111 protein-coding genes, 3 tRNA genes, 1 other RNA gene and 1 pseudogene (2 of these 116 running past the window's edge) are annotated in these 115,343 nt (G+C 40.4%); 66 read left to right on the top strand and 50 right to left on the bottom strand.

Annotated elements, in window-relative coordinates; genetic code table 11:
• A protein-coding gene (gene ppsA / locus ACE2AL_RS12145) for a phosphoenolpyruvate synthase (protein ID WP_206084031.1) crosses the window boundary here: on the top strand, nt 1-2,075 show its 3' portion. It extends 304 nt beyond the left edge of the window; only the last 2,075 of its 2,379 coding nucleotides appear in the window; the start codon falls outside the window, past its left edge; the stop codon is at nt 2,073-2,075.
• Between the two features lie 375 nt (nt 2,076-2,450).
• Here the strand turns inward: ppsA and rprA are convergent.
• Nucleotides 2,451-2,561, bottom strand: an RNA gene (gene rprA, locus ACE2AL_RS12140) — antisense sRNA RprA.
• 226 nt (nt 2,562-2,787) lie between these two features.
• Entirely contained in the window at nt 2,788-3,903 is a 1,116-nt protein-coding gene (ydiK, locus tag ACE2AL_RS12135) for an AI-2E family transporter YdiK (RefSeq protein ID WP_206084398.1), read from the bottom strand.
• Nucleotides 3,904-4,159: 256 nt separating this feature from the next.
• Between ydiK and ACE2AL_RS12130 the strand changes: the two genes are divergently transcribed.
• The 9 genes from ACE2AL_RS12130 (at nt 4,160) to ACE2AL_RS12090 (ending at nt 14,961) form a co-directional block, all read left to right on the top strand.
• Nucleotides 4,160-7,213 carry an FAD-binding and (Fe-S)-binding domain-containing protein gene (locus tag ACE2AL_RS12130; RefSeq protein WP_375083534.1) on the top strand — a complete coding sequence of 1,018 codons (3,054 nt, stop codon included), beginning with the start codon at nt 4,160-4,162 and terminating at the stop codon, nt 7,211-7,213.
• Entirely contained in the window at nt 7,213-7,629 is a 417-nt protein-coding gene (gene menI, locus ACE2AL_RS12125) for a 1,4-dihydroxy-2-naphthoyl-CoA hydrolase (protein WP_206084033.1), read from the top strand. Before ACE2AL_RS12130 ends, menI begins: the two co-directional genes overlap by 1 nt.
• Before the next feature lie 408 nt (nt 7,630-8,037).
• The gene (sufA, locus tag ACE2AL_RS12120; RefSeq protein ID WP_047757040.1) at nt 8,038-8,406 is read left to right on the top strand and encodes a Fe-S cluster assembly scaffold SufA; all 369 of its coding nucleotides are present in this window, start codon (nt 8,038-8,040) and stop codon (nt 8,404-8,406) included.
• A 16-nt stretch (nt 8,407-8,422) separates the two neighbouring features.
• Complete coding sequence (sufB, locus tag ACE2AL_RS12115; RefSeq protein ID WP_206084034.1) at nt 8,423-9,922, top strand: Fe-S cluster assembly protein SufB; 1,500 nt, start codon at nt 8,423-8,425, stop codon at nt 9,920-9,922.
• Nucleotides 9,923-9,967: 45 nt separating this feature from the next.
• On the top strand, nt 9,968-10,714 hold the full coding sequence (gene sufC, locus ACE2AL_RS12110) for a Fe-S cluster assembly ATPase SufC (protein ID WP_047757043.1): 747 nt from the start codon (nt 9,968-9,970) through the stop codon (nt 10,712-10,714).
• Nucleotides 10,689-11,996 carry a Fe-S cluster assembly protein SufD gene (sufD, locus tag ACE2AL_RS12105; RefSeq protein ID WP_272573289.1) on the top strand — a complete coding sequence of 436 codons (1,308 nt, stop codon included), beginning with the start codon at nt 10,689-10,691 and terminating at the stop codon, nt 11,994-11,996. The genes sufC and sufD overlap by 26 nt, the downstream gene beginning before the upstream one ends.
• Before the next feature lie 4 nt (nt 11,997-12,000).
• A complete protein-coding gene (sufS, locus tag ACE2AL_RS12100; RefSeq protein WP_206084036.1) occupies nt 12,001-13,239 on the top strand; it encodes a cysteine desulfurase SufS in 1,239 nt (412 codons plus the stop codon).
• A 36-nt stretch (nt 13,240-13,275) separates the two neighbouring features.
• Complete coding sequence (gene sufE / locus ACE2AL_RS12095; protein WP_375084309.1) at nt 13,276-13,692, top strand: cysteine desulfuration protein SufE; 417 nt, start codon at nt 13,276-13,278, stop codon at nt 13,690-13,692.
• Nucleotides 13,693-13,896: 204 nt separating this feature from the next.
• Nucleotides 13,897-14,961 (top strand): L,D-transpeptidase family protein, encoded by a 1,065-nt coding sequence (locus ACE2AL_RS12090; protein ID WP_206084037.1) that lies wholly within the window; start codon nt 13,897-13,899, stop codon nt 14,959-14,961.
• 96 nt (nt 14,962-15,057) lie between these two features.
• Here ACE2AL_RS12090 and ACE2AL_RS12085 read toward each other — a convergent pair whose 3' ends face one another.
• From ACE2AL_RS12085 to ACE2AL_RS12060, 6 genes are all read right to left on the bottom strand, one after another.
• On the bottom strand, nt 15,058-15,294 hold the full coding sequence (locus tag ACE2AL_RS12085; protein WP_047756290.1) for a major outer membrane lipoprotein: 237 nt from the start codon (nt 15,292-15,294) through the stop codon (nt 15,058-15,060).
• A gap of 415 nt (nt 15,295-15,709) precedes the next feature.
• Nucleotides 15,710-17,122, bottom strand: coding sequence for a pyruvate kinase PykF (pykF, locus tag ACE2AL_RS12080; RefSeq protein ID WP_206084038.1), 1,413 nt, complete (start codon nt 17,120-17,122; stop codon nt 15,710-15,712).
• 405 nt (nt 17,123-17,527) lie between these two features.
• Nucleotides 17,528-17,604: transfer RNA gene (locus ACE2AL_RS12075), tRNA-Val, on the bottom strand.
• A 33-nt stretch (nt 17,605-17,637) separates the two neighbouring features.
• Nucleotides 17,638-17,714, bottom strand: a tRNA-Val gene (locus ACE2AL_RS12070).
• 30 nt (nt 17,715-17,744) lie between these two features.
• A tRNA-Val gene (locus ACE2AL_RS12065) sits at nt 17,745-17,821 on the bottom strand.
• Between the two features lie 156 nt (nt 17,822-17,977).
• On the bottom strand, nt 17,978-19,351 hold the full coding sequence (locus tag ACE2AL_RS12060) for an MATE family efflux transporter (protein ID WP_206084039.1): 1,374 nt from the start codon (nt 19,349-19,351) through the stop codon (nt 17,978-17,980).
• A gap of 276 nt (nt 19,352-19,627) precedes the next feature.
• On the opposite strand from ACE2AL_RS12060, the gene ACE2AL_RS12055 reads away from it, so the two are divergent.
• The gene (locus tag ACE2AL_RS12055) at nt 19,628-20,293 is read left to right on the top strand and encodes a riboflavin synthase subunit alpha (protein WP_206084040.1); all 666 of its coding nucleotides are present in this window, start codon (nt 19,628-19,630) and stop codon (nt 20,291-20,293) included.
• Between the two features lie 188 nt (nt 20,294-20,481).
• Here ACE2AL_RS12055 and ACE2AL_RS12050 read toward each other — a convergent pair whose 3' ends face one another.
• The 3 genes from ACE2AL_RS12050 to punC all read right to left on the bottom strand — a co-directional run bounded on the left by ACE2AL_RS12050 (nt 20,482) and on the right by punC (nt 23,077).
• Nucleotides 20,482-20,754, bottom strand: coding sequence for a putative quinol monooxygenase (locus tag ACE2AL_RS12050; RefSeq protein WP_206084041.1), 273 nt, complete (start codon nt 20,752-20,754; stop codon nt 20,482-20,484).
• 24 nt (nt 20,755-20,778) lie between these two features.
• Complete coding sequence (locus ACE2AL_RS12045; RefSeq protein ID WP_241016832.1) at nt 20,779-21,537, bottom strand: helix-turn-helix transcriptional regulator; 759 nt, start codon at nt 21,535-21,537, stop codon at nt 20,779-20,781.
• A gap of 316 nt (nt 21,538-21,853) precedes the next feature.
• Nucleotides 21,854-23,077, bottom strand: coding sequence for a purine nucleoside transporter PunC (gene punC, locus ACE2AL_RS12040; protein WP_272538601.1), 1,224 nt, complete (start codon nt 23,075-23,077; stop codon nt 21,854-21,856).
• 123 nt (nt 23,078-23,200) lie between these two features.
• Between punC and punR the strand changes: the two genes are divergently transcribed.
• Nucleotides 23,201-24,112, top strand: a complete 912-nt coding sequence (gene punR / locus ACE2AL_RS12035; RefSeq protein WP_375083533.1) for a DNA-binding transcriptional activator PunR — start codon at nt 23,201-23,203, stop codon at nt 24,110-24,112.
• On the opposite strand, the gene purR is transcribed toward punR, so the two are convergent.
• Nucleotides 24,113-25,138: an HTH-type transcriptional repressor PurR gene (gene purR, locus ACE2AL_RS12030; protein WP_206084044.1), complete on the bottom strand. Its 1,026-nt coding sequence runs from the start codon at nt 25,136-25,138 to the stop codon at nt 24,113-24,115. It abuts the gene before it with no gap.
• A 433-nt stretch (nt 25,139-25,571) separates the two neighbouring features.
• Nucleotides 25,572-26,150: a superoxide dismutase [Fe] gene (sodB, locus tag ACE2AL_RS12025; protein WP_206084045.1), complete on the bottom strand. Its 579-nt coding sequence runs from the start codon at nt 26,148-26,150 to the stop codon at nt 25,572-25,574.
• Between the two features lie 1,057 nt (nt 26,151-27,207).
• On the opposite strand from sodB, the gene ACE2AL_RS12020 reads away from it, so the two are divergent.
• A complete protein-coding gene (locus tag ACE2AL_RS12020; protein WP_206084046.1) occupies nt 27,208-27,552 on the top strand; it encodes a Grx4 family monothiol glutaredoxin in 345 nt (114 codons plus the stop codon).
• A gap of 75 nt (nt 27,553-27,627) precedes the next feature.
• On the opposite strand, the gene rnt is transcribed toward ACE2AL_RS12020, so the two are convergent.
• Nucleotides 27,628-28,272 carry a ribonuclease T gene (rnt, locus tag ACE2AL_RS12015; protein ID WP_206084047.1) on the bottom strand — a complete coding sequence of 215 codons (645 nt, stop codon included), beginning with the start codon at nt 28,270-28,272 and terminating at the stop codon, nt 27,628-27,630.
• Between the two features lie 127 nt (nt 28,273-28,399).
• The gene (gene gloA, locus ACE2AL_RS12010; protein WP_206084048.1) at nt 28,400-28,807 is read right to left on the bottom strand and encodes a lactoylglutathione lyase; all 408 of its coding nucleotides are present in this window, start codon (nt 28,805-28,807) and stop codon (nt 28,400-28,402) included.
• A 181-nt stretch (nt 28,808-28,988) separates the two neighbouring features.
• Between gloA and ACE2AL_RS12005 the strand changes: the two genes are divergently transcribed.
• Together ACE2AL_RS12005 and slyA are read left to right on the top strand one after the other, a co-directional pair.
• The gene (locus tag ACE2AL_RS12005) at nt 28,989-29,234 is read left to right on the top strand and encodes a DUF1289 domain-containing protein (RefSeq protein ID WP_206084049.1); all 246 of its coding nucleotides are present in this window, start codon (nt 28,989-28,991) and stop codon (nt 29,232-29,234) included.
• A gap of 540 nt (nt 29,235-29,774) precedes the next feature.
• Nucleotides 29,775-30,209, top strand: a complete 435-nt coding sequence (gene slyA / locus ACE2AL_RS12000) for a transcriptional regulator SlyA (RefSeq protein WP_206084050.1) — start codon at nt 29,775-29,777, stop codon at nt 30,207-30,209.
• A 497-nt stretch (nt 30,210-30,706) separates the two neighbouring features.
• Here slyA and ACE2AL_RS11995 read toward each other — a convergent pair whose 3' ends face one another.
• On the bottom strand, nt 30,707-31,174 hold the full coding sequence (locus ACE2AL_RS11995) for a glycine zipper 2TM domain-containing protein (RefSeq protein ID WP_206084051.1): 468 nt from the start codon (nt 31,172-31,174) through the stop codon (nt 30,707-30,709).
• A 527-nt stretch (nt 31,175-31,701) separates the two neighbouring features.
• Here ACE2AL_RS11995 and anmK point away from each other — a divergent pair.
• The 4 genes from anmK to pdxY all read left to right on the top strand — a co-directional run bounded on the left by anmK (nt 31,702) and on the right by pdxY (nt 36,032).
• On the top strand, nt 31,702-32,817 hold the full coding sequence (gene anmK, locus ACE2AL_RS11990; RefSeq protein ID WP_206084404.1) for an anhydro-N-acetylmuramic acid kinase: 1,116 nt from the start codon (nt 31,702-31,704) through the stop codon (nt 32,815-32,817).
• A 25-nt stretch (nt 32,818-32,842) separates the two neighbouring features.
• A complete protein-coding gene (pdxH, locus tag ACE2AL_RS11985; protein ID WP_225818251.1) occupies nt 32,843-33,496 on the top strand; it encodes a pyridoxamine 5'-phosphate oxidase in 654 nt (217 codons plus the stop codon).
• 161 nt (nt 33,497-33,657) lie between these two features.
• The gene (gene tyrS / locus ACE2AL_RS11980) at nt 33,658-34,932 is read left to right on the top strand and encodes a tyrosine--tRNA ligase (protein WP_206084053.1); all 1,275 of its coding nucleotides are present in this window, start codon (nt 33,658-33,660) and stop codon (nt 34,930-34,932) included.
• Nucleotides 34,933-35,168: 236 nt separating this feature from the next.
• On the top strand, nt 35,169-36,032 hold the full coding sequence (pdxY, locus tag ACE2AL_RS11975) for a pyridoxal kinase PdxY (RefSeq protein ID WP_272538597.1): 864 nt from the start codon (nt 35,169-35,171) through the stop codon (nt 36,030-36,032).
• 62 nt (nt 36,033-36,094) lie between these two features.
• Here pdxY and gstA read toward each other — a convergent pair whose 3' ends face one another.
• Nucleotides 36,095-36,700 (bottom strand): glutathione transferase GstA, encoded by a 606-nt coding sequence (gene gstA, locus ACE2AL_RS11970; protein ID WP_206084055.1) that lies wholly within the window; start codon nt 36,698-36,700, stop codon nt 36,095-36,097.
• Nucleotides 36,701-37,006: 306 nt separating this feature from the next.
• On the opposite strand from gstA, the gene ACE2AL_RS11965 reads away from it, so the two are divergent.
• Entirely contained in the window at nt 37,007-37,873 is an 867-nt protein-coding gene (locus ACE2AL_RS11965; RefSeq protein ID WP_206084056.1) for a DUF817 domain-containing protein, read from the top strand.
• A gap of 471 nt (nt 37,874-38,344) precedes the next feature.
• Here ACE2AL_RS11965 and sapF read toward each other — a convergent pair whose 3' ends face one another.
• The 7 genes from sapF to pspF all read right to left on the bottom strand — a co-directional run bounded on the left by sapF (nt 38,345) and on the right by pspF (nt 46,152).
• On the bottom strand, nt 38,345-39,148 hold the full coding sequence (gene sapF, locus ACE2AL_RS11960) for a putrescine export ABC transporter ATP-binding protein SapF (protein ID WP_206084057.1): 804 nt from the start codon (nt 39,146-39,148) through the stop codon (nt 38,345-38,347).
• Nucleotides 39,148-40,143, bottom strand: coding sequence for a putrescine export ABC transporter ATP-binding protein SapD (gene sapD / locus ACE2AL_RS11955; RefSeq protein ID WP_206084058.1), 996 nt, complete (start codon nt 40,141-40,143; stop codon nt 39,148-39,150). The genes sapF and sapD overlap by 1 nt, the downstream gene beginning before the upstream one ends.
• A complete protein-coding gene (gene sapC, locus ACE2AL_RS11950; protein WP_206084059.1) occupies nt 40,143-41,033 on the bottom strand; it encodes a putrescine export ABC transporter permease SapC in 891 nt (296 codons plus the stop codon). The genes sapD and sapC overlap by 1 nt, the downstream gene beginning before the upstream one ends.
• Nucleotides 41,020-41,985: a putrescine export ABC transporter permease SapB gene (gene sapB, locus ACE2AL_RS11945; RefSeq protein ID WP_206084060.1), complete on the bottom strand. Its 966-nt coding sequence runs from the start codon at nt 41,983-41,985 to the stop codon at nt 41,020-41,022. The genes sapC and sapB overlap by 14 nt, the downstream gene beginning before the upstream one ends.
• Nucleotides 41,982-43,667, bottom strand: a complete 1,686-nt coding sequence (sapA, locus tag ACE2AL_RS11940; RefSeq protein WP_272538595.1) for an ABC transporter substrate-binding protein SapA — start codon at nt 43,665-43,667, stop codon at nt 41,982-41,984. The genes sapB and sapA overlap by 4 nt, the downstream gene beginning before the upstream one ends.
• A gap of 357 nt (nt 43,668-44,024) precedes the next feature.
• On the bottom strand, nt 44,025-44,645 hold the full coding sequence (locus ACE2AL_RS11935; protein ID WP_375083532.1) for a hypothetical protein: 621 nt from the start codon (nt 44,643-44,645) through the stop codon (nt 44,025-44,027).
• 499 nt (nt 44,646-45,144) lie between these two features.
• Nucleotides 45,145-46,152 carry a phage shock protein operon transcriptional activator gene (gene pspF / locus ACE2AL_RS11930; RefSeq protein WP_272538594.1) on the bottom strand — a complete coding sequence of 336 codons (1,008 nt, stop codon included), beginning with the start codon at nt 46,150-46,152 and terminating at the stop codon, nt 45,145-45,147.
• A gap of 286 nt (nt 46,153-46,438) precedes the next feature.
• On the opposite strand from pspF, the gene pspA reads away from it, so the two are divergent.
• The 9 genes from pspA (at nt 46,439) to ACE2AL_RS11885 (ending at nt 53,392) form a co-directional block, all read left to right on the top strand.
• A complete protein-coding gene (pspA, locus tag ACE2AL_RS11925; RefSeq protein WP_206084064.1) occupies nt 46,439-47,104 on the top strand; it encodes a phage shock protein PspA in 666 nt (221 codons plus the stop codon).
• Nucleotides 47,105-47,174: 70 nt separating this feature from the next.
• Nucleotides 47,175-47,405 (top strand): envelope stress response membrane protein PspB, encoded by a 231-nt coding sequence (gene pspB, locus ACE2AL_RS11920; protein ID WP_206084065.1) that lies wholly within the window; start codon nt 47,175-47,177, stop codon nt 47,403-47,405.
• Entirely contained in the window at nt 47,405-47,761 is a 357-nt protein-coding gene (gene pspC, locus ACE2AL_RS11915; protein WP_206084066.1) for an envelope stress response membrane protein PspC, read from the top strand. Before pspB ends, pspC begins: the two co-directional genes overlap by 1 nt.
• A gap of 83 nt (nt 47,762-47,844) precedes the next feature.
• Nucleotides 47,845-48,024, top strand: a complete 180-nt coding sequence (locus tag ACE2AL_RS11910; protein WP_272538593.1) for a hypothetical protein — start codon at nt 47,845-47,847, stop codon at nt 48,022-48,024.
• 83 nt (nt 48,025-48,107) lie between these two features.
• On the top strand, nt 48,108-49,505 hold the full coding sequence (locus ACE2AL_RS11905; RefSeq protein WP_206084068.1) for a YcjX family protein: 1,398 nt from the start codon (nt 48,108-48,110) through the stop codon (nt 49,503-49,505).
• Complete coding sequence (locus ACE2AL_RS11900; protein ID WP_375083531.1) at nt 49,502-50,557, top strand: YcjF family protein; 1,056 nt, start codon at nt 49,502-49,504, stop codon at nt 50,555-50,557. Before ACE2AL_RS11905 ends, ACE2AL_RS11900 begins: the two co-directional genes overlap by 4 nt.
• A 238-nt stretch (nt 50,558-50,795) precedes the next feature.
• Entirely contained in the window at nt 50,796-52,355 is a 1,560-nt protein-coding gene (tyrR, locus tag ACE2AL_RS11895) for a transcriptional regulator TyrR (protein ID WP_206084070.1), read from the top strand.
• Nucleotides 52,356-52,360: 5 nt separating this feature from the next.
• Nucleotides 52,361-52,792, top strand: a complete 432-nt coding sequence (locus ACE2AL_RS11890) for a hypothetical protein (protein ID WP_272538592.1) — start codon at nt 52,361-52,363, stop codon at nt 52,790-52,792.
• Between the two features lie 225 nt (nt 52,793-53,017).
• Complete coding sequence (locus tag ACE2AL_RS11885) at nt 53,018-53,392, top strand: ATP-binding protein (protein WP_206084072.1); 375 nt, start codon at nt 53,018-53,020, stop codon at nt 53,390-53,392.
• Between the two features lie 90 nt (nt 53,393-53,482).
• Here the strand turns inward: ACE2AL_RS11885 and tpx are convergent, their stop codons facing one another.
• Nucleotides 53,483-53,986, bottom strand: a complete 504-nt coding sequence (gene tpx, locus ACE2AL_RS11880; protein ID WP_375083530.1) for a thiol peroxidase — start codon at nt 53,984-53,986, stop codon at nt 53,483-53,485.
• Between the two features lie 649 nt (nt 53,987-54,635).
• Between tpx and ACE2AL_RS11875 the strand changes: the two genes are divergently transcribed.
• On the top strand, nt 54,636-56,258 hold the full coding sequence (locus ACE2AL_RS11875) for a peptide ABC transporter substrate-binding protein (protein WP_349421708.1): 1,623 nt from the start codon (nt 54,636-54,638) through the stop codon (nt 56,256-56,258).
• Between the two features lie 357 nt (nt 56,259-56,615).
• A complete protein-coding gene (gene zntB, locus ACE2AL_RS11870; RefSeq protein WP_206084075.1) occupies nt 56,616-57,599 on the top strand; it encodes a zinc transporter ZntB in 984 nt (327 codons plus the stop codon).
• Between the two features lie 261 nt (nt 57,600-57,860).
• Here the strand turns inward: zntB and ttcA are convergent, their stop codons facing one another.
• On the bottom strand, nt 57,861-58,775 hold the full coding sequence (gene ttcA / locus ACE2AL_RS11865) for a tRNA 2-thiocytidine(32) synthetase TtcA (RefSeq protein ID WP_206084076.1): 915 nt from the start codon (nt 58,773-58,775) through the stop codon (nt 57,861-57,863).
• Between the two features lie 274 nt (nt 58,776-59,049).
• Here ttcA and ACE2AL_RS11860 point away from each other — a divergent pair, with 274 nt between their 5' ends.
• The gene (locus ACE2AL_RS11860) at nt 59,050-59,196 is read left to right on the top strand and encodes a hypothetical protein (protein ID WP_206084077.1); all 147 of its coding nucleotides are present in this window, start codon (nt 59,050-59,052) and stop codon (nt 59,194-59,196) included.
• A 259-nt stretch (nt 59,197-59,455) separates the two neighbouring features.
• On the opposite strand, the gene catA is transcribed toward ACE2AL_RS11860, so the two are convergent.
• The 3 genes from catA to ACE2AL_RS11845 form a co-directional block, all read right to left on the bottom strand.
• Entirely contained in the window at nt 59,456-60,097 is a 642-nt protein-coding gene (gene catA, locus ACE2AL_RS11855) for a type A chloramphenicol O-acetyltransferase (protein WP_375083529.1), read from the bottom strand.
• A gap of 201 nt (nt 60,098-60,298) precedes the next feature.
• Nucleotides 60,299-60,541: a helix-turn-helix transcriptional regulator gene (locus ACE2AL_RS11850; RefSeq protein ID WP_206084079.1), complete on the bottom strand. Its 243-nt coding sequence runs from the start codon at nt 60,539-60,541 to the stop codon at nt 60,299-60,301.
• 315 nt (nt 60,542-60,856) lie between these two features.
• Nucleotides 60,857-61,552 (bottom strand): aspartate/glutamate racemase family protein, encoded by a 696-nt coding sequence (locus ACE2AL_RS11845; RefSeq protein WP_206084080.1) that lies wholly within the window; start codon nt 61,550-61,552, stop codon nt 60,857-60,859.
• 305 nt (nt 61,553-61,857) lie between these two features.
• Between ACE2AL_RS11845 and ACE2AL_RS11840 the strand changes: the two genes are divergently transcribed.
• The 8 genes from ACE2AL_RS11840 to ACE2AL_RS11805 all read left to right on the top strand — a co-directional run bounded on the left by ACE2AL_RS11840 (nt 61,858) and on the right by ACE2AL_RS11805 (nt 67,268).
• Nucleotides 61,858-62,298 carry a hypothetical protein gene (locus tag ACE2AL_RS11840; RefSeq protein WP_206084081.1) on the top strand — a complete coding sequence of 147 codons (441 nt, stop codon included), beginning with the start codon at nt 61,858-61,860 and terminating at the stop codon, nt 62,296-62,298.
• Between the two features lie 380 nt (nt 62,299-62,678).
• Entirely contained in the window at nt 62,679-62,867 is a 189-nt protein-coding gene (gene sra, locus ACE2AL_RS11835; RefSeq protein ID WP_206084082.1) for a stationary-phase-induced ribosome-associated protein, read from the top strand.
• Nucleotides 62,868-63,097: 230 nt separating this feature from the next.
• Nucleotides 63,098-63,877 (top strand): YaeF family permuted papain-like enzyme, encoded by a 780-nt coding sequence (locus tag ACE2AL_RS11830; RefSeq protein ID WP_206084083.1) that lies wholly within the window; start codon nt 63,098-63,100, stop codon nt 63,875-63,877.
• 330 nt (nt 63,878-64,207) lie between these two features.
• Nucleotides 64,208-65,131, top strand: a complete 924-nt coding sequence (locus ACE2AL_RS11825) for a Gfo/Idh/MocA family protein (protein WP_206084084.1) — start codon at nt 64,208-64,210, stop codon at nt 65,129-65,131.
• A gap of 85 nt (nt 65,132-65,216) precedes the next feature.
• Nucleotides 65,217-65,654, top strand: a complete 438-nt coding sequence (locus ACE2AL_RS11820; protein WP_206084085.1) for a VOC family protein — start codon at nt 65,217-65,219, stop codon at nt 65,652-65,654.
• Between the two features lie 114 nt (nt 65,655-65,768).
• On the top strand, nt 65,769-66,197 hold the full coding sequence (locus ACE2AL_RS11815; RefSeq protein ID WP_206084086.1) for a universal stress protein: 429 nt from the start codon (nt 65,769-65,771) through the stop codon (nt 66,195-66,197).
• Between the two features lie 128 nt (nt 66,198-66,325).
• Nucleotides 66,326-66,661 (top strand): hypothetical protein, encoded by a 336-nt coding sequence (locus ACE2AL_RS11810; protein WP_206084087.1) that lies wholly within the window; start codon nt 66,326-66,328, stop codon nt 66,659-66,661.
• Nucleotides 66,662-66,830: 169 nt separating this feature from the next.
• Nucleotides 66,831-67,268, top strand: coding sequence for a universal stress protein (locus ACE2AL_RS11805; RefSeq protein ID WP_206084088.1), 438 nt, complete (start codon nt 66,831-66,833; stop codon nt 67,266-67,268).
• A gap of 53 nt (nt 67,269-67,321) precedes the next feature.
• Here the strand turns inward: ACE2AL_RS11805 and ACE2AL_RS11800 are convergent, their stop codons facing one another.
• On the bottom strand, nt 67,322-67,615 hold the full coding sequence (locus ACE2AL_RS11800; RefSeq protein ID WP_225818277.1) for a DUF5339 family protein: 294 nt from the start codon (nt 67,613-67,615) through the stop codon (nt 67,322-67,324).
• Between the two features lie 239 nt (nt 67,616-67,854).
• Between ACE2AL_RS11800 and ACE2AL_RS11795 the strand changes: the two genes are divergently transcribed.
• The gene (locus ACE2AL_RS11795) at nt 67,855-68,256 is read left to right on the top strand and encodes a hypothetical protein (RefSeq protein WP_206084090.1); all 402 of its coding nucleotides are present in this window, start codon (nt 67,855-67,857) and stop codon (nt 68,254-68,256) included.
• Nucleotides 68,257-68,264: 8 nt separating this feature from the next.
• Here ACE2AL_RS11795 and ACE2AL_RS11790 read toward each other — a convergent pair whose 3' ends face one another.
• Nucleotides 68,265-68,894, bottom strand: coding sequence for a TetR/AcrR family transcriptional regulator (locus ACE2AL_RS11790; RefSeq protein ID WP_375083528.1), 630 nt, complete (start codon nt 68,892-68,894; stop codon nt 68,265-68,267).
• A 198-nt stretch (nt 68,895-69,092) separates the two neighbouring features.
• Between ACE2AL_RS11790 and ACE2AL_RS11785 the strand changes: the two genes are divergently transcribed.
• The 4 genes from ACE2AL_RS11785 to phoH all read left to right on the top strand — a co-directional run bounded on the left by ACE2AL_RS11785 (nt 69,093) and on the right by phoH (nt 72,892).
• Nucleotides 69,093-69,905: a threonine/serine exporter ThrE family protein gene (locus ACE2AL_RS11785; protein ID WP_375083527.1), complete on the top strand. Its 813-nt coding sequence runs from the start codon at nt 69,093-69,095 to the stop codon at nt 69,903-69,905.
• Complete coding sequence (locus ACE2AL_RS11780) at nt 69,896-70,366, top strand: threonine/serine exporter (RefSeq protein WP_206084092.1); 471 nt, start codon at nt 69,896-69,898, stop codon at nt 70,364-70,366. The genes ACE2AL_RS11785 and ACE2AL_RS11780 overlap by 10 nt, the downstream gene beginning before the upstream one ends.
• A 291-nt stretch (nt 70,367-70,657) precedes the next feature.
• Entirely contained in the window at nt 70,658-71,629 is a 972-nt protein-coding gene (locus ACE2AL_RS11775) for an endonuclease (RefSeq protein WP_375084308.1), read from the top strand.
• A gap of 477 nt (nt 71,630-72,106) precedes the next feature.
• Entirely contained in the window at nt 72,107-72,892 is a 786-nt protein-coding gene (gene phoH, locus ACE2AL_RS11770; protein WP_206084094.1) for a phosphate starvation-inducible protein PhoH, read from the top strand.
• 76 nt (nt 72,893-72,968) lie between these two features.
• Here the strand turns inward: phoH and zinT are convergent, their stop codons facing one another.
• The 5 genes from zinT to ACE2AL_RS11745 all read right to left on the bottom strand — a co-directional run bounded on the left by zinT (nt 72,969) and on the right by ACE2AL_RS11745 (nt 77,448).
• Nucleotides 72,969-73,628: a metal-binding protein ZinT gene (gene zinT / locus ACE2AL_RS11765; protein WP_206084095.1), complete on the bottom strand. Its 660-nt coding sequence runs from the start codon at nt 73,626-73,628 to the stop codon at nt 72,969-72,971.
• A 180-nt stretch (nt 73,629-73,808) separates the two neighbouring features.
• Nucleotides 73,809-74,654 (bottom strand): siderophore-interacting protein, encoded by an 846-nt coding sequence (locus ACE2AL_RS11760; protein ID WP_375083526.1) that lies wholly within the window; start codon nt 74,652-74,654, stop codon nt 73,809-73,811.
• A gap of 320 nt (nt 74,655-74,974) precedes the next feature.
• Complete coding sequence (locus tag ACE2AL_RS11755; protein ID WP_206084097.1) at nt 74,975-75,154, bottom strand: DUF2474 domain-containing protein; 180 nt, start codon at nt 75,152-75,154, stop codon at nt 74,975-74,977.
• Nucleotides 75,111-76,121, bottom strand: coding sequence for a cytochrome d ubiquinol oxidase subunit II (gene cydB, locus ACE2AL_RS11750; RefSeq protein WP_206084098.1), 1,011 nt, complete (start codon nt 76,119-76,121; stop codon nt 75,111-75,113). Before cydB ends, ACE2AL_RS11755 begins: the two co-directional genes overlap by 44 nt.
• A complete protein-coding gene (locus ACE2AL_RS11745) occupies nt 76,111-77,448 on the bottom strand; it encodes a cytochrome ubiquinol oxidase subunit I (protein WP_206084099.1) in 1,338 nt (445 codons plus the stop codon). Before ACE2AL_RS11745 ends, cydB begins: the two co-directional genes overlap by 11 nt.
• Before the next feature lie 244 nt (nt 77,449-77,692).
• Between ACE2AL_RS11745 and ACE2AL_RS11740 the strand changes: the two genes are divergently transcribed.
• A complete protein-coding gene (locus ACE2AL_RS11740) occupies nt 77,693-79,117 on the top strand; it encodes a PLP-dependent aminotransferase family protein (RefSeq protein WP_206084100.1) in 1,425 nt (474 codons plus the stop codon).
• 96 nt (nt 79,118-79,213) lie between these two features.
• On the top strand, nt 79,214-79,780 hold the full coding sequence (locus ACE2AL_RS11735) for a HutD family protein (protein ID WP_206084101.1): 567 nt from the start codon (nt 79,214-79,216) through the stop codon (nt 79,778-79,780).
• Here the strand turns inward: ACE2AL_RS11735 and ACE2AL_RS11730 are convergent.
• Entirely contained in the window at nt 79,777-80,388 is a 612-nt protein-coding gene (locus ACE2AL_RS11730) for a LysE family translocator (RefSeq protein ID WP_206084102.1), read from the bottom strand. The genes ACE2AL_RS11735 and ACE2AL_RS11730 overlap by 4 nt on opposite strands.
• A gap of 164 nt (nt 80,389-80,552) precedes the next feature.
• Here ACE2AL_RS11730 and ACE2AL_RS11725 point away from each other — a divergent pair, with 164 nt between their 5' ends.
• The gene (locus ACE2AL_RS11725) at nt 80,553-81,020 is read left to right on the top strand and encodes an Lrp/AsnC family transcriptional regulator (RefSeq protein ID WP_225818287.1); all 468 of its coding nucleotides are present in this window, start codon (nt 80,553-80,555) and stop codon (nt 81,018-81,020) included.
• Nucleotides 81,021-81,023: 3 nt separating this feature from the next.
• On the opposite strand, the gene ACE2AL_RS11720 is transcribed toward ACE2AL_RS11725, so the two are convergent.
• Nucleotides 81,024-81,566, bottom strand: coding sequence for an RNA 2'-phosphotransferase (locus tag ACE2AL_RS11720; protein WP_272538523.1), 543 nt, complete (start codon nt 81,564-81,566; stop codon nt 81,024-81,026).
• Nucleotides 81,567-82,313: 747 nt separating this feature from the next.
• On the opposite strand from ACE2AL_RS11720, the gene ACE2AL_RS11715 reads away from it, so the two are divergent.
• The 7 genes from ACE2AL_RS11715 to ACE2AL_RS11685 all read left to right on the top strand — a co-directional run bounded on the left by ACE2AL_RS11715 (nt 82,314) and on the right by ACE2AL_RS11685 (nt 92,028).
• The gene (locus ACE2AL_RS11715) at nt 82,314-83,678 is read left to right on the top strand and encodes a radical SAM protein (protein ID WP_375083525.1); all 1,365 of its coding nucleotides are present in this window, start codon (nt 82,314-82,316) and stop codon (nt 83,676-83,678) included.
• Nucleotides 83,668-84,351, top strand: coding sequence for a molecular chaperone (locus ACE2AL_RS11710; RefSeq protein WP_272538521.1), 684 nt, complete (start codon nt 83,668-83,670; stop codon nt 84,349-84,351). Before ACE2AL_RS11715 ends, ACE2AL_RS11710 begins: the two co-directional genes overlap by 11 nt.
• Nucleotides 84,352-84,380: 29 nt before the next feature.
• Nucleotides 84,381-86,963 carry a molybdopterin-dependent oxidoreductase gene (locus ACE2AL_RS11705; protein WP_206084106.1) on the top strand — a complete coding sequence of 861 codons (2,583 nt, stop codon included), beginning with the start codon at nt 84,381-84,383 and terminating at the stop codon, nt 86,961-86,963.
• Nucleotides 86,964-86,976: 13 nt separating this feature from the next.
• The gene (locus tag ACE2AL_RS11700; RefSeq protein WP_375083524.1) at nt 86,977-87,519 is read left to right on the top strand and encodes a DMSO/selenate family reductase complex B subunit; all 543 of its coding nucleotides are present in this window, start codon (nt 86,977-86,979) and stop codon (nt 87,517-87,519) included.
• A gap of 11 nt (nt 87,520-87,530) precedes the next feature.
• Nucleotides 87,531-88,376, top strand: a complete 846-nt coding sequence (locus tag ACE2AL_RS11695) for a DmsC/YnfH family molybdoenzyme membrane anchor subunit (protein WP_206084108.1) — start codon at nt 87,531-87,533, stop codon at nt 88,374-88,376.
• Nucleotides 88,377-88,746: 370 nt separating this feature from the next.
• On the top strand, nt 88,747-90,870 hold the full coding sequence (locus ACE2AL_RS11690) for a TonB-dependent siderophore receptor (protein ID WP_206084109.1): 2,124 nt from the start codon (nt 88,747-88,749) through the stop codon (nt 90,868-90,870).
• A gap of 18 nt (nt 90,871-90,888) precedes the next feature.
• Nucleotides 90,889-92,028, top strand: coding sequence for an ABC transporter substrate-binding protein (locus ACE2AL_RS11685; protein ID WP_375083523.1), 1,140 nt, complete (start codon nt 90,889-90,891; stop codon nt 92,026-92,028).
• 73 nt (nt 92,029-92,101) lie between these two features.
• Here the strand turns inward: ACE2AL_RS11685 and ACE2AL_RS11680 are convergent, their stop codons facing one another.
• The 5 genes from ACE2AL_RS11680 to ACE2AL_RS11660 all read right to left on the bottom strand — a co-directional run bounded on the left by ACE2AL_RS11680 (nt 92,102) and on the right by ACE2AL_RS11660 (nt 97,240).
• Entirely contained in the window at nt 92,102-93,922 is a 1,821-nt protein-coding gene (locus ACE2AL_RS11680) for a CocE/NonD family hydrolase (RefSeq protein ID WP_272573277.1), read from the bottom strand.
• 4 nt (nt 93,923-93,926) lie between these two features.
• Nucleotides 93,927-95,336, bottom strand: coding sequence for a YfcC family protein (locus ACE2AL_RS11675; protein WP_375083522.1), 1,410 nt, complete (start codon nt 95,334-95,336; stop codon nt 93,927-93,929).
• 21 nt (nt 95,337-95,357) lie between these two features.
• Complete coding sequence (locus tag ACE2AL_RS11670) at nt 95,358-96,086, bottom strand: IclR family transcriptional regulator (RefSeq protein ID WP_272573276.1); 729 nt, start codon at nt 96,084-96,086, stop codon at nt 95,358-95,360.
• A gap of 267 nt (nt 96,087-96,353) precedes the next feature.
• Entirely contained in the window at nt 96,354-96,782 is a 429-nt protein-coding gene (locus ACE2AL_RS11665) for a DMT family transporter (RefSeq protein ID WP_375083521.1), read from the bottom strand.
• A 5-nt stretch (nt 96,783-96,787) separates the two neighbouring features.
• On the bottom strand, nt 96,788-97,240 hold the full coding sequence (locus ACE2AL_RS11660) for a DMT family transporter (RefSeq protein WP_272573275.1): 453 nt from the start codon (nt 97,238-97,240) through the stop codon (nt 96,788-96,790).
• Nucleotides 97,241-97,356: 116 nt separating this feature from the next.
• Between ACE2AL_RS11660 and ACE2AL_RS11655 the strand changes: the two genes are divergently transcribed.
• Entirely contained in the window at nt 97,357-98,283 is a 927-nt protein-coding gene (locus tag ACE2AL_RS11655) for a LysR family transcriptional regulator (protein ID WP_375083520.1), read from the top strand.
• Between the two features lie 78 nt (nt 98,284-98,361).
• Nucleotides 98,362-99,339 carry a Gfo/Idh/MocA family oxidoreductase gene (locus ACE2AL_RS11650; RefSeq protein WP_349415198.1) on the top strand — a complete coding sequence of 326 codons (978 nt, stop codon included), beginning with the start codon at nt 98,362-98,364 and terminating at the stop codon, nt 99,337-99,339.
• A 59-nt stretch (nt 99,340-99,398) separates the two neighbouring features.
• Here ACE2AL_RS11650 and ACE2AL_RS11645 read toward each other — a convergent pair whose 3' ends face one another.
• Nucleotides 99,399-101,048: an alpha-keto acid decarboxylase family protein gene (locus tag ACE2AL_RS11645; protein WP_375083519.1), complete on the bottom strand. Its 1,650-nt coding sequence runs from the start codon at nt 101,046-101,048 to the stop codon at nt 99,399-99,401.
• Between the two features lie 124 nt (nt 101,049-101,172).
• Here ACE2AL_RS11645 and ACE2AL_RS11640 point away from each other — a divergent pair, with 124 nt between their 5' ends.
• The gene (locus ACE2AL_RS11640) at nt 101,173-102,066 is read left to right on the top strand and encodes a LysR family transcriptional regulator (protein ID WP_375083518.1); all 894 of its coding nucleotides are present in this window, start codon (nt 101,173-101,175) and stop codon (nt 102,064-102,066) included.
• Nucleotides 102,067-102,136: 70 nt separating this feature from the next.
• Here the strand turns inward: ACE2AL_RS11640 and ACE2AL_RS11635 are convergent, their stop codons facing one another.
• Nucleotides 102,137-103,300, bottom strand: coding sequence for a calcium:proton antiporter (locus tag ACE2AL_RS11635; RefSeq protein ID WP_375083517.1), 1,164 nt, complete (start codon nt 103,298-103,300; stop codon nt 102,137-102,139).
• A gap of 422 nt (nt 103,301-103,722) precedes the next feature.
• Here ACE2AL_RS11635 and ACE2AL_RS11630 point away from each other — a divergent pair, with 422 nt between their 5' ends.
• From ACE2AL_RS11630 to ACE2AL_RS11620, 3 genes and pseudogenes are all read left to right on the top strand, one after another.
• Nucleotides 103,723-105,330 (top strand): GMC family oxidoreductase, encoded by a 1,608-nt coding sequence (locus tag ACE2AL_RS11630; RefSeq protein ID WP_375083516.1) that lies wholly within the window; start codon nt 103,723-103,725, stop codon nt 105,328-105,330.
• Between the two features lie 67 nt (nt 105,331-105,397).
• Entirely contained in the window at nt 105,398-105,727 is a 330-nt protein-coding gene (locus ACE2AL_RS11625; protein ID WP_272538503.1) for a hypothetical protein, read from the top strand.
• Nucleotides 105,723-105,821 (top strand): annotated as a pseudogene (locus ACE2AL_RS11620) (PAAR domain-containing protein); the annotation flags it as partial. The gene ACE2AL_RS11625 and the pseudogene ACE2AL_RS11620, both read left to right, overlap by 5 nt.
• A 567-nt stretch (nt 105,822-106,388) precedes the next feature.
• On the opposite strand, the gene ychF reads toward ACE2AL_RS11620, so the two are convergent.
• Nucleotides 106,389-107,480 (bottom strand): redox-regulated ATPase YchF, encoded by a 1,092-nt coding sequence (gene ychF, locus ACE2AL_RS11615; RefSeq protein ID WP_206084121.1) that lies wholly within the window; start codon nt 107,478-107,480, stop codon nt 106,389-106,391.
• A 103-nt stretch (nt 107,481-107,583) separates the two neighbouring features.
• Entirely contained in the window at nt 107,584-108,174 is a 591-nt protein-coding gene (gene pth / locus ACE2AL_RS11610; RefSeq protein ID WP_206084122.1) for an aminoacyl-tRNA hydrolase, read from the bottom strand.
• 300 nt (nt 108,175-108,474) lie between these two features.
• Here pth and ychH point away from each other — a divergent pair, with 300 nt between their 5' ends.
• A complete protein-coding gene (gene ychH, locus ACE2AL_RS11605) occupies nt 108,475-108,741 on the top strand; it encodes a stress-induced protein YchH (protein ID WP_206084123.1) in 267 nt (88 codons plus the stop codon).
• A gap of 290 nt (nt 108,742-109,031) precedes the next feature.
• Here the strand turns inward: ychH and prs are convergent, their stop codons facing one another.
• The 3 genes from prs to lolB all read right to left on the bottom strand — a co-directional run bounded on the left by prs (nt 109,032) and on the right by lolB (nt 111,576).
• Nucleotides 109,032-109,979, bottom strand: coding sequence for a ribose-phosphate diphosphokinase (gene prs, locus ACE2AL_RS11600; protein ID WP_004910604.1), 948 nt, complete (start codon nt 109,977-109,979; stop codon nt 109,032-109,034).
• Between the two features lie 68 nt (nt 109,980-110,047).
• Nucleotides 110,048-110,923: a 4-(cytidine 5'-diphospho)-2-C-methyl-D-erythritol kinase gene (ispE, locus tag ACE2AL_RS11595; protein WP_371007125.1), complete on the bottom strand. Its 876-nt coding sequence runs from the start codon at nt 110,921-110,923 to the stop codon at nt 110,048-110,050.
• The gene (gene lolB, locus ACE2AL_RS11590) at nt 110,920-111,576 is read right to left on the bottom strand and encodes a lipoprotein insertase outer membrane protein LolB (protein ID WP_375083515.1); all 657 of its coding nucleotides are present in this window, start codon (nt 111,574-111,576) and stop codon (nt 110,920-110,922) included. The genes ispE and lolB overlap by 4 nt, the downstream gene beginning before the upstream one ends.
• A gap of 511 nt (nt 111,577-112,087) precedes the next feature.
• Here lolB and hemA point away from each other — a divergent pair.
• The 4 genes in view from hemA to sirB1 are tightly spaced (at most 31 nt apart) and all read left to right on the top strand, a layout consistent with a single transcriptional unit that may run on beyond the window.
• Nucleotides 112,088-113,350, top strand: coding sequence for a glutamyl-tRNA reductase (gene hemA, locus ACE2AL_RS11585; RefSeq protein WP_206084126.1), 1,263 nt, complete (start codon nt 112,088-112,090; stop codon nt 113,348-113,350).
• Nucleotides 113,351-113,381: 31 nt separating this feature from the next.
• Nucleotides 113,382-114,464, top strand: coding sequence for a peptide chain release factor 1 (gene prfA, locus ACE2AL_RS11580; protein WP_206084127.1), 1,083 nt, complete (start codon nt 113,382-113,384; stop codon nt 114,462-114,464).
• Nucleotides 114,464-115,297, top strand: a complete 834-nt coding sequence (gene prmC, locus ACE2AL_RS11575; protein WP_349421751.1) for a peptide chain release factor N(5)-glutamine methyltransferase — start codon at nt 114,464-114,466, stop codon at nt 115,295-115,297. Before prfA ends, prmC begins: the two co-directional genes overlap by 1 nt.
• A gap of 23 nt (nt 115,298-115,320) precedes the next feature.
• Nucleotides 115,321-115,343, top strand: the 5' end (the start) of a protein-coding gene (sirB1, locus tag ACE2AL_RS11570) for an invasion regulator SirB1 (RefSeq protein WP_206084129.1). Its footprint extends 787 nt past the window's final position; 23 of the gene's 810 nt are visible here — the first part of the coding sequence; its start codon is at nt 115,321-115,323; the stop codon falls past the right edge of the window.

Genomic DNA, 115,343 nt, shown 5'->3' with positions numbered 1-115,343 from the left:
CGAAGGAGTTGGAACAAGATATTCGTGATGCATTTGCTCAGCTTTCTGAAGGTGAAGCTGAAGCTTCATTTGCTGTGCGTTCGTCTGCTACTGCAGAAGATATGCCAGATGCTTCGTTTGCAGGGCAACAAGAAACATTCTTGAACGTTCAAGGTATTGATGCTGTTTTAGTTGCGATTAAACACGTATTTGCATCTTTGTTTAATGACCGTGCAATCTCTTATCGTGTACACCAAGGTTATGACCACCGTGGTGTGGCATTATCTGCAGGTGTGCAAAGAATGGTTCGTTCTGACTTAGCGTCATCGGGTGTTATGTTCACCATTGATACTGAATCGGGCTTTGATCAGGTTGTTTTCATCACCTCAGCTTATGGTTTAGGTGAGATGGTGGTACAAGGTGCTGTGAACCCTGATGAGTTCTATGTACACAAGCCAACCCTGAAAAATAACCGTCCTGCAATTGTGCGCCGTACCCTTGGCTCTAAAAAATTACAAATGGTGTATGCCAACAGTAAAGAGCACGGTAAACAAGTGCAAATTGAAGATGTGCCAGAAGGGTTACGCAATCGTTTCTCTTTGACTGATCTTGAGGTTGAAGAGCTGGCTCGCCAAGCACTACAGATTGAAAAACACTATGGTCGTCCAATGGATATAGAATGGGCAAAAGATGGCCATAATGGGCGTCTGTATATTGTTCAAGCAAGGCCAGAAACTGTGCGTTCTAATCAACAAGTGATGGAGCGTTACCAGTTAAAACAGCAAGGTCAAGTATTGGTAGAAGGCCGCGCTATTGGTCATCGTATCGGTGCAGGTAAGGTGAAAGTTATCCATAACCTTAGCGAAATGGATAGAATTCAGCCTGGTGATGTGTTGGTCACTGACATGACAGACCCTGATTGGGAACCTATCATGAAAAAGGCTGCCGCTATCGTCACAAACCGTGGTGGACGTACATGCCACGCTGCAATTATTGCTCGTGAATTAGGCATCCCTGCGGTAGTGGGGTGTGGGGATGCAACAGAGCGCTTACAAGAAGGCCAAAATGTGACGGTTTCTTGTGCAGAAGGTGATACAGGTTTTGTGTATGGCGGTGAGTTAGCATTTGAAATTCACAGTTCAGAAGTCAGCGATATGCCTGATTTAAACGTCAAAATTATGATGAACGTGGGTAACCCTGATCGCGCATTTGATTTTGCTTGTTTACCAAACGAAGGTGTGGGTTTGGCACGTTTGGAATTTATCATTAACCGTATGATTGGAGTTCATCCAAGAGCATTACTGGAATTTGATAAACAATCCCCTGAATTACAAGTTGAAATTCGTGAAATGATGGCAGGTTATGAAGATCCGATTGAGTTTTATATCGGCAAATTAACTGAAGGGATCTCAACTTTAGCGGCAGCATTCTGGCCGAAACGTGTGATTGTTCGTTTATCTGACTTTAAATCGAATGAATACGCCAACTTAGTAGGTGGTGATATTTATGAGCCAGAAGAAGAAAACCCAATGTTAGGTTTCCGTGGTGCAGGGCGTTACGTCTCTGATAGCTTCCGCGCATGTTTTGCGTTGGAGTGTGAAGCGGTTAAACGTGTGCGTAACACCATGGGGTTAACTAACGTTGAAGTGATGATCCCGTTTGTGCGTACTGTTGCACAAGCTGAGTCTGTCATTGCTGAGCTGGCGAAGCATGATTTAAGGCGTGGTGAAAATGGCTTAAAAGTGATTATGATGTGTGAAATTCCTTCAAACGCACTATTAGCTGAACAATTCCTTGAGCATTTTGATGGTTTTTCAATCGGCTCTAACGATATGACCCAGCTAACATTAGGCTTGGATAGAGACTCTGGTGTTGTTTCAGAGCTATTTGATGAGCGTAATGATGCTGTTAAAGCGATGCTTTCTATGGCGATTAAAGCGGCAAAACGTCAGAATAAATATGTTGGAATTTGTGGACAAGGCCCATCTGACCATCAAGACTTTGCTCAGTGGTTAGTTGATGAAGGTATTGATAGCTTATCATTGAACCCAGATACTGTGGTTCAAACGTGGCTAACAATCGCAGAAAACCAATAATAAAACGATTTATTACCATTAGTTGAAAAGGCCGATTGGGTATCTCCCAATTGGCCTTTTTATTCATTTAAAATACCGATAATTGCAATTGGTAATAACGATTATTTAATACGATAGATATAAAAAAGTAGCGAATGATTATGCATTTAATATGTCATGCGCATTATAAATATATACACATTAATACTCTTAATATGTGTAATAATATGAGTATTGAGTTAATAATTCGCGTGATTAATTAAAACGAAAGTGGGGAGGATAATACTAAAGGAGTATATTCACTTATTTAACGTAAACTGAAAATTGATTTCAATCAATGTTTGTAAACTGATGATTTAATTTAGATGTGAATATTATTCATATTGAATATTTAGGCAAAAAAAAAGCCTATCATGGGCTGACAGGCAAAGACTACACACAGCAATTCGTTTATATCACTACGCCTATAAAAGGTTGGCATAGTGATTAAATTTATTTGATTCAATAATTAGATAATAAGCTAATTACATTATACAATCATTAAGAACACTCTCAATATTAATGTTACCTATTGTTACGTAAAGAGAAATATTCAGTTGTTTTATGTTAACATAAATTAAGCTGAATACTAACGTTAGAGTGTTAAATATTGTTTCTAAATATTAATGGCAAGGAAATCATTAATGAAACAGACATGTCTATTGATAAACATATCTGCTTCAATTAGCTAAAACTATTTCTTAATCAAAAATTCTTCCTCAAGAAACTTTTCGGTTTCGCTTAGGTCTTCATTAGGAGGGGCGACTTCGTTCATCCAAGCCTTTAATAGGCTGTATGAAACCGCCAAAACAACAGGGCCAATAAATAACCCTATCATACCAAATGATAAAATTCCGCCGATAACCCCAACAAGGATCAGTACCATCGGTAAATCAGCGCCCATTTTAATCAGCCATGGACGTAGTACACCATCCATGGTGGCCACTATTGCAGCCCAAACCGCCAAAATAATGCCCCATGTGGTGTCGCCAGTCCAAAATAACCATAATACTGAAGGGATCATGATTAATAAGGGCCCTAATTGCGCTACACAGCAAATAAACAGCAATACGGTCAGAATAGCCGCATAGCTGATGCCAGAGAGTGCAAGGCCAATACCACCGACAATCGCTTGAATCAATGCGGTCACCACCACACCAAGTGCAACTGCACGAATGGATTGTGCGGCTAAGACAACAGCTGCATCACCACGGATCCCCGCCAAGCGAACGGCAAAATGACGCATGCCTAACATGACTGTTTCGCCTTTTAGGTAGAGTAGCCCACTAAAGAGCAACATTAATACTAAGTGGAAAACAAAGCGTCCTGCACTAATCGCTTGTGTGGCAAACCAACCTGCTGCTTGCCCAAAGTATGGCTGAATTTTTGCCAGCAGGGCATTACCGCCACTTGCTACCAAGCTGTGCCATGCGTAATAAATTTTCTCACCCACCATTGGAATGGTATTTAACCACTCTAAGTCTGGTAATGTGAGACTAGATGGCGATTTTGCTAGCTCAATGAGTGGGGAGCTATTCTCAATGATACTGCCGATTAAGATACCAAGTGGAATAACAAACAGCAGTAAAATGAGGAGAACCATCATTAAGGCAGCAAGCCATCTTTTATTCCATAGGCGCGCCTCGAGGTGTAATAACAACGGCCAAGTCGCAATGACCATCATTCCAGCCCAAACAAAACCCAGAATAAAGGGGTTAAGCACCCAAAAACAGGCCGCTATCATTAAAACGATGGATAACAGCCCGAAAATAAGTTTGGGAAGATCCAAACGTTTTTGCGATTTTTCCATTAATGATTGATCCTTAACAAATGAAAATTCTGCTTGTATGGCCTTTTTTAAGGTGAAAATAACGTAATTATTTTTCACGGTTAAAAAAAACAATATTGTGATATGGTTCATGACGACAATGTCATCAGCGGCTGTACTGTCTTTACAGGCTGTGAATACCATTTTTCATAAACCTAAGACACTATTGTGCAACTTAAAATAAAGATAGTACATAACGAGTAATGCGAACACTAAACAACAAGAGTCATCGTTAATAATGATCCCGCGTATATCAGAAGCACCTCATCTCAGCCAACTCGTCATCACGTTCTTGCATGAGCTACAAGAACAAGGTTTTACGGGTGATAATGGCACCAGTTATGCAGAAAGATTATCAATGGCGACAGACAACAGTATCTACCAGTTGCTGCCCCAAGCTGTCGTTTTCCCGCGTTCCAGTGCTGACGTGCAAATTATTACACGTGTTGCTGGACAAGAAAAATACAGTGAGCTCACTTTCACACCACGTGGCGGTGGTACGGGAACGAACGGACAATCCTTAACAGAAGGGATTGTTGTCGATATGTCTCGTTATATGAACCGCATTTTAGAAATTAACCCTGAGCAGGGCTGGGTTAAGGTCGAGGCAGGTGTTATTAAAGACCAGCTTAATCAGTTTCTTAAACCTTATGGCTATTTTTTCTCGCCCGAATTATCGACCAGTAACCGCGCCACATTAGGCGGGATGATTAACACAGATGCATCGGGGCAAGGTTCGCTGGTGTACGGTAAAACCTCGGACCACGTATTAGGCGTTAAAGCAATGGTATTGGGAGGTGAATGCCTTGATACACGCGCTATGCCTATTGCTCTCGCCCAAACGATTGCGTCTGAAGATTCAGTAATAGGACGTATCTATAAAACGGTTTTAGAACGCTGCCTTGAACAACGTCAATTAATTGAAACAAAATTCCCCAAACTTAATCGGTTCTTAACGGGCTACGATTTACGTCATGTATTTAATGATGAATTAACGGAGTTTGACCTTACGCGTATTTTGACGGGGTCAGAAGGGTCTCTTGCCTTTATCACGGAAGCGACTTTGGATATTACGCCGCTTCCTAAAGTGCGCCGTTTAGTGAATGTGAAATACGATTCATTTGAGTCTGCGCTGCGTAATGCACCATTTATGGTACAAGCCAAAGCGCTATCGGTTGAAACGGTGGATTCAAAAGTCCTTAACCTTGCAAAAGAAGACATCGTTTGGCACTCCGTCAAAGCGTTAATTACAGATGTGCCAAACAAAGAAATGTTAGGACTAAACATCGTTGAATTTAGTGGTGACGATGAAGATGAAATTAATCAATTGACGGAAAGCCTGTGCCAGCGCTTAGATGAATTAATGGCAAGCAACCAGGCAGGCGTGATTGGCTACCAAACTTGTCATGATCTTGAAGATATCACACGCATTTATAATATGCGTAAAAAGGCGGTTGGTTTACTAGGCAACAGTAAAGGGGCCGCTAAGCCTATCCCATTTGTTGAGGATACATGTGTTCCCCCTGAGCATCTTGCTGATTATATTGTTGAATTCAGGGCATTGTTGGATAACCATAAACTCAATTATGGCATGTTTGGCCACGTGGATGCAGGGGTTTTACATGTGCGTCCTGCGTTAGATATGTGTGACCCGCAGCAAGAAATATTGATGAAACAAATTTCTGATGAAATTGTTGCATTAACAGCGAAATACGGAGGGCTCCTTTGGGGGGAGCACGGTAAAGGTTTCCGTGCGGAGTACAGTCCTGAGTTTTTTGGTGAGGTGCTGTACGGTGAGTTGCGCAATATCAAAGCAGCTTTCGACCCTGATAACCGTTTGAACCCAGGTAAAATTTGCCCGCCAGCGGGTTTAGATGTGCCAATGAAACAAGTGGATGGCATTAAACGAGGAACTTATGACAGGCAAATTCCTATACAGATGCGTCAAGAGTTTCGTGGGGCAATGGACTGTAATGGTAATGGGCTTTGTTTTAACTTTGATGTGAAGAGCCCGATGTGCCCATCAATGAAAATCAGTGGGCAACGTATTCATTCACCAAAAGGGCGTGCTACCTTGGTGCGGGAATGGCTGAGATTACTTGCCGAGCAAGGTGTGACACCAGAGCATCTTGAAAAAGGCATCACGCAAAGCCAACCATCATTACGCGGGTTGATTGAGAAAACGCGCAACAGCTGGCGAGCTAAGCAAGGGGATTATGACTTTTCCCATGAAGTAAAAGCCTCGATGTCAGGGTGTTTGGCGTGTAAGGCGTGTTCAACACAATGCCCAATCAAAATTGATGTGCCATCGTTTAGAGCGAAATTTTTAGCGTTATATCACGGCCGTTATTTGCGCCCAGTTCGTGATCATATCGTTGCGAATGTGGAATCAAGTGCGCCATTACTGTCAAAAGCGCCAGGTGTTTTTAACTTTTTTTTACGCCAAAACATTGTGCAGAAACTCAGTGAGCGCACTATCGGCATGGTGGATTTACCGCTATTTTCGCAGCCAACTTTAAAACAAGAGCTTTCAGGCCATGCTGCAGTATCCATGACATTAGAGCAGCTTGAAGGGATGGGGGCAAGCCAACGGGAAAGCTATGTGCTAGTGGTGCAAGACCCATTTACCAGCTATTACGATGCGAAAGTTGTTGCTGATTTCGTGCGTTTAATCGAAAAATTGGGTTATAAACCTGTGTTGTTGCCGTTTTCACCGAATGGTAAAGCGCAACATATCAAAGGTTTTCTGGCTAAATTCGCGAAAACAGCCCGTAAGACCGCAGATTTCTTAAATCGCGTGGCAAAATTGCAATTGCCAATGGTGGGCGTCGACCCTGCGTTAGTCTTGTGTTATCGCGATGAATACCACGAAATCTTAGGCAAAGACCAGTGCCAATTTACGGTAATGTTGGCCCATGAATGGCTAATTACCTTGCCTGAACCACAAATTGTACAAACAAGCGCAGCACAGCCATGGTACTTTTTTGGTCATTGTACCGAATCGACAGCACTGCCAAATAGTGCGAACCAATGGGCGTCTTTATTTGCGCGCTTCGGGCATCAGCTTAATAATGTGAGTGTGGGTTGTTGCGGAATGGCGGGGACTTATGGGCACGAGGTTGCAAACCTAGAAAACTCAAAAGGAATTTATAACTTATCTTGGAAAGGGGCGATGTCGTCACTGCCAAAAGAGCGTTGTTTAAGTTCAGGTTATTCTTGCCGCAGCCAAGTAAAACGCATGGAAAATACATTAATAAAACACCCAATTCAAGCCTTGTTGGAGATTGTTTAATGATTTGGAAACGTCAATTTGATTTAACGCAATTAGCTGAAATGGCAAAAACTTGCATGTTAGGGCACATTGGTATCGAAATCACCAAAGTGGGTGATGATTATATGGAAGGAACGATGCCTGTGGATGAACGAACGAAGCAGCCTTTTGGTTTGTTGCATGGTGGTGCATCCGTTGTATTGGCTGAATCACTAGGCTCTATCGCAGGTTATATGTGTACTGAAGGTGAACAGCGCGTGGTGGGCGTTGAAATTAATGCTAACCATGTTCGCGCAGCGCGTTCAGGTATTGTGCGTGGCGTTTGCAAGCCCATTCATCTAGGTCGCCGTCAGCAAGTCTGGAACATTGAAATTTTCAATGAACAAGGCAAGCTATGTTGTACATCACGTCTGACAACCGCTGTGTTATTTGAGTAAATCCTTTCTTTGTCTACCTCGTTTTCGGGAAAATATCTCGAAAACGAGTTGTTGTTTTTATTAACTGACCCCATCTATATATTCAGATGAATGCATTTTCATTTTTCTCAAATAAATTAAGTTGTATAATAAATGCATCTTTATTAATTTGTGTCATTTTTGTGTATTTATTAGTACAAAATTGAATAAAAAATGCAACTCTATTTATCTGTTATTTTTCATTGTGTTAGGTGGCTTGCTGGTTGTTTTTGGTTAATAAATAAGCTCAATTTGAATAAAAAAAACGCTAAAATAGCTATAACCTCTTAAAACAAATGGTTGAAGTAGCATAGGTAATCATTACCATAGGGTAGACAGAGTTAATCTCCTGATAACAGGCTGAAAAGCCATAAGAAATGTGGGGTCAATATGACTGACGGTGTAGAGACATTTTCATTTGATGAAAACAATTGGCAGGGAGTTAGCCTGACACAAAGCGCTGCAAAACAAATCAAAAAATTGATGGTGCAAAACCCAAATACCAAAGGGCTTTCACTCGGCGTTAAACAGTCTGGCTGCGCGGGTTTCGGTTATGTTTTTGAAATGATCGAAAATCCAACCGACAACCATCTGTTATTTGAACTCGATGGCGCGCACCTTTATGTGCCAAAAGAAGCAATGCCATTTATTGATGGCACAGTCGTTGATTACGTCCAAGAAGGGCTGAATCAAATTTTCAAATTTAATAACCCGAAAGCCCAACATGCCTGTGGGTGTGGTGAAAGCTTCGGCGTTTAACATGTGAAGTCAGATTATGTCACAGAGCAATGTAGAAGTTGGCGATGATGTTCAAAGCTGGCTTGATGACCAGCGTTATAAAGAGGGCTTCTTTACGGAAGTCGCAACAGATGAAATGGCAAAAGGGATCAACGAAGATGTTGTCCGCGCTATTTCAGCGAAACGTAATGAGCCTGAGTGGATGTTACAATTCCGCCTTGATGCCTTTAATCACTGGAAAGGCATGGAAGAGCCCCATTGGCTCAAAGCTCATTACCCAAATCTTGATTATCAGGATTACAGCTATTATTCTGCGCCATCTTGTGGCTCGTGTGATGATACCTGTGGTTCCCAATCTGGGGCAACCCAAGCAACGGGCGTTGCCGAGACCAATAATTACTTAACGGCAGAAGTCGAAGAAGCTTTCAACCAATTAGGTGTGCCTGTTCGTGAAGGTAAAGCGGTTGCAGTGGATGCGATTTTTGACTCCGTATCAGTATCTACGACTTATCGTGAGGATCTTGCTAAACATGGCGTGATCTTCTGTTCATTTAGCGAGGCTATCCAAGAATACCCTGAATTAGTTCAGAAATACTTGGGTAGCGTCGTTTCAAGCCACGATAACTTTTTTGCAGCGTTAAATGCGGCAGTGGCTTCTGATGGCACCTTTGTGTACATCCCGAAAGGGGTACATTGCCCAATGGAACTCTCCACCTATTTTCGCATTAATGCAGCCAAAACGGGGCAATTTGAACGCACCATTTTAATTGCAGATGAAGGCAGTTACGTCAGCTATATCGAAGGGTGTTCTGCTCCTGTTCGTGATAGCTACCAGTTGCACGCCGCGGTGGTCGAAGTGATTATTCATAAAGATGCCGAAGTTAAATATTCCACTGTTCAAAACTGGTTCTCTGGTGGGGATAGCGAAGAAGGCGGTATTTTAAACTTTGTGACTAAGCGTGCATTGTGTGAGGGCGAAAACTCTAAAATGTCGTGGACGCAGTCCGAAACAGGCTCGGCGATAACTTGGAAATACCCAAGCGTGATCCTTAAAGGGGATAACTCAGTCGGTGAGTTTTTCTCTGTGGCACTGACAAACGGTAACCAGCAAGCAGATACGGGAACCAAGATGATCCACATCGGGAAAAATACCCGTTCAACGATTATCTCAAAAGGGATCTCTGCGGGTAAGAGCCAAAACAGCTACCGTGGTTTAGTCAAAATCCTGCCAAGCGCGCAAAATGCACGTAACTTCACGCAGTGTGATTCCATGTTAATCGGCACGCAATGTGGGGCACATACGTTCCCCTATGTAGAAGTTAAAAATAATACGGCACAGCTTGAGCACGAAGCCACAACTTCACGTATTGGCGAAGACCAGCTATTTTACTGCTTACAACGGGGAATTAGCGAAGATGATGCTATTTCTATGATTGTAAATGGTTTCTGTAAAGATGTGTTCTCGGAACTCCCATTAGAGTTTGCCGTAGAAGCACAAAAATTGCTGGCGATCAGCTTAGAGCACAGCGTTGGCTGATCCTTATCGAGTTTATTTGCGCGTGAGCGCTAAAGGCATGTAAATATGTTAAGTGTTAAAGATTTACACGTGAGTGTAGAAGGTAATGAAATTTTAAAAGGGTTATCTCTGGAAGTGAAACCAGGGGAAGTTCACGCTATCATGGGCCCAAATGGTTCAGGCAAAAGTACATTATCGGCAACGCTTGCGGGTCGCGAAGAATATGAAATTGATAGCGGTTCAGTGACTTTCAAAGGTAAAGATCTCTTTGAATTAGACCCTGAAGAACGAGCGGGCGAAGGTGTTTTCTTAGCCTTCCAATACCCAGTTGAAATTCCTGGCGTGAGTAACCAATTTTTCTTACAAACAGCTGTTAACGCAGTGCGTGAATATCGCCAGCAAGATGCATTAGACCGTTTTGATTTCCAAGATTTTATCGAAGATAAAATTAAATTATTGGAAATGCCAGAGGATTTATTAGCGCGTTCAGTTAACGTCGGTTTCTCTGGCGGTGAAAAAAAACGTAATGATATCCTGCAAATGGCCGCATTAGAACCACAACTGTGTATTCTTGATGAAACGGATTCGGGGCTGGATATTGATGCCTTGAAAATTGTCGCTAACGGTGTGAATTCACTGCGTTCTCCTGAACGTTCATTTATTATTGTGACACACTATCAGCGCATTTTAGATTATGTAAAACCTGACTTCGTCCACGTTTTATATCAAGGGAAAATCATCAAATCAGGTGATTTCAGTTTGGCGAAAAAACTGGAGGAGCAGGGTTATGGCTGGCTTATTGACCAACAGTGAAAGAGCACAAAAGCGTGCTGAAGTTGCTGCACTGAATGAGCAAGCTATGTCACGCTTTGCGAAGCTATTCGAACAACGCTTAGGCGAAAATTCACAGCACGCAAAAAACCATTGGGAACAGGCTAAACAAGTCGGCTTACCTGCGTTTCGCCATGAAGATTGGCACTACACACCACTAAATAGCGTACTGAATACTCAATATCAGTTTAGTGATGCAGATGCCGTCGCGAGTGAATGTGAAAAGTTAGCCTTACCAATTGATGCTTACCGTATTGTATTAATTGATGGGCGCTATAGTTCAGCTCTGAGTTCTATTGATGTCGGGCCTTTCCAAGTGTCTCTGCTCGATAATCAAGATTTACTCCCTGCGCCAGTCAATAGCGAAATCTTTTTGCATTTAACGGAAAGCTTGGCAGTACAGCCGTTAGTGATTCACTTGGCCGCGAATAAAATAGCAGAAAAACCGTTGTATTTATTGAATATTTCGAGTGGCAAAAATGATGAACAGGCGATGAATATCAGCCAGTATCGTTATCATTTAACACTCGATACCAACAGTAAAGCGCAGGTCATTGAGCACTTTGTTAGTTTAAATGGTCAAGCGCACATGACGGGGAGTCGTTTAACCGCCGAAGTGGGTGACAATGCAGACTTTAGCCACTTCAAACTCAATGTGGAAAGTTCACAGGCACAACATTTCGCCCATAATGATATTGTAGTTGGGCGTGATAGCCGCGTTAAAAGTACCAGTTTCTTGTTGGGTGCGGGTTTAACACGTAACCACACGAGTGCTCGTCTTGATGGTGAAAATACAGAGCTTGAGCTTAATAGCTTATTGTTGCCAAAAGATAGCGAAATAGCAGATACGCGGACGTATTTAGAACACAACAACAGTTTCTGTAACAGCCGTCAATTGCATAAAGTGATTGCGATGGACAGCAGTAAAGCGGTGTTTAATGGGATGATCAAAGTTGCCCCAAATGCGCTGAAAACTGATGGCCAAATGACGAACAATACCTTGTTGCTCGGTGATAAGGCTGAAATTGATACCAAGCCACAGCTTGAAATTTATGCAGACGACGTGAAATGTGGCCATGGTGCGACAGTCGGTCGAATCGATGACGAGCAATTATTTTATCTGCGCTCAAGAGGAATTGATGGTAAAGCTGCTAAGCATATGATTATCATCGCATTTGCTGCGGAATTGACTGAGTCTATTGAGTCAGAAGAGTTAAAACACGCTGTGATGGCAAACATCCGCCAGCGCTTAGCGGAGGTTTAATACCATGTCATTTGATGTTGCGTTAGTCAGGCAGGATTTTCCTGCCTTATCACAATCAGTGAATAACCATCCACTCGTCTATTTAGACAGTGCAGCGAGTGCACAAAAACCGTTGCAAGTTATTGAGCGCGAGAGTGAATTTACGTTACATCAGTATGCCGCGGTTCACCGCGGCATTCACACGCTCAGTGCCAATGCGACAACCATGATGGAAGAGGTGCGCCAAAAGGCCGCAGATTTCATCAATGCAGGTTCAAACGAAGAAATTGTTTTTGTTAAAGGTACCACAGAAGGGATTAACCTCGTTGCCAATAGCTACGGACGCAAACATCTCTTTGAAGGCGACAATATCGTCATCACCGAAATGGAGCACCATGCCAATATCGTTCCTTGGTTTCTATTAGCCGAAGAAATTGGTTTTGAAGTGCGAGTGATCCCTATTTCAGATGATGGAACCTTGCAGCTAGATAAACTCAATGAATTTATCGATGCACGAACACGGTTACTGAGCTTCACACATATTTCGAATGTGCTAGGCACTGTAAACCCAGTTAAAGAAATTATCCAGCAAGCACGTGATATTGCCTCGCAAAAAAGCAGTGAACTGGCAATTTTAGTGGATGGTGCCCAAGGTGCGATGCATCAACAGGTTGATGTACAGGATCTGGACTGTGATTTTTATGTGTTCTCGGGGCACAAATTATACGGGCCAACGGGTATTGGTATTTTGTTCGGGAAAAAGGCTATCTTAGATGTGATGCCACCATGGGAAGGCGGCGGGGCGATGATCCGCCAAGTTAGCCTAACTAAGGGGATTACCTTTGCGGATGCGCCTTGGCGTTTTGAGGCGGGCACGCCAAATGTGAGTGCAATTATTGGGTTAGGTGCCGCGTTTGACTATTTAACTGCATTAAATTTACGCGATGTTTTTGCTTATGAAGCGCAAATTATGGCGTATGCATCGCAAAAGCTCAAAGACATCCCGTCCATCAGGTTATACGGTAACGACCAGCGTGAAGGCGTTTTGGCTTTTAACCTTGGTGAACACCATGCCTACGATGTGGGGTCTTTTTTGGATAGGTATGGTATTGCTATTCGAACAGGGCACCACTGCGCTTTACCATTGATGGAACATTACCACGTTCCTGCTATGTGCCGTGCTTCGGTGGGAATTTATACCACTAAAGAAGATATTGATGCGTTATTCAATGCGTTACAGCGTATTAAAAAATTGTTAGGCTAAGCACAAAGAAATAAGTGAATGGTAAAGGAAGTGAGTATGCCTGCATTACCCGATGAAAATAAATTATTACGTAATTTTGCGCGTTGCCAGGATTGGGAAGAACGTTATTTGTATATGATTGAGCTGGGTGGTCGCTTGCCTGAACTTAATGAAACACAAAAAAGCGAGAGCAATCTTATCGCGGGTTGCCAAAGCCAAGTGTGGATTGATATGCAGTTACAATCTGATGGCACAATTGCCTTTGCAGGGGATAGCGACGCTGCAATCGTTAAAGGGCTGGTGGCGATTGTCATTATTCTTTTTCAAGGTAAAACACCACAGCAAATTTTAGTGTTAGATGTAAAATCTTTTTTTGAGCAATTAGCGTTAGAACAACATTTAACCCCTTCGCGAACACAAGGGTTGAATGCGATGATCCGCACCATCTTAGCCCGTGCAAATGAATTAGTTTAATTTTACCGAGGGAGTAACCCAGCTCCCTCGTCTATTTCCCCCCTAACTTAGTGCTTTGTCAACGCTCTATCATCCAATAAAGATTTGTTCAATAATATTAGTTAACTAAAATATTCATTAAGTATTAAAGATATTAAGAATAGTTGCTATTATGAGCAATAATCATTGCATTATTGTAAGTACACTATTTTCCTTGGAGTAGGTATGAAAAGAGTTTTAACGGTGGCAAGTTTATTTGTCATGAGCGCGTTGTTAGCGCCAGCTCAGGCAAAAGAGTACCCATTACCTGACAGTAACACCCGACTCATCGGGGAAAATTACACGTATGTGGTGCCGAATGATGGCCGTCCCCTTGAGGCGATTGCCAGTGAGCATGAAATTGGCTTGTTGGGAATGCTTGAGGCAAACCCAGGTACTGACCCTTATCTGCCTGAAGCAGGTAAAGAGCTGATTATCCCTGCGCAAATGTTATTACCGTCAACGCCAAGAACAGGTATCGTGATTAACTTGGCAGAGCTGCGTTTATATTACTACCCTGCAAACAGCGACAATGTCGTTGTTTATCCAATTGGTATTGGTCAATTAGGTCGTGATACCCCAGAAATGGTCACGTCAGTCAGTCAATCGATTAAAGACCCAACATGGACACCGACAGCAAATATTCGTAAGAATTATGCAAAAGAAGGGATTACATTACCCGCTGTAGTGCCAGCAGGCCCTGAAAATCCAATGGGATTGTATGCCTTACGTTTAGCCTATGGTCGTGGCGAATATCTAATCCATGGTACTAACGCTGACTTCGGTATTGGAATGCGAGTAAGTTCTGGTTGTATCCGGTTACGCCCCAATGATATTGAAGCACTGTTTAAAACAGTTCCGAGAGGAACTCGTGTCCAAGTTATTGACCAAGCGGTGAAATATTCTAAAGAAGCAGATGGAAGCTATTACATTGAGGTGCATCAACCGTTATCCCGTTCGAGTCACGATGATCCACAAACGATGCCAATCAAGCTCTCTGATGATTTCAAGCGTTTTCTTGAAAATGAAGGGATTGATAAGGCTTTAGTACAAAAAGAGCTTGCTAGGCGTTCTGGAATGCCTGTACGTATAAATAATGATCAAGGCACTAATGAACCTGTGCATGAAAACCAATATGAAGGGCTAACCCCTATTGAGCCATTCACCATTTCACAGCCTGGCCCGATTTACGATGGTAAAATTGGCGCATTATTACCCACAAAATACCGCTCCTCTTTAGCTGCTCAATAATCAGCACAAAAAATAAGGGCCTATTTTCATAGGCCCTCATAAATACTATCAGCTTCTAAAAAGCGTCGTTTTAACTAGATAACGACCAATTCGAACTTATTTTTTATAAGTACGAACTTGGTTGTCCAGACGCTGGTTAGCACGTGCTGCTTCTTCTTGAGCTGTCTGAACATCAGAGCGCAGTGACTGAACGTCGTTGCTCAGCTGATCAACTTTACCATTCAGAGTTTGTACGTCTGAAGAGAGTTTTTGCACTTCAGTGCTGTTAGAACAACCCGCTAGTAATGCTGAAGCTAATACGATAGAGCCCAGTAGAATTTTAGTACGAATCATTATTTTACCCTCTAGATTGATTATCTTGAAAATATAAAGAGCAAGTCACCAAATAATAGAGCCAAGACGATTATCTTTAAGCTTGCTATATCCCTTTAAAACAACCTAATGAAAATTAGGGTATGGCACTTACTAAGTCTTATGCTAGTACTTAATTTAAAGATTTGCTAGAAATACTTTACATTTAGTCGTAGGAAAAAGAAGAAAAATTTAAATTAAGATTAATGAAGGTTGTTATTTGAACAATCAAAGAACATTTTGTGATATTACGCTTAAATAGAGATAGGATATTTGCTAAAGAAACCTAAACGGGTAAATAGTTAAGTCAAGGTAGCACTAAATGTTAACTTAAAATAAAAAAGGCCGATAACTGAATTAACAACTATCGGCCTTTTCGTATTCTATAAAATATTAATTATAGAACGTGAACAGAAGAGGTATTGGTTGTTCCGCTTTGAACAAGTGCACCTGACACCATCACAACGGCATCCCCTTCAACTGCTAAACCGCTTTCTAATGCAGCACGTTTACCTTCACGGTAGAAATCATCCGTAGAAGTGAAACCGCCGACAATCATTGGGATCACACCTTTAACTAACAGTAACTGGCGTGCAGTTTCTTCATTAGTGGTTAAGGCAAGAATTGGCGCAGTCGGGAAGTATTTACGAACAGACTTCGCTGATTTACCACCGTAGGTCGCGACAACAATCAGTGGAACGTCTAGCTTTTCAGACATTTCAACCGCACCACGGCATACCGCTTCAGTAACACGTAAGCGCTGGCTTGGTTTTTGGTTATCAATACGGGTTGGCATCACGCGGTCAGTACGTTCACAGATAGTTGCCATAATAGTCACAGCTTCTACTGGGTATTTACCTTTCGCACTTTCACCTGACAACATAACCGCATCAGTACCGTCTAAAATGGCGTTCGCTACGTCACCAGCCTCAGCACGAGTAGGGCGTGGGTTTTTGATCATTGAATCTAACATTTGTGTTGCTGTGATAACGACCTTGCGAGCCTTAACACATTTTTCAATCATCATTTTTTGCGCGAAGATAACTTCTTCAACTGGGATCTCAACGCCTAAGTCTCCACGAGCAACCATGATGCCGTCAGAGGCTTCTAAAATCTCATCAAAATTGTTTAAACCTTCTTGGTTCTCAATTTTAGAAATAATTTGGATATTTTCGCCGCCGTGTTTTTTCAGGTGCGCACGAATTTCTTCAACATCAGAGCGTTTACGGATAAATGATGCAGCAACGAAATCAACACCTTGTTCACAACCGAACACAAGGTCTTCTTTATCTTTTTCTGCTAATGCAGGTAGACCAATTGAAACGCCTGGTAAGTTGACACCTTTTTTCTCACCAAGATCACCATTGTTTAATACTTCACAAACCACTTCAGTTGCGGTGACATTGGTGACTTTCATGCCAATAAGGCCATCATCGACTAAAACAGTGTTACCTACTTTTAGATCAGCTGTTAAGCCAGCATAGGTGACGGCTACTTTATCTTTATTACCGACTACAGATGTGTCTGTGGTAAAGGTAAAGGTTTGACCTGCAACGAGGGAAACATCGTTGCCGCCTTCTAGTTTCATGGTGCGGATTTCAGGGCCTTTAGTGTCTAGCAGGATAGCTGCTTGCTTACCAGTTTTTGCACAAACAGAGCGAAGATTTTTGATACGTTGACCGTGTTCTTCATAGTCACCGTGGGAGAAGTTCAGACGCATGACATTCATGCCTGCATCTAAGAGTTGGGTCAGTTTTTCTTCAGATTCGGTTTTTGGGCCGATAGTACAAACAATTTTGGTTTTTTTCATGGCAGTCTATCTAAGGTTATAAAGGAAATCGGTATTGCCGCCGACGCTTAGTGCGCATGATAAAACTTGTTGCGCAACTCATTTATAAGAATAGGCGACAGTCTGGTATTAAATTCAATACTATAATGAAACTTGTCACAATTTGATTCTAATAATAGTGTAGTCGACAAGTTTCATTAAAGCTAACATACTGATTTATTGCTGGTGAAACCTTTCAGCCAGCGAGAGTATTATAGACAACAAAAAACTGTGAGACAAATCAAATTTTACTAAATTGAATGAAGAGATAGCTAAGATCAATTATTCGGTTGATTTTGTGTGGGTTATTTTGTTGCGCAACAAAATAAGGCAATTTTAAGTGACAATCAAGGAAAATATTGGAATATAAATGAAGTAGTTAGGAAATGGTGCGTCCGAGTAGACTCGAACTACCGACCCCCACCATGTCAAGGTGGTGCTCTAACCAACTGAGCTACGGACGCACTGAAAAATTAACTTATTGTGTTAACTTGAAATGGTGCGTCCGAGTAGACTCGAACTACCGACCCCCACCATGTCAAGGTGGTGCTCTAACCAACTGAGCTACGGACGCACTGAAATTAACGTGTTGTGCTAACTAGAATGGTGCGTCCGAGTAGACTCGAACTACCGACCCCCACCATGTCAAGGTGGTGCTCTAACCAACTGAGCTACGGACGCGCTTAAAACTTCTAGGTGACAACGGGGACGAATATTAACGTTATGCTGTGAATCTGGCAAGGGGAAAATGTAATTTTGCGACAGTTTGCTCGTATTTAAAACTATCTGGTGCGAAATACATCTTCCCACACAATTAATTGCTTAAAAAACTGGCGATTAGCGTGTTGAACGTAACAGAACAGCTTGCTCAGGTTGCTTATGGATCCACATAATTCGTGTTGCCATACCCACCGCTGCGGCGCTGAGTCCAATAATAAAGCCTATCCAGAAACCTTTGGGGCCCATTGCAGGTCCAACATAGTCGGTCAGTGCTAAAATATAGCCAGCTGGTAAACCTAATAACCAATATGCAGTGAACGTAATAAAGAAGATTGAACGCGTATCTTTATAGCCACGTAAAATCCCTGCGCCAATAACTTGCACAGAATCGGATAACTGATAGATAGCGGCATAAAGCATCAAACTAGTTGCTAAAACAACCACTTCTGGATTTTTGTTATACATCATTGCAATCGGTTCGCGGAAAACAGCGGTAAAAATTGCGGTAATTGTTGCAATCATTAAACCAACGGCAAGGCCAGTATAAGAAGAGACTTTCGCCGCCTCAGTAGATTGTTGGCCTAAGTTATAACCGACGCGAATTGTCGCGGCGATCCCCAGGGATAATGGGAACATGAACATGACTGAACTAAAGTTCAGTGCAACTTGGTGGCCTGCAACGGCAACAACCCCTAATGGTGCAACTAGCAGTGCAACAACGGCAAATAATGTAACTTCAAAGAACAACGCTAAGCCAATTGGCGTACCTAACACAATAATTCGTTTTAAAATTAATGGATTTGGCGATGTAAAAGGTACAGTCGGACGAATATCGCGCTGAGCTGAAGCGCGTTTCACGTACCATCTCATCATCATGCACATTGCCCAATACACTGATGCAGTCGCGACACCACAACCAACCCCACCGAGAGCAGGTGCACCAAAGTGGCCATAGATAAAGATATAGTTAATTGGGATATTGACCATTAAGCCTAGAAAACCAATCACCATCCCCGGCTTAGTTTTCGACAGGCCTTCGCATTGACTACGGTAGACTTGGTAGAATAAATACCCAGGCGCACCCCACATGATGGCATGTAAGAAACGAACGGATTTGTCGGCAAGTTCTGGATCAATGTGTGGCATGTTGCTAATAATTAGTTGGCTATTATAAAGCAAACACATAATACCCAAGGCTAAAAATAGCGCTAACCACAGACCTTGTTGAATTTGATCGCCAATTAAGTTACGGCGGCCAGACCCGTTCATTTGAGCAACGATCGGGGTCAATGCCATTAGTAAACCTTGACCAAAAAGAATAGCTGGCAGCCAGATGGAAAACCCAACTGCAACTGCGGACATCTCGATTTCACTGACACTACCTGCCATAACCGTATCGACAAACCCCATGGCGGTTTGTGAAAACTGAGCTAAAACGATAGGGATCCCGAGAGCCAACAAGCTACGCGCTTCTGTAAAATATTTCTGCACGCATACACCTTTATAATAAAAATAATGAAGAAGAAAAACGAGAAAAATAAATGATTTAGCAATAAATCAAAATGTTATTAAAAACCCTTTATTCTATCCCTTTTACCAATGTATTCCAATAAAGATATACTGCTTATTGATGAAAGAGCACTTTTGTCTCTTAGTGTATTTGATTACAGGTAGTTATTCAGTCTGTATCTCATCACTCAAATAAGATAGATCTCAAAAAATTCTTAGGTAAACTGGACAAATTAATTCACGACACAGAGAGTCATTATGTTTACAGGTATTGTTCAAGCGACCGCTCCAATTATTGAAATTACGGAAAGAGCGAATTTTCGCACTCATGTCATGAAATTCACCCCTGAATTACTGGTTGGTTTAGAAACGGGAGCCTCAGTAGCCCACAATGGTTGCTGTTTGACGGTCACTAAAATTGATGGTGAAAGGGTTAGCTTTGATTTAATTAAAGAAACGCTCCGTCTGACAAATTTGGGTGCGCTACAAGAGGGGGATGTTGTCAATATTGAACGTGCAGCGAAATACGGTGATGAAATTGGTGGTCATGTGGTATCTGGACACATTATGACAACCGCAGAAATCAGTAAAATTTTCACTTCAGAAGATAACCATCAAATATGGCTATCTATTCATGATAAAGCATTGATGAAATATATTTTACATAAAGGTTTTGTTGCCATTGATGGAATTAGCCTCACGGTTGGTGATGTTATCAATAACCGTTTTTGTGTACATTTAATCCCTGAAACGTTAGAAAGAACAACATTAGGGCAAAAGCGTTTAGGGGATAAGATTAATATTGAGATAGACCCACAAACTCAAGCAATAGTGGATACTGTTGAGCGAGTGCTCAACCAAAAAGAACAAGAAAAGTTATTGCAACAAGGAAATGACGCTGTCGAAAAGGCTAAATCAGAATAATTCATCAACAGCGGAAGAATATGAGGCTATAGTAGATATAGTCATACTATAGCCTTAATAACATGAAAATTTTAGAGTTGTTAGGATAAAGGTGTTTAATCAAGTGTAAAGTTGTTAAAAACATCGAGTCAATAACACCACAGACTACCAAAATAGCTAATTTGATTAAAACCTTGTTTTTTAATCGGTTACTTTTCACTAAAATTAACAGAAAAGCTGGCATTATCACGTTCAATCGCTTCAACTAAGCGCCTAAAGTGCGGACTGTTTTTGTGCATTTCGAGTGCCTGAGTGCTTTCCCACTCTTCGAAAACAATATAGCCGTTTTCTTTAGCCATAAGATCATATTGAATGCATCCTTTCTCGCGGCGGCTCAGCTTTGCTAAGTCACGAATGATTTCTCTCGTTAAATACCCATCCGTTCTTTCAGTTGTAATTTGGGCATACACAACAATACTCATTCCGTTCTCCTTATGTATTAAGAACTATCTTAATGGGTACTTGGTTTTTGTATTGTAAAAAAGCGAATAATCTGATTTTAAAAAGGCGGACGGGGTCATAGTAAAGTATCTTTTGAAATCTCGATAAAAATGAGATTGATCATAATAGCCTGTTTCAAACCAGCGATAAGTATCATGATCTATTACCATGTTTTTTAAAACGTGTTCTAAGCGGCAATTGATCTGGTAGCGTTTGGGTGTAATACCGTACTCTTTTAAAAACTCTTTTTGAATGACACGCAGATGAAAACCTGTCTCATCGGCAATATCGGTGATTTTTTTTGTTGGATTACGGTAGAGCAATTCGATGATTTCATCCGTGAAATGCGGTTTTTTGGTCGCTTTAGTTTGAGTAAAGCAATCTAACAGCTCTTTAAAAGATGAACAGGCAAGCGCTTCAAACCAGTTATCTTGCCAAATATCAGCAAGGGCAATGGGCCTATCCGTATAATTGAATGTCCGTTGGGGTAACAAAAAGCGTAATGCGTCGTGGCGAATACGCAATACCATGGTTTTTGCATGATTAGGGTTTGCTGTAAACGTATTGATTCTCGGTATGATGAGTTGAAATGAGTTAGTCGTAGAGTGGCCGTCAGCAGACATACAAATTGGATCCGATGAAACCCAAATTTCAGCCCCTGTCCCTGGAAAAATTTTAATCGCACTGGTGAACTCTTTGATAATCAAAATAGAACTAACAAAGCCTTTCAATTCATCTGGTGGATAATACTGTTTCAACATCATACTTGAGCACTCATTATTTGTTATGGTAATGATAGCGTTTTTTGACAAGAAAAATAACCATTGAAAGCATGAGTTTTAGAAGATAAAAAAATAAAATAGCTTTTTTTTAGTGAAATACGCTTTAATTAGGTAAAGGTCGCTAATGGATAATGCGTTAAACCGCATTTTTAAGCAAATATCACCTGCTACGGAATATGACAAAAGCGTAGTCAATGCCTACAGTTAGCTTAAGAATAATATATTTGATTAATGGGGAAGTAATAATGAGAAACTGTACCGCATAGTAGCGGCACAGCGTATAACGAATCTAAAGGAATTAATTTGCTTGGCAATCAACTGGTTTTAACGTTTTTTCATCTTTGACAGCGCAGCGCTGCATAAAATAACCAATCGCCATTGGAATAATGGTAAAGGCCATCACACCCGTTGTTGCAAGAAGTGGGTCAAAAGTTAAAGCGGAAACTAACAAGCTAGCTAAGAAGCATAAGCCAAGTTGTAAAGCGTTTTGTAATGCCGCTGCTTTACCACTTGCTGTAGGGAAGGTATTTAATGCTTTTGAAACAGCTATTGGATACGATGCTCCGTTCATGGCAGCCATAAAGCAAAATGGAATTAAAATCATGGTTAATGATGGTTTAGTATAGATAGCCATGATGAATAATATAGACATGCTAACTGCATAACCAATTAAGAGTAGTGGGAATAAGATTTCAGCACGCACCTTGGCCAAAACAAGGCGACAACCATAGCCACCAACAATGAAAGCAAGTGTTTGGGGGATATAGCTCAATCCAATATCCGCTGGGTTAAAGCCCATATTACGTAGGATAAAGGGGGAGCCAGTTAACCAAGCAAAAAAGCCTGCACTGCAAGAGGCATAGACTAAGACGTTGCCACTAAAAATGGGAGAGCTCAGTAACTTACCAAATGAGATTTTGGTTTGAGGCTGGTTTTCATCTTCGTGTTTTTTTACAGAAATATTTTTGAGGAAAAATGTCGGTAAGAGTAATAAAACACCGACAGCCATTAAGATTAAAAAGATAGCTTCCCAAGTTTGGTGTTCAAGCACCCATGCACCTAATAACGGCGCAAGCGCAGGGGAGAGCGCGACTAATGGCATGATAGATGCGAAAACTTTTTGTGTGCTTGCTTCATCATAACGGTCGATAACAAGGGCTTGCCATAAAACGGCGGCGGAGCACACACCAACGGCTTGTAAAAAACGCAAGGTTAATAATTGTGTTGCTGTCGTGGCCCAAAAAATCGCTAAACTGCTCACAATAAAGATAGTAAGACCAACGATGAGCACAGGCTTGCGGCCAAGTTTATCTGAAAGTGGGCCCCAAAGTAGCTGAGCAAACGCGAAGCCTGCTAAAAAGATACTGAGAGAAGCACTGATAGCCCCTTCTGTTGTGCGCAAAGAGGTCTGCATTGCACCAAAAGCAGGCAGGTACATATCAATGGCTAAAAACCCCAACATGCTTAATCCTGCAAGGTACAGCATAAATCCAGGGGAATTTTTTTTCACAGTCGTCGTCATAATGATTTACTTATCTGATATTTAAAAAAATGTTAACGGTGATGACATTGTATAGGCTATTTTTTTGTCTTGTGAAACGGTAATATTTGGATCTTGCTATCAAAATATTTGAAAGGAGAGACTATGTGGTCAGCTCATGCACTTGAAGTAATTGATGCCGTTGCAAGAACGGGGAGTTTCAGTGGTGCCGCAGATGAGTTACACCGCGTACCTTCAGCAATCAGCTATACCGTCAAACAAGTTGAAGAATGGTTAGCCGTTCCCTTGTTTGAACGTCGACACCGGGACGTCATTTTAACCGAAGCAGGGCTGATTTTTATTAAAGAAAGCCGTTCTGTTATCAAAAAAATGACAGAGACACGTCATCAATGCCAACAAGCGGCTAATGGTTGGCGTGGGCAGTTCAGCATTGCAGTTGACTGCATCGTTAAACCACAGCGGACTGAGCAACTTATTCTCGATTTTTATCGCCATTTCCCTGACATTGAATTGTATATACACCCAGAAGTATTTAATGGTGTTTGGGATGCCTTAGCGGATGGCCGCGTGGATGTGGCGATTGGTGCCACCCGAGCTTCACCGATTGGCGAACGTTACAGCTTTCGTGATATGGGGTTTATGTCGTGGATGTGTGTCGCAAGCCCTGAACATCCATTAGCAAAAATAGAACATAGCCTAACAGACGATGAAATGCGTGCATATCCAAGTTTGTGCTTAGAAGATACTTCTCGAAGTTTACCTAAACGAGATACTTGGGCGCTGGATAACCAACGGCGTTTAGTGGTTCCCTATTGGGAAAATGGCTTAGCTTGTTTGACAAATGGCCTTTGTGTGGGGATGGTGCCCGAACATCGAGCAGCTCCTTTATGCGCAGAAGGTAAACTGGTGGAATTGACATTAGCACAGCCATTTCCACCCAGCCCATGTTGTTTAACATGGGTAGAAAAAAACACCTCTCCCGCACTGAGCTGGTTATTAGATTATCTTGGCGATAATGAAACGCTCAACGCAGAATGGTTATCAACATCATATTGATTATCGACGATAGTCAATAAATGGTCCATCAGCAACTGAACGACGCTCAACAAGACGAGGATGAACTTCGATAGTTTGAGCGTCTTCGCGCTTATTCACTATACGGTCTAATAACATAGCGAACGCCATTTGCCCTAAACGCTCTTTAGGTTGGTGGATAGTAGTCAATGCAGGCGTAAAATAGCGCGCATTGCGCACATTGTCGTAACCGATGATTGAGATATCCTGTGGAACGCGCAAGCCCATTTCATCTGCCGCACAAATCGCCCCCATTGCCATGATATCACCACCACAGAAAACGGCGGTAGGGCGCTGTTTATGGCTCAAAATCTGCATCATCGCTTTATAGCCAGACTCAGGTTCAAAATCCCCTTGGACAATCCATTCGTCTTTTAAGGTCACTTTGGCTTCTTCCATTGCTTTTTGGAAGCCAGTCAGACGCCCAATCCCAGTATTCCGCTCAAGGGAGCCTGGGATCACACCAATATCACGATGTCCTCTATCAATGAGATAACGTCCTGCGAGATAGCCCCCATGGAATGAATTATCGATGATGCTATCGGTAAAATCCCCTCTCGATGTGCCCCAATCCATTACCACCATCGGAATATTGCGATAATCTTCGAGCATGCCAATGAGTGTATCAGGATATTCAGAACACATTACCAGCAGGCCATCGACACGTTTTTGTGCAAGCATTTGCAAGTAGGCTTTTTGTTTACCCAAATTATTATGAGAGTTACAGAGGATCAGTGTGTAGCCTTTTTCATAACAGCTGTTTTCAACGGATTCGATAACTTCAGCAAAATAAGGCGCCTCACTCGACGTCGCTAACAAACCAATTGATTTCGTGTGATTCACTTTTAAACTACGGGCAACCGCACTAGGTGAATAATTGAGCGCTTTGATGGCAGCCCAAACCGCAGCCTTGGTGTCATCAGCCACAAAGCGCGTTTTATTAATAACATGGGATACGGTGGTGGTAGAGACGCCAGCGCGTTTCGCCACATCTTTAATCGTTGCCATGGGGGAATAAAACTCCTGACCAACTATAGGTCTCTCTAAGAATTCTAGTTAAAAAATTACCTGCATATTGATGCATAGATCCTTCGCTGGCAATAATTTAGCGATTTGTTGTCGATTTTGTCTGATCTAGCGCAAAAACGAAAGAAATAATTGATGTTATAACATGTGATATAGACACTGGTTTCGCTTTTTTGGATGTGTATACTTAATAACCTTATAGTTTGAGTGGTTATTGTTAATTCAATTTTGTTAGGATGAGAGGAACTCATGGATACAGATGTTAAATATGGATTACTAGCTGCGCTGGGTTCATTAGCAATGATTATTTTTATTGCTGCACATATCTTCTAATTTGTGTTTCATCTTCATTGGGTGAATGCATAAGGGCGAGTTTTAACTCGCCCTTAATCGATCTAGAATAACTGTTTAATAATTAAGCTAAATTTTCTTCTACAAATTTCCAGTTAACTAGTGCCCAGAAATTTTCTAAATATTTAGGGCGTGCATTACGGTAATCAATATAATAAGCGTGTTCCCAAATATCTACTGTTAACACAGGTTTATCATCACCAGAGATTGGTGTTGCTGCGTTAGATGTGTTAACAATAGCTAAATTACCATCGGCTTTTTTCACTAACCAAGTCCAGCCAGCCCCAAAGTTTTTGGTTGCTGCATCCGTAAATTGTGCTTTAAACTCGGCGAAAGAACCAAAGGTTTTATTGATAGCGTCTGCAACTTTCCCCGTTGGTTCGCCACCTGCATTTGGTGCTAAGCAGTGCCAATAGAAGGTATGGTTCCAAACCTGAGCCGCATTGTTAAATACCCCAGCTTCAGAAGTCTTAATGATTTCTTCTAACGATTTACCTTCAAAATTAGTGCCTTTGATTAGGTTGTTTAAGTTAACAACGTAGGTATTGTGGTGCTTACCGTAGTGGTATTCTAAGGTCTCAGCAGAGATATGAGGTTCTAAAGCATCTTTTGCATACGGTAGAGCGGGAAGTTCAAATGACATAACGTACTCCTTGATTGCTTTTGTATCAAAACATATGGGTGTTTGCTCGTAAAGTGAGCTAAGTGTCGTACTTCATTGTTTATCTACAGTTTTGCCAAATGGCCTGTATGATTCTTAATATATTAATAGTAACACGATTAACCCTACAAAGGGTAAATGTAATCGCGTTAATCGCATGTTAACAATAAAATGTTTGAATAATATTTTATTGTTATTGGATTAAGTGATGTGTTCGGTTCTTGCATACAGAGAACATGTAGAAATAATAACGAGCGAGGGGGGTTCTAAAGGACTGTCATCAATGGGGGCAATATTGCAGAGGATTGGCATAATACTTTGAATTTTTAGTATTTATTTGCCAGTGGTTGACATTAGTTCCAGCCAATGAAAGTTCTAATCAAAAAAATGACATTGATGAAAATGATAGTTGTAAGCAAGTAGATAAAAGCCTTGAAGAAAAGAGGGGTTATGTCTGGTTGCACCCGATCTTTAATAATAAAAAATATCATAAATACAAAAAATGGGACGACTATTAGTAAGGTTGTAATGGGATTGCTATGCATAAGATTCATATTTTAGAAAAATATAATTCTATCCTTATTGCAGAGTTGTGCAAGTATGATGAGAGAGCTATGTGGGGCATATCAAGTAGATCTACGTTGCTAAGTATAGTTATACCGTATTTTATTGCTACCCTCACGTTGATTTATTGTTATTTGTTTAGATTAATGCAAAACAATTAGCAAAATATGAAGTTAAACATATTGTTAAAGACATCAAATTGGCAGATAGATCACCGTTAAATATAGACAATATACTCTTAGTGAAAATGATGTTTCGCTATAAAACAAGGTATAGTTTTGTTTGACTTGAATCATAAATAAGTCACAATAGTAGCAAATCAAAGGAGGGGGATTCCCCCTCTTTTTTCATACAATAGCCGTTGACATATTCAAAGCAAAATATCGTATTACGTAGTATATTTTAGGGCTAAAAATCAATTATCTAATTGATAAATAAAAATATACTAATCATGTTTAATGTTAAGGAAGTAAAAATGACAACAATTGAAAGAATTGAGCGCCAAATTAAAGAAAACCCAATTTTATTATACATGAAAGGTTCTCCAAAACTTCCGAGCTGTGGTTTTTCAGCTCAAGCAGTTCAAGCCCTATCTTCATGCGGTGAGCGCTTCGCTTATGTTGATATTTTACAAAACCCAGACATTCGTGCCGAATTGCCAAAATATGCAAATTGGCCGACTTTTCCTCAGTTATGGGTAGATGGCGAGTTAGTTGGAGGTTGTGACATTATTATGGAAATGTTCCAACGTGGTGAGCTGCAATCACTAATCAAAGAAACTGCGGATAAATATCGCCCAGAAGATGACGCTAACGCGTAATCACTGAATAGTAATAAAAAACCGCAGTAGATAAAACAAAAGCTGTTTATCTACTGCGGTTTTTTTATTGTCTGTTTATTTTTCGTCTTCAATAATTGGCCAACCACCAAGTTTCTTGAATTTATTCACAATTTCGCAAAATAAAAGTGCAGTGCGATTCGTATCATACAGTGCACCATGGGCCTGTTTACCATCGAATGGTATTCCTGCACTAACACAAGCTTTCGCTAAGATTGTTTGACCAAATACTAAGCCACTTAATGCTGCGGTATCAAAAGTCGCAAAAGGATGGAATGGGTTGCGTTTTAGCCCCGCACGTTCGGCAGCATTCATGACAAAACTGTGATCGAAATTTGCGTTATGTGCAACAATTATCGCGCGGTTACAATCAGTATTTTTCATTCCTTTACGGATGACTTTAAAAATGGCATGTAGTGCATCATACTCACTAACCGCACCACGCAATGGGTTTGTTGGGTCAATACCAGTAAACGCAAGAGCGGATGGTTCTAAATTGGCACCTTCAAATGGATCAACATGGAAATGCAGTGTTTCATCCATTGAAAGCCAGCCATCTTTGTCCATTTTTAGTGTGATAGCGGCGATTTCAAGTAGACCATCTGTTTTCGCGTTAAACCCACCCGTTTCAACATCAATAACAACAGGGTAGTATCCCCTAAAACGGCTTACTAGGGCATTCGGATTATTTTTTTCAGACATTCGGACTTTCGATTATAAAGTTGCTGATTAGCATATATTATGCCTAAATCAGGAAAAAATGGCAGAGAAACTCAGAAGAAAGTTTAAACGGCTATTGACCGCTTAAACTTAGAAATAGTAAATGCAATTAATGGCCTAAACCTTTACTTGCACTTTTGTTTTCGATCAATTCAATTTTATAGCCATCTGGGTCTTCAACGAAAGCAATGATTGTTGAGCCACCTTTAACTGGGCCTGCTTCTCGAGTCACATTCCCCCCTGCATGGCGGATATCATCACAAGTTTTTGCAACATCATCTACGCCTAGAGCGATATGACCATATGCATTCCCCATATCATAGCTATCAACGCCCCAATTGTAGGTCAGTTCAATAACAGCGCCTTCACTTTCATCACTATAGCCAACAAAAGCTAAAGAATATTTATACTCAGTATTTTCACTTGTTCTAAGTAAACGCATTCCTAACACTTTGGTATAAAAATCAATTGAACGTTGCATATCAGTAACACGTAACATGGTATGAAGTAAGCGCATATAACCCTCTTAAAATTTACTCAACATTTCTGAATCGATTTACCTATTAACTATTAATATAACGTGGTTAAATTGCTAAATACAGCGATAGCAGTTTATTTTTTGGTCAAATAGTGGTAATACTCAGTTTTTAAGAGTATATCATACCTTTACGATAGTTTTTACAGTTGAAGGGGAAGCGATGGCTGAACAACTTGAGTTTTTTGACATTCCTAGCCCTTGTCGTAGTATTTGCCAAACGAATGAGCAAGGTTATTGCCTAGGCTGCTATCGAACTCGTGACGAACGATTCAATTGGTTAAAATTTTCGAATGCAGAAAAACGCAATATCATTCGGTTATGCCGCCAACGCTATCTAAGAACGATAAATAAAAAAGTCGTTCAAGGTGACGTTATCGATAGTCAGCAACAACTTTTTAATGAATAACATTGGGAGATTGTTGATTGATTTTAATCATATAGTTTTCATCTAAATTAATTCATCTAAATTAATTCATTTATAATTATTTTAATTTTATTAGTTTCCGTGTTTACATTTCAATTAAATTTTATTTATTAAAATTTAATATGCTTGAATTAAAATGAATTTCATATCGAATCTTTTTAAGATTAACTATATTGTTTTGTTTTTTAATGAGTTATATTAAGTTGTATTTTCTATTGTTTCTGGTAATTACCATAAAGACTAAAATAGATAGATCCAAAAGAAGACTCCAGCTATTCTTATTAGTAAGAAAGTTTATAGATTATGGTATTTTCCTGAGTAGACTTTCCAATTTAAAATAGATATGTATTAACCTGATACATATCACTTTAAGCTGATGGAGATATCACTACAAATAGGTATTTGTTAGCTTTTACGTCAATAAAAAGTTGTAAACATAAAAGGAAATTAATATATAATTTAAAAAATAATATGAGTCTGGTATATTTTTTAGACATTATAATTATATAAAAGGAGGGTAAATTGGAATCACAAATAGGGACAGAGCTATCACGTGTAGTTCGCATGTGGAGAGCATTAATTGACCATCGATTAAAACCACTAAAACTAACGCAAACTCATTGGGTTACACTACATAATATTAGCCAGCTACCACCTGAACAATCACAGATCCAACTGGCGAAAGCCATAGGAATTGAGCAGCCGTCGCTCGTCAGAACATTAGACCAATTAGAGGAAAAAAAACTCATTTCAAGGCATACTTGTGCAAATGATAGACGTGCAAAAAGAATCAAACTAACTGAGGAATCAGAGCCATTTATTAAAACAGTTGATCAAGTGATTAACAATACGCGAATTGAAATATTAAGTAACATTAACCAAGAGGAGCTTGACCTACTGTCTCAACTTTTATTAAAGCTTGAAAGGAATATTATTCGCTTACAGAGTGATTCATGATATTTATATTATATCATGAATAATAAATGGATTTGTAATTATTTGGTTTGTTATGTTTATTAGCCAAGCGTAGCTTTAAATAGTTTGAACAGCATATATATATAACCTATATACTTTTGCTTTAATCATTAAAGTCATGAGTGATATTATTTCAATGGATCAATTTTAATGTGCTATAACTATTGTGAATAGGAAAGGGGTTTAATCATATTGGTTAAAAAATGTGTCATTAACTAGTTTAATATGGAATTCAGTACTTAGAATAGAAAAATACGTTTATGGTAATATCAACATGCATCAATGTTGCGCAGGAAAAATAAGTCAGTCTTTTTAGTTTATACACAAATAATCTAAAGATTAACGTGCGCATCATTAGTTAATCAATGAAGATAATACTATATGTGATAGATAGTTGAATGTTATTGAATGGCAGATGATAAGTGATGTTCACCGACATTGTCGTCGGTGAACATGCTTTAATCATTAATATGACAAAATTAGCGAGGGGATACTGTAACTGTATTTCCGCTATTTGCAATCATGACACGTTGGCCATTACGAAATGTACTAGGATCTTGTTTTTGTACAACAACAATATTTTTACCGCTGTCTAAACGGATCTCTAGTTGAACACCTTGGCTTCTATTTAAGGCGCCTTGCGCTTGTTGCCCAGCTAGACCACCAGCAATAGCACCCGCTGCAGTTGCAAGAGTATTTCCTGTACCACCACCAATGGTATTACCTAATAAGCCACCTAGAACTGCACCACCAATTGCACCGATGACATTACCATCTTCACCAGCTTGAATAGTCACAGGGCGAGCGTTCAAAACAGTACCATAGGTCACAGTTTGAACCTGTTTTGCGTCATTGGCCGAAATAGTATCACCAGAAAGTGTACTGGTATTGACACAGCCTGATAACGCTGCAACTGCAACAACACCTACAAAAACTTTCTTAAGCATAATAACTCCTATGAGATTTGCTGTTTGTGGCACTAACATAGCATCGTATATTTGTTTTCACCATCAACACAACAACTATCAAAATAATGGTATTTAAAGCGATGGTTAGAATACTGATTCTGATTTAAATAGAGTGTAAACACTAGGTAAAATATCTCAAATTCAACATTATTTCATTGAGTAAGGCACGCTTTGTTAAACATACCTCACGAACAGTCATTTTATGAATGTCTTTCGCATTGATAGCTAAAACGCATCCGAATAGTGCCTGTTTAAAATTGAAACACTTTCATGTTTAGCAGATTATTTTATTGCAAAACATTATGTTTAGAATTTTAAATCCATATATTAAAAAACGCCATTTTTATTTAGGTTGTAAAGCAATTTCTGCTCTAAAAATAAATATTTATTATTCCTGCGAAGCAGCACGAGAAATTACATCGAATTGTTGACAAAATTCTCCTTCAAAGCACAATCTTTAATAACTGAAATTGAAAGCGAATGTACACTCTGAAGGAACAAGAATGATGATTAAGTCAGGTCGTTACATAGGGGTTATGTCAGGAACTAGTCTCGATGGAGTTGATGTTGTTCTCGCCGCAATTAGCGATAAATTTGTTGCAGAACAGTCCAGTTTGAGTGTCACATTTCCAATTGACTTGAAAAAAAGAATTTTAAACATCTGCCAAGGCCAAGAAACAACACTATCTGAAATTGGTAAGATAGACCGCGAATTAGGTTCACTTTATGCAGACGCGATTAATCAATTATTGGTAAAAACAGGGTTAACTTCGGCAGATATTATTGCAATTGGGTGCCATGGGCAGACAGTTTGGCATGAACCTGACGGAGAACAGCCATTTACTATGCAACTTGGTGATAATAATCGTGTTGCAGCGTTAACAGGGATCACGACTGTTGGTGATTTTAGGCGTCGGGATATGGCTTATGGCGGTCAAGGTGCTCCCTTAGTGCCTGCTTTCCACTTAGCCGTTTTAGGCCATCCAACTGAAAAACGTATTGTTTTAAATATTGGTGGGATAGCGAATATCACAGCGTTATTACCAGGCGCTTATGTAAAAGGCTATGACACAGGGCCAGGTAATATGTTAATGGATACTTGGACTTGGCGTATTAAGCAAAAATCGTTTGATAATGATGGTGAATGGGCTAGTCAGGGTCATATTGATAATTTGTTACTTAAAAACATGATGAATGATCCTTACTTCAAACGGTCATCGCCAAAAAGTACAGGGCGTGAATATTTTAATATGCAATGGCTAGAACAACATTTAGTCGCGTTCCCTTCAATATCTGCCCAGGACGTACAAACCACACTGTGTGAGCTCACCGCAGCTTCTATTGCTGAACAAGTTTTATTATGTGGTGGAAGTGAGCGGCTAATTGTGTGTGGTGGAGGCGCTAAAAACGCCTTTTTGATGCAGCGTTTATCAGCTCTGTTACCTGGTATTGAAGTAGCGGCAAGTGATAAGTTTGGTCTTAGTGGTGATGATATGGAAGCTTTGGCGTTTGCTTGGTTAGCAGCACGTACTGTCGCTGGGTTATCAGGTAATCTTGCTTCAGTGACAGGCGCGACAAGGGAAACCGTTTTAGGTGCAGTGTACCCTAAAAATAGTGACTAGAAATAATCGAATTAAAGGATATCAAATGAATGAGATAAGTGAAGTCGATCTCGCCTCTATTCGTCGTGAGTACACAAAAGGCGGTCTACGACGCAGTGACTTAACGGCTAACCCATTAACCCTTTTTGAATTATGGATGAAACAGGCGTGTGAGGCGCGACTAAGTGACCCGACTGCGATGTCAGTGGCGACAGTGGACGAAACTGGGCAACCCTATCAACGGATAGTACTGTTAAAGCATTTTGATGATAAGGGCTTAGTATTTTACACCAATATGGGAAGTCGTAAGGCACAACACCTTGAAAAAAATAATAAAATAAGTTTGCACTTCCCATGGTATCCACTTGAACGTCAAGTGAACTTTACGGGCGTTGCTGAACGTTTAAACCCGATTGAGGTGGTTAAATATTTCCACAGCCGGCCTAAAGATAGCCAAATTGCAGCCTGGGCATCTGAACAATCTTCTAAAATTTCAGCAAGAGGAATTTTAGAAGGTAAATTTTTAGAATTAAAACAAAAGTTTAAAAATGGAGAAGTGCCTTTGCCGAGTTTTTGGGGGGGCTTTCGTGTGGTATTTGATAGTGTCGAATTTTGGCAAGGTGGTGCTCACCGCCTACATGACCGTTTTTTATACCAAAGGGAAGGGGAAGGCTGGAAAATTGATAGATTAGCCCCTTAGGATCATGTTTTTTAGCTGGCACTTAATTGATATGCGCTTTATGCTATAGACTCGTTTAAGAAAATTGACAAATTATACTGGCGCGTTTGTGAGATCCATCAAAAACGCGTTGGCCATTCAAACTAAAGTAGATAGACAAAATACAACAGATGGAGTCATTGATGTCTAGCAATAACCTGATTAAACAATTGCAAGAGCGGGGCCTCGTTGCCCAGGTAACGGATGAGGATGCGTTAGCAGAGAGACTGGCGCAGGGCCCTATCTCTCTCTATTGTGGTTTCGATCCTACCGCTGACAGCTTGCATTTGGGACATCTGGTTCCTTTGCTGTGTTTAAAACGATTCCAACTAGCCGGGCACAAGCCTGTGGCGTTGGTAGGTGGCGCAACGGGCCTTATTGGTGATCCGAGCTTTAAAGCTACTGAACGTAAATTAAATACCGCAGAAACCGTTCAAGAGTGGGTAGAAAAAATCCGTAACCAAGTTTCACCATTTTTAAGCTTTGATTGTGGTGATAACAGTGCGCGTCTTGCTAACAACTATGATTGGTTTGGCAAAATGGATGTACTGACTTTCTTACGTGATATTGGTAAGCATTTTTCGGTTAATCAAATGATTAACCGTGAATCCGTTAAGCAACGTCTTAACCGTGATGATGTTGGTATCTCTTTTACTGAATTTGCGTATAACCTATTACAAGGTTATGACTTTGCAAATATGAACCATGAAATGGGTGTAGAACTGCAAATTGGTGGTTCCGACCAATGGGGTAACATTACCTCTGGTATCGATTTAACTCGCCGTCTTCATCAAAACCAAGTGTTTGGCATGACCGTTCCGCTGATCACTAAAGCTGATGGGACTAAATTCGGTAAAACTGAGGGTGGTGCAGTTTGGTTAGATCCGAAAAAAACTAGCCAATACAAATTCTACCAGTTCTGGATTAATACTGCGGATGCAGACGTCTATCGCTTCCTCAAGTTCTTCACCTTCATGGAACTCGATGAAATTAACGCGCTGGAAGAAGAAGATAAAAACAGTGGTAAAGCACCACGTGCGCAATACGTTTTAGCGGAGCAGGTGACTAAATTAGTTCACGGCGAAGCGGGTTTAGCGGCTGCTAAACGCATTACTGAAAGCTTGTTCTCTGGTGCGGTTTCTGATTTAACAGAAGCAGATCTTGAACAACTAGCACAAGATGGTATGCCATGCATCACTTTAGAAGAGGGTGCTGACCTGCAACAAGCATTAGTTGACTCAGAATTAACGCCATCACGTGGGCAAGCAAGAACAGCAATTAGCTCTAATGCGGTTTCTATCAATGGTCAAAAACAGACTGAGCCAATGTATGTCTTTACAGACGCAGACCGTTTGTTTGGCCGTTATACCTTGATCCGTCGTGGTAAGAAAAACGACTGCTTAATTAATTGGAAATAGCTCTGACTAACCTTTGTAATATCAGCCTGGGGAGTTTTCCAGGCTATACTCGTCATATTTCAAGTTGCATGGGTGTTAACTGAACTTAGCTAGCTTGATGACATGCTTATATATGTTCATCAGGTTATCTTCTCTTTTCGACGACATGCAATTTGAATTATTTGGGGTATATTCATATTAGCAATGGCTAATCACTGATTTCTCTTCATTCGATATAACAATTCTCTGGGTTCTTAATGAAAAGCGTATTATCAATTCAATCCCATGTTGTTTTCGGCCATGCAGGAAACAGTGCTGCTGCATTCCCTATGTGCCGTATGGGCGTAGATGTGTGGCCACTCAATACCGTACAATTTTCTAATCACACGCAATACCCTCAATGGACGGGAACCGTATTTCCTGCTCAGCATTTAACAGACATTGTTGAAGGGCTTGCTAAAATTCATAAACTTGAAATCTGTGATGCCGTATTAAGTGGTTATATCGGTTCCGCGGAACAAGGTGACGATATACTTGCGATCGTGAAAAAAGTGAAAGCTTCCAATCCACAAGCCCTGTATTTTTGTGATCCAGTAATGGGGCATCCTGAGAAAGGCTGTATTGTTGCTCCTGGCGTTGCTGAATTCTTATGTGAAAGAGCATTGGCGGCAAGTGATGTTATTGCACCAAACTTACTTGAATTAGAAACACTCGCAGGTAGAACAATCAAGACGGTAGAAGAGGCCATTGGCGCAGCAAGAGAACTTTGTCATAAAGGTCCCAAAATTATTCTTGTGAAACATTTGAGCCGTGCAGCCTATAGGGCTGATCGTTTTGAAATGATTTTGGTTACTGCGGAGCATAGCTGGCATGTTAGTCGTCCATTAGTTGATTTCGGCGAGAAGCAACCTGTAGGGGTGGGCGATTTGACGAGTGGCTTGATGCTAGTGAATTTATTAAAAGGTGAACCCCTTAATAAAGGACTAGAACATGTTGCAGCTGCAGTTTATGAAGTAATGATTAAAACAAAAGAAATGGGTGAGTACGAACTGCAACTGGTGGCAGCTCAAGATAAAATGGTTAATCCAGAACACAAGTTTTGTGCCACTCAGGTAGACTGATTTATCTGTTTTTGACTAGAAATAAAATAGCGCCCTAGTTTTAGGGCGCTATGATTGAAATCTTAGATTAAACCTTCTGCTTTTAGTGCCTCTTGGACATTCGGGCGTTTTGCAACTTTAGTAATGTAATCTTGTAAATGCGTTAAGCTTGATAAATCTAAGCCAACGTGTTTTGCCCATCCACTAACTGTAAATAAATAGGCATCTGCTACGCTAAAATTGTCGCCAGCAAAGAACGCCTGCTTTGCTAATACGGAGTCAGCATATTTGAATTTATTCAATAATACTTTGCGAGCTGTTTCTTTATAATCCTCAGGTGTTCCAGGGGTAAATAAAGGCGAGAAGTTTTTATGAAGTTCTGTTGAGATGAAATTTAACGCTTCCATTTGATGGTAGCGTTTCATTGAGCCAGCAAGAGCAATCAGATTTCTATCTGGTTTTTGGTCTGCAAGATACTGAACAATAACAGCACCTTCAGTAAGTTGATCCCCATTATCTAACACTAGAGTAGGAACTTGGCCTTTCGGGTTTATTGCTAAGAAATCTTCACCTTTCTCTGTTTTTTTCTCTTTGATGTTTACACGTTCAATCGAGAAATCTAATCCAGTTTCACGCAAAATAATATGTGGAGAAAGAGAACAAGCACCGGGAGCGTAATACAATTTCATCATAGGACTCCTAAGTTTTGAAATGGGTAATAATTAGCAAATAAAAATCTCTCTTGTTGAGTATATCACTACTTTCTGTTAGCAAATTGCCATCGGGTGCGAGTTATGCCATAAAAGGTGAATTTAAATAAAAAGGAGTGTGAATAATGCCTTGTCGCGTAGATTTGGATATTCATACTGAAAATGAAAAAAATCAAAGAGATTTAAGATAGTTACCTTATCGAATTAAAAACTAATTTGATAAAATTCTTCACTTATTGGCACATAAAAATTAATAATAAATTTAAATAATAAGTGAGTGAATAAATGGGGAGTATGAGTCATAAGCTCAAATTTTTAGGTAAATTAGACCAAAAACTCATGGCACATACGCCAAGTAATAGTCGTGGCATTAAACGTTTTATTTTAGAATTTTGGTTTTTTGGCCTTATCAATGCACGTTCTTGTTTATTCGCTGGTTTTTTCTTTTTAGCACTATTTTTAGTGCCCGCAAAAGGTATTTTAGGATTACCCCGTTATGATGCCTTGCTGATTTTTGCTGTCGTATTTCAGGCCATATTAGTGTGGTCAAAATTAGAAACATGGGATGAACTAAAGGCGATTTGTGTGTTTCATTTGGTCGGATTTATGATGGAGTTATTTAAAACGTCCGCAACCATAGCGTCATGGCAATATCCCGATGCAGCATTGACTAAACTTTGGGGGGTTCCTTTATTTACGGGGTTTATGTATGCTGCTGTGGGGAGTTACATTATTCAATCATGGCGTTTTTTTAAAGTTAGAATTGAACATTACCCACCCTATTGGATGGCAACGTGTGTCGCACTGGCGATTTATATTAATTTTTTTAGCCATCATTATATTGACGATTATCGTTGGTATTTAACCGCCTTTATTTTTGGTTTGTATGCACGGAGTGTGGTTTTTTATACTCCACTTGATAAAGAGCGCAAAATGCCTTTATTACTTGCCTTTATGTTAATCGGTTTTTTTATTTGGCTAGCCGAAAATTTTGGGACTTTTTTCGGTGTTTGGCAGTATCCCAACCAAATTGGTGCATGGTCAATGGTGCATGCGGGCAAATGGGGAGCCTGGTCTTTATTGGTGATTGTCACCTTTACGATTGTCGTTCACCTTAAACATATTAAGGCGAACGTCACAGTGGCTCGTTAAGGTTACTTTGTCATAAGTATGTTGGTTAAGGAGATAATGATATTCCTTAACCAAGTAGCTAAGATTCAATCTCAATAAGAAAGCGGGATTTTTGTTGATGTTTTTGATCTCCCCAAGGTATCATTCGCTGTTTAGGGTAACTGGCGAAAAATAAAACGATTTCTTGCAATTATAACCATTTTATCTAGGGTGATTTCTCCTTCAATATTCTTATCGAAACGATGTGCAGTCAAATTTGTAATTGTATTGATAACAGATAATGCTTCTATGTTTTCATCATCTAATGAGTGTATTTCGGCTATGCCTTGTAATGCATATGCAGTTGCTTTTTGAGTATTTTAAAGGGTTGAAATGCCACGAAAATTACTGATACGTACCATATCTATTTGAATGCTCATTCCTTTTCCCTTTCCTCTTTAATCCATAGACTATCATTTAGTGTTGTACAATTTTATAGAAAGTAGCTAGAAGTTACAGGTCTTGCCGCCACGCATCAATTGACAGAGGTTCGCCAAAGTGGCTCTCAATTAAACGGCGGGTCACATCGTGAAGTGGAGCGGCAAGTACTTCTGCTGTATTGCCACGCTCCACAACCTCGCCTTTATCCATCACAAGCATTTTATCACTAATATGTTTCATCATCCCAAGGTGTTGAGTTACATAGATATAAGCGATGTCATGTTTGGCTTGTAAGTCTAACATTAAGTTAATAATTTGCGAGCGCATGGACATATCAAGTGAGGCCAGTGCTTCATCCGCCACGATAATTTCGGGTTGTAAAATAAGCGCGCGAGCAAGGGCGATACGTTGTTTTTGCCCTGACGCTAGCATATGTGGGTAATATTCTGCGTGATCTGCTAACAATCCGACTTGGCGCAACGTTTGGATAATTCGCCTTTCACGCTCTATACCTGTTAAATCTGTATTTAGTTTTAACGGTAACTCCAATGTTTGGCCGATACGTTGTCGGGGGTTCAGCGAGGTACTAGGGTCTTGGAAGATCATACGGATACGTTGACTACGGTAACTATAATCACCAAAATTTAGACGCTGTCCGCGGATCATAATATCTCCGCTGGTGGGTTCTACAACCCCAGAGAGCATCCGGGCTAATGTTGATTTTCCTGAACCATTAGCTCCAATAATTGCCAGGGTCTGGCCTGCTTGTAAATTAAAGCTAATCGGCTTAACGGCTTGCAGTTCGTGGCGATGGAACAAACCTTCACGAAACCGAAAAGTTTTCGTTAGATTACGGACTTCTAATAACGTTTCCATTAGGGTTGCTCCTCAGTATTGAGTGGGTAATGGCAAGCCACTAAATGGTTTTTGATATTACGTAGCTGTGGGGCTTCAATACAGGTGCGCTGTGCATAAGGACAACGTGGCCCAAGCCGGCAGCCAATAGGTAAATGTTCTAATGATGGAATTGCGCCAGGCAAGGTATTTAAACGGCCTTTATGGGGGATTGGGCTTTCAAAATCAGGAATAGATCGAATCAAAGCTTGGGTATAAGGGTGGCGTGGTCGCTGTAAGATATCTTCAGGTGTCGCACTTTCCACGGTTTGTCCACAATATAAAACATTAATGCGGTCTACTAATTTTGACATCATTTCCATATCATGACTGATTAGCAAAATCCCCATGTTATTATTTTGATTCAGCTTATCTAGCAGGCGGAAAATCTGTGCCTGTGTAGTGGATTCCATGGCATTTGTGGGTTCATCTGCAATTAACAAGCGAGGTTGGTTAGCGATAGCAATCGCTATCATGACTTTTTGGCACTCACCATCTGTTAGCTCATAAGGATAGCTGTGCATGATATCTTTATGATCTTTAATACCAACCCGATGCAAAAGCTCAATTGCACGACGTTTTCTCCAGTTAAAACGTTGCCACCAGCGGCCTTTATAAGTCCAACCAGGAATGGATTGAATGAGCTGTTTACCTATGTCAGCTGCAGGGTCTAAGCACGATTGTGGTTCTTGGAATATCATCGAAATATTGTGGCCAATTAACTTACGGCGCTTGCGGGGGCTAAGCTTTAATAAGTCAATATCTTGGAAGCGAAAGCGGTCGGCAGTAACGCGGATGTTATCTTTTGTTACGCCACAAATGGCTTTGGCAATCAAGCTTTTCCCTGAGCCAGACTCACCGACTAAACCGCGAATTTCACCTTCAGAAAGTGTCATAGAGACACGGTCAACGGCTTTGACAGGGCCGTTGGCAGTCATAAACTCAATCGTTAAATTGCGGATGTCTAAGAGCGGCATTATTCAACCCCCGCATTGATGGCTCGGTGTAATCCGTCACCTAGTAAGTTTACAAATAAAACACTTATCATGATAGCGACCCCAGGTAAAATTACTGTCCAAGGGGCAACATAAATCAATTCTAAGGTATCACCTAGCATGGCTCCCCATTCCGAAGAGGGTAACTGTGCGCCTAAATCTAAAAAACCTAAAGCGGCAATATCAAGAATAGCGATAGATAGCGCTCGGGTTAATTCCGTGACTAAGATAGGGGTAATGTTCGGTAATACGGTATACCACAAAATAAAAATGTTAGATGCGCCATCAAGGCGGGCAGCAACGATATATTCTTTGTCTAACTCATCATGCACCGCAACGTAAATTGTTCTTACCATTCGCGGTATCAATGCTAGGCAGATGGCCAACATGGCATTTTCAAGACTTGCTCCCATAAATGCGACAACAATAATCGCTAACAGTAAGGATGGGATAGATAAGAGAGTGTCGAGGATATGATTAAATACGGCAGATTTTAACCCTTTCGTCATTCCTGCAAGGCAGCCTAGAACTAAACCGATAACAGTGGCAATAAAAGTGACAAGGATTGCAGAGCCAAAAGTCGATTTAGTCCCGATTAATAAGCGGCTTAAAATATCACGGCCAAGATCATCTGTGCCGAAGAAGAAAGCAACTTCACCGTAATGTGACCACGATGGTGGCGTTAATTGATACCCTAAAAATTGTTGATCTAAGGCGTAAGGTGCGAGATAAGGACCGATAAAACACAAAATAAGCAAAAATAGCACACCAAAAAAGCCAACCATCGAAACGATGTCTGATGAAAATAAATTCCATACCACCCGCGCAGGGGATGGCATTTTCTGTTCACGATAAAAATTATCTGAGGACATACCAATCCTTATGTTTTAACGGGTCCATCATTGCGCCTAAAATATCGGATAACACGTTGACAGTAATGACGAGTGCGCCAATTAACATAACACCTGCAGAGATTGCGGAGTAGTCTTCTTGTCGGATAGCAGTGACAAGCCAACGTCCAAGCCCTGGCCAGTTAAACACTAATTCAGTAACCATGGTGAGTGTAAGCATAGTGGAAAATTGCAGACCCAGCTTTGGTATTATGGGGGGAATAGCATTATGAAAAATATGACGGCGAATTATTTTAAGGCGAGAAAGCCCGCGGATAGCCGCAGCTTTGATATAGTTTTCACTTGCAATTTCTTCAGTGCTGTTTCTCACTAAGCGAATGACTTCAGTCGTTGGCGCTAAGGCGAGGGTGAGTACAGGTAAAATCATATGTTCTAACACATTGATTATCATGTCTTTACGATAAGGTGATTCAGAGAGCCATGCATCAATTAGTGCAAAACCAGTGACTGGTTTTAGGTTATATAATAGGTCAATACGGCCTGAAACTGGAAGCCAGCCAAGATGTAATGAGAAAAATAAAGTCAGTACCAGAGCTAAAACAAATACAGGAACGGAAAAACCCAGTAAGGCAAACACACTAATGGCAATATCTGCGGGTTTGTTACGCCAAAATGCAGCAATAATGCCAAGGGGGATACCTGTTGTTAAAGCAAAAATAAATGCCAAAATGCACAACTCCATTGTGGCAGGAAATGTGTCTTTAAGTTGTTCGGTAATAGGTTCACCATTAATACTGGACACACCAAAATCAAAATGCAATAAACCGTCAAAGTAGAAAATATAGGCATCTAAGAGTGAGGCACCGCTGAGCGGGGCATTAGGGGTGAAGTAGCTCAGGCTAAAACTGACCAATGACAAAAAGAAGACGGTAACCAGTAATAACAAAAAGCGGCGCAATGAGTAAATAATCATGGTTGCCCCCCTTGTTTTTTCGGTGCCACTTTCGGTTTTTGTTCCATTTCACGATATACCCCTGCAAATGAAGTATTACCAAAGGCACTGATCACGAGTCCTTTCATATCATAACGATAAGCTTGTAATCGTAATGAATAGGCTAATGGTAAAATAGGTAAGTCCTCACCTAAAATTTGCTGAGCTTGATGGTAGTAATCAATCCGTGAGGCTAATTGTTGGGTCAGTAGTGCTTTATGCAGAACTTCATCAAATATGGGGTTACACCAATGACTTAAGTTAGTTTGTGAACCAATTGCTGCACAACTGAGTAACGGGCGGAAAAAACTATCAGGGTCGTTACTGTCTGTTGTCCAACCTGCTAATGTCATATCGTGAGTTCTATCCATTAGCTGATTCTCTTGGAAGCGGCCTTCTACTGAGCGGATATTCATGGTGATGCCAACTTGGGCTAAGTCTGCTTGAATAAGCTCTGCCATTTTTAATGGGCTTGGATTATACGATTGTGAAGCAATAGGCACCCACAAATCTAATTTCAGATTTTCTAACCCCATATCTTGTAGCATTTGCTTGGAAAGTTCAGGGTTGTAATCTGTAATTTTAGCTTGGTTATCATAAGCCCAAGATGCACGTGGTAAGATTGATGCTGCTGTTTCTGCGGTGCCATAATAAATCGATTGCATCAGTCGCTCATTATTAATGGCGTAAGCAATCGCTTGACGAACTTTGAGTTGATCCAGCGGCGGCTTGCTTGTATTAAATGCCAAATAGGCAATATTCATCCCTGAACGCATGGAGATGCGCAGGCGAGGGTCATCTCGTAGGACTTTTAGTTGACTCGCAGCAGGGTAAGCTAACACATCACACTCCCCTGTGAGCAGCTTTGAAATACGTCCTGTGCCTCCAGCGCCCATATCGATCACGACTTCTTCCATACGTGGCTGGCCTTTCCAGTAATGATCATTTCTTAGCAAGCGAACAAATTGGCCGGCTTGGTAGTCATCTAGCTTAAATGGCCCTGTACCAATGGGGCGCCAATCAATCAATTCTTGGCGATTAACACTTGATAGCGAGTCAGCATACTGAGCCGAGAGAATAGGGGCGTAGTGAGTCGCTAAATGCCATAAGAATGATGCATCAGGGGAATTTAGGCGAAATTCCACAGTGTAATTATTAATTTTACGAATGCTTTGTACACTGCTGGCAAATTGCAGGCTATCAAAGTAAGGATAACGACCACCATTAATATAATGATAAGGATGGTTAACTTCAAACATCCGAGCAAAGCTAAAAACCACATCATCTGCGTTCATATTGCGTGAAGGGGTAAACCAAGGTGTTTCTTGGAACTTAACATCTTTTCTTAGGTAAAGACGATAGGTCGCGCCATTATCAAACACTTCCCAGCGTTCAGCGAGTTCTGGAATGAGACGATATGTAAATGGGTCGACATCCAGTAAGCGGTCATAAATTTGTGCGCCTAGCGGATCAACGATTAACCCACTACTGACGAGTTGAGGGTTAAAAGTTGTCACAATCCCATTCACACAGTAAATGAAACCTTTCTGGCGAATATCTGCAGGGACTTCATTAGCGACAATATCTGTAAACCGTTCTTGGTTACTGAGCGCATTGGCAGATGTAAGAATGAGAAATAAAAAGCAAAGAGTTAGTCGGCGCATAACACTGATATCGTTAACCTGAATTGACCTATTGTAGCGTAAAAAAGAGCAAACAGGGTATAAGCAAAAATTTGACGTTAACGCTGAACGAAAAGCCATCTAGATAAAACTGATAATAATAAAATTATGATGTTTATCATTGAAGTATGTCTGAATGAGAAAAAATCGCATTAAAAAGCTTTACAAATGACACTGATAACTATTATCATTCGCTTTGTCACTTAGGTGTATGCCTATAGTGACAAGGCATGACATTGCTCACATTGCTTCCAGTGTTTTATTTGATAGCCAGCTTGGGTGCTGGCTTTTTTTTGTACTTTTTATAAGAAAAGGCTACGGCTTGTCATTTTATGACTATTATGGCTGAGCAGGTTTGTCTAAACCAACAAATTTTAAATCATCTTCTGTAACATTACCTTGTAGTGTACATAAAAAGCGGACGACACCGCGTTTTTCATCTTTCTCGATAATCATCATTTTTTCCGCGGAATAAGGTTTTAACCCATAGTTTTGAGCTGCATATTCATTAAATACCCATTTTTCATCTAAACTGTGTCTAATCATTGGTGCATAAATATAGCTATTACCTATTTTTAGAATGCTAATTTTTGAGGATGTATAGCGGATGACTTCATCAAGACTTTGTGTTGTTTCAAACCCCCAAAAATAATACTGCCCACGCATCCCCATATAAGTAAAATTATCATACTTATCGAAGTCACTGTGGCTAACAAAAAAACGGTTAAAGGTGACAAAACCTGTTGGCGAAAAATGAAGGTCAACTGAAAGTGAAGGGCTATCATTAATGTATGTATGTTTTAGTGTTTTTGAAATATCTTCAAGTACAGGGTATTCATTTATTTTTTTAAAAAAAGAAGCATCGCAATAGCTAAATGTACGCATCAATGATTCGGCATGGGTCATAGCAGACATCCCTAGGAGCAACCAAGGGATAGCAAATATGTTTAGTTTTTTCATAATAAGCTCCTTGTGCTATGCAATAGTATTAACATAAATACCATATAAATATATTTTTCGTTGTGGGGAATTATGTCAATATGTAAAAATAAATAAAAAAAATTGAAAAAAGGTTTTATATCCACATGATTTCCGTCTTTGAATAAAGAATTAAAAATAAAATCATAAACTATTTGGATAAAACGAATGTATATAAATAAAACGCTAATGTTTTCTTAATGCTGATTTTCATTGTTAATTTTTGTTTGGTCAATGAGCTTTAGTTATAGAACTATATGAATATTATATTTTTATTAAGGTGTAAAATGAAAAGTGAATAATCGTATTTCAATAAGCATCGGATAATGATTTGTTATTATGAGTAAATACGTAATTACATTAATAGAAACACTGAAAGTACTGAAATATTTAGTAAGAAAAAATATTCTCTGAATATTAATTAAAAAATAAGGAGAGTAAATACCTAAAACAATATCGCTGAATATTGTTTTAGGTATATCTATTCATTTTCAATTTGATATTTTTTTACCAATCCTCGCAATTGATCATAGCTTAGGGATAGGGATTGGGCCGCTTTGCGTTGATTGTAGTGACTCGCGATGAGAGCACGTTCAAGTAGCTGTTTTTCAGTCTGTTGCTGCCATTGTCGCAAATCACAAGGGAGTGTTGGCAGAGTGCAATGTGCGGGCACGACGTCAACCTTGCTAGTGGGTGTCTCATGTAGCTCAGCTAGCTTTTCGCCAAATGGGTTGAAAATAATGGTGTTGACGGGAGTCGCTTGATCTCCATGGCGGTATACTGAACGCTCAATGACATTTTTCAATTCTCGCACATTTCCTGGCCAAGGGTATTGCAATAATGCTTGCTCTGCGTCAGGTGTAAATCCTGTAAAATGCGAACGTTTTAACTCCCCACACATTAAAATGGCAAAGTGTTCTGCTAATAATAAGATATCTGGCTGACGTTCGCGTAGGGGAGGAATACGGATGACATCAAATGCAAGCCTATCGAGCAAATCGGCACGAAATCTGCCTTGCTTGGCGAGCTCAGGTAAATTGGCATTGGTCGCACAAATCAAACGCACATCAACTCGCAGAGATTGGCTACCCCCAACACGTTCTAATTCACCGTATTCGATGACTCTTAATAGCTTTTCTTGCACTGACATTGGCGCAGTAGCGAGTTCATCAAGGAATAATGAGCCTTTGTCTGCGCGTTCAAAACGCCCTTGATGGCGCTTTTGTGCACCCGTAAATGAACCTGCTTCGTGGCCGAATAGTTCAGAATCCAGTAAATTCTCATTGAGTCCACTGCAGTTGAGAGAGATAAAGGCTTCTTGCCAACGGGGAGAAAGGTAATGTAAGCGGTCTGCTATCAATTCTTTACCTGTACCACGTTCACCAATGACGAGTACAGGTTTGTTTAATTGGGCAAGTTCGGATGTTTGCTCGAGAACATCTAAAAAATTACTGGAAACTCCGAGGATCGTATCATTAGTCTGTTTCATGGTTATATTTACCAATAATTGGTTTATTTGACCGATGGTTTAACTATAAACGAAACCTGCTTGATGTAAAGATTTTTTATTAAACATAATAAAATCAATTGATTATTTAAAATTTAAAAAGTTGGCACGTAGGTTGCTAAGTTATAGGTAAGAAGTAGTTAGAAAGATGTACCAAAGATTGAGTATCATAAAATAAATTGTTTCACTTACGGAGCGTCAGATTGGCTGGAAGCCACATCAGGTCAGGCGCTGCAGAAATGATAAATCCATCAAGAGGAAATAAATAATGGGTATTTTTTCACGTTTTGCCGACATCATTAATGCAAATATCGCTTCACTGCTAGATAAAGCTGAAGATCCGCAAAAAATGATCCGCCTGATGATTCAGGAAATGGAAGACATGTTAGTTGAAATTCGCTCAACGTCTGCGCGTACGTTAGCAGAGAAAAAAGGCTTAGAACGCCGTATCGAAATGGGCGAAAAACAAGTTGCAGATTGGCAAGAAAAAGCTGAATTAGCTCTGGTCAAGGACAAAGAAGATTTAGCGCGTGCGGCGTTAATTGAAAAGCAAAAAGTCAGTGCAATGGTTGATACATTAAAACATGAACTGATTATTGTTGATGAAACATTGACTCGCTTAAAAGGTGAAATTTCAGAATTAGAAAATAAATTGCAAGAGACGCGTGCGAAGCAGCAATCTATGGTAGTTCGAATGGAAGCTGCGCAATCTAGCCGTAATGTCCGCCGTCAATTAGACAGTGGTAAAATGGATGAGGCAATGGCTCGTTTTGAGCAGTTTGAGCGCCGTATTGACCATATGGAAGGTGAAGCGCAAAGTTATGGTATTGGAAAACAAAAATCACTGGATCAGCAATTTGCTGAGCTTAAAGCGGATGATGAAATTAGCGCACAGTTAGCGGCACTTAAAGCTAAAATTAATAAAGACCAGTAATTGTATTTTGCCACTTTGGTGTTTTGTGCCAGAGTGGCAAATAGACTAACCATATTGATAAGGAAATGTGATGGGCTACGTTTTACTGTCTCTCGTATTAATCATTTTTGTTATTTTTGTTCTGCCTGTTTGGTTGTGGTTGCACTACAGCAAAAAAAATAACGGACAGGGGAGCCAGCTAACCGAAAATGAAGTGCAGCGTTTAATGCAACTTGCTGAGCAAGCTTCGCGCATGCAACAACGTATTAAGACACTTGAAGATATTTTGGATGCAGAACACCCGAATTGGAGGCAAAAATAATGACTCAACTTCGCAACCGTAAACTTTACCGTTTGTCAGACAGACGCGTGTTTGGTGGTGTCTGTTCTGGTATTGCGGAATATTTAGAATTACCTGTTGCGTTGGTCAGGGCACTGGCCGTATTGGCTTTATTTGTGAGCTTTGGTATCACATTAATTCTTTATATTGTTATGTGTTTTGTGGTGGAAACCGCACCAAGTGGGTATCGATCTGAGCAAGATATTGGTCCTGAAGTTAGCAGCTTGATTAATCAAATCGATATGCAACTGAAATCAGGTGAAATGAAGCTACGCCAAATTGAGCGTTATGTCACTTCAGACACCTATACTGTAAACAGTAAATTCCGCGATTTATAATCATTATATAGCCATCACAAAAAGGGGTGAGGTTTTGACCAAATCCCTTTTATTTTTGTGTATAGGAAATTGGGGTACACAATATGCCGAACATACCGCATCAGCAAATTAAAAAATATGCAAAACAACGTATTTTAGCGAAAGCGTTTAAGCTTCTTTTTGTGTTCTTACTCACATATGGCCCCGCAGGCCTAGTAGGGAGAGTCATCAAATTGTTGAGCAGCAAATGGATAATTAACCTGCTCATCAAACGTTTAAGCTAATACAGTTTGTTTTATGCCAAATTATTGCGCAAAATAATAAGTAAGTTTAAGCGTAATTTCTAACGGTAAGTCTCGGGAGGAGCATGAAACGCCTGCAAAATGAATTGACGGACTTGATGAACCGAAGCGTTGATCGTCATGTCAGACTGGCAGTAACGGGGCTAAGTCGTAGTGGTAAAACTGCGTTTATTACTTCGCTGGTTAATCAGTTATTAAATGTGAATACAGGGGCTCGCTTGCCACTTTTTTCAGCGGCAAGAGACAAGCGGTTATTAGGTGTAAAACGCATTCCTCACCGTGATTTATCTGTACCGCGTTTTGCTTATGATGAAGGAATTGCATCCTTATATGGTCAACCCCCTGAGTGGCCAACACCAACCCGTGGTGTCAGCGAAATTCGTTTGAAATTACATTATCGCTCTGATGACTCTTTTTTGCGCCATTTTGTTGATAATTCATCCCTATATTTAGAAATTGTTGATTACCCAGGTGAATGGTTGCTAGATCTGCCGATGTTAGATCTCAGTTTTATCGATTGGTCAGAGCAAATGAATATACTGATCAAGGGGAAAAGGGCGCATTTAGCCCAAGATTGGTTAGCCCTATGTGAACGATGTGACCCATTAGCGCCAGTTGATGAAAATTTATTGGCTGAAATTTCTAAAGCCTATACGCAGTATTTAGTTGAATGCAAAGCACAAGGGCAACATTTTATTCAGCCAGGCCGCTTTGTTTTACCTGCGGAATTGGATGGTGCTCCAGCCTTACAATTTTTCCCTTGGCCAAATGTGGCAAAATATGGGTTAAAAACCTTGGCTCAAGCAGGAAAGAATACTAACTTTGGTGCATTACAACAGCGTTATCAATATTACTGTGAACATGTGGTGAAAGGGTTTTACCGCGACTATTTTCAACGGTTTGATCGTCAAATTGTCCTTGTTGATTGCTTGCAGCCATTAAATAGTGGGCCAGAAGCGTTTAATGATATGCGGATGGCTCTGACGCAATTAATGCGTAGTTTTCATTATGGGAAACGTACGTTACTGCGTCGTTTATTTTCCCCATGTATTGATAAGCTGTTATTCGCTGCGAGTAAATCTGACCACGTCACCCCTGATCAACATGCGAATTTAGTGTCTTTACTGCAACAATTGGTACAAGAAGCGTGGCAACATGCTGCATTTGAAGGTATTAGTATGGATTGTATGGGACTAGCTTCCATTCAAGCAACAAAAAGTGGCGTTGTGGATTATAAAGGAGAAAAGTTGCCTGCATTAAAAGGTGACCGTTTAAGCGATGGACAACCATTAACGTTTTACCCTGGAGAAGTGCCTAAACGTTTACCGACGGAACAATTTTGGCAACAGCAAGGTTTTCAATTTGAAAACTTTAGGCCACAACCAACACCGATTGACCAACCCTTACCCCATATACGCATGGATAGCGCGTTAGAATTTTTGTTGGGAGATAAACTAAAATGAATGAACCAATAAAACAACGCCTTGATTTTGCTGATGGCATGACTAAAGAAACTGCAGAAAAACTGAAACAAGCACATGTCTTTGATGACCAGGAATTTGACAATTTTACGCCTATCGAATTAGACACGGAGCAAGAAGCCCAAGATGGGGAAGTTGAAAGCCTGATTAATGAAGCGTTAAAACCTAAGCGTTCTTTTTGGCGTAAGCTTATCGGGACAGCAGCGGGGATCTTCGCTGTTAGCGTAGTTGCTCAGTTGGGCATTTGGATCCATCAATCATGGGTGATGCAAGATTGGACAGCATTAGGCACAGCATCAGCAGGTGGCTTGATTGTTATTGCAGGAGCAGGTTCTATTGTCGGGGAATGGCGTCGTTTATATAAATTGCGTGAACGTGCGGAGGAACGGGATTTTGCTCGTGAATTACTGCATAGCCATGGCATGGGAAAGGGGAAAGACTTCTGTGTAAAATTAGCTAAACAGTCAGCATTGTCTGCGCAACATCCCGCAGTTCAACGTTGGCAAAGTATGTTACATGACTCGCATAATGACCGCGAAGTGGTTGAATTATATAGTCGAATGGTTCAGCCAATCCTTGACGAACAAGCACGAAAAGAAATTAGCCGCTGTAGTGCTGAATCCGCCATTATGATTGCGGTGAGCCCATTAGCGATTGTCGATATGGCGTTTATTGCTTGGCAGAATATTCGATTAATTAACCGTATTGCGGCAATTTATGGTATTGAGTTAGGTTATTATAGCCGTATTCGATTATTTCGTATGGTATTGATAAATATTGCATTTGCGGGAGCTTCAGAACTCATTCGTGAAGTTGGAATGGATTGGTTATCGCAAGATATTACTGCTAGGTTATCTACCCGTGCGGCACAAGGAATTGGAGCTGGGTTATTAACGGCGCGCTTAGGGATTAAGGCTATGGAACTGTGCCGACCGTTACCTTGGATTGAAAATAAGCCACGACTGGCTGATTTTCGCCATCAGTTAATTGGTCAGTTAAAGAGCGTTATTCCAAATAAAAAGGCAAAAAGCTAAGGTTTTTTCGATGGCAGGGTGAGTTGACAGTTTTTGCTCACTCTGCAGCATTATTTATTAATATTGTAGATAACCCCCTCCTAAAATGAATGAAAAGTGGGCTTGCGTGCCATTTTATTCGGTTAATTTTAATTGAGTTACAGTGTGTCAACAATTTGTGACACAAACACTGTCTTCTCATTGCGATTAACGTTAAAATAATCCCATCAAATCGACTTTTTAATAAGGTTTCCTCCCAATGCGTCTCGAAGTGACTTGCCAAGACCGAATTGGTTTAACGCGTGAATTGCTTGATCTTTTAGTTCTACAAAATATTGATCTTAAAGGCATTGAAATATCCCCACAGCGTCGCATCTACCTTAATTTTACGCCTGTCGATTTTCAGGTATTTAGCTCGTTGATGGCTGAAATACGTCGAATTAATGGCGTGTTGGATGTACGTCGCATCTTTTTTATGCCATCAGAACGTGAACACAAAGCAGTATGGGCATTATTGAATTCATTCCCTGAAGCGGTTTTATCTATCGATAATAAGTTAAATATAGAATTGGTTAATCCAATGACATTGCAGTTATTTGGTTATGATGAAACCAAAATACGGGAAAAAACGTTTTCTCAGCTGATTGGAAATAATGGCTTAGTGCGTTGGTTTGAACGTGAATCTCCAGAACCATACAGTGAAAAAGTGACGATCAAAGGCCAAGACTATTTGATGCAGGTCACTCCAATTATTTTAGCGGATGAAACGGGTAAATCCCATTGTACAGGGGCTGTTTTGCTGCTTAAGTCGGTCGCTATTTTGGATAAGCAACGTCAGCAAGTGGTAGACGTGGATAATAGCGGATTTGAGCAAATCATTGCTGTGAGCCCCGTGATGTCAAATGTCGTCGAACGTGCAAAACGCATTGCGATGTTGGATGAACCATTGTTGCTGGTGGGAGAAACAGGAACAGGGAAAGATATTTTAGCTAAAGCTTGTCACTTATACAGTGCCAGAGGCAAAGAGCCATTTTTAGGCTTAAATTGCGCCTCAATGCCTGATGATGTGGTTGAAAGCGAGTTATTTGGCTACGCCGCAGGGGCATACCCAAATGCTGTCGAAGGGAAAAAAGGTTTTTTTGAACAAGCTAATGGCGGTACGGTGTTGCTGGACGAAATTGCCGAAATGTCACCACAAATGCAGATTAAGTTACTGCGTTTTTTAAATGATGGAACCTTTAGGCGTGTCGGTGAAGAGCGTGAAGTGAAAGTGAATGTGCGTGTGATTTGTGCGACACAGAAAAACCTTCCTGCACTTGTCGCAGAAAAGAAATTCCGAGAAGATCTTTATTATCGTTTAAATGTATTAACACTGACGATCCCGCCTCTTCGTGAGCGAAAAGAAGACCTACTTCCATTAACAAAAACGTTTGTTGCTAATTTTTCAAAAGAATTACATGTCGCAGAACCCAAATTAGCACCTTCATTAATTGAATATTTAAGTAGTTATTATTGGCCTGGTAATGTCCGCCAATTAAGAAATGCGCTGTATCAAGGCCTAACAGAGCTTGAAGGTAGCACTTTAGAGGCAGGTAATATTCAATTGCCTGATGTGGTAAATACGCCTACTCTTGCTTTAGATTCATTGAATGGTTCTCTGGACGAAATAACTAAACGGTATGAAGCGTCGGTGTTATCACGTTTATATCGTGACTACCCGAGTACGCGTAAATTAGCAAAACGTTTGGATATTTCTCATACAGCAATTGCCAATAAACTCCGAGAATATGGCCTTAATGCAAAAAAAGAGCAAGATTAAATAAAATGAATAAATATTTAATGTTTATATTTGCCACAATTTTTTGGGGTGCGAGTGCTTCTAGTCAGGCTAATACAACTATCCCAAATGATGGATTGAATAAATATTGCCAAGATGAAGAGCAAACCATGGATGAAATCTATGAAAATGGAGCCTTGACTAAGTGTTATTTTGCGGGAAGCTCTTTATCTGAGGCGTATAAACACTATCGTAGTGGGTTAATTGAAGATGGCCAGTTATTCTTAGCTGAAAAGTTAGTCATCAAAAAAAATATGGCAATGCCTTGCCCAGTAGAAGGATGTATTGCCATTAATTACCGTTGGGATGGCGATAAAAAATTAAATATTGTTCAGGAGTTCGAGGGTGGTGAAACACACTTACAATTTACGCAAGATAATCAAGGTACAACGATAGCAATAACTCAACATATGGATTAATTTTCTCTTCAATAACACAATGGTGAGTAAGTGGAGAAGGATAAGGTGCCTGTTTTAAACTCTTTTCGGCTTATTTTTGCAGTTTATCTCTTCTACACTTTCTTGCTTGAGTAAACTTTGAGCAATCTCCTTGCTTGTTGACTATTTTTCCTGCTATATAACATAGACAGCTGCTGTATTGGGTTCTTATCTTATTTAATGGGGTTAAGCCTACAAGGAGTTGCCATGGATCAATTCACGATTAATTTTGTTGTCAACCTTAAGCTACGCGAGTATATGGGCCAATGTCATTACAAAAATGATATGTTTGAGTCTGCGGCGTCAGCAGCAGAGCTTTATTTAATGAATAAAGCTGCAGTTAAATACTTAGCGAAGAAAAACCGTTTTACATGGGAAGTTTTGGTTAAGAATGGCCATAAGCCCCGAGATTTGATTATTGATATTCTGACATCTTGTTGCCCTGTTACACAGGATCAGGCGCTAAAAATCTTAAGTACGTTATCCCACACATTGATTAGTTACATGAAAGGTAACCCGCTATTTGTTAATGTTGTTAATGCTAAAAATCACCACCCTCTGTATTGGGCGTATGTTGATTAATGTGATAACTATTGAAAGATAAAATTGAGATACAAGAAAGCGGGAAATTATCCCGCTTTTTTATGTTAGAAGCTCGATAATCAAATAAGCTTATTTCAGGCTATTTAATGCGTTATCGTAGTCAGGTTCTTCAGTAATTTCAGATACTAATTGGCTATAAATGACTTTGTCGTTTTCATCTAACACAACGACAGAGCGTGCGGTTAAACCTTTTAATGGGCCACTTGCAATTGCAACACCATAATCATCAGAAAAAGAAGGGCTACGGAAAGTGGATAATGTGACGACATTATCGAGGCCTTCAGCACCACAAAAACGTGCTTGAGCAAAAGGCAAGTCAGCAGAAATGCACAGGACAACTGTGTTATCAAGGTCGTTAGCAAGTTGGTTGAATTTACGAACAGAGGCCGCACAAACCCCTGTATCAACGCTTGGGAAAATATTTAATACTTTGCGTTTACCAGCATATGTTTCTAATGTGGCTTCGCTAAGATCTTTTGCGACTAAAGTAAAAGGTTTTGCTTTTGTGCCAGATTGCAAGAAAACACCATTAACTGCGATATCATTACCTTTTAATTTAACTGTTTGCGACATGAATTTTTCTCCCGTTTATAAGTTGTATCAGTGCCAACTTAACCAGTTTCTTAAGGAAAATCTTTGCGATAAAAGGTTTCCATTCAGGCTAAATTAGACCTTTGAGTTTTACATTCTATTAATGACCAAAATAAACTGTATACCGAAAAAACTAACTGTATACCTTAACGTATATGCGGCGCAAGGACGTTACTTGTATGGCTGGTAAGTTTCTCACAGTCAGCGATTATACAACTGACAATCGCTAGCCGAGTTTACGTTTTTTATTATATTGTCTTTTAAAATACATTATTGAGTGTAACAAAAGTAAGGTTATAAGTATCGGTTTCTTTAGTGATCATCAGTTTATCAGCACAATTATAAGGGGATGGACGAATGTATCAGAGGGCTATAACAATTAAAGTAAGCCATCTATTGAAAAATCGTACCAAAGATTAATTTGTTATTCAGTAACCGCATTCATAAATTAAACTGGAGGTATGGATTTTTAAAACATGAAAGCATATGATGCAAAAAGGAAAACATTCCACTTTGTATGGGTGTACCCACGATAAATTCGGTAGTGCTGTTAATGCGTTAGTCTCTTTTCAATACTGTGTCGCTAAACATTTAGCTGATTTCGTTTATATTAACAAAGATAGAAAATAACATGCATAAACCTTCATTCTCTCCTTTAGCTGTATTGTTCGCTTCACTTTTTCTTGCTACACCGGCTATTAGCGCAATTATTCCAGCTGGGACAATTTTAGCTGATAACCAAACCGTAACTCGCCATTTGAAAGATGAGCCCGCGTCATTAGATCCCATTAAATCAGTCGGGTTGACCGAAGCACAAGTCATGCGTGATTTGTTCGAAGGCTTGGTGAACCAAGATAGCCATGGCAAACCTATTCCTGGGGTTGCGCTCAAATGGGAGACCGCAGATAACCGTATTTGGACATTTACACTCAGACAAGATGCTCGTTGGTCAAATGGTGAACCTGTAACAGCCGATGATTTTGTCTACAGTTGGCAGCGTTTGGTGGCACCTGCAAATACATCTCCTTTTGCGTGGTTTGCCGCATTGGCTGGGATTAATAATGCGCAAGATATTATTGATGGCAAACTATCTGTGGATCAGTTAGGTGTGGAAGCGGTTGATAAACACACACTAAAAATTGTTCTTAATAAGCCAGTCCCTTACTTTCCCTCTTTAGCTGCAAATTTTAGTTTATACCCAGTTCACCGTGGGACTATTGAAAAATTAGGGGCGGATTGGATTAAAGTAGGTAATTTAGTCGGTAATGGCGCTTTTACGCTAGCTGACCGCGTCGTAAATGAAAAAATTGTTTTAACCCAAAACCCTTATTATTGGGATCACAAAAATACAGTTATCACCCAAGTCACATTTGTTCCTATTAACCAAGAGTCCCATGCGACAAACCGTTATTTAGCGGGGGATTTAGACATTACAGAGTCATTCCCGAAACAACGTTATCAAAAATTATTACAAGATATTCCTAATGAAGTGTTTACACCTGACCAATTAGGGACTTATTACTATGCTTTTAATACACAACGTGCGCCAACAAATGATGTGAGGGTAAGAAAGGCGTTATCAATGGCAATTGATAGACAATTAATTGCTAATAAAGTATTAGGAACAGGTGAAAAACCTGCTTACTATTTTACACCTGATGTGACGGATGGTTTTAAACCTGAAAAAGGACTTTATAATAGCCATTCGCAAAAAGAATTAGATCAACAGGCGAAAATATTATTACAAGAAGCGGGTTTCGGACTTAACCATCCCTTAGAACTGACTTTATTGTATAACAGTTCAGAAAATCACCAAAAAATTGCCATCGCTATTGCTTCAATGTGGAAGAAAAAATTAGGGGTGAATGTCAAATTAGTGAATCAAGAATGGAAAACGTACATCGACAGCCGTAATACAGGGGATTTTGATGTTATCCGAGCATCTTGGATTGGGGATTTTAATGAGCCGTCAACATTTTTATCGCTTTTGACATCACAGCATAGCGGTAATATTCCAAAGTTTAATAGCCAGCAATATGACCAAGTGATGAACTCTGCAAGTATAGAAACCAATGCACAATTGAGAAACCGTTATTACAATAGTGCAGAAGCTATTTTAGCGAAAGAAGCACCTATTGCGCCGATTTATCAATATACTAACGCACGGTTAATTAAACCGTGGCTTAAAGGGTATCCTATTGAAAATCCAGAAGATGTAGCATATAGCCACAGTTTCTATATTATTAAGCATTAATTTTAAATGCGACTAGCGGCCTGTATTGTATATGGGCCGTTTTTATTTTTTGAAAAAAACTCCTCCCACTGGAGAATGGGAAGGAGGACCAAAAAGGAATAAACACTACACTTTTATCATAAAAAATTTATAGGCGAGTTTATTGCTCGTTTGTGTCAAATCAGTGATGCTTATTTAACAAAAATGGCGCTTTTTTTTTATCAAAGCTCATTTGATTATATTTTGTATCTTGTTGATTTCGTTAATTACCTACGAATAGCTACGTGAATAGCATTATCAAACATTTCATTGAAATTATTGCAATATTTCCTCTATTCTATTAAAAATAACTTATTATTTATAAAAGGGAGATATTGCATGGCGTTGGTTTATGGTTCGTTATTTGAAAACTCAAATCCTGTACATGCATTTCAATTAAATGGAAATGGGGGCCTGCTCCCGATTGATGTTAATGCGAGTGCAACGCAGCAATGTCCATTTTGGCTTCATTTTGATTATAAAGACCCAAAAAGTTTTAATTGGATCCAACAATCTGAGTTATTTAATGACCAAGTTAAATCGGCGTTGTCAGGGCAATCAGGGCGCTGGCGGTTAATTCGAGTTGGTGATGGTATATTATTGACATTACAAACCTTAAATACCAATACAGGGCAACGTCCAGAGCAACTTGTCGCATTCCGTGTATTTATCAATAACCGTATTATTATTTCAAGCCGACACCGTAAAGTGAATTCGTTGGACTCTGTTATTGATGATCTGAAAGAAGGGGTCGGAGCACAAAGTACAGGTGATTGGCTTGTTGAAGTGGCAGATTCTATCACAGATGAAATTAGTGATTTCACGGATTCCTTGCATGAACGCTTGATTGAGCTTGAAGATGTCATATTAAATGGCGAAATTCCTGAACGTGGCGAATTAGCATTATTACGTAAGCAAATTATTGTTGTTCGTCGTTACATGGCACCACAAAGAGATATGTTATCTCGCCTAACGGCAGAAAAGTTACTTTGGTTGGATGATACTGATCGTCGAAGACTTCAAGAAATTTCAGATAGATTAGGCCGATGTATCGAAGATTTAGATGGCTTTATTGCACGTACCGCGATCATCTCTGATGAAATTACTAATATGATGACGGAGATGATGAATCGCCGTATTTATACGATGTCACTGATGGCGATGATTTTTTTACCGACGACATTTTTGACGGGGCTATTTGGTGTTAACTTAGGCGGGATACCTGGAAATGAATTTCGTTTTGCTTTTAGTGTATTTTGCGTATTACTTGCCGTTTTAATTGGAACGGTGCTGTGGTGGCTACGAAAAAGCCGCTGGCTCTAAATTTGATGACTTATTTTGTATAACCAGACCTAGTTTGAGATAAATCAATAAAACTAATGGAGTTTTAGGGCACTATTACTTCCGCAGGTGAATGCAACGTTGAGCGATGAACGTTGTGCTCCATAATTGTAGTTTTTCTCATATTGAGTTCTTATACAGAATAATTGACCACTGTAATGCCGATGTAATTTACATCGGCTTTTTTTTGCTTAAAATCTGATAGCAAAAAAATAACCTCCAGTTAGGAGGCTATTTAACGGTTTATTTCACTTCGACAATATCCAAGCGCTGCGTAGTAAAATCGGGTGTATCATCTTCATCAATGAAAGGTTGTGTTGGTATATCTTCTCGATCAAAGGCTAAATCACCGCCAGCGATAACGTCATCACCATGCGAAATGTTTTTGAAATCAAATAGTTCAGTGTCACATAAGTGAGAGGGAACAATATTTTGTGTTGCACGGAACATGGTTTCAATCCGGCCTGGATAACGTTTATCCCAATCACGCAGCATTTCTTTAATCACTTGGCGCTGTAAATTTGGTTGTGAACCACACAAGTTGCAAGGAATAATCGGGAATTCTTTCGCTTGAGCAAAGCGTTCAATATCTTTTTCACGGCAATAAGCGAGTGGGCGAATAACAATATGTTTTCCATCATCACTCATCAGTTTTGGTGGCATGCCTTTTAGTTTGCCACCATAAAACATGTTTAAGAACATAGTTTGTAAAATGTCATCACGGTGATGCCCTAATGCAATTTTGGTTGCACCTAATTCCGTTGCTGTACGGTACAGAATGCCACGACGCAAACGTGAGCATAAAGAACAGGTTGTTTTTCCTTCAGGTATTTTTTCTTTCACAATTCCGTATGTATTTTCTTCAACAATTTTATATTCAACACCTAAATCATCGAGATAAGCTGGCAGAATATGCTCAGGAAAACCTGGTTGCTTTTGGTCAAGATTAACTGCGACTAACGAAAACTGAATAGGCGCGCTTTTTTGTAAACTTTGCAAAATGGAAAGTAACGTATAGCTATCTTTCCCACCAGATAAACAGACCATGATACGATCGCCATCTTCAATCATATTGAAGTCAGCAATAGCTTGCCCAACGTCACGGCGAATCCGTTTTTGCAATTTGTTTAAGTTGTACTGTTCTTTATTGGTTGTCATTCTATAAGATTCTGTTGCGGATTGTTATTTATGTTGCTGATAGATAGTAGTTTTATAAAATTTAATTAGTATTTTTATTGTTTTTTATAAATCGCTATTAGCAAAAATCTGTGAAAAGAAGCACATAATAACAGAATCGAGGGGGGGAGTGATACTTGTTAGTAAAAAGACATTTTTAACATGTGAAACTTATTCTATAAAAGGTGTCATTATCGTGTTTATCTGATTGAATAATGGAAAGTTGCCAATTAGGCTAAGCTAAAATGGAGGAAATATGCCAGCAACGAACCCTGTAGATCTTATTGCGTTAACACTCGCAAATACCATAAAAATGGTTGTTACCCCAATCGATTATGTATTCCAAAGTGGGGCTGTCGGAGATGTGCTCTATATTAGCTGGCTTCTTATTGGCGAGTTGTAGAGATAATAATTGTCTGAAAGTACTATCTAAAAAAGGAAGCATACTGCTTCCCTTGAGGTTGTTGACAAAGCAGGATAAAAGCGTGGTTTTTCCTGCTTTGTGTTATCAGCCAAAAATCAATGAATTGATTTTCCTCGTCTATTTTCAAAAACAGTCCAACCTGCAGTCAAATCTAATCGATTTGTCAGTAGTCTGAAGGGCAGCATACTGCTGCCCTTGCTTATCTGTATGATTGAATAATAACACTAAGATCGTTCAATTAATCCGCTAATTGATTGCATAACGTTTGTAATTCATTCACGAATCGGCCTACATGAAACCCATCGCAGACAGCATGATGTACTTGAATTGAAAGGGGTAATAGTATTTTATTACCTTCACGATAGAATTTCCCCATTGTAAAAATAGGTGTGAAATTGCTGGCGATATTGGCAATATTCAAATTAAAACCGTCAAACGAAACCCAAGGCAATGAAGAAATATAAAAAATATTTTCTGCTTGCACTGGTTGAGGGGCTAGTTTGTTATCATCTTTATATAATGCTAGCTGAAGATGATAATTATCCATAAAAATATGAATATTATCAGAATGTTCGCACCACAAAGAGGAGAATGTTTCTGTTTGATTATGAAAAATAGTGAAACTGGGGTGTACTTTGTCCCATAAAATAAGCTCATTGTTTTTTTTAGATAGTTTAAACTCATCGTGTTTATTCACTATGGATGAGAGCAAGTAAATCATCGTAGGATAAAAGCGATAGTCACGTAATGATATAAAACTATATAGCGATGTTATGTCAATTTTTGCTGTTAGGCTGAACCCACAGTTTACTTGTTCATTATAAACATGGTAGTGTTCTTTTCGTTGCCATGCTTCAACGTTGAATCGAGTATAACTCATTGTTTTTCCCTTCTAATAATTAATAAATAACGTTATTAGAAGGGCGATCTTTCCGCTTTTGAAAACAACATATATTGCCTCGCAATAATCATGAATAGTTAATACTATATTAATAGAGCTACACATATTGTCGAGAATAATATTCGTTATATCAAAAAAAGAGCATGTTTGATGCGACCATCAATCTTTAATTCGCATAATTTAGTGATGCATTTCAGGATTAAGATAAATATTGAATAATAAGTTTAAATCAAGGTTAAAGATTTTTGACAATATGACAAGGTCGTCAATGAATATTGATAATGAGCCATCTTCATACCTAAGATAGGTAGCTTCAGGAATGGAAATATTTTTCGCCATTTCTTGAGGTGTTATTTGGCATTCTAAGCGTTTTTTCTTAATGAAATGTCCTAAAGCTATATTTCCTGATTTTTTGTTTGTCATAATGATTTCCCTAAAGTTAAATTTACGTCGATTATCATGGATAAAAACGAATATTCAATGGGAAAAAATCTGTAAATTAAATAGACAAATAAAATTGTATAATCAATGTTAAAAATCTTTGAAACTAATAAAAATATGAATTAGTCATTAAAAGATTTTAATCTAAATAATTTAATGAAGCTAAAATATATAAATATAGATTTTTATTCTGAATTTGAATCTGGATATTTTTTTTGCCTATGAAAAAAGTGATGAATAGTAAGATACTATCTTGATTTTTTTTATTTAAAGATAGTACCTTCACATGTTTTTATATTAAATTGATAATGCAATTTCGACAGTTTTTTCTGCATGAATAGCCGTGGTATCAAAAACTTTTACTGTTGTATCATTGAGGCCAACCAGTAATGTAATTTCAGTACATCCTAAAATGATACCTTCTGCGCCTTGTTGGACAAGATATGACATAATTCGTTGATATTCTTTTTTAGATGACGGGAGAACTTTTCCTAGACACAATTCATTATAAATAATGTCATGGATAATCTTTCTATCGTCACTATTAGGTGTTAGTACATCCAATCCATATTGCTTGGCTAACCTATCTTTATAAAAAGATTGCTCCATAGTAAACGCGGTACCCAATAGACCAACTTTCTTTAATCCTGCCTGAACAATACGTTCACCAGTGGCATCGGCGATATGTAATAATGGAAGGTGTACATGAGATTCAATCTCATTAGCAACCTTATGCATTGTATTGGTACATAATACAAGGAAGTCTGCACCAGCAAGTTTTAAGCGTTTTCCTGCATCTACTAAGCACTGAGCAGCAAGATCCCATTGACCATGGGTTTGATAGTGCTCAATTTCAGCAAAATCAACGCTATATAGTACAATTTTAGCAGAATGTAAACCACCCAAACTTTGCTTGATGGATTCATTGATTTGTTGGTAATAAAGTAATGTGGACTCCCAACTCATTCCACCGATTAAGCCGATTGTTTTCATTTGAAGACTCCGAATAAATGATTTAGCTGAGGTGCTCACTATACTGATAATTTTTATATATGCACAATACAAGAACATCTATGAGTGAAGAAATACTGGTGTTATAGAGATGTAACTTATTAGTTGGATTTACTTCAAAGTTTAGCTTAAGTTGTATTTATTTGTGGTGTTAGCATTAATAAATGTATGGTTATTAATGTATGTAAAAGTAAGCATATTTATTTAAGGAAAGTTGTAAATATTATTTACGTTTTAATGATGGATTTTAGCTGATATAACGTTATCATCATGAATGAATATACGTTATGTCTACACTTAATGGCGACAATAAAATGAATTTTTTTAAAGCGATCATTGCAATACTTATTTTTGGCGCTGCATTTTTACTCGGTACATTGTACATGAAGCCCACACAGCTAAGTTTAGTTGAGCAAGTAAAAAAAAATGTAAATGATGTTCTTGCTTATCCACAAGCTGCACAATTCAAAAATATTGAATACCATTTTTCGCGCTACACTGAGGATAACGGTAAGGTGGGCTATGTTTGTGGGGAAGTGTTTCGCTATAAAAATGATAAACCAGACGGATATAAACGGTTCATTGTAAAAGCATACACTCGCGATGACGATTCACGAATGGATATCTCTATTCCCTTTGTTGAAGGTGGTCATGAAATTTTATTACCAGAACAAGTTAATCGGATTTGGAACGAAAAGTGTTCTAGTCCTGCATCTCCTTTAGTGTAATTAAATGCGTGCTAAAATGTTGATTAGCAGGCCTGCTTAATTCTATTTTTTATACAGTATTGGGAGTGATGCATTTAAAACAATAGTGTGCTCAATTAGTGTTAATAACAGACGTTGCATAGATAAACAGAAAATAATATCTACCGAGGTGAATTTTTTACCACAGATATATTTATACTGCTCTTGTTTGATTTTTGTTTCAAAGTGAAATTAATAAGTTTAATTACATTAAATAACATTAAATTGCTGCTATACTAGTTAGGTTACATTTTGTTTTCTATTTGATGTAAAACAAAAAATACCCTTGTGGTCAACGATGACTATATTTTTTATATTCATTAAATTAATGAATTTAAATTGACTAGTATAAGGAGTCGATAATGGTTAGTAATAACAGTGCACGTCGCTTATTAGGAATGCCTTATAAGCAAAGTCGTTCTAAAAAAAATATTCGCGTATCAATAGGTTCAAAAGAGAATAAAACTGTTGCTATTCAAAACAATAAAGCGACGGAAAAGAAAACATACCATTCAGTAACGGTATTTTACCCTGAATATGTGGTGAGTTAACTGAGAGTATGTCGCCCTCTAGTATTGACTAGAGGGTTATAGATAGCTAAATGCTATAAATTGTCCTCCAATATTTATTTTTGCCTCCCATCATTACATTCTATTCAAATTTTGTGATCACGATTTTCAATTTAAGTCTCTTTTATAATAAGTGATAGTCATAAATAATTTTTGACGATAACATGAGTATTCCATTAAAAAATGTAGAATAGAATGTTGGGTGCTTTAGAATGAAGTTTCAATTTTTGCTTTTGTTTGTATTTTATTTTTTTCTCTCAGGGTGCTCAACTCAATTTAAATCCGATGAAGAAACTAATCGTTTCAAATTCAGTATTCAACATGCGAATACTGTACCTATCAAAGATACAGTAGAGCCTTTGTCTGTCTCAGATATGTTACCTGGTGATATCCTATTGTCATCCGCTACAGGGTTGAATTCTTGGGGGATTCGGTTGTTTAGTATCAGTGGTGTAAGCCATGCCTCTATTTATTTAGGGCTTGGGGAAGTTGCTGAGTCGGTTGGTAGTGGTGTTAGAATCATTACGTTGCAACAAGCCGTTAAAGATTCAAACAATATGGTGGTATTAAGGCAGGCTGGGTTAACCTCGTTTCATGCGGATAAGCTACGTGAATTTTCAGTACACAACAACGGAAATAAGTATAACTATAAAGGTATTGTGATGATAGCCCCGTGGATGATCACTAAGCGGGTATGTGAATTACCTTTAATTGGTGAAACTGTGCGTAATTTTTGCTTGCGCACCTTAGCAAAGGTCCAACTAGGGGATGATATTGACCAATCGAACGGCTTCTTTTGTTCGCAGTTTGTCCTAGATGCTTATAAATATGCAGGCATACCGTTGTTTGAAGGAAATTCATCATGGATCACCCCTGCTGATATATTGCATATGCGTACAGACGATGTACCAACATTTATGCCAACTCAGCGCTTACTATATGTTGGTCACTTAAAGTCATGGAGCTTTAGCAGCGCGATACGAAAGCAATAACAACATGCTGAAGAATAAAAAAAGGCCAACAACTAAGTTGGCCTGCTAAACTGGAAGCAATGTGAGCAATGTCGTTTGTGACAAACCTGAGTGATTTACTCAAGTATTCACGAGGTAAAAGATAACCATTCTCATTTAATAAATCAACCCCTTTTTTTGTATTGCTACTCATGGTTTTTTCATGACGGAATTGCCTTTTATTTCAAATAAAACAAATAATTATGTTTTTGTCTGTTATGTTATTGAGTTTTTCGACAAAAAAATTTTTAAAAAAAATTATAATAATGAGATGATTTCCGACTAGATAAATCACTTAAGAGCGAAATTAAGATGGGTAGATTAAAGATTGGAGTCGTAGGCCTAGGGGGAATTGCGCAAAAAGCCTATTTGCCTATTTTAACTAAAGAAGATAATTGGCATTTAGTTGGCGCATTCTCGCCAAATCAGGCAAAAGCTAAATTAGTCTGTGACAGCTATCGGCTCCCTTTATTTAGCTCCATTGATGCTTTGGCTGCTCAATGTGATGCTGTTTTTGTTCACAGCGCGACTGCGAGCCATTTTGAGGTGATACAACGCTTGTTGCAAGCGAATGTGCATGTGTATGTAGATAAACCACTGACTGAACAGATTGTACAATCTGAACAATTGATTGAATTAGCGCATCAACAACAAAGAACCTTAATGGTGGGGTTTAATCGCCGATTTTCTCCTTTCTATGTCGCGTTAAAACAAAACACGCAACACTTTTCTTCTATTCGTATGGATAAGCACCGCATCAATAGCATTGGGCCTAAAGATATGGCTTATACGCTGTACGATGATTATTTACATGTGGTTGATACAGTGCTTTGGTTAGGCGGTTTTGAGGCTGTTTTGAAAAGTGGCAACATTCAACAAACTCGTAATGGTGAATTATTCTATGCAGAACATCACTTACAGGCGGGTGATTGCTGGCTAACGACTTCGATGCACCGTAAAGCAGGTAGCCAGCAAGAACAGGTCACGGCTATCGCTGAAGATGTGCTTCACCAAATTACCAATATGAACCATTGGCGCTGCGAAACGGCGTCAGAGATCCGTGATAAACAACCTGGCAACTGGGATTCTATTTTGGTGCAACGTGGTTTTGATGGTGCTGTTCGGCATTTTATCGATTCAGTCGCAAACCAGACACAACCCATAATCAGCGCAGAGCAGGGAATTATTGCTCAGAGAATGGTTGAATCTATGCTGTTACAGTTGCAAAATGACTGAATAAAATAAAATGGCGAGCGCTAAAGGCGGGTGTTTTGTTCGCTATGTTTAATAAGGTCGGATGATACATTATTGAGGTCACACCATGTTAGATTTACACGATAGCTCGGATGTATTGTTTATTGCTGGATTTGGCCCAGTTGTAGCGGATTTCGAAAAAAGTCAGCATTTTTATTTAGATGTTTTAGGGCTGCCATTGAAACCGATAGAAAATGGTAGCGAATATTTGATCTGTGAGCCTGAACATCTTGATGGTGTTAAACATTTTGCACTTTGGCCTTTAAATCAAGCTGCGCAATCGTGTTTTAACAAAGACCAATGGCCTGCAGATATTCCTATTCCACAAAGTTGGATGGAATTTGAAGTTTCAGATATTGAAAAAGTGACTCAGACTTGCCAAGAACACGGTTATCAATTGTTGGTTAATAACCAAATGGAGCCATGGGGACAAACTGTCACCCGTTTATTAAGCCCAGAAGGCATGTTAGTAGGTTTAACAATCACTCCATGGTTACGGGAATAGTGTTTGAATTTGTCGCTAGAGATCTCATTTATCTTTATGAATAAGAGACATTTATAAGTAATTGTTTATAATTTTGTTGTAGAGCTTAATTTTAACATTTATTTAGGAGGGGTTATGTATAAAACGATTCTGGTCCCTATTGATTTAACTGAAGACGAATTAACCAGTAAAGCGGTTCGCCATGCGGTTAATCTAGCAAAACAGTCTGGCGCGAAAATTCACCTAATTCATGTCTTGCCTATTTCCTCTGCAATTATCAACGCATACGCGTTAGGTTATATGGAAATAAAAGATCGTGCGACGGTAAAAGCGGAAGAAGACATGAAAATGTTGATGGATTCGATTGATTTACCTCATGAAGATGTGAGTTACACTATTACCTTTGGTTCCCCACGTGATGAGGTTATTAATACAGCCAAAGATATTGAAGCCGATATCATTGTGGTTGGTTCTCGCCGTCCTAATATTACGACTCACCTGTTAGGTTCAACAGCAGCGGGTATTGTCCGCTACGCAGAAACATCCGTACTTGTTGTTCGTTAATGAATAAGAAAAGAGCCTACACTATGTTGTAGGCTCTTTTTTATTTATATTGATTAAGTTATGGGCTTAATTGTGCTTAATTTTATATTTAATCAGTTTAGCTAATAATAAGGTTTCACTAAGTTTATATGGAAAAATTTTCGAAAGAATTACTGCGTATTGAGCATTTTGTTCTCAGGGTAATACGCTTTTATTTATTGGCTCTTTTGGTTTTTTTTCTTGGATTATTGCCTGGTATTATTGGTTTTTATTTTATTGAAGGGCATTCCATTGTTGAATCGATGCTAAATGCACTATCAATGCTGAGTGGCCAAGCTATTGAGCCAGCCCCTATAACCCAAGGCGGTCGTTTTTTTATTGCGATTTATGGCTTATTTTTACAAAGCGTTTTTATTATTAGTATTGGGCTGATTGTAACCCCGTTTATTCATCGTCTTTTGCATAAATGGCATTTAGAGGAATAAACTTTTTGCAGTAAAAAGTAGGGAGCTTCACAGCTTTTTAAGTATAGCGATACTATACTTTTAAAGGCTTAATGATAATTATTCACCCGCAATACCGAATAATCAAATCGTGAAAATGAACAACAATACGGTTTGAAAATGGATAAACACAATTAATAAGGGGCATCGTATGTATAAAACAATTTTGGTTCCTGTGGACATATCTGAAGATGTTTTAACAGATAATGCATTGAAACATGCGGTCTATTTGGCGAAAATTTCGAATGCAACAATTCACTTATTTCACTCTGTTCCTGATGTTTCAAGATTTTCGATGAGCTATAGTTATCACTATGATTTATTGTCATCATTTGCAAAAAAAGCTGTGGAACGTTCGGAAGAACAGCTCAAAGAAATTATTGAAAAAATCGATTATCCTTCAGATAAAATTACTTATAAGGTGGAGTTTGGTTCTCCAAGGGACAAAGTTTTAGCGGAAGCTGAAACTATTGATGCTGATTTAATTGTTATTGGCTCTAGAAACCCAAGCATTTCAACACATTTATTAGGTTCGAATGCATCTGGTATTGTTTCTTATGCGAAAATATCGGTGCTTGTCGTTCGCTAAAATAAAAAACAGCCTGGTTTCAGGCTGTTTTTTTAGAATATATGGAAGATGGATTATTTTGTTTTAACCGCTTCTTTGGCTTGCTCAATTGCTTTTAGTGCCTGGCTACAAGCTTGCTCTTGAGCATCATCAGGGTAACTAGCGAGGGCTTTTTTCGCCTCTTCTAACTGAGATTTCATCAGTGCAATTTGCTCTCCCGCATTGGCTTCATCTTTATATTGTTCTTCAGCTTGTTTAACAAGTTCGTTCATTTCTTTAAAGTAGGTATCACATGTTGCACCTGCATTCGCATTAAAGGCAACAACAGCCATAAATAACCCACATGCAATCGGAAGAGTTTTTTTCATCGTATTTTCACTTTCAAAAGTCACAATAATATCAGGATAACATTCCATTTTAAAAAACGCATCACTCAACTTTTATTAATATTTTAAGTGATAATAATTTTAGACATATTGAGATTATTCCTGCACAACAAGTTATAGAATAGCATATTTTGCAAAATACAAATGATAATCATTATTGACTGGTCTTAAATAAAAAGTGTACACTCTAGTACACTTTGATGACATACAGTGAGATTATTATGCAGAATAAAATTATGGTGGACACAAACAGTTGGCCTGTTTGTATTATGAACGCCTTCCCATCCACAATGGATGAAACACGTTTATGGCTAGAGGAAATGGACTTATTATTAGCACGAAGGGCACAGTTTACCTTAGTATATCCGCCAACAGCACCAAAAGATAAACCATCAGCAGAGGATATCGAAAGCATGAAATATGTACGTCGTTGGCTAAAGCATGCTAAAGAACCTATGGAACAACATTGTCGTGCGATGGTAGTGACATTGCAGCCCGATGGGAGTGATAAAGAAGAAAAAGAACGCCTAGCGCCGATGCTATCTGCATTGTATGGCCCAGAGGTGTTATTGGCGAAGGATATTTATACAGCGAAAATACAAGCTCAAGCTCTTTTAGCTTGATGGAAAGGTTAAGCGCTTATTTTTCGAATATAGCTAGCGATGATATCAACAGAAAGTACAATTTGTTGGTTGATAAATTCATCGCTGGGTTTGAAGTTTTCAACACAAAATGTCGTGATGAATACATCCGCTTTGATCATTTCCAAAAATCGTGATGAAATAGGTAATAATGTTTTTTCATCGACAGTTACTTCAGGTAATTCAAGGAGTTTTTGGGTCAGTAAACGGTAGCTTTTTACAGGGCCTTGTTCGAAAAATGCTTGGCTGATTTCAGGAAAACGGTTGTACTCTCCAAGGATCAATCGGTATAAGCTAATGGATTGTGGTTTAAGTACACTGATCAAGAACTGTGAGCCATAAAAAGCCAGTACAGATTCAATGGTAGTAAAATGTGGTACTTTTTCGTTTGGTTCTGAGAAAATTTCATCAATCATATCAGCAATAACTGCAGCAAATAATCCTTCTTTATCCCCAAAGTTTTTATAGAGTGTAGAGCGAGATCCGCCAGCACGTTCAATCACCATGTCCAAAGTTGCTCCCTCAAAACCATATTGTAGGAATACCTCAGCTGCCGCTGTAATAATCGCTTGATGGCGGCGTCTGCCTTTTGGTGTTTTGGCTGCATGGGCGTTATTCATGAATGATTGATCCTATCATTTTGTTTGAATAATGAAATAAAGTGGCAATTTTGCCAAAAAAGTTTAAACCATAGGCTCTGAATCACAGATTTACCTGAAAGAGATCATGATTTAAGCTGATAGTTGGCTTTATGATATTTGTAAAGACTAACATGTTTAAGTGAATTTCTGAATGCTTGTCATAATCTTGGGGGCGCAATGGCGGGATGTATGTTAAATGGGCGCAGTTTAACAGAGGGAGATTCTGTTGAAATGCAACGGGAAATCACTCGGCTATGCATCGAATGCGGCTTATTATTGTTGCAACATGGTGCTGAGAGCATGTTAGTGGAACAATTGACAACGCGATTAGGCATTGCACTTGGTGCTAGTCAAGTGGACAGTGCTATTTCGTCTAACTCTTTAGTTTTAACGACAATTATTGATGGCCACTGTTTAACCTCAACACGACGAATTATTGACCGTGGTATTAATATGCATGTGGTGACAGAAGTACAACATGCCGTAATATTAGTTGAACATCATTTATTAGACAGAAAACAGTTACAAAAGAAACTGTCTTCTATAAAACCATTACGTTACCCACGTTGGTTGATGGTGCTAATGGTTGCGTTGTCCTGTGCATGCTTTAGTAAACTCAATGGCGGTGGTTGGGAAAGTGCCTTAATTACATTCTTAGCCAGTGGTTGTGCAATGTATATTAGGCAGGTTTTAACCTCTCACCAAATGAACCCGTTGATCAATTTTTGCATTACTGCCTTTGTTGCTACCTCAGTTTCAGGGCTATTACTCAAAATTCCTTATCTGGCGGTGACAGAAACCATTTCGATGGCAGCGAGTGTCTTGTTGCTTGTACCAGGCTTCCCGTTGATTAATGCGGTTGCAGACATGTTTAAAGGGCATGTGAATACAGGTTTAGCACGCTGGACAATGGCAAGTTTACTCACACTCGCAACCTGTATTGGTGTGGTACTAGCCATGACTATCTGGAATTTAAAAGAATGGGCATAGAATTTCTATTAGTGTTAATCGAAAAAATGGTGTTGGCCGCTATTCCTGCCGTTGGCTTTGCCATGGTGTTTAATGTCCCTGTGCGGGCACTTAAATACTGTGCTTTGCTCGGTGCGATTGGCTATGGGTTTAGAATGATATTGATGGCGCTAGGGCTACAAATTGAATGGGCCAGTTTTCTCGCCGCGATTTTAATTGGCATCATTGGTATCCAATGGTCCCGCTGGTGGTTAGCTCATCCAAAAGTATTTACGGTTGCTGCGGTGATCCCTATGTTTCCTGGTATTAGTGCCTATGTGGCGATGATCTCTGTGGTGAAGCTTTCCCAATTTGGTTATAGCCCTGAGTTAATTGAGGTTTTAGTGACAAACTTCTTAAAAGCTTCTTTTATTGTGGGGGCATTATCCATCGGCATTTCATTGCCTGGGCTGTGGCTATACCGTAAACGCCCAAGTGTGTGATATTCAATAAAGCTAAGGGATGTTTTTGCTCTGAAGCAGGCTATCGCTTGGCGTTATTAATGATAAAAAACACCGATAATAACTAACATGAACTATTAAATTTGCAGAAAATCCGAAGGTGTAATTATTCAATAAAAATAGGCAATCGCTGATACCATAAATGTTTTTATTTGATTAGAATGTACGATATTTTCTATATGCATTAGAGTGTTAGAAATAACACTAACGTATTTATATTAATTTTTCGCTTATATTCTGATTAGTGGTGTTATTTTGAAACAATCCAGTTTTTTGTCTTTCTTCCGTTTTATTCTGTCTTTCTTTCTATTTTTACCATTTTCCTTTTCTTTTGCAGCACCTAGCTCATTCACCCAAGCGAAAGTGCTCAGCAAAACTCAAGTCTATTCCGATCAAAGTCAACAAGGGGAAGGAACGATTTACTGTGGCTGTCAGTGGGAGTGGGTAGGCAAAAGTGGTGGGCAAGTGGATTTAATCTCTTGTGGCTATCAGGTACGCAAACAGCAAAGCCGTGCCGAACGTATAGAGTGGGAACATATTGTGCCTGCATGGGTATTCGGTCATCAGCGCCAATGTTGGCAGAATGGTGGGCGGAAAAATTGTGTTTCGACAGACCCTGTTTTTGCTCGTATGGAAGCTGATTTGCATAACCTGGCGCCTTCCATTGGTGAGGTAAATGGAGATAGAAGCAATTTTAGTTTCGGTCAATTATCCCCAAATACCCCGTATCCATATGGAATGTGTCGTAGCCGTGTCGATTTTAAACAAAAAGTCTTTGAGCCCCGTGATGAGGTGAAAGGGCAGGTTGCTCGTGTCTATTTTTATATGCATGACCGTTATAATTTATCCATGTCACGTCAGCAACAGCAACTCTTGATGGCATGGGATAAAAAATTCCCACCAAACCTGTGGGAACGTACCCGTGATGAACGTATTGCTAAAGTAATGGGGCACCATAATCCATTTGTGACAGGGCAAAAACAGTGGAGCTTAAACCATAAAAATGGGGGGGAAGGTGTGAAGATTTTTCCATCTTCAACTGTAATATTGCCTAAACAGTCTGAAAAACAAACTAACTTAGCAATTTCAGCTGAAATTAAAGGTAATAAAAATTCCAAAAAGTATCATTTCTCCCATTGTTCTGGTTTTAAGACATTATCAGATAAAAATGCAATCATGTTTTCTAACGAAAATGCGGCCCAAGAAGCGGGTTATCACCTAGCTGGTAACTGCAAGCCACGTTAATGGTCATTTAAACGCCAATAACGAATTGATTATTGGCGTTTTTTTTAGTGAAAGTTTGATGTGACAAATAAAACACAAAAATGTGTTAAAAAAATGTTGCCTTCTGAAAAAAATTAGCGCTATATTTAGGGAAAGTAAAAACTGCAATAAAAACAGCGCCTCATTGAGTCACAAAAAATATTGCAGTTTGTCATATTAGTGTCATACAGATTCATTAGTTTAACGGTATCGCTGTCACAGGAGAAACTAATGGGAAGTCAGTATTTATTAATACGAACACAAGACCGGTTAGCCTCCATCATGAAATTGTCATGGTGAGATGACTAACCGGTTTTTTTATGGCCCGTTAAAAAGAAAGAGGATTGAACCACATTACACCGTTTTATCGTTAACTAAGAGCTTGAAGGGAGCTCCTCTCTGTTCTGAATAGTTAGTCATCTGAAATTGACATCACTGATACCTGGAAGGGTTAATACTATGAGTAGACAGAAAGCTGCAACAAAAGCACGTCGTGAAATGAAACGCTCATCACGTAAAGAACGTTCTGGTCGGTTTGACATGAATAACGTTGCGTCCTTCGCTGAACTGACAGGCATTGAGCCTATTGGTATGGCAAAGGAACGTCGTGATGGCTCACCAATCCTGCCACGAAATGAAGCTCAGAAGCTCTATATTAATTCGATTAAACACAAACAGTTAATTTTTGCCAATGGCGAAGCAGGCTGTGGTAAAACCTTCATCAGTACCGCGCTGGCCGCAGATGCCTTATTTAATAAAGATATCAGCAAGATCATTGTGACAAGGCCTGTTCTTCAGGCGGAAGAAGACCTTGGTTTTTTACCTGGGGATATGTCTGAGAAATTTGCCCCCTATTTTCGCCCTGTATACGATGTTCTAGCCAAAAGGTTAGGGAGTTCATTTCTACAATATTGCTTGCGTCCTGAAATTGCGAAAGTTGAAATCGCGCCATTTGCGTATATGCGTGGTCGAACTTTTGAAAATGCCATTGTGATTTTAGATGAGGCGCAAAATGTCACTGTCACCCAAATGAAGATGTTTTTAACGCGTTTGGGGGAAAATGTCACGGTTATTGTTAACGGGGATGTGACTCAGTGTGACTTACCTGATGGGGTGCAGTCTGGTCTTGCGGATGCGTTACAACGTTTCAGCAGTGATGAAATGGTCTCGATGGTGAACTTTACCATTGATGATTGTGTGAGATCTCAATTGTGCCATAAAGCGCTATTAGCCTATAACGACTAATTCATTTGCCTTAAGAGTGATGAAAATATGCCCCATAAGTGATTACTGGGGCATATTTTTTATTAGTCACTGATGATTAATGGTACAGCATTTCGTGGACGATTTGCTCATCGGTTAATGAATAAGGGTAATAGGTTGGCCAATTGTCTAATTGTCCCAGGAGTTTTTCTTGTGATTCATTCCCCATATATAAGTGGAAATGGCCTGACGTTTGCGGCTCGATAATATGGTCGCTAAATTGAATGTATTTTGGCGCTTTGGATTTAGCATCTTGGCACTCAAACAGGTAGCGAACGCCTTTTTTGCCCGAAGTATAATGTAAAATTTTATAGCCTGAATACGCATATTGACAGCTATTGACGACACCGTTTTGGGTAAATTCAATCACATTATTTTCGATGCCAATACTGTCAACATCTGTGGCGTAGCCTTTTTTATAGTAAGCGCGGTATTCTTCAACGGTTTTATCTTTATTTTTCTGTGCTTTGCTTTCTAAAACAGCATCTAACTTACCATTTAATAATAATGGATTTACTGACTCCCATACGCCTTGCCAATCGCTTAACGAGCGGTCTTTGACATCTGAATCTTCAAAGATGCCTTTTGAGGCTTGAAGGGCTTTTTCCGATTGCGGATGTGCATGGCTATGTGAACCGTGTGCGATAGCAGAAAAACTGCTAATGGCAAAAACTGCGCTAAGCGCTGTATTTAATAATGTGTGTTTATGCACTGTCATTTCCTATTTTGATAATGTTCAGACTTATTATGTTATAACATAACATTTACCGCAATAAAAAAATGCGCAAGATAGCGTGATACGATGCAAGTAAACTCAAAAAGTGGGCAGGAAACAGGTAGGGAAACGCTTATCAGCGATAATGCAACTGATAAGCGTTGAGGGTAATTTAAAACTTAATTAATCGTCAGGGTTATCCATTACAGCATGGCGTTCATGGTGATAACCTTCTTCATCATAGCCGTGGCGCCAGTATGGAATAGCATAGATATCATCACGGCCAAACCCTTTTTCACGACGAACAAAACGGCGTAAATCACGAATTATTTGGTCTTCACCCGCTATCCAAAATGCACAATCTGTGGCAGGAATATCCCACGATTTAAATGTGCTAATTAATTCAGCAGTTTTGCTGATATCACCACAAATCCAAATGATTTCAACTTGAGCAGGTTTTTTAAGTGGGCGTACATCCGCTGGGTTATCCATGCGTAGTACCACCTTTCCTTGGGCATCTGCTGGCATTTTTTCTAATAATGCGGCAATGGCAGGCAGTGAACTGGAGTCCCCCGCCATAAAATAGTGTTTTCGACTTGGTAGTAGTGGGTCTGGACCACCAGGATTGGTGATCCCCATCCAATGACCAGGTTTGGCATCGCGGGCAAATAAATAGGCAGGCCCTGTCGCACCGTCATGCATGGCAAATTCAATATCGATTTCACTGACATCAGGGCGAATCGCTCTAACGGTATAGGTGCGCACAAATGGGCGAGGTTTATCTTCAGGCCAGCTGCGGCCTTCTTTACTAAGGATAGGCAGAGCGGGTTGGCTGGTTAAGTCAGGGGCTAAAAAGATTTTTAAGTGCCCACCTTCGCTATTGGTTGGGTAGTCTGCAAGCTTTTCACCCGTAAAAGTGATGCTGCGAATGGAGGGGCTGACATCAGTAATGGATTTAACTTGAATAAGCTGCGGTGGCGCCGGGCGATAGATATTTTTTTCAACGGATTGTTCAGTAGCCACGGACATTCTCCTTCATTAATGATAATTTTATTATTTGGTAACTATTATCATTATCATATCACGTATATTAATTATATAACTATCTATATTCACCCCATTTGTTTCACATAAAACAATAAAAAGTGCCTTAGGTATTAACATAAGGCACTCAGACTGCTGACAAACCGATTAGGTTTGGCTGCAGGTTGGATAGGTTTTGAAAATAGACGAGGAAAATCAATTTATTGATTTTCGGCTGATAACACAAAGCAGGAAAAACCACGCTTTTATCCTGCGTTGTCAACAACCTCAGTGCCTTAGGTATTAACATAAGGCACTTAAGTTATCTACTTCACTTTCATCCCAGCGGCGGTCATCATCAATTTAAACACGGAAGAGAAAGCAAACAGTGCTAATACACTTCCTAGCCAAATTAGTGCCATCCAACCGAGTTTTTTCCACCACGGGGAGGTTACGGCGGTATCAATGGTAGCCTTGGTCTGGGGTAATTTTTCCTCTGAAGACATAGTAACTCCAATAGGTATAAACCAAAATAACAGGAATAATGAATAACGCGCCCACTAACATAAAGCCTAAACTTTCAGAGGGGCCCGCGGCGTCACGGAAGCTAATTGCTGGTGGGATTAATGTTGGCCAGATACTGATCCCCAGGCCTGTAAAACCGAGGAATATCAACATCAAGGCGGATAAGAATGGAACGCTATCATGCTGCTGGCGCTTTGCACTTTTTAAGATTAGCCATGTACAACCCAGAACCAGTAATGGAACAGGCAAGAAGAAGAACAGATTGGGCAGTGTGAACCAGCGATCAAAAATGGCTTGATTGAGCATCGGTGTCCACAAGCTGATAACCGCTATCACTGCAACCATTAATAAGGTCAATGGGCGCAGAATACGGTACATGGTACGGCGTAGATGCCCTTCGGTTTTCATGATTAGCCAGCCACAAGCTAGTAAAGCATAAGCAACAACTAAGCCAAAACCACAAAACAGTGGGAAGGGGGCAAACCAATCAAAGTAGCCGCCCATAAAGGTACGGTTTTCTACGTGGAAGCCTTGGATAAAAGCACCCACGACGACGCCTTGAACAAATGTCGCGAAAATAGAGCCCCAAATGAACGCGTGATCCCAATGGCGGCGGTGAGATTCATCCGCTCTAAAGCGAAATTCAAATGCTACACCACGGAAAATCAAGGCTAACAGCATAAAAGTTAGCGGTATGGATAACGCATCTAACACAATGGCGTAGGCAAGCGGGAATGCACCAAATAAAGCAGCACCGCCGAGCACAAGCCACGTCTCGTTACCATCCCAAACGGGGGCAACGCTGTTCATCATTAAGTCACGGTCTTGGCTATCTTTTAAGGCGGGATAGAGAATACCGATACCCAAATCGAAGCCATCCATCACGATATACATCAACATACTAAATACGATGATGACAAACCAAATGAGAGGTAAATCAATGCCCATGAGCTGCGTCCTCCGCGATACCTTTACGAATTAATTTCATCATGTACATGTAGCCGATACCGAATACGCCACCATAAACCACAAAGAAGGCGATTAAACTGATGCTCATGTGCATTTCACCGTGGGCACTGACGGCATCTGAGGTGCGCTGCAAACCGTACACCACCCAAGGTTGGCGACCAATTTCTGTCGTAAACCAGCCCGCTAAGATAGCAATCAAGCCAGAGGGTGCCATGACGAACATAAATCGCAGGAATGTTTTGGACTCATACAGGTTTTTACGGTAACGAAGCCATAAGCCCCAAACCCCTGCGGCTATCATTAATAAGCCTAAACCGACCATTACACGGAACGACCAAAACACCATGAATACATTTGGTCGGTCTTCTGGTGCGTATTCTTTTAATGCAGGCACTTGTTTATCAATGCTGTGAGTTAAAATTAGGCTCGCAAGGTACGGAATTTCGATGGCATATTCGGTTTTTTCTTTCTCTTGGTTTGGAATACCAAACAAAATAAGCGGTGTGGCTTCACCAGGTTTATTTTCCCAGTGGCCTTCCATTGCAGCAACTTTAACAGGTTGATGTTTCAGTGTATTTAAGCCGTGCGCATCACCAATTAACGCTTGGACAGGTGCTAAAACTAAAATCAACCACAACGACATGGAGAACATCTTCTTCATTGCGCTGGATTTATTGCCTTTGAGTAAATGCCATGCCGCAGATGCACCAATAAAGAATGCCGCAGCAAGGAATGCAGCCGTCGTCATGTGCAATAAACGATATGGGAAAGAAGGATTGAAGATCACCGCTAACCAATCAACGGGGACGATACGGCCATCGATGATTTCGAAACCTTGTGGTGTTTGCATAAAACTGTTAGATGCCAAAATCCAGAATGTGGAAATAATGGTACCTAGCGCGACCATGCAGGTAGCAAAAAAGTGCAGTTTTTCACCGACACGGTTCATGCCAAACAACATGACACCGAGGAAACCCGCTTCAAGGAAGAAGGCGGTTAACACTTCATATGTGAGTAACGGGCCTGTGATCCCGCCTGCAAAGTCTGAAAAGAAACTCCAGTTAGTACCGAATTGGTATGCCATCACCAATCCTGATACCACGCCCATTCCGAAGTTAACCGCAAAAACTTTTGTCCAAAAATGGAACAGTTTTATATAGTCTTCGTCACGTGTTTTTAGCCATAAGCCTTGTAGCACCGCAAGAAAGCTTGCGAGCCCAATAGTAATGGCCGGAAAAATAATATGGAACGAGACCGTAAACGCAAATTGTATACGGGCAAGCTCCAGCGCAGTTAGTCCAAACATATTGACCCCTGAGTGGATATGTTAATGGCACGCTGCATTTAAAGCCTTGGTGATCACAATCGAGGCGCTTATCCCTAGCAAAATAAATTGCTCACACCGGAATGCTAAGTATCGCAATCCGACTAAAAATGTTTTGTGCTTATAGTTAAAAAAGTCAGGTGAATGTGTGGATAAGTAGAACATGAGACGATAAACTATAATAGTAACAATTATCGGGATATTAACTATAACAGTTGAGGCGGCTATGACGAGATATGAACAGTTAGCAGCGCAAATTCGTCAACAAATTGAAGACAATATTTGGCAAGTTGGTGACAGATTACCTTCACTGAGGGAAAGTGTTAAGCAATCAGGTCTCAGTTTAATGACCGTGGTGCAAGCATATCAATTACTTGAAAGCCAAGGTTGGGTCGCCGCACGTCCACAATCTGGATACTATGTGGCCAACCGAAATAACGCCTTTGCAGCGGCAAAAGGGGGAAAAGGACTCCACTTAAATGAGAATGTAGAAATTAACGCCTCAATATTTGGGGTATTACAAGCTTGTAAGGATCCCGATATTATCCCATTTGGCTCTGCTTTTCCAGAACCTGCGTTATTAGATGACCCTAAACTCGCTAAATCATTGGCATCCGTCGCGAGGCGTTTATCCAAATTTAATACACCCGCTAATTTACCGCCAGGAAATGAGCAATTACGTCGTAATATTGCCCAGCGTTATGCGACACAAGGTATCCATGTCGCTCCAGATGAAATTGTGATTACTGCAGGTGCGATGGAATCGCTGGTGTTAAGTTTGCAGTCAGTGACCCAACCTGGAGATTGGGTCGTTATTGAATCTCCCGCATTTTATGGGTCATTGCAGGCGATTGAACGGTTAAAACTCAAAGCGATCGCGATTAAAACTGACCCTTTATTTGGTATCGATCTTGATGCATTAGAGGACATTGCCGACAAATACCCGATTAAAGCTTGTTGGTTGATGACGCATTATCAAAACCCATTGGGTGGCACAATGCCGCAAGCCAATAAAAAGCGGTTGGTGGATATTTTAAATAAACACCAAATTGCATTAATTGAAGATGATGTTTATGGTGAATTGTATTTTGGCAACAAACAACCCATTCCTGCCAAAGCGTTAGATACTAAAGGGCACTTTTTCCACTGTTCATCATTTTCCAAATGTTTGGCTCCTGGGTATCGTGTGGGGTGGGTGGCTGCGGGGCATCATGCAACCAAAATCCAGCATTTGCAGATGATGAGTACGGTGTCAGCAAGTGTTCCCACACAGCTCGCTATTGCTGAGTACCTCTCTTTAGGGGGGTACGACAGTCACTTACGTAAATTGCGAGTCACCATGGAACAACGACAGCATCAGATGCTAGGGGCAATAGCGAAGTATATGCCGTCCTCGGTAAAAGTGAATATGCCTAAAGGTGGTTACTTTTTATGGTTAGAATTTGAGCCGCCGTTTAATGCAATTCGCTTATATCAATTAGCATTAAAAGAAGGTATCAGCATTGCACCAGGCAGTATGTTTTCGACCAGTGATCAGTTTAACCATGCATTTCGCTTAAATGCCTCTTTTACATGGACTGAGCGTATTGAAGAGGCGATGAAAACATTAGGTCGATTATGTCACCAATTAATTAAAGAGAAGCGCGATTAGTCACATTATCGTTGTAAATTCATTGCCTTGAAAGATTAACTTTGCGACTCTAAGTACACATCTAAAACAGTGAATGACAACGTTTTGGGAGGTAATGTGAAAATTAAATGTTTTGATATCACTGATTTGCCACATCTCAAATGGAATGATGGAGGAGGGGCCAGCCAAGAAGTTTTTTGCTGGCCCGTGGCTTCAGATTATTCATTACGTGCAAGCATCGCGACGATTAATCAAGATAGCTACCTTAAACGCTACGCTGAAGGTGAAAGGTTAGTTATTTTGCTCAATAACCAAGAAATAACATTAACCGATAATAAAAATTTTACGCAGCGGTTGAGCCAGGTTGGTGAGCATGCTCAATTTTCAGCTCAGCAATATGCGGCGATCAATGTGAGCCAGCCGAATACACAGCTATTGAATTTTATTTTCCGCGCGGATCGCTGGGTGGTAAAAAGCGCTTTAGTGACAGAGACGTGTAAACTGCCGAACAATCAAGCTGGTCTAGTTTTTGTACGACGTGGCGAATGGGCTGTGTCTGGCGGGAGCTGTAACCGAATGGTGGTTGGTCAAGGCGGTTGGTGGTTGCCGGATATCGGCGAGGGTGAAGTGACCCCCCTTAATGCCAATAGCCAGCTGATTTATATTGAACTATTACCACGTTAACTTGCCGCTAATCCTATAGCTGCAAAGGTTAACAAGCCACCTGCAACGCCTTCTGTAATGCGGCGTTTATTGTCGTTATAACCTTGTTTTTTATGCATGGAAGCAAACAACATCCCAATAACGCCATAAATCACCACACAAGACACAATAAAAGTGGCAGAAAGGATTAGCGATTGAATCGCAACACTTTCGCTCAACTGAATAAAATTAGGTAAGATTGCAAAATACACCAGTAAGCCTTTAGGGTTTAAAAAACTGGTTAAAAATGCCTTACCAATCACCGCTTTATTCGATACTTTTTGTATTTTGACTTCATTGGCTTTCATTGCAGACATGATCATCCGAGCAGCGAGGTATGCTACATAGGCAACACCAACCCATTTTATTGTATGAAACACCATTGGTGAGGTTGCAACAATTGCAGCAAGGCCAAGTGCCGCCAGTATCGCATGGGTTACATAACCTAAAATAATCCCTAAATTAGCCTTCCAAGCGGCACTTGGCCCACCTGAAAGCCCCTGTGCTGAAATAAATAAAATATCAGGGCCTGGTGTGCAAATCAGTGGGATCACTGTAGCACTGAATAATGCTAATGTGTGTAACTCCATAGAATGACCTCTTTGATTTTATTGTTGATGAGGCAACTGGCCAGCTGCGTAAAAATTATAACGACAATGCAGTAGTATAGGGTTGTTTTATTGCTTGAAAATAACAATAAATTAGCATTGAATATCAATAAATATTAATAAGTGAGCTTTAGGTTTCAATAAAAATGAATATGATAAAACTCGATGCCATTGATAGACGTATTTTACAGGTGCTACAACGTGATGGAAAAATACAGAATGTTGAGCTGGCTAAAGAGGTTGGGCTTTCCCCGTCTCCTTGTTTGCGTCGTGTAAAATTGCTCGAAGAGGCGGGAGTGATAAAACGTTATGTGGCGGTACTTGATGGCGCCAAAATAGGCGCGGGGTTGTCGTTATTTGCGCGCATTTGGTTTAAAACACAGGATGCTAAGACCATTAATCAGTTTGTTGAGGATATTAAACAGATGCCTGAAGTGGTGGAATGCCATCTGATGGCGGGTGAGTGTGATGCATTAATCCGCATTGTCACTCAAGACCTTGCTTCATATCGCCGTTTTCATGCGGATCATTTAACACAAATAAACAGTATCCAAAGTATTAAGACCGAAGTCCCCATGGAAACGGTTAAGGTCACATATGCGTTGCCACTTTAGCTATTACGGTTGGATAAATTTGGCGGGAACATGTTCAGTTAACCAAACGTGGTTATCTGATAAGTAAAATAGATAACCTGATTCCACCATTTTTTGGGCTTCAATTACCAAAACGATGGGCTTGCCGTGCCGTGCTCCTACATTGGTTGCCGTCTCTGTGTTGTCCGACAAATGCACATGATGACGATTACCCGCTAATAACCCTTGTTGTCTAATTGAATCGACAAAACGTATTGCGGTTCCATGATAAAGAAACTCTGGGGGTGTTTGCGAAATGTGATTGAGATTAACTTGTTGAGTTGAATGGCCTTGCGCGGCGCGGATCATGGTATGTTCAGTATTGAAGGTGAACCTTTTTTTATTATTATTCTCAACTATATACTCTAATATTTCACGGGTGAGCTTTTTCCCGTGGCGGTTGGCTTGTAATAATAAATCATCAACACTAACCCAACCATCTTGATCGAGAGTGAGTGCAATGGCTTCAGGTTTGTGGCGTAAAACGTAGCTTAAAAATTTACTAAATTGAATTGTTTTGTCTTGCATATACTGCCTGTTAATAATATTTATTTCCTTTAAGTTTAATTTAATTAATGACTAAGCGTGATTAATCGATGAAATCATAACGAAACCATACAATAAAAACGATGTAAATAATCCTAAAGTATTTTTATGTTGAAAAATAATTCATGGTGAAAATTATTTTTTCTAATCAATTAAAGACCTGTATCTGATTATTGAGATAACGGTGGCTCAAATTAATTAAAAATATTTTCGATTAAATTTAAGCGTAGGATTAAAAATGAAATAGGTGGCATTAATGAGAGTGATTATCTATTAGTTTGAAATTTAATGTTACATTTTGAAAAGGAATCATTCATTTTAAATATTAGACTAAATATTATTTTTCTTGATGTTTTTAACACTATTTTTATTTGATGTGTAAATTGTTATATAACCATTCGTAATGGGATTATGTGATGGTTTGTTGTAATGCTTTGAGTATATAAGATTTTTTTTAATTGATAACTGAGGGGAAGTACACTGAAATAGAAATTTTTGTTGATCCTGCGCAATTTCATTTTGCTTTAATTATTTATACTGGGTTTATTAATATAGCAAATGATAGATAATTTTAATTTGTAGTTAAAATAAAACTAATCTCACCAAAGATTCAGTGCATACATCTGTTGTTCAGCTATCAATATCAGTTAAATAATTAGGCGATCACTGCCTACTATATTTTATCACAACATAGCTAATAAAACGGTATCCCTTATTAAAGGTAATTTAATGATCTATCCGATAACAGATAGCACTCTGTCCACACTCAAAAATGATAAATTTTCACGCTATGCTATGCGCTATTTAGTGATTGAGAAAAAGACGCAATCTGCTATTTCAGCGTATGGTTTAGATTTTGAAATTCCTTTTTCACAGCAAACTGAAATTCAACAACTGAAAAATGAGCTGAAAACATTAGGGGCAATCTTTGCGAATAATGGCAAAAGTATTCATTGCGGGTGGCTTTCTAGCGCTTGTGTACAGTGCCGAACGGGGGAAGGGAGCCACACGACATTTTTGTCGTTAAAATGTCACCGTGATTGCTATTTCTGCTTTAATCCTAATCAAGAAAATTATGAAGGTTTTCAACGGGAGATGCGCGATGCAATAGGCGAGGTAGACGCTATTGCAGAGCAAAACTATCCATTATCCCACATCGCACTAACGGGCGGGGAACCGCTGTTATTTCGTGAAGAAAGCATTCAATTCTTTCAACGTGTACAGCAAAAGTTACCGCAAGTTCATACCCGTTTATATACAGCAGGTGACCCGCTAGACCGCACTACGGCCCTTTCATTAGCGAAGGCAGGCCTGCAAGAGGTGCGTTTTAGCATCAAAATTGATGATTCAAAAGAACGCATTGAAAAAGTTTTACGCCGTATCGCCTTAGCCCGCGAAATTTTCCCTTCAGTGATGGTGGAAATGCCCGTGATCCCCAATTCTGAAGAGCAAATGTATCAGCTGCTGATGCAGTTAGATGATATTGGAATTGATGGTATCAATTTATTAGAGTTCTGCTTTCCCCTGACTAATAGCCATGAATACAAATCCCGCAATTTTAACCTAAAAAACCCACCCTATGAGGTGTATTACAACTATTGGTATGCAGGAGGGCTTGCGGTTGCTGATAGCGAGTTAGCTTGCTTACGTGTACTAAAATTTGCGCTAGAAAAGCGTTTATCTCTCGGCGTGCATTATTGCTCTTTAGAGAATAAACATACGGGGCAGGTGTACCAAAATAACGCATTTTTTCAGCATGATGAGCAGGTGATGGGCCCATATTATTTTTTCTCTACAAAGGATTATTTTTTCAAAAGTGCCAAGGTGTTTGGCGATGACTGCGAGAAAGCGGCTCATTATTTAAAACAAGCCAATGTGCCTTTTCAACATGAATTGCTTCACGGTTTTTTGCAATTCAACCCTGAATCGATTCTGTATCTACAAACGCTAGCAAATCTCCCTATCGCACTCACTTCTCATATTGTTGAGCCAGATGAAAATGGCGATCCATTGATTAAAGAAGTGCGTATTGAATTAACCACACCCACTGAATTTTTATTGACCGACATACAGGGAGGTTCCTGTGAAAAATGAAAACCCCATTTTAGATTTTTTGTATGGGAGGCAGTTTGCTTATGACGTATTGCGTCGCTTACTCATGGAAGAGCCAACGCCTGAATTACTGCAATATTTGTGTGAAGGGGGATTGGCGCTATTCCCTTGTGAAGACCATTTGCCAGTGATGGCTGATGCGGTTAGTGCAATGGAAATAGACTTACAAGCACGCAGCTTACAAGCGGGTACAGATGGCTTTGAGGATTTACATTGGGACTTCACACGCTTATTTATTGGGCCAGATGCGCCTGCAGCAGCACCATGGGAGTCCACTTATGTCTCACGAGACAAACTGTTATTCCAAGAAAGCACCCTTGCAGTGAAATCATTCTATCAAAAATATGGATTTGAATTAGGACAGAAAGAATTCGAAGCTGCGGATCATATTGGCTATGAGCTGGATTTTATGTGGAACCTCAGCCAGAAAATTGTTGAGCTTACCGATTTAGAACCTGAGCTCACTGACGAATCAAAAGCGTTATTGCAGGTATCGTCTTTATTCTTAAATGACCACCTATTGGCGTTTATTACTCCATTTTGCCGTGACCTGCATAACCATGCGAACACCCCATTTTACCGCCAATTGAGTGCACTGTTAGAACCCTTTTTGCGAAATGATCAAAATAAAATCAATGAATTAGTCAATTTATAATAATAAAACGAAAGGAAGAGGTAAGAGCAATGTCAGAAAGACAGAAAATAGCCTTAAGTCGTCGTTCATTTCTAGCATGGACTTCGGCAGCATCGGTAATGGCCACATTACCGCTGAGTAAACGGCTTTACGCATCCACACCAGAGGAAGAAAAAGCGATTGTACAAGCGACGGATACTATCACCAAAGGGAAATGGAAGCCCGTTGCGTGCTGGCATAACTGTGGCGGGCGTTGTGTGAATAAAGCGTTGGTGGTAGATGGTGTGGTAGTGAGGCAAAAAACGGATGATGTGGTTGCTGACTCCCCCGATTTTCCACAGCAACGAGGCTGTTTGCGTGGGCGTTCTCAGCGTAAGCAGGTTTTTGGTGCTGATCGCTTAAAATACCCAATGAAACGTAAAGGCTGGGCACCAGGTGGCGGTGATAAAAGCTTGCGTGGACGTGACCAATGGGTGCGTATCAGTTGGGATGAAGCCCTTGATATTGTCGCCTCAGAATCGAAACGTATTAAAGAAAAATATGGCAAGGAATCGATTTGGATCACGGGTGGAAACGGTGTTGATATCCAAAATGTGTACGCCAAAGCAGGTGGTTTTGTTGGGGATTGGGGAACTACCTCATGGGGCGCTTGGTTTGAAACGCCTGCTCACCTCGGTTTATTGGAAGGCTTTTATACTTTTGGTACCAATGACCGCTTTGATATGCGCAACTCGCAGCTCATTGTTATGTGGGGGGCGAATCCTGCATGGAGTAGCCCTGGAAGCCCAACCTATAACTATTATCAAGCTAAAAAAGCAGGTGCACGTTTTATCAGCATCGACCCAAGCTATACCACGACGGCTGAACTAATGGATGCGGATTGGTATCCCATCAACCCTGGCACCGACCATGCACTTGCATTGGGTATCATGTATGCACTGTTAGAAATGGATAGTCCAGAAAACCCATTAATTGATTGGGAATTTTTACGCCGTTGTACTGTGGGCTTTGATGAAAAAAACATGCCCGCAGGTGCAGATCCAAAAGGTAATTTTAAAGATTATTTATTAGGCACTTATTCAGGTGAACCAAAAACCCCTGAGTGGGCAGCGAATATTTGTGGGTTATCAGTGACAGATATTCGAACATTAGCCCGTGAAATCGGGGGTACAAACCGCGTTGCTTTACTGACGGGCTGGGCTCCTGCACGTATCCATAATGGAGAGGGCTGGGTTCAAGCATTCTCAACATTGGGCTTTATGACGGGACATATGGGGCGCCCAGGGCGTATGACGGGGGTGAGTTGTCATTTTGCTGCGGGAAATAACGGCACACGCTTAGTGATGGCAGGCGCAAGTGGTTTACCATCCATCCCCAACCCTGTGAGTTTGAAAATCAACCATAATGAACTCAATCGTGCATTGCTGGAGAAAAAATTCCGCCAGCGCGGAGTGGGAGATGTGGATGCGAATATTCAAATGATCATTCACCCATTCAATGCGACATTACAGACGCGTGCAAATATTACTCAAAGTATTGAAGCCTATCGAAAAGATGTCGAACTCGTGGTAACAGCAGCTTATGTGCCACATACCTGTGCAAAATACTCTGATATCGTCTTGCCTGTTACCACAGAATGGGAGCGCGAAGGGACGATTTTAAACCCAAGTAACCGTGAAGTTATTATTGCCGCCGTGAATGTGACCCCGCCACTTTATGAGGCAAAAAGTGATCAATGGATTGCCAAAGAACTGGGCAAACGCCTTGGGATCAATGTGGATGAAGTCTTCCCTGTTTCAGAAAAACAACAGTTTTTCAATAAACTTAATGGGGCAACCATTATCGGGGAAGATGGTCAGACTAAAGAGCCTCTGCTCACGATTACCCAAGCAGATATCGATGAATGGCAAGTCACAGGGAAACCACAGCAAGGTCGTTTAACGTTAAATGAGTTCCTAACTGTTGGTAAATATCAAGTGCAGCGCACGCAAGAAGATAATTACGGTTACATTGCTTACGAAGATTTTATTCGTGACCCGCAAGCGAATCCTCGCCCAACACCGAGTGGTAAGTTTGAAATTTATTGCCAAACATTGGTGGAAAAAGCCGATGAATGTGGTTGGACGAAATTACCGCCAATTCCTGAATATATTCCTTCAGCTAGCGGTTATGAGGCGAGTTTTAAAGACTTTGCCAAAAAAGAGAAGGGGGATTATCCATTCCAAATTTATAACCCACACTATTTACGTCGTTCACACAGTACGTTAGATAATGTGCCGTGGCTACGTGAGCAGTGGCCAAGTCCGATCTATATCAATGCCTCTGATGCTAAACGTTTAGGAATTAAGCATGGCGAAACGGTATTGGTTAGCAGCCCTCACGGAAAAATTGTCCGCCCAGCGCTAGTCACGCAAACCATGAAACCAGGGGTAGTTGCATTACCTCATGGTAGCTGGACGGATGTGGATGAAAAAACAGGGATAGATATGGCTGGTGCAGATAATACGCTGACGATCCAAGTCCCAACAGGGTTAGGAACATCAGGGTGGAATACCATGTTATGTAACATCGAAAAATGGGATGGTGACCAGTTAGTCCCTGATGTTGCAATTCCACAGCGTATTATTTTTTAAGGGGCAATGAATAATGGATAAACAAGTCGGATTTTATATCAATGTTGCCACCTGTATTGGTTGTAAAGCCTGTGTTGTGGCATGTAAAGATAAAAATGACCTTGAGGTTGGGCGTAATTTTCGCCGTGTGTACGATATCGAAGTGGGTGAATATCCCCGCCCACATCGTTGGCATTTATCTATTGCGTGTAATCATTGTGATGACCCGCAATGTGTTAGCCACTGTCCAACAACGGCTATGCACAAACGTGAAGAAGATGGCGTTGTTTTGGTTGACCACGATAAATGTGTCGGTTGCCGTTATTGTACATGGGCTTGCCCGTATGAAGCCCCACAATTTGATGCCAGCATCGGCATGATGACTAAGTGTGATACCTGTATTGATTTACGCGAGCAGGGGGGGAACCCAATGTGTGTCGATTCTTGCCCAATGCGTGCAATAGAGTTTGGCTTGATAAGCGAACTGCGCAAAAAATACGGGACCAATGCGGATATTGATGGCCTGCCAAGTTCAAGCATCACCAAACCCAACCTTGTTGTTGGCACGAAAGGATAAGGAGAATTATCATGCATGAATTTCCATTGGTGATTTTCACCTTATTTATGCAAGCATCAGTAGGCTGCTTGGTTGTTTCGTTGCTGTGCTATTGTCGTATCCTTGAAGGAAATGAAAAAAAGCAACTTATTAAAAAGCCCGTAGTTGCGAGTTTTGTTTTAGGGTGCGTAGGGTTATTGGGCTCATTGTTTCATATGGGTAATCCATTACACATGTTTTACACCATGGTCCATGTTTCTAGTTCTTGGATGAGCCGTGAAGTATGGGCAACCGCGATTTACATGGCATTGTTATTTTTGAGCACAGCCTTGTTATTACTCAAAAATAAAGCGAATAGTGCATTATTAGTTCTCAGCGCTATCGCGGGCTTGGTGTATATGTATGCCATGTCGGCGCTGTACGCAAACACGCTCTTTAACTTGTGGGGTGGTTTATTTACTTACGCCAGTTTCTTTGGGGCAGTGTTATTGGTTGGCGGTGTGATTGCGGCTTCATTGCTAGTGGGTGGCCTGCGTTCTTTGGGTAAAGAGGATCAACTTAAGCGAGTGGTAAAAGCTTCATTAGGTGTGGGTGTAGTGGGGATATTATTGATGTTACTCGGTGCATTGTCATTACTGAGCAATATCGGTGAGCCAATTTATATGGGCATGACCCCGCGTGAATTGCCTGAAGGATTACTTAGCCTGAGTATTGCCCGTGTGGCGTTAATCGCAGTAGGCGTTCTGTTTGTTGGTCGTTTGTTGTGCCAAAAATCAAGCCAATCAACGAATGCAACATTAGTCATGTCATTTGCTGTGTTATGTATTTTTGCTAGTGAAGCTGTGGGGCGCGTCGTATTTTTCTCTCTCGGAGGTTAATTTTAACTCTTGAGTTATTTGAAATCCGAAGGTAACCCCTTCGGATGGAGGTTGTTGACAAAGCAGGATAAAAGCGTGTTTTTTCCTGCTTTGTGTTATCAGCCGAAAATCAATAAATTGATTTTCCTAATTTATTTTCAAAACCTATCCAACCTGCAGCCAAACCTAATTGGTTTGTCAGCAGTCTGAAATCCGAAGGTAACCCCTTCGGATTTTTATTTGTCTTTTTTTTAGGCTAAAAAAAGAATAATAACTAATAATTTAATTAGTTAGATGTTTTTGTTATAAAAAAAGAGTAAATATGGTTGATTATTACTAATGATTATAATTATCATTATTGATCTTAATCTTCTTTCTTAACTCGCCTTTTATGAACTTGAAAACTCGCAAACTACTTTTGCCATTGGCAATTTCTGCTTCATTGATTTCTCACTATGCTTTTGCGGCTGATAACGCTAAAAATGACCAAATTACCGTCACGGGTAACTGGCTCGAAAATACCGAAGACAGCGAAGTGGTATTTAACCATCCCGGTGCACGAACCGTTAAAACACAGCAACAAATTAAAGAAACGGGCAGTGAAACCATTGCGGATGCACTAAAAGGTATCCCTGGTGTTCAAGTGCGTGAAAGTAATGGAACTGGGGGAAGTGATGTTTCCTTAAACGTAGGGGTGCGCGGTTTAACCTCACGTTTATCGCCACGTTCAACGATTTTGCTTGATGGGATGCCGTTGGCGGCAGCACCTTATGGTCAGCCACAACTTTCCATGTCACCACTCTCGTTAGGCAGTATTGAATCCATCGATGTTATCCGTGGTGGGGCATCTGTACGTTATGGGCCACAAAACGTAGGTGGAGTGATTAACTTTGTGACCAAGCCAATTCCAAAGGAGTTTGGTGGCGGGGTAGCGGTACAAACCCAAGGGGCGAAAACAGGTGGGTTAAAGACCTTAGTGGATGCCTCATTAGGTGGCTCTAAAGCTGATGATTCAGCGGGTGCCATGATCCTATATTCGGGTTTACACGGGCAGGGTTATCGCAAAAGTAATGATAATACGGATATTGATGATTTTATGTTGAAAACCCGTTATGCCATCACGGATAACGACGAGCTATTAGCGAATTTTCACTATTATCACGCGATGTCTGGAATGCCAGGCGGGTTAACCCAAGCTCAATATAATGCAGACCCATTCCAATCAACGCGGCCTTATGACCGTTTTGAAGGGAATCGCCAAGATATGTCATTGAAATATAAACATGAAGAAGATGACAAGCAATTCGAATTAATGACGTGGTTTAGCAAAAGCTACCGTGGTAGCTATATTGAAAGTGACCATAAAGACAAAGCCAACGAGAGACGTTTGGTTTCTTACCCGCGTCACTATACCGCGTATGCCATTGAGCCAAGTTATTCACAATTGTTTCGTTTCAATAATATGTCCCATGAAGTGACTGTGGGCTACCGTTATTTAAATGAAACCGCTGATGAAAAAGCCTATCGCTCAAATTGGTACCAAGCTGGCACACAAAACACACGCCCAAGTACCAATGACTACTACCAACACACCTCGGGCGGAACGGAAGCGCATGCGATTTACCTTGATGACACCATTGATGTCGGCAACTGGACTATCATTCCGGGTATTCGCTACGAAAACATCAATATTCACTTAAACGACAGTTTTAAAAATCAAAATCGCAGTAAGCGTTACAGCGAGCCACTTCCTGCATTGGCGGTGATTTACCATATTGATGATGAGTGGAAATTATTTGCTAATGCCAGCACTTCATTTGGGAGTTTGCAGTACTTCCAATTGAATACAAAAGGGGTTGGCAATTCACCAGCTAACGGGTTAAGTGCAGAAAAAGCCCATAACTATGAAGTGGGCACGAAATACGACAATACAGCGCTCTCTTTAGAAGCGACTTTATTCTATATCGATTTCGACGACCAGCTTCTTTATGTCGAAAATACAACTGGTTGGACTAATTTAGGCGCGACGACGCACCAAGGTGTTGAGCTAGCGGCAAGGTACAATTTAGCGGATCTCACCGATGTTCTTGATGGTGTGAGCGTGTATAGCACTTATACCTATACTAAAGCAGTCAGTAAGAAAGGGGATTTTGCTCATAAAGACTTACCGTTCTATTCACGTCAAGTGATCACCGCAGGTAGCCGTTATGAAACAGGCAATTGGGTGTGGAACCTAAATACCTATGCGCAATCAACTCAGGAATCACCAGGGACAACAAGTCATTATGTGACCGAACCAAGTGCAGATGGCCGATATGGCACAATACCTGGCTATATGGTGTGGGATGCGCGTGGGGAATACCACTTTGGTAAAAGTTTGTCTGATTTAACATTATCGGCTGGTATTAAAAACTTATTTGATCAAACCTATTTTACGCGCTCGACAGATAACAACTATGGGATCTACGTTGGGCAGCCAAGAACATACTATGTTCAAGCATCAGTGAAATTTTAGTTAAGATAAGGCAGGATAATGATAGGTCGATTTATCAATAAGTATTGCTTATTTGGGTTATTGAGTCTGTTCAGTGCGGCGACGAGTTTCGCTGCACCTATGACAGTGACCGATATCGCGGGGCGGGAAGTTACCGTTAATGCACCTGTTTCACGGGTGATGCTGGCGGATAGCCGTGTGCTGGTGGCATTGAATATCTTGCACCCACAAAGCCCATTAAAAGGCATTATTGCGTGGGATGATGCGCTTATCAAAAAAGCGCCCGACTTAAGCGCAGCGTACAGTAAAAAGTTTCCTGAACTAAGCAAAATTCCTGTTTTTCCAAATCCTTACACAACCGACTTTAGTGTTGAAAAGGCCTTGGTCGCTCAACCTGATTTACTGATTTTTGATATCGGTTTGAAAAGCAAGTTGACGGAAAGTGGCACGCTATCTTTACTGGAAAAAAGCGGTTTACCCGTCATTTTCATCGATTTTCGGCAATACCCGCTGAAAAATACCATGCCGAGTATGGCATTATTAGGCCAAGTGTTCGGTGAACCACAACAAGCGGAGGCATTTAACCAGTTTTATCAACAAAGGTTGGATTTGATCCGCAGTAAAGTGGCAACACTTGATAAAAGCCAGCGCCCAAGTGTGTTTATTGAAAGGGCTGCAGGGATTTCAGGTGAAGATTACTGTTGCAAAACCTTTGGCAATGGCAATTTTGGTGAGTTTGTTGAAACGGCAGGGGGAAATAATCTCGGTTCACAGTGGTTCAGTATTGGAATGGGCGGTGAAATTAACGAAGAGCAGTTAATTCACAGTAATCCTGACTATTATTTAATGACCGCCGCGGATTGGGATAGTACACGTAAAGGTAGCGCTTCAGTGCCTTTAGGGTATACAGGCGATAAAGCCAAATCGCAGGCTAGGCTAATCAAGCTGATGGAACGCCCTAAACTGCGCTCATTAGCGGCATATCAAAACAAGCAGGTTTTAGCGTTATACCAGCAATATTATGACACTCCGTTTAATATTATTGCGGTGGAAGCGATAGCGAAGTTTCTTCACCCCAATTTATTTGCCGAACTTGACCCACAAGCGGATAGCGATTATCTGCACAAAACCTTCACGGCATTAGAGGGCGATGGTGTGTTCTGGGTTAAAGCACAGTAAAAACATGGCTTCTTCATTGGCCTGCTTGATTACTAAAGCAGGCCAATATCTTAATCGTACCTATCGGAAGTGATTACGTTTTCTTAACGATGGGTAATACGACCTTCGATGGGTATCTCTTTGAAATATGAATACTGTTATGTGCCACTTTCCATGTTCTATCCCCTGCGATAGTTTCACCTGTATTGGTGTTGAAATCGTATTTGGGGAAATTACTACTGGAAATATCTAACCGAATACGGTGCCCTTTCACAAAACGGTTAGCGCAAGCAAACGGTTTGATTTTAATTTCAACCACTTCATTAGGGTTTAACAAGGTTTTTTGCTCATAGCCCTGATGAAAACGGCAGCGGAAAATACCATCGGTAATATTCATGGCATAACCTTGCGGGTAATCTTCATTGGGTGGATAAACGTCAATTAATTTAGCTGTAAAATCCGTATCTAAGGCATCACTGCTGATCCATAAAGACACTTCAATATCACCAGCCAAACAAATATCGTCTTGTAAAATGTCGGTTTCAAAAACTAAAACATCAGGGCGAGCGGAAAGCGGCAGGTTATTTTGTTGGCTGCCAAAAAAATCAGGCAGTTCACGTTGATCGAATGCTCCTCCCCAAAAGATAGGTTGGCCTGATGTTAAAGCGCCGCCGATGGTTGGAACAGGGTACTTAGGATCATAGCAATAGGATATTGTTGTTTGCTTGGGGCACTCTTCACGCTGAAGAGATTGATTTCCCCAAAGGAAAAAAGGTGTTTTTTCAACATTGGGTAATGGCCATTGTTGGTGGTGAAGCCACTCACCACCATGTTCTAAACGCCCCTCAGAATTACGTTTACCACTACCGCCACCCATCATAAAAAAAGTAATGTCTTGCTGAGGCTTTGGTGGGTTAAGACCTTTTAAATGCGTGTTGAACCAAACTAAGCGGCAGGCTAACCAATCTTCACTGACATTGTGATCAAAAGCGGCAACTTCACCAAATTCAGCATTACCACTATGGGTAATATTTCGGTCCCCATGTAGCCAAGGACCCATGATTAATTTTTGTGGTGATTGCTTTGTTGTGGTGAATGCGCGGTAGTTATCTAATGTCGAGCTAACATAAGCATCATACCAACTGGACATAAATAACACGGGGATATCGGGGATTTGGTCGTAGTAGCCCTCAGCGTAGATGCCTATTTTTTTCCAATAATCGGTAAAACACTCTTCTTCCCATTGCTCGAACAAATAAGATTCATATTCAGGCACATGTTTTAGTAATGTGTGCCCTTGGTGCCATGGCATAGCCGCAAACCAATCATGAATATTTTCTTGTGCTAAAGCCGTTGAAACCGTGGAGGATTGTTGAGCGAGTGGGCTTAGTTTTGCTTGTTTATACGCCCAAGTGGCTTGTTTGAGCTCAAAGGCTCCCCCTTGACGAATACCGCATTGAAATGCATTGGCAAAGCCCCCTGAATCGAGCACCATGGTAGATAAGCCTGGTGGATTCAAACAGGCCATGGCTAATTGTGTATGGGCTGCATAAGAAAGCCCCATAGAGCCGATTTTTCCGTTACACCAAGGCTGTGCCATAATCCATTGTAGTGTATCGAAACCATCTTCTGCCTCATTAATATATTTGGTGAATTTACCTTCGGACTCATAACGGCCACGACAGTCTTGATAAATAACAATAAAACCTGCATGGGTGAAACAACGCGCCATCTCCTGACGCGTTATCTGGTGCCCAGTGACCGTTTTTTCAGAACGAGAAGGGGCTTTTTTGTCATAAGGTGTGCGCTCGATAATTACGGGGTAAGGGAAATCATCAGCGTCTTGCGGGAAATAGACATCCGTTGATAGGGTTACACCATCACGCATAACGATGCGGAAATTCTTCATATCCATATAGTTAATATCCTATGCTGACTGCGATGGTTAGTAAGCCAATACCGACAGCCATAAAAATTAAAAAAAGTGGGAAAATATATTTTGCCCATGTGGTCCAACTGACACCTGCGGTCGCTAAAAAGATCAGTAATCCGCTGGACGTTGGCGTGATCATATTGGTCAGCCCATTCCCCATTAAAAAAGCAAAAACAGTCGTTTGCGGGGAAACACCTGAAATTTCACCTACGGGGCCTAATATTGGCATAGTGACAGCGGCTTGCCCTGAGGTGGATGGGATAGCGACATCTAATAATAATTGAGAAATAAACATACTGTATGAGGAAACATAAGCCCCATGGTTACCTACTAAGCCAACCAGTTGGTGAATTATCGTATCCAGAATTTTGCCTTGGGAAAGAATAATTTCAACCGCCGTTGCGAGCCCAATAAGCACGCCAGCAATCAGCACTTTTTTCATCCCGCTAACGAAAGCATCCGCTGCTGCGCTAGCCGTTAGGCCACTGCAAAAAGTTAAAACGACGCTTAGAAACAAATAATAAGCGGATAAATCATTATTCTTCCAGTGCCAGCGATTAGATGCATAGACTAAAAAAGCCACGCCAATGGCTAAAATAATTAACATTAACTTATGGCGGCCTGTCAGCGCGCTTGACTGGCTATTTTCTTCAACAATATAGCGAGTTAATGTCGTTTTACGGATACTGTAAAAGACAAACAAAATCCCTAAACTGATAAAAATAAAGTAGGCGGCAACACGCATGCTTAAACCGCTGAATACAGGTAGTCCCACCAGTGGCTGAGCAATCGATAATGCATAAGGGTTAGTAATTGACGCGAGGTAACCAACTTTAACGGCGATAGCAACAATTGCGAGGCCGATAAGCTCATTAAGCCCAACACGTTTCATCAGGGCAATGACCATCGGGATCACCAAAAGGTACTCTTTGGCTAATCCCATAAAGGTGCTTCCCATCGAGAAAACAATCATTAAAAAAGGAATTAATAAGTAAATATTCCCCCGAGTGACATGCAATAGCCTTCCAAGCCCTGACTCGATAGCCCCCGTTTTATTCAGGATCCCAAACATTCCACCAATAAATAGCACCATATAAATAAGAGGGGATTGCTTAATAATTCCTTCTGGGATGGCTTTAAATAGTTGAATTAAACTGACGGGAGCCGCTTCATTTTCAGCGGGTTTTTCGGTTCCTAAGACTTGCCCAAAGTTCACTTCTTTGGAAATTGTCTGATAAGAGTCAGGAATGACTTTTTTGCCATCGCGTTCATATTGCCCAGACTCAACAAAATAGGTCATTAAAAAGGCAATAATCACAATGGTTAACATGACTAAAACGGGGTTCATCTGCCAACCTGGCGATGCATTCTGCTTGAGGGTTTGTGTTGGTTGCATGGTGTAGTCTCTTTTATTGTATTAATTATTAGGGATATAACCGAGTTGCCTTGATATACGTAGAGCAGACTGAAGAAGTTGCTCCGTCATTTCTTTTTCTTTGTCATCAGAAAAACGGCTAAGCGGGAGGCTGATACTGAGTGCTGCAATGCAATCCCCATTTTGCGTAAAAATTGGCGCAGCGATTGCACCAATTCCTGCAGTTAATTCCCCGCGCGTAATGGCGAAGCCTCGAGTATGTATATCTGCCAATGTTTGGATAAGAGAGGGGTTTTTTTCGGTAAAATGGGATTGCACATCTAAAGGTGAATAGGCAAGTAAGACTCTTCCTGATGCACCAGAGCCGAGGGCACGACGGTTGCCTGCTTCACTACGGACTTGAAGTGATTGTCCTGAAGGCTTATGTAAAACTTGAAGGACGTCATCGTTATCACGTATACGCAATTGAATGTTTTCATCGAAGCGTTGGCGCAGCCGTTCTGCTTCAATGTCAGCCACTTGGATGTAGTCAATTTGTTGACGTGCACAATTCCCTAAACTTAACAATTGATGGCCTAAATGATAAGTAACGGGGTTATCATTTTTTTGTACGAAATGGCGGTTTTCTAAAGTGCAGAGCAAGCGGTAAACCTTCGATTTATTCATTCCCGATAAACGGGAGAGTTCGCTTAGTCCAAGGTTATCCTTCTCACCTAATAACATTAGGAGCAAAAGGGCGTCATCAACAGCCGTCACAATATTGTCTTTCATGCCAACCTCGATCGGTTTGTACAGTAAACCACTGGTTTATTTAATAAAATTAGCATGGGGAATAACAAAAAATGATTCAAGAGAGTTGTTAATAAATTGTGATGTGAGTTAGGGTTTTTAAAATAGAGGATACGAGAAAATTAGGAAGGATAGCTATTTATTTTTAAATAAAACAAATGGTTATTTTAATTTTAAACACTTAGGTGATTTAAGGGCGATTCGCTCAAATAAAATATGATTGATGCCAAAATAGCCCCGAAATATCAATTATCTGGTTTGCCTAGTAAAATTGGTCATAACACCCACGATAATCAAAGCGACCCCGATTAATTGCAAATAGGCATTTTGGTTTTGTATTCCATTAACCGTATCTATCACTAAGCTTGATATCATTTGGCCACAAATAACGAATACAGACGTTAACATCACCCCTAACAATGGCAAAACATAGCTATTGATGACGACAAAAAATGCGCCAATTATTCCTCCAACAAAGGCAATTAACGGAATTTCAGTAAGGTTAAATTGATATTGGTTTAGGACTAATACAATGACAGTTAAGAATAAAAAACCAATTAAATGATTAATTAAGGCACTGTAAAATGCGTTGCGTTGCTGAGCGAGTTTTCCGTTGAGTGTTCGACTCATCACGATGCATACCCCATTGAATAATGCGATAAAAATATAGAGTGTCATTTTTATTATTTCCCGATAATTAACAAGCTACTGCCACTGATTAGTAAGACACACATCAGAATATCGTTATGGGTGATCCTGCGCTTTGTTACGCCAAACCAGCCAAAAGCATCGACTAACAAGCTGAATAATATTTGCCCAGTGATCATCAAGATAATACTGCCAGATAACGAAAGTGGGCTATTTACTGTGATTGCGGCGAGCAGTACCGTAAAACCCCCTGGGATCCCTCCGAGATACCAAAGTAATTTACCTCGAGTCGTGGAGGCTTTGTTTTTCTGTTTTTTTACGTAAAACAGATAAATAATCAATGAAAATATTGAGCCAATCGCATGGGTTAGCCAAGAAGCGGTTAGCGGTGTGGTAAAAAGCGATAAATAGCTGTTTGCCATAATCATTAATGATAATAAGACACCTGATGTCAGCGCCATTAATGATAAAATATACTTATTATTCATGATGATGAATCTTATAAAATCAATTTGTATTTCGAGGGTGATAAGGTATTCTGTTTTTAGTTTTGCATCAAGAAAACACACTGTTTGCTTTTGGTTGACAATAAGTGGATTGATCAATGGATAATATGAGCGCATTTCCTATTTTGATTGCGGTAGCGGATGCTTTAAGCCTGACAAAAGCAGCAAAGTCGTTGAATATGAACAAGTCAGGGATCAGCAAGGCTCTCAAAGAGGTTGAAGATACGTTAGGGGTTAAATTGTTTCATCGCACCACCCGAACCGTGAGTTTAACCGAGGCGGGGGAGGCTTATATAGGCTATATTCGCCAGTCATATCAGTTGGCAATGATGGCGAAAGATGTCGCATCCCAATTTAGTGACAAAATTGCAGGGACATTGCGAATTTCTGCACCGATGTCGTTTGGCACATTACACCTTGCTAAAATGCTTCCTGCCTTTATGCAGCTATACCCTGAACTTAATGTTGAATTGTTTTTTGATGACAAAGTGACGGATTTGATTACTGATGGGTACGATATCGCTGTACGTATCGGTGAACTCCCTGACTCCTCCCTTGTAGCGCGTAAATTATTCCCTTGCACCAGTGGCTTATATGCCTCAAAAGGTTATTTAGCTCGGTTTGGCACACCAACTAAAGTGGCGGATTTACGTGAACACAATTGCTTGTCATATTCGTTTTATCAAGCAGGGCAAGAGTGGGTTTTTTATCAAAAAGGGAAAAAATTTAGCCATGTACCGAAAGGTTCATTGCGGGTTAATAATAGCCAAGCCTTAATTCAAGCCGTTAAAGCCGATATCGGCATCGCGTTATTACCGCATTTTATTACAGTGATAGAGGGGGATGATACGTTAATTCCATTACTAACGAATTATCAATTGCCTGATCATAATATTTACGTAGTCTATCCAGAAAAAGAATATTTACCCCGTAAAATAAAAGTGTTTATTGATTTTTTATATACACAGTTTGCAGTGGGCAGTGAATACCCGCAACGAATCAAAAGTAAGGCTGATAAAAGGTGAGTATTCATTGATTGTCTGCTCATGTCTTGTTATTAATGAACAAATTAAAACTGATTTTATTCGCGACAGGTAACGTAAATGAAACTTGCACTCATTGGTTCAGGCAAAATAATTATGATGGCGCTCGATGCATTAAAAACAATGCAAGAGATTGAATTAGTTGCATTGTGCGTTAGGCCCGAAAGTGAAGAAAAAGGTAAAGTACTTTGTCAGCAATTTGGTATTGCGAAACTTTATACGGATTACCAAGTGTTATTGCAGGATGAGGAAGTTGACACAGTATATATTGGGCTGCCGAATCATTTGCATTACCAGTATACTGAGCAAGCACTGATGGCCAATAAACACGTGATTTGCGAAAAACCGTTTACGCCGCACTGGGAACAGCTGCAAGAATTAATTTTATTATCCCAGAAACGAAATCTTTTCTTATTCGAAGCGATCACTTCAATTCATACACCAGAATTTGCAATTATCAAACAAAACATGGGTAAAATTGGTGAAATAAAAGCCATTCAAGGTAACTATTCGCAATATTCAAGCCGTTATAATGATTACCTGCAAGGGCATGTTCATGGGGCATTTGACCCAAAACAAGCGGGTGGGGCGTTATATGACATTAACCTCTATAACATTTATTTATTGGTTGCATTAATGGGTAAACCTGATAACAGCCGGTATATATGTAACAGAGGGTTTAATGGCATTGATACGTCAGGGATATTCACGGCGCAGTATGCGACTGCAACAGCGTCTTGCGTGGGGGCAAAAGACTCAGCCAGCCCTGGTTTTTTCATTATCCAAGGTACAAAAGGATACATCCAAGTGCAGGGCGCCCCAAGCCTTTGCCAAAAAGTAGAGGTGTGCATCGAGGGTGAAACCTCAACAGTGATCCGCGATGAGTCCATTAACCATATGATTTATGAATTTGCTTATTTTCGCGATCAGGTTGCGTCACAAAAACGCCAGCAAAGTGATGAATTACTGGCATTAGCATTAAGTGTGTCTAAAGTTCTCACCGAAGCACGGGAAAATGTGGGCTTGATATTTGAGTAATGGGTACAATAAATTGGCAGCTTGGTGATAAGAGAAACACGCTGCCAATTCCAGTATGTTTAAAATGAATATAATGAACTGACGGACTCACCCAATTTTCTCGCTAATTCAGAAGATGCATACCTGTCCATCACCACTTCAATATAAGCCGCATGATCAGAAGATTGTGCCATATTAATCGCAGCATCGAGCTCATGACAGCTGTTGACGCGTTGGCAATACCAATCTTCGCAACCTAATGCATGGGGCAACTGCGCATAATTCCATTGTGGCAAATCGTTGTAATAGGCCTCAGGATCTTTACAAAGTAACCTTTCGATTAAATAGCCATCATTATTAAGCACAAAAATTATCGGTTTTAAATTAAAGCGGGCAAATTGACTGATTTCTTGCGCGGTAAGCTGGTGTGATCCCTCACCAGTGACCAGAATGATACGGCGATTGGGCTCGGCTATCGCAGCACCAAAAGCGGCAGGTGTCGCCCAACCAATCGATCCCCATAAGGTTTGGTTATGGAACTGGGCATTTTTGGGTAGCAAAGCAAAGCCTAAGCCCATTGATGCAGTCCCTGTTTCGGCAATAATGATATCGTCTTCACGGAACAGGCTTTCGAGACGAGGATAAAGATATTCGGCTGTAATTTTATCTTGTTCATTTAGGAGGGGGGAACCTAACCCTTCGGCTTGGATTACTTTATGGTTTAACGTAGGCGCAAGCTTATTCAACTGGTCAAGCACATCATTCATATAGACTTGTGGATAAACAGCAGAGCCGACAATAACGTGGTCTGACAAAATATTAATACGGTTTTCACTGTTTATTTTTGCGGTAAAACTGCCTGAGTTAAAGTCAGTTAATACCGCGCCAATTCCGACTAAACAGTCACAGCTTTCGACAAAATCGGCAACTTTAGGGTTCATTAAGTGCCCATTATAGAGCCCAATATAAGTTGGGTTGGATTCGCTCAATACGCCCTTATCCATAAACATCGTGGTGTAAGGTAACCCTGTTTTATCAATCAGTGTTTGCACTTGCTGTGCAAGGCCTAAACGTGCGGTTAATATCCCTAGGACAAAACAGGCTTGAGTGGATGCGTTCAATTTCTCTAAGATAGCCGTTACTGCCGCAGACAGTGATCCGCTATTACTTTTAGGAATAGCAGGTTTGTCCACATTTTTATCTGCCATAACGGGCATAATGGCATAGTCAGAAGGGAAGCCTAAGTAGACAGGGCGGCGTTCTTGTAAAGCGGTTGTGATTAAACGTTCAGTTTCAGCGATGCAGTTTTCAGGCGTTAAAACGGCATGAGCGCAGCTTAAATGTTGGCTCATTTGGTAAAATACATTAAAGTCACCATTGCCCAATGTGTGGTGGACTAATCGATGATTTTTTTGTACACCACTGGCAGGCATGCCGACGAGGTGAAAAATAGGTAAGTGTTCAGCATAAGCGCCAGCAATGCCATTTAAAGCGCTTAACTCCCCAACTCCAAAGGTGGTGGAAAGTGCAGCGACACCCTTTATACGAGCGTACCCATCGGCTGCATATGAGGCATTGAGTTCGTTACAATTACCAATCCAGCGCATCGACTTATTTTCACACACGGCGTCTTCAATTGGGAAAGCGTAATCCCCTGCGACGCCAAAAATATCGTTGATACCGATTTCTTGTAGACGATTCAAAACATATTCAATGACGGTCAGGTTCATTATATTGACTCCTATTAATTACATTAGATTATAATGTTGCTTAATATTATTTTTAGACTATATTTTTCTGAATAGGAAATCACTTATAATCATTCTAACTATAACTAAAAATCATAGGTGAGATATGGATATTCGTTCGTTACGTTATTTTGTTGAGGTGGTGCAACTCAATGGGTTTAGCCGTGCTGCTGAACAACTGTTTGTGACGCAACCTGCCATTAGCCGCAGTATTAAAAAGCTAGAGGATGAGCTGGGTTATACCTTGTTAATCAGGGAGAACGAAGGGGTCAGGTTGACGGATGAAGGGACGATTCTGTTGGCTCACGCAAAGCAAATTTTGGCGCAATTTAAAAATATGGAACAGGCATTAAAAGAAAAATCAGGGCCACTAACGGGGGTTTTACCTGTTGGGTTACCCCCAGTGATTGCCTCAACCTATTTTGCTGACATCATTATGGCGTTCAGCTTGCGTTATCCCCAAGTGGAGTTAAAAATCCTGGAATTAGGAACGCGGAAGATGCGTGATGCAATGTTAAATGGCGAGGTAGAAACCGCGGCTGTCATGCTCCCATTTGACGATGAGCGCTTTGATCTAGATATTTTTTCGACAGATAGATTAATGTTATTGGTTAATGAGAAGCACCCCTTGGCAAGGCGAGATAGCGTCAAGTTTGTTGAATTAATTAATGAGCCATTTATTTTCTTTTCTGATGATTTCCGGATTAATGAGCTTGTTATCAGTGCCTGTGGAATTTATGGCCATAAGCCTGTGATTTCAGGGCGCAGTAGCCATCTTGATTTAGTCACCGCGATGGTGAGGGCTGGTGTCGGGATAACACTGCTTCCAGATAGTATGTGGCGCAAAACGAGTTCAGCGGGGTTATCGATTATCCCTGTGATTGAGCCAATACTTGCCTATGATTTAGCCTTAGCCACGCTGAAAAATAACCAGCAGAGCCGCCGTGCAAAAGCATGGCACGACTTGGCTGTGAATATGTTAAGAATAAATAGGAGATAAAAAAGGGCTTACATTAACGGATTGATACCAGTTTGGTCTTTCCCAAGAAGCCCTTAACTTTAGCGATTAATCAGGGATAAAATAGAATAAGCCCGAATACAGCAAAGACTGTAAGGTGCATCCATCCTTGAATAGGCGATGTTCTCTGCCCATTAAATGAAAGCATAGTAAGCAACATGGTAATCGCGAATAACGCTGTTTCTGCATTAGAAATTCCCATGATGACTTGTTTACCGGTAATAATCCCTATAATTAATACGGCTGGCACAGTTAAGCCAACAGTTGAGACAAAAGCACCTTGGCAAAGGTTTATCGCGCGTTGCATCTCGTTATTCATTGCCGCTTTTACGGCGGTGATAGACTCAGGTGTAAACACGATAATAGCAATCAGGACACCACCTACAGCAGCAGGCGCACCTAAGGCACTAATACCGTAATCAGTCACGATAGCTAAATAATGTGCAAGTAACACAATAGGTAGGATCAACCCAATTAACACACAAGAACGGATAATAATCACTTTTTTATTTGCCCCTGATTGAGGCGAATTGTTTTCGGTAGTTTTGTCTGTTAAATCAAATTGTTCTGGAATATTCATAAACCCTTTAGGGGGGTGAATGAAAAACCGACGGTGACCACGCATCTGCATCCACAAAAATGCCCCATAGATTAGAAGAGTGAGACCCGAAATGCCTATTGCCTGCGTATGGGAATACTCCCCTTGGAAGGAGGTATAATTGGGTAATACTAGGGCTAAACTGGTCAGCAACACAATCATTGAAAGGTAACTGTTTGCCCCTTGAGTATTGTATTCTTGCTCGCCATTTTTAGCCGACCCCGCTAGCAGACATATGCCTAAAACGAGGTTCATGATGATCATCATCACGGCGAATATGGAATCACGCCCTATGGTCGGAAAATCACCGGGTCCTAGCAGGACAGAGGCGATAAGAATAACCTCAATTAACACGATAGATAAGGTGAGGATCAACGTTCCGTAGGGTTCACCGAGTTGTTCGGCTAAATGGTCGGCCTCTTTAACCACACCGAAGGATGCGGTGAGTATTGTTATAAACAGCAGCAAAAAAATCCAAATTGCACTCAATGCAGAGAGATTGTCATTGAGTAACGCATCGCCCCTTAACATGAAAAAAATGACAACTAACCAAGAGCCGGCTAATCGAACCCAAGTCGTTAAAGGGATGAGTGGACTATTGAAACAGGTGTGACCCATAATATTTACCTATAAAGAAAGGGCCGTCCCTGTTGCTGATACGTGCTTGAGGTCGTCCTCAAACCGATAGAATATAAATTATTGCCTACTATAGCACTCATTTATGAGCTTGCAACTAAGCTTTGCTTTGGCTGATAACGCCAGTGGGCATAAAAAAATGATATTTCTCTATGACTAAATTGCGTGTCAAATAGTCATAGATATTCATTTATTAATGAGTTGCGAGTGTAATTCAATTGGTAAGTTAAATTGCAATTTTCCCTGAATAAACAAGGTACATTAAGAGTGTAAAATAGTTACACAGGAAATTGTTTTTGATTTAAATCACAAATGCAAAATATTGTTCATACATTAATAAATCAAAGGCGCTATTGTTAAATAAATGAAAATAAATTGTTTCTTTTATTTGATAAGGGTGAGAAATGAGCACAGAAAAGTATGACTATATTATTGTTGGGGCGGGCTCAGCAGGCTGTGTGCTCGCAGCTCGTTTAATTCAAGAAACACAAGCTCGCGTATTGCTTATCGAAGCCGGTGGCAGTGATAACCATCTATTTATTCGTATGCCTGCAGGTGTGGCGAAAATTATCGCCCAAAAAAGCTGGCCTTATGAAACTGAACCGGAACCTCATGCTAACAACCGCAAAATGCAAATTGCTCAAGGGAAAGTATTGGGAGGAAGCAGCTCGGTAAATGGTATGATTTATATCCGAGGCCAAAAACAAGATTATGATAATTGGGCGCTAAATTACGGCTGTGAAGGTTGGGGATATGAGGATGTATTGCCATGGTTCAAAAAAGCGGAACGTAATGAAAGCCTGACGGGGGAATATCATGGGACGCAAGGCCCACTCCCAGTGAGTGAAAACCGATATCGCCATCCATTATCAATGGCATTTATTCGTGCAGCACAAGAACATGGCCTGCCTTATGTCAATGACCTTAACGGAGAAAGCCAGCAAGGAACCAGCTTTTACCAGACAACAACGCATAATGGAGAAAGAGCCAGTACATCAAAAACCTATTTAAAATCAGTGGAAAAGAGTGATAAATTGACATTAAAGCTTGGTACCCAAGTGAACCGGGTTATCATTCGTGATGGGTGTGCTGTCGGTGTTGCCTATCAAGGGAAAAATGGCCATGAGATTGAGGCAATCGCCACTTATGAAGTGTTGGTCTGTTCTGGCGCGATGGGCTCAGCAAAATTATTAATGTTGTCAGGGATAGGGCCTGAAGAGCACCTGTCTTCCCTTGGTATTAATACCCTTGCTAACTTACCCGTTGGCAAAAATTTTCATGACCACCTACATATGTCAATTAACGTCACCACTAAGCAACCGATAAGCTTATTTGGCGCAGACCAAGGGTTAAATGCGATTAAACATGGTGTGGAGTGGATGGTATTTCGCAGTGGGTTACTTACCTCTAACGTTTTAGAAGGCGCTGCATTTAAAGACAGCTGCAACCAAGGTCGCCCTGATGTGCAAATTCACTTTTTACCGATTTTAGACAGTTGGGATGATGTTCCTGGTGAGCCTCTGCCAGCTGCCCACGGGTTCTCTTTAAAGGTCGGGTACCTACAGCCTAAGTCACGTGGTGAAGTTTTATTACGTAGCGCAGACCCACAAGCACCGCTAAAAATTCACGCTAATTATCTTGCATCACCTGAAGATATGGAAGGTTGCAAGCGTGCGGTTAAATTTGGGCTGGAAGTATTAGATTCCCCTTCATTACAAGCGCTAAGCAAAGAGGTTTTAATGCCTCCGAGCTCTGTACGCCATGATGAAGCCCAACTTGAAGAGTTTGTGCGGAATTTCTGTAAAACAGTTTACCATCCTGTAGGAACCTGTCGCATGGGAACGGACCCTACAACGTCAGTGACTGATCTACGGTTGCGGGTGCATGGTATTGATCATTTACGTGTTGTAGATTGCTCCGTAATGCCTGAAATTCCAAGCGGTAATACCAATGCACCGACTATTATGATTGCAGAACGTGCCGCAGCGATGATTATTGAAGATAGGAAATAACCACCGTTAGGTATAACAAAACGACTCTGGCAATTTAAAACGCTCTGAATATTGCGAATTGTTCAGAGTGCCATTCGATACCAATATAGATAACTGGCTATTTAATATATACGGCCCATTGGGCACAGTTTTTGGGTTTAGTTGGACATTGGCACCATTGCCAACTATTCCACTGCAAAAAGCACTTCCTGATATGGGGGAAGTGTATTACCACCACGGCAATACTGTCAGCTTCTTTGAAGCCAGACAAACCAGTGAAGATCCAAAACATCCCGTCGGGGATGGAGCTGGCACTGTTCGCACCCGTTGGCGTATGAATGGCAACTATAAATTTTACTTAGTTCCTGATATTGCCAATAAATTAAACGGTCAGTTAGAACAAGACCAAAAAAAGTAGTGTGTTTATTGATGGCAAACCTGCGGCTAGAACAGGTGATGCTGTCAGCTGCAGTGGGGTGTTAATTGGTAATTCATCGGTAAAAATCGGCTAAGATAAAAAATTATGAGGGATTTATTGTGTTTTTAAAAAACTAATGACAGGGCAGTACTCACTTGCTGTTACATTTTGGCTGGGATGGGTTGTACCAATAATTGTTGTTGCGTTCATGATATCGGAAATTTTTGAACGAGGTTTTTTAAATGGATATTCTATTCTTTATCCGATGGTTGGGTTATTTATTATCAGAACAGCAATTATAGGGGGGATATTCTTTGCCCTTATTGCATTGTTGCGAAAGAAAGTCAGTTTTTGGCGAGTGATTGCTTTTTTAGTTGTATCTATTGAATTGATAATTAGCCTTCATTTCTTCGTCGTGGGTTTGAATGTTCTCTTATATCCAATCTGACTTTTAATAAAATGATCGTTTTGATGTGTTGAGTAGCGATCGTTTTTTAAAGGTTAATATAAGTTGTACTCAGTTGCATACTCATTTAACTATGAGCTTTTATGAAACTTAGTGAGATAAAAAACAGCATAAAACCAAGTTGATACCATGAGTTTTTATGCTGTTTTATTATGGTGTGATACTTTATAAAACAGTGTGGACTAGATTGTAGGGCTACACATTAAACAAGAAGTTTAATACATCGCCATCTTTAACGATGTAATCTTTCCCTTCAGCACGCATTTTACCTGCTTCTTTGGCACCTTGCTCACCACGGTATTGGATAAAATCATCGAATGCGATGGTTTGAGCACGAATAAAGCCTTTTTCGAAGTCAGTATGGATTTTGCCTGCCGCCTGTGGTGCAGTTGCGCCCACAGGGATTGTCCATGCACGAACCTCTTTAACACCCGCAGTGAAGTAGGTTTGCAGATTAAGTAATTCATAACCTGCACGAATAACACGGTTTAAGCCTGGCTCTTCGATGCCTAAATCTGCCATAAATTCGTCGCGTTCTTCGTCATCTAACTCAGCGATATCAGATTCGATAGCAGCGCACACAGGCACAACTACAGAGCCTTCGGCTTGAGCAATTTCATACACTTTGTCTAAGAACGGGTTATTTTCAAAACCATCTTCGTTGACGTTCGCGATATACATGGTTGGTTTTAACGTTAAAAAGCTTAAATAGCGGATTGCTGCTTTATCTTCTGTGGTTAAATCCAAGGTACGCAGCATGCCAGCTTGCTCTAAATGTGGCAGACATTTTTCTAATGCTTCCAATTCAGCTTTTGCGTCTTTATCGCCACCTTTAGCGCGTTTTTGTACGCGGTGGATAGCACGTTCGCAGGTATCAAGATCCGCCAAGGCTAATTCAGTATTGATAACATCAATATCTTCAGCTGGGTTAACTTGGCCAGCGACGTGGATGATATTGTCGTTTTCAAAACAACGCACTACGTGGCCGATAGCTTCGGTTTCACGGATGTTAGTTAAGAACTGGTTACCCAGACCTTCGCCTTTAGATGCGCCTTTTACCAAACCTGCGATGTCTACGAATTCCATGGTGGTTGGTAAAATTCGCTGTGGCTTCACAATTTCAGCTAATTGATCAAGACGTGGGTCTGGCATTGGCACAACACCCGTGTTTGGTTCAATTGTACAGAAAGGGAAGTTGGCTGCTTCGATGCCGGCTTTGGTCAATGCATTAAATAATGTGGATTTACCCACGTTTGGCAGACCAACGATACCGCATTTAAAACCCATATGTTTCTCACCTTAAATAGCGAGGGGCAGGCGAGTGCTGCACCCAATGTTTAGAAATTGGCGCTGATTATACACAAAAAGTCGATTTTGATGAAATGAACTCTTATGCAGACGCTTTAAAGCTATGCAAACGGTTTATCGCTTTATCCATTCCATCCGATAATAGAATGTCAGTACACCTTACTGCTTCGTCAATGGCATCATCAATCAGTTTTTGCTCAGACAGCGGTGGCTTACCTAAAACGAAACCAACAACCTTGTTTTTATCGCCTGGATGGCCAATACCGATGCGTAAGCGGTAAAAGTTTGGGTTATTGGCGAATTTGCTTTGAATGTCTTTCAACCCGTTATGGCCCCCATTGCTACCACCAAGCTTCATTTTTGCTACACCAGGTGGAATATCAAGCTCATCGTGGGCAACTAAAATTTCATCAAGGTTAATACGATAAAAGTTCGCCATTGCCGCGACGGCTTTTCCACTGAGGTTCATAAAGGTGGTTGGCACCAATAAGCGGATATCATTACCGCTAAGATTAATGCGTGCGGTATAGCCGAAAAATTTCGGTTCTTCTTTTAGGGGTTGATTGTGGCGCTGTGCCAGTAAATCAACATACCATGCCCCTGCGTTGTGGCGGGTTTGTGCGTATTCAGCCCCCGGATTTGCAAGGCCAACAATTAATTTAATTTTGCTCACGGCGACTATTTCACTGTCAGTTTATGGAATTAATCACCTAGTTTACCTTGTGAAGGGGAGGATGTACAAAAATCAGATAAAAAACATCACGATGATTATAGTTGCCATATGAACTATTCGTTTTTTATGTTTTTTTGATAAAAAGCACTTTATGTTTAGATATTATTGTTAACTTCGTACCTTGTGATGCCTATCGCAAAAAATTTTACTTAATGCACTATAATTCTTACATAAATATAAAGAACCACCGAATTTATTTACAGTTGCTTGCTTATCAGTTCACTGATACTGGAGGTAGATATGAAACGGAAAAGTGCTCATATAATTGGTAATGTTCTCATGGGGTTAGGAATGGTCATGATGATTGGAAGCATTGGTGTTAACCTATTTGCCCATGTCATCAACTTTGGTCTATCAGAGCTTGTCACTAACGGCTCACTCTTCGGAATTTTCGTGGGTGCAATGGTATGGTTAGTGGGAGCGAGAGTCGGTGGACGTGAAAAAGTGGCTGACCGCTATTGGGTCTTAAAACATTACTCACGTAAAGATAATCACCGTTATCCATAATTATTCTTCTTATTAATTAAGTTAGTAATAATTATAGATGATAGATGGCTGGGTGATAGTCAGTGCTTTTAATAGCGAAGTCGCCTAGCTACATAGGTTTTGTTTGTTTTTTCAAAGAAGTTGGTTATTTTTATGGCGTATAGGTTGTGTGAGTAGGAAATAGCCATAGAAATAGGTATCTGTCGTTATAACCCTCTAAAATCATAAAGCCCCCACAGATAACTGCAGGGGCTTAATTTTTAGTTGTGATATTCTATCACCGTTGAAACATTAATTACTCAAAAGGGGCATTAATGCTCGAACATTGCTGAGATAGACTCTTCGTTGCTAATGCGACGAATAGCTTCAGCCAGCATACCTGACAAGGTCAAAGTGCGAACGTTGCTCAGCGCTTTGATTTCAGGAGATAGTGGAATAGTGTCACAAACAATGACTTCATCAATGACTGAATTTTTGATGTTGTCTACAGCATTGCCTGAGAAAATCGGGTGAGTTGCGTATGCGAACACACGTTTAGCACCGCGTTCTTTCAGCGCTTCAGCCGCTTTACACAGCGTACCACCGGTATCAATCATATCGTCAACTAAGATGCAATCACGACCTGAAACATCACCAATAATGTGCATAACTTGAGAAACGTTTGCACGAGGGCGACGTTTATCAATGATTGCCATGTCAGTGTCATTCAGGAGTTTTGCGATAGCTCTAGCACGTACCACGCCGCCGATGTCTGGAGATACAACGATTGGGTTTTCCAAGTTTTTCTGAAGCATATCTTCCAGAAGAATTGGGCTACCGAATACATTATCAACAGGCACATCAAAGAAGCCCTGGATCTGCTCTGCGTGAAGGTCAACCGTGAGAACACGGTCAACACCAACACTGGACAGAAAATCGGCAACAACTTTAGCGGTGATTGGTACACGGGCAGAACGTACGCGACGATCCTGTCTTGCATAACCGAAGTAAGGGATAACAGCGGTAATACGACCAGCAGATGCACGGCGCAGGGCATCGACCATAACAACCAGTTCCATTAAGTTGTCATTAGTTGGTGCACAAGTTGACTGGATGATAAAAATATCACCACCGCGGACATTTTCATTAATTTGAACACTGACTTCGCCGTCGCTAAAACGACCAACAGCCGCGTCTCCAAGATTAGTGTAAAGGCGGTTAGCAACACGTTGTGCTAGTTCCGGTGTAGCGTTACCAGCAAAAAGCTTCATATCGGGCACGAGAAAAACCTCAGGCTTGCGTCCAGAGAGATATTGTTGACCAAGAGCAATGAGCGTTGTTTCATTACTTATTGGTGCAATACACGGGTTATCCCAGCGCGGAAATTGTGCAGTGGGGATACGTTAACGCCTCGAGCGACGAACCCTTGCACCCACGATGGGGCTTTATTTAACACCTTAAGGGCATCCGCTTGTGTTTCAAATTCAGAAAAAACACATGCGCCTGTTCCTGTTAGGCGAGACGGAGCATATTCTAACAGCCAAGAAACAAGCTGTTCAACCTCACGAAAACGTTTTCTTGCGATTGGTTCGCAGTCATTTGCGTACGGAGCCAGTAATAATGCGGCTAGGGAGCGTTTTGGAGAATTTCGATTTAATTTTGGATCTGTGAAGATCATCGGGGTTGATATTTCAATTCCGGGATGAGCAACCAGATACCATTTCTCTTGAGGGGAAGCTTTGGTTAATATTTCACCGATTCCTTCAGCGAACGCTGCATGGCCTCGAACAAAGACAGGCACATCCGCGCCGAGAGTTTTGCCTAGTTCAGCAAGAACCGCATCGGAGACTTGTGTTTTCCAGTGCTCATTAAGCGCAATTAATGTGGTTGCAGCATTGGATGAACCGCCACCAATTCCTCCTCCCATAGGCAGAATTTTATCGATAGCGATATCAGCACCAAGGGGCTTGGTGCAGTTGAGCGTTTCACGGCAATAGCGTTGTAATAATGTTGCAGCCCGCAAAATCAAGTTTTTTTCAGGGGGAACGCCCGCCATTTGCGTGAGCAAATTCAATTGGTCATCATGGCGTGTTGTTATTGTGATTTCGTCGCCATACTCCAAAAATTGAAACAGTGTTTGTAATTCATGATAACCATCGGGGCGCTGGCCAGTAATATACAAAAATAAATTTAATTTAGCGGGGGAAGGCCAAGTTAATGTCATTTTTTCAGTGTCCAGCTGTCCATTTTCAGTTTAATTAATCGTCCACCTTGGCGTAGTTCAAGGTAATTTGGCAGCATAGGTGAGGTTTTAGTATCATAAGAAATATAATCTAACATCCATTTTTCCCCATTTTGTTCAAACGTCACATTTTTCAATAAGTGATTTTCATCTAAGGTGAAATTCGTTGCCCGTCCTGGCGAGCCGACTAACCAAGCCGTTAAGTCATCTAGAGGGATTTCCATTCCAGTCAGTTGATAAATTAGCTCGCTAGGTACATCACTCATGTGAGTTTGCCCATCCTTGGTGGTTAAACGTGCCAAATCGGGCTCAACGGTGAGCTCTAATTCACGGCTGCCAAGTGGGTTAGTCAACAATAAACGGTATTTTTCTGGTGTATATTGTTGCCAGAAAAATTTTGCATACGTTTTAGTTTCGCCGCCATTATACGCAAACGAGCCGCGTGTTTGGTAATCACGTAGTTGGTTCAATGCTTGCTGGTGGGCTTTCCATTGTGCATCAGACGCTGAACCTGTGCCTTTCGTGGTATTTTGTGACGTAGTGACACAAGCAGTTAATAGAAGGCAAGAGAGTGGCAAGAGGCGTATAAAGCCCTTAACAGGTAAAGCGAACGACAAAACTTGGGTTAATTGCATAATCAATCTCAATGTTTTAGGGCACAGATAACATCATGAATTAGAGCGAATTGCGCTAGGTTGTAAATAAGATAACGTATTGATGAGCAAAATTGTGCGCTAATCTGGTGATTGGATCAATCAGAATAGGGTTATTTGCCTAAAGTTGGCCTAAAGTTGGCCTAAAGTTGATTAAAGTGATTGGGGATAGCCATTTGCTTTCTGTGCGAAATAATTGCATTCTTTATGCATGTTATTGTAGTCGTTAGCATTGTGATTAATAATTTGCTAACAATAAAAATCAGAGAGGTTAGTGATTGCTTTCATCAGGAAAAATAATCGTTAAAACTATTTTTTTCATTTATTTTTTGGGATGGGTCATCTTTCTGAATGATAGAACCTTGTGAGGCATAGAAAGCGTCGCGAGGATCATCTACAATAGGCAAATATAAATAGCAGTAATGCACTATTCATTAATGAGTATAGCGTTACTGAAAGAATAATTAGCAATGTGAGCAAGTCGTAAAGCGCAATGACCTTATTAGCCTTAGGCATCAATCATAAAACAGCACCAGTAGCCCTGCGTGAGCGGGTGACATTTGGTCCTGAAAAAATCGACCATGCACTTGAGGATCTTCTTAAACAACCTCAAGTGAATGGCGGCGTTGTGCTGTCTACGTGTAATAGAACTGAGCTGTATTTGAGCCTTGAGTCACAAGACAAAGCGCAAGAACAGCTTATTAAGTGGTTGTGTGATTTTCACGAAATTACTGCCAAAGATTTACAACCTAGCCTGTATTGGCACCAAGACTCCCAGGCAGTGAGCCACTTAATGAGAGTCGCAAGTGGCCTCGATTCTTTGGTTTTAGGCGAACCGCAAATTCTCGGACAGGTGAAAAAGGCGTTTGCACTTTCACAAGATAGCCATTCGTTATCCCGTGAATTAGAGCGCCTATTCCAAAAATCGTTCTCTGTCGCAAAACGCGTGCGGACAGAAACGGATATTGGCGCTAATGCAGTTTCTGTTGCTTTTGCTGCGTGTACATTGGCGCGTCAAATCTTTGAGTCACTCAAACATTTGAATATTTTGTTAGTTGGTGCAGGGGAAACTATTGAGTTAGTCGCTCGCCATTTGCGTGAGCACGGCGTGCAAAAAATGATGATAGCCAACCGAACCCGTGAACGTGCAGAGTTGTTAGCTAATGAAGTTAATGCACAAGTGATTTCATTAGCGGATATTGATAACCGTTTAGCTGAAGCTGATATAGTGATTAGTTCGACAGCGAGCCCGCTGCCTATCATTGGTAAAGGTATGGTAGAGCGGGCAATGAAAGTTCGCCGCAGTAAGCCAATGTTGTTAATCGATATTGCCGTCCCTCGGGATATTGAACAAGATGTTGAAAAACTTCGTGACGTGTATTTGTATACCGTTGATGACCTTGAGTCCATTATTGCGCAAAATTTAGCGCAGCGTAAAGCAGCAGCGGTCGAAGCGGAGTTTATTGTTGAACAAGAAAGCAGCCATTTTATGGATTGGTTGCGTTCACAAGCCGCAGTGTCTACAATTCGCGATTACCGAGAGCAAGCTGAAGCAATTCGAGCGAATATGGCCGAAAAAGCTTTAGCGGCTGTTCGACAAGGCGCTGACCCTGAGCAAGTGATTATGCAGTTATCGCAACAACTTACCAACCGCCTTATTCACGCTCCGACCAAATCGCTGCAACAAGCAGCGGGAAATGGTGATGTTGAGCGTCTAAATCTACTTAGGGACAGCTTAGGGCTGGACCATCAATAACCACTTTTTAATCATAGGTCTTATATAACGAATGAAGCCTTCTATTGTCGCAAAACTAGAAGCATTACAAGAACGCTACGAAGAAATCGAAGCGCACCTTGCAGATGCAGGTGTGATTGCCGATCAAGACCGTTTTCGTGCTTTATCAAAAGAATATGCTCAATTATCTGATGTGGCAAAATGCTTTAACGCATGGCGCACAGTACAGGACGATATTGAAACCGCGCAAATGCTGTTAGACGATCCTGAAATGAAAGAAATGGCTCAAGAAGAGCTAAAAGAAGCAAAAACGCGCAATGAAGAGCTCGAACAACAACTGCAATTGTTGTTACTTCCAAAAGATCCTGATGACGAATATAACTGTTTCGTGGAAATCCGTGCGGGTGCAGGTGGCGATGAAGCCGCGATTTTTGCTGGCGATTTATTCCGCATGTACAGTCGGTATGCAGAAAATAACCGCTGGCGCGTTGAATTAATGAGCACCAGTGATGGTGAACATGGCGGCTATAAAGAAGTTATCGCTAAAATTTCGGGCGATAGTGTATACGGACGTTTAAAATTTGAATCTGGCGGGCACCGTGTTCAGCGCGTCCCTGAAACCGAATCACAAGGGCGTATTCACACATCTGCGTGTACTATTGCCATTTTACCTGAATTGCCTGAAGCGGAGTTACCTGACATCAGCCCTGCGGATTTACGTATTGATACTTTCCGTTCATCAGGAGCGGGTGGGCAGCACGTTAATACCACCGACTCGGCAATTCGTATTACTCACCTTCCAACAGGGATTGTGGTGGAGTGCCAAGACGAACGTTCACAACATAAAAACAAAGCGAAAGCGATGTCAGTGTTAGGTGCGCGTATTCGCCAAGCCGAAATGGATAAACGTCACGCAGCGGAAGCCTCTGAGCGCCGTAACTTGCTAGGCTCAGGGGATCGTTCAGATCGTATCCGTACCTATAACTTCCCGCAAGGGCGTGTTACGGATCACCGCATTAACTTGACGTTATACCGTTTGGATGAAGTGATGGAAGGGAAATTAGATGCCTTAATACAACCTATCATCAACGAATACCAAGCAGACCAACTTTCTGCACTATCCGAGCAGGAATAATGCAGTATAGCGAATGGCTAAAGCAGGCAGTCAGCCGACTGTCTGCAAGCGATAGCGCAAAGCGGGATGCTGAAATTCTGCTTGAACATGTGACGGGGCGCAGCCGTACCTACCTTTTTGCTTTTAGTGAAACACCGCTGACCGCATTGGAACAGCAACAGGCTGAGCAGCTATTGCAGCGCCGTGAAAAAGGTGAACCAATAGCCTATATTATTGGCGAGCGCGAGTTTTGGTCGCTACCACTTTATGTTTCACCTGCCACATTAATTCCAAGACCAGACACCGAATGTTTGGTTGAACAAGCCTTAAAACGTTTAACAAATCAACCTTGTCATTTATTGGATTTAGGCACAGGAACAGGGGCAATTGCATTAGCGCTAGCCTCTGAGCTGCCAAGTAGCCAAGTTATTGGCATTGACTTTAATCCAGAAGCCGTATTATTAGCTCAACGAAATCAACAACGTTTGAATATTGCTAACGTCCAATTTATGCAAAGTGATTGGTTTGCTTCCTTATCATTTCAACAATTTGATATGATTATGAGTAACCCACCTTATATTGACGAAAATGATAAGCATCTCAGTGAAGGTGATGTGCGATTTGAACCAGCAACGGCATTAATTGCAAAAAATGAAGGATTGGCTGATTTAACACATATTATTGATAAATCAAAAAACTACCTTAAACATCAAGGTTGGTTACTTCTCGAGCATGGCTGGACACAAGGTTCGGCTGTGCGTGATTTATTTGCAATACATGGGTACACCCAAATTGAGACGTGTCTCGATTACGGTGGGCAAGAAAGAATTTCACTCGGTCAATGGAATGGTTAAGTGGGCACAGTAGTAGGAATGTAATGAAGACCATAGCGAATATTGA

The organism is Providencia xihuensis (assembly GCF_041953405.1).
Taxonomy (GTDB): domain Bacteria; phylum Pseudomonadota; class Gammaproteobacteria; order Enterobacterales; family Enterobacteriaceae; genus Providencia; species Providencia vermicola.
The sequence above is the reverse complement of the archived record's forward strand: the minus strand, read 5'-3'. Positions and strand labels throughout refer to the sequence as shown.

Coding starts and splice junctions, on each gene's coding strand:
- hemA (WP_206084126.1), top strand. CDS start 112,088: ATGACCTTATTAGCCTTAGGCATCAATCATAAAACAGCACCAGTAGCC.
- ACE2AL_RS11845 (WP_206084080.1), bottom strand. CDS start 61,552: ATGAAAACAATCGGCTTAATCGGTGGAATGAGTTGGGAGTCCACATTA.
- ACE2AL_RS12055 (WP_206084040.1), top strand. CDS start 19,628: ATGTTTACAGGTATTGTTCAAGCGACCGCTCCAATTATTGAAATTACG.
- sapD (WP_206084058.1), bottom strand. CDS start 40,143: ATGCCGCTCTTAGACATCCGCAATTTAACGATTGAGTTTATGACTGCC.
- sra (WP_206084082.1), top strand. CDS start 62,679: ATGGTTAGTAATAACAGTGCACGTCGCTTATTAGGAATGCCTTATAAG.
- ACE2AL_RS11645 (WP_375083519.1), bottom strand. CDS start 101,048: ATGAACCTGACCGTCATTGAATATGTTTTGAATCGTCTACAAGAAATC.
- gloA (WP_206084048.1), bottom strand. CDS start 28,807: ATGCGCTTACTTCATACCATGTTACGTGTTACTGATATGCAACGTTCA.
- punR (WP_375083533.1), top strand. CDS start 23,201: ATGTGGTCAGCTCATGCACTTGAAGTAATTGATGCCGTTGCAAGAACG.
- ACE2AL_RS11840 (WP_206084081.1), top strand. CDS start 61,858: ATGTCTACACTTAATGGCGACAATAAAATGAATTTTTTTAAAGCGATC.
- tyrS (WP_206084053.1), top strand. CDS start 33,658: ATGTCTAGCAATAACCTGATTAAACAATTGCAAGAGCGGGGCCTCGTT.
- ttcA (WP_206084076.1), bottom strand. CDS start 58,775: ATGACAACCAATAAAGAACAGTACAACTTAAACAAATTGCAAAAACGG.
- phoH (WP_206084094.1), top strand. CDS start 72,107: ATGAGTAGACAGAAAGCTGCAACAAAAGCACGTCGTGAAATGAAACGC.
- prmC (WP_349421751.1), top strand. CDS start 114,464: ATGCAGTATAGCGAATGGCTAAAGCAGGCAGTCAGCCGACTGTCTGCA.
- ACE2AL_RS11760 (WP_375083526.1), bottom strand. CDS start 74,654: ATGTCCGTGGCTACTGAACAATCCGTTGAAAAAAATATCTATCGCCCG.
- rnt (WP_206084047.1), bottom strand. CDS start 28,272: ATGTCTGAAAAAAATAATCCGAATGCCCTAGTAAGCCGTTTTAGGGGA.
- pdxY (WP_272538597.1), top strand. CDS start 35,169: ATGAAAAGCGTATTATCAATTCAATCCCATGTTGTTTTCGGCCATGCA.
- sufE (WP_375084309.1), top strand. CDS start 13,276: ATGCCTGCATTACCCGATGAAAATAAATTATTACGTAATTTTGCGCGT.
- sufB (WP_206084034.1), top strand. CDS start 8,423: ATGTCACAGAGCAATGTAGAAGTTGGCGATGATGTTCAAAGCTGGCTT.
- ACE2AL_RS11640 (WP_375083518.1), top strand. CDS start 101,173: ATGGATATTCGTTCGTTACGTTATTTTGTTGAGGTGGTGCAACTCAAT.
- ACE2AL_RS11965 (WP_206084056.1), top strand. CDS start 37,007: ATGGGGAGTATGAGTCATAAGCTCAAATTTTTAGGTAAATTAGACCAA.
- ACE2AL_RS11630 (WP_375083516.1), top strand. CDS start 103,723: ATGAGCACAGAAAAGTATGACTATATTATTGTTGGGGCGGGCTCAGCA.
- sufD (WP_272573289.1), top strand. CDS start 10,689: ATGGCTGGCTTATTGACCAACAGTGAAAGAGCACAAAAGCGTGCTGAA.
- anmK (WP_206084404.1), top strand. CDS start 31,702: ATGATTAAGTCAGGTCGTTACATAGGGGTTATGTCAGGAACTAGTCTC.
- cydB (WP_206084098.1), bottom strand. CDS start 76,121: ATGGGCATTGATTTACCTCTCATTTGGTTTGTCATCATCGTATTTAGT.
- sufS (WP_206084036.1), top strand. CDS start 12,001: ATGTCATTTGATGTTGCGTTAGTCAGGCAGGATTTTCCTGCCTTATCA.
- tpx (WP_375083530.1), bottom strand. CDS start 53,986: ATGTCGCAAACAGTTAAATTAAAAGGTAATGATATCGCAGTTAATGGT.
- ACE2AL_RS11815 (WP_206084086.1), top strand. CDS start 65,769: ATGTATAAAACGATTCTGGTCCCTATTGATTTAACTGAAGACGAATTA.
- pykF (WP_206084038.1), bottom strand. CDS start 17,122: ATGAAAAAAACCAAAATTGTTTGTACTATCGGCCCAAAAACCGAATCT.
- ACE2AL_RS11820 (WP_206084085.1), top strand. CDS start 65,217: ATGTTAGATTTACACGATAGCTCGGATGTATTGTTTATTGCTGGATTT.
- ACE2AL_RS11650 (WP_349415198.1), top strand. CDS start 98,362: ATGAAACTTGCACTCATTGGTTCAGGCAAAATAATTATGATGGCGCTC.
- pspC (WP_206084066.1), top strand. CDS start 47,405: ATGACTCAACTTCGCAACCGTAAACTTTACCGTTTGTCAGACAGACGC.
- zntB (WP_206084075.1), top strand. CDS start 56,616: ATGGCGTTGGTTTATGGTTCGTTATTTGAAAACTCAAATCCTGTACAT.
- ACE2AL_RS11850 (WP_206084079.1), bottom strand. CDS start 60,541: ATGACAAACAAAAAATCAGGAAATATAGCTTTAGGACATTTCATTAAG.
- lolB (WP_375083515.1), bottom strand. CDS start 111,576: ATGCAATTAACCCAAGTTTTGTCGTTCGCTTTACCTGTTAAGGGCTTT.
- menI (WP_206084033.1), top strand. CDS start 7,213: ATGATTTGGAAACGTCAATTTGATTTAACGCAATTAGCTGAAATGGCA.
- ACE2AL_RS12005 (WP_206084049.1), top strand. CDS start 28,989: ATGGCTGAACAACTTGAGTTTTTTGACATTCCTAGCCCTTGTCGTAGT.
- sapC (WP_206084059.1), bottom strand. CDS start 41,033: ATGTCCTCAGATAATTTTTATCGTGAACAGAAAATGCCATCCCCTGCG.
- ACE2AL_RS11875 (WP_349421708.1), top strand. CDS start 54,636: ATGCATAAACCTTCATTCTCTCCTTTAGCTGTATTGTTCGCTTCACTT.
- ACE2AL_RS12090 (WP_206084037.1), top strand. CDS start 13,897: ATGAAAAGAGTTTTAACGGTGGCAAGTTTATTTGTCATGAGCGCGTTG.
- ACE2AL_RS12130 (WP_375083534.1), top strand. CDS start 4,160: ATGATCCCGCGTATATCAGAAGCACCTCATCTCAGCCAACTCGTCATC.
- ACE2AL_RS11670 (WP_272573276.1), bottom strand. CDS start 96,086: ATGAAAGACAATATTGTGACGGCTGTTGATGACGCCCTTTTGCTCCTA.
- ACE2AL_RS11805 (WP_206084088.1), top strand. CDS start 66,831: ATGTATAAAACAATTTTGGTTCCTGTGGACATATCTGAAGATGTTTTA.
- ACE2AL_RS11910 (WP_272538593.1), top strand. CDS start 47,845: ATGCCGAACATACCGCATCAGCAAATTAAAAAATATGCAAAACAACGT.
- ACE2AL_RS11860 (WP_206084077.1), top strand. CDS start 59,050: ATGCCAGCAACGAACCCTGTAGATCTTATTGCGTTAACACTCGCAAAT.
- pspF (WP_272538594.1), bottom strand. CDS start 46,152: ATGAAACAGACTAATGATACGATCCTCGGAGTTTCCAGTAATTTTTTA.
- sufA (WP_047757040.1), top strand. CDS start 8,038: ATGACTGACGGTGTAGAGACATTTTCATTTGATGAAAACAATTGGCAG.
- pdxH (WP_225818251.1), top strand. CDS start 32,843: ATGAATGAGATAAGTGAAGTCGATCTCGCCTCTATTCGTCGTGAGTAC.
- sapF (WP_206084057.1), bottom strand. CDS start 39,148: ATGGAAACGTTATTAGAAGTCCGTAATCTAACGAAAACTTTTCGGTTT.
- ACE2AL_RS11905 (WP_206084068.1), top strand. CDS start 48,108: ATGAAACGCCTGCAAAATGAATTGACGGACTTGATGAACCGAAGCGTT.
- ACE2AL_RS11755 (WP_206084097.1), bottom strand. CDS start 75,154: ATGTCTTCAGAGGAAAAATTACCCCAGACCAAGGCTACCATTGATACC.
- ACE2AL_RS11725 (WP_225818287.1), top strand. CDS start 80,553: ATGAATATGATAAAACTCGATGCCATTGATAGACGTATTTTACAGGTG.
- ACE2AL_RS11995 (WP_206084051.1), bottom strand. CDS start 31,174: ATGCTTAAGAAAGTTTTTGTAGGTGTTGTTGCAGTTGCAGCGTTATCA.
- ACE2AL_RS11690 (WP_206084109.1), top strand. CDS start 88,747: ATGAACTTGAAAACTCGCAAACTACTTTTGCCATTGGCAATTTCTGCT.
- sapB (WP_206084060.1), bottom strand. CDS start 41,985: ATGATTATTTACTCATTGCGCCGCTTTTTGTTATTACTGGTTACCGTC.
- sufC (WP_047757043.1), top strand. CDS start 9,968: ATGTTAAGTGTTAAAGATTTACACGTGAGTGTAGAAGGTAATGAAATT.
- ACE2AL_RS11705 (WP_206084106.1), top strand. CDS start 84,381: ATGTCAGAAAGACAGAAAATAGCCTTAAGTCGTCGTTCATTTCTAGCA.
- ACE2AL_RS11900 (WP_375083531.1), top strand. CDS start 49,502: ATGAATGAACCAATAAAACAACGCCTTGATTTTGCTGATGGCATGACT.
- ACE2AL_RS11635 (WP_375083517.1), bottom strand. CDS start 103,300: ATGGGTCACACCTGTTTCAATAGTCCACTCATCCCTTTAACGACTTGG.
- ACE2AL_RS11715 (WP_375083525.1), top strand. CDS start 82,314: ATGATCTATCCGATAACAGATAGCACTCTGTCCACACTCAAAAATGAT.
- purR (WP_206084044.1), bottom strand. CDS start 25,138: ATGGCAACGATTAAAGATGTGGCGAAACGCGCTGGCGTCTCTACCACC.
- ACE2AL_RS12050 (WP_206084041.1), bottom strand. CDS start 20,754: ATGAGTATTGTTGTGTATGCCCAAATTACAACTGAAAGAACGGATGGG.
- ACE2AL_RS11665 (WP_375083521.1), bottom strand. CDS start 96,782: ATGACACTCTATATTTTTATCGCATTATTCAATGGGGTATGCATCGTG.
- ACE2AL_RS11935 (WP_375083532.1), bottom strand. CDS start 44,645: ATGAAAAAACTAAACATATTTGCTATCCCTTGGTTGCTCCTAGGGATG.
- pspA (WP_206084064.1), top strand. CDS start 46,439: ATGGGTATTTTTTCACGTTTTGCCGACATCATTAATGCAAATATCGCT.
- ychF (WP_206084121.1), bottom strand. CDS start 107,480: ATGGGTTTTAAATGCGGTATCGTTGGTCTGCCAAACGTGGGTAAATCC.
- ACE2AL_RS11675 (WP_375083522.1), bottom strand. CDS start 95,336: ATGCAACCAACACAAACCCTCAAGCAGAATGCATCGCCAGGTTGGCAG.
- punC (WP_272538601.1), bottom strand. CDS start 23,077: ATGACGACGACTGTGAAAAAAAATTCCCCTGGATTTATGCTGTACCTT.
- ydiK (WP_206084398.1), bottom strand. CDS start 3,903: ATGGAAAAATCGCAAAAACGTTTGGATCTTCCCAAACTTATTTTCGGG.
- ACE2AL_RS12085 (WP_047756290.1), bottom strand. CDS start 15,294: ATGATTCGTACTAAAATTCTACTGGGCTCTATCGTATTAGCTTCAGCA.
- ACE2AL_RS12020 (WP_206084046.1), top strand. CDS start 27,208: ATGACAACAATTGAAAGAATTGAGCGCCAAATTAAAGAAAACCCAATT.
- zinT (WP_206084095.1), bottom strand. CDS start 73,628: ATGACAGTGCATAAACACACATTATTAAATACAGCGCTTAGCGCAGTT.
- ACE2AL_RS11695 (WP_206084108.1), top strand. CDS start 87,531: ATGCATGAATTTCCATTGGTGATTTTCACCTTATTTATGCAAGCATCA.
- gstA (WP_206084055.1), bottom strand. CDS start 36,700: ATGAAATTGTATTACGCTCCCGGTGCTTGTTCTCTTTCTCCACATATT.
- ychH (WP_206084123.1), top strand. CDS start 108,475: ATGAAACGGAAAAGTGCTCATATAATTGGTAATGTTCTCATGGGGTTA.
- catA (WP_375083529.1), bottom strand. CDS start 60,097: ATGAGTTATACTCGATTCAACGTTGAAGCATGGCAACGAAAAGAACAC.
- prfA (WP_206084127.1), top strand. CDS start 113,382: ATGAAGCCTTCTATTGTCGCAAAACTAGAAGCATTACAAGAACGCTAC.
- ACE2AL_RS11660 (WP_272573275.1), bottom strand. CDS start 97,240: ATGAATAATAAGTATATTTTATCATTAATGGCGCTGACATCAGGTGTC.
- pspB (WP_206084065.1), top strand. CDS start 47,175: ATGGGCTACGTTTTACTGTCTCTCGTATTAATCATTTTTGTTATTTTT.
- ACE2AL_RS11745 (WP_206084099.1), bottom strand. CDS start 77,448: ATGTTTGGACTAACTGCGCTGGAGCTTGCCCGTATACAATTTGCGTTT.
- sapA (WP_272538595.1), bottom strand. CDS start 43,667: ATGCGCCGACTAACTCTTTGCTTTTTATTTCTCATTCTTACATCTGCC.
- ACE2AL_RS11795 (WP_206084090.1), top strand. CDS start 67,855: ATGCAGAATAAAATTATGGTGGACACAAACAGTTGGCCTGTTTGTATT.
- ACE2AL_RS11785 (WP_375083527.1), top strand. CDS start 69,093: ATGGCGGGATGTATGTTAAATGGGCGCAGTTTAACAGAGGGAGATTCT.
- ACE2AL_RS11700 (WP_375083524.1), top strand. CDS start 86,977: ATGGATAAACAAGTCGGATTTTATATCAATGTTGCCACCTGTATTGGT.
- ACE2AL_RS11810 (WP_206084087.1), top strand. CDS start 66,326: ATGGAAAAATTTTCGAAAGAATTACTGCGTATTGAGCATTTTGTTCTC.
- ACE2AL_RS11885 (WP_206084072.1), top strand. CDS start 53,018: ATGGATCAATTCACGATTAATTTTGTTGTCAACCTTAAGCTACGCGAG.
- sodB (WP_206084045.1), bottom strand. CDS start 26,150: ATGTCATTTGAACTTCCCGCTCTACCGTATGCAAAAGATGCTTTAGAA.
- ACE2AL_RS11740 (WP_206084100.1), top strand. CDS start 77,693: ATGACGAGATATGAACAGTTAGCAGCGCAAATTCGTCAACAAATTGAA.
- ACE2AL_RS11655 (WP_375083520.1), top strand. CDS start 97,357: ATGGATAATATGAGCGCATTTCCTATTTTGATTGCGGTAGCGGATGCT.
- ACE2AL_RS11680 (WP_272573277.1), bottom strand. CDS start 93,922: ATGGATATGAAGAATTTCCGCATCGTTATGCGTGATGGTGTAACCCTA.
- ACE2AL_RS11685 (WP_375083523.1), top strand. CDS start 90,889: ATGATAGGTCGATTTATCAATAAGTATTGCTTATTTGGGTTATTGAGT.
- ACE2AL_RS11730 (WP_206084102.1), bottom strand. CDS start 80,388: ATGGAGTTACACACATTAGCATTATTCAGTGCTACAGTGATCCCACTG.
- tyrR (WP_206084070.1), top strand. CDS start 50,796: ATGCGTCTCGAAGTGACTTGCCAAGACCGAATTGGTTTAACGCGTGAA.
- ACE2AL_RS11890 (WP_272538592.1), top strand. CDS start 52,361: ATGAATAAATATTTAATGTTTATATTTGCCACAATTTTTTGGGGTGCG.
- ACE2AL_RS11830 (WP_206084083.1), top strand. CDS start 63,098: ATGAAGTTTCAATTTTTGCTTTTGTTTGTATTTTATTTTTTTCTCTCA.
- ACE2AL_RS11790 (WP_375083528.1), bottom strand. CDS start 68,894: ATGAATAACGCCCATGCAGCCAAAACACCAAAAGGCAGACGCCGCCAT.
- ACE2AL_RS11825 (WP_206084084.1), top strand. CDS start 64,208: ATGGGTAGATTAAAGATTGGAGTCGTAGGCCTAGGGGGAATTGCGCAA.
- ACE2AL_RS11780 (WP_206084092.1), top strand. CDS start 69,896: ATGGGCATAGAATTTCTATTAGTGTTAATCGAAAAAATGGTGTTGGCC.
- ACE2AL_RS12045 (WP_241016832.1), bottom strand. CDS start 21,537: ATGATGTTGAAACAGTATTATCCACCAGATGAATTGAAAGGCTTTGTT.
- ispE (WP_371007125.1), bottom strand. CDS start 110,923: ATGACATTAACTTGGCCTTCCCCCGCTAAATTAAATTTATTTTTGTAT.
- ACE2AL_RS11720 (WP_272538523.1), bottom strand. CDS start 81,566: ATGCAAGACAAAACAATTCAATTTAGTAAATTTTTAAGCTACGTTTTA.
- ACE2AL_RS11800 (WP_225818277.1), bottom strand. CDS start 67,615: ATGAAAAAAACTCTTCCGATTGCATGTGGGTTATTTATGGCTGTTGTT.